Source organism: Sphingobacterium sp. JUb56 (assembly GCF_014191365.1).
In the GTDB taxonomy this organism is placed as follows: Bacteria; Bacteroidota; Bacteroidia; order Sphingobacteriales; family Sphingobacteriaceae; genus Sphingobacterium; species Sphingobacterium anhuiense.
Genome location: NZ_JACHWL010000001.1, coordinates 1,903,161 through 2,018,503, shown reverse-complemented (window position 1 = coordinate 2,018,503; position 115,343 = coordinate 1,903,161). Strand labels below are relative to the sequence as shown.

The window sequence follows — 115,343 nt, the reverse complement described above, 5'->3', positions numbered from 1 at the left end:
ATTATCAAGCTATCTGAAAATAGCATTTTTATGTGCTCCAGGCCAATTACATCATGGACTATAGAGCTTCATACAGCCATGCATGCAGGATATGGATTCTGTGTGGTTGGTCTTATTGATGTAGCAACTGATAAAGCATTGTTTTTGAGGGTGTAGGAAATGTGGGAAATACAATTGATATATTTCAATTTGCTATTTTTTTTGCTTTTTTGGAATAAAATATGGTTCTTTATGTATTAAATGTCTTTAAGACAAATAAACTAGAATGATGCACACCCTTTGTATTATCGCTCGATCAACCAAATTAACCAACAAATTTTAAACAATTATGACTAACACATCAAGAAGAAAATTTATTAAGAACTCGACAGCTGTCGTTACAATAGCTGGTCTAACTTCTATGTTTCCTAAGCTATATGCTTCAGTGGGTACAACGCAAAAAATTCGTGTTGGTGCCATTGGTATTAACGGTATGGGATGGTCCGATTTGAATGCGATCCTCAAACATCCAGATGTTGTCTGTACAGCACTTTGTGATGTGGACAACAATGTTTTACGGAAGCGGATAAAAGAGCTTGAAGAAAGAGGTATTTCGGTAAAAGGTTTTAACAACTACCGTGATTTATTAAAAAGTAAAGATGTGGATGTCGTGGTTATCGGTACGCCTGATCATTGGCATTGTTTACAGATGATAGAAGCTTGCCAGGCGGGGAAAGATGTTTATGTTGAGAAACCATTGGGTAATTCGATCGCTGAATGCAGGGCGATGGTGGATGCAGTAAAGAAAAGTAAATCCATTGTTCAGGTAGGGCAGTGGCAACGCAGTCAACAACATTTTCGAGATGCAGTAGCATTTGTGCATTCCGGAAAGCTGGGTAAGATCCGCCTGGTAAAAGCTTGGGCATACCAAGGTTGGATGAAAAGTATTCCTGTTAAACCTGATGGGCCGGTTCCAGCAGGTGTGAATTATGACTTGTGGTTGGGTCCTGCAAAGAAACATCCTTTTAATCCGAATAGATTTCATTTTGATTTTAGGTGGTATTGGGATTATGCTGGTGGCTTAATGACAGATTGGGGTGTTCATATGCTTGATTATGCACTGCTAGGAATGAAGGCGACTAAACCGATTTCAATTATGGCATCTGGAGGGAAGTTTGCTTATCCTCAAGATGCAGCCGAAACTCCAGATACGTTAACCACGGTATATGAGTTTGAGGGTTTTAATGTGCAATGGGAGCATGCTACAGGTATTGACGGTGGTCCTTATGGAAAGGATCATGGCGTAGCTTTTATTGGAAACAATGGTACTTTAGTGCTTAACCGAAGCGGTTGGGAGGTCATTCCTGAAAAGGGTCGCATGGATGGCATTGCTTTTCAGCGTTCAGTTGATGACGGTTTGAATCTGCATGCGGTTAATTTTATTGAAGCAGTGAAAAGCAGAGATTCATCGACTTTGAACTGTCCTGTGGAGGATGGGGCTGCAATCGCGATATTTTCGCAAATGGGGAACATTGCCTATCGTACGGGAAAGAAGATTTATTGGAACCAAGAAACCTGGTCTTTTGGTACTGAAGATGCAGATAAATTAATATCGGCATCTTACCATAATGGTTATAAGCTACCTACAATTTAAAATAGTATGATCAATATATTTTTGTAATGCCAGCATACAGTGCTGATAACAGTAAGATGTTGTATGCATTTGAATCTATTAAATGGGGCGCATTGAACATGAAATTAGGGAACAGGTATTTCCGGCTTTAACTAACCCATATTTTTCGATGTGGTAAATAGATTAGAATGTTTATAATTGTTACTTGGCAATAGAACGCGAGATGTTGATGGCTCTATAAAAAAAGTTTTCTAATTATCCTACTAGTGTGTTTATGTTAAACTTTTGTGACATAAATTTAACTATACATTTTATTGATTGTCAATTTGTTATCATGTTTAAAAGGTGTTGATTAGGTCTTTAGAATATTAATTTTATATCTATATATTTGTGTCAAAATTGTTGGAAATATGAAAAAAAAGGTTGTGCTTATTCAGGATGATGAAGATATCCTTGAAATCATGGATGAAGTTTTGACAGATGAAGGCTTTGATGTTACTTCATCATTAACAACCGAACCCATTGAAAATATCGACAAGATCGAACCCGATGTTGTGGTAGTAGATGAGCATATTCGGGGAGGGAAGAAAGGTACGAAAGTGATAGAAGAGTTGAAAAGTGATCCAGAAACAGAGGATTTATCGGCCGTGCTTACTTCAACATCATATGATTTGCCTCAAACAGCAAAAGATTGTAAAGCTGATGATTATATCGAAAAACCGTTTGATCTGGATCATATGGTTGATGTTGTCAAAAATAATTCTTAACGGCGTAAAATTTAAAGTTTGTTCCTGACATCATTTTATATATAGCTGGTTTGAGCGTTTTTTATTGTAAACATATTAATCTGTTGAGATTTAAATAAGTTCAAATGGCTTATGATAGAAGAAGGAGATACAAATAGTATCTCCTTCTTCTATTTCAGGGGTATACTTCAAACTGAAAGGTTTTTATCATTTTTCGATCAAAATAACTTTCTTTATTCTTATTTCTTTAATCGTGTTTTGTTACTAAGTTTGTGGACGTTAGGTAAAATTGTACTGCTAATAAATGGGCAAGGGATGCGATTTTAAAATCTGTATAAACCTTTTACGTTTATTTAATACTATAAGTTCATCGAATTTTAGTAAATCATTTTACGATCTGAAAGTACAATACAATAAGGGAAAAAAGGGAATTTCCTATCTGACCAAGTTGTGCTCTTAATGATTGTATTGCTCTTTGGTGTAGCTTATAAGTACCTTTTATTGAAATTTCCAAAATTTCGGCAATTTCTTCAAATGAAAGCTGTTTCACATATTTTAGGTACAGCATTTCCTTTTGTTTTGAGGTAAGATGACGGAAAGCGTCTTTCAACTGTTTATGAATTTCCAATCGTTCTTCTTCACGAATAATGGTAGATTCTATAGGTAAATCCAATTGAAATGAATAATGCTCTTCGTCAATAGGCTCATGTAGGTACTGTTTGGAGTCGCGCTGACTATTTAGGAGAAGGTTACGCAAGGCCCGGTGCAGATAACTGCGTGGTTGCTTAATATCCTGAAGTGACTTTCTGTTTTCCCATAATTTAAAAAACAGGTTCTGGATGATATCTTTAATAACCTCATGATTGTCTGTAAAGCGTAAACCATACAGAAATAAACTGTTGAAATAATTCTCATAGATCACTTTAAATGATGTACGGTTTCCCGCACAGAAATTATTCCACTCATGATTATCGTGTTCTAGTAGTTTCATTAAAAATAGATGCTTAAGCTTCTTTTATCAGCCAACCAAATATAAGAATTTATATGGTTTCGATCTGTTATCTGATGTGTTGAATTATTTTTGCTTGATAATCAGTGTGATATGTTTTTTTTAATGATTGGGTGGGGTAAAGTTTGAGATCTTGTGTCTTTTAATAGTACGATGTACAAATAGTGAGAAGAACCTAAATGACTTAAATGAAACTACCTGAAGAAGATGAGCTTTTGCATGATTTGTATGAAAATCAGGAATTCTGTAAACTATTAGCACGTTCCGAATTTGTCGAACAAGATGAATGGGAGCAATGGTTTGCCGAACGGCTAACGTATAGACCTGTTTCTTACTTAGCTAGAACTTTGTATGAGCTGCAGTATTTTGAGCAATCCGTGTTTAATGGCGATGCGTATGCATCAGAGGTTTGGTCGGCCGTTGATGACTTTGTTGAATATTCGGATTCACCCGTATCTCGAACTTCATTCTTGAAGCGGATGGTTAGCAGTTGGATTCCATATGCAGCAATGATCTTCGCTATATTATCGCTTTCGCTATGGTTCAATATGCCTTTGGATTATAAATCTGTTGATACTATTGCAATCGTTTCTGCAATTGACCAACGTTCTGTATCACTTCCGGATGGCAGTCGGATCATCTTAAATAAGGGGAGTCAGATTAAATATCGCGAAGATGAACAAGGTAGACATCTTGAGCTTGAGGGAGAAGCTTATCTACATGTTGCAAAAAAATTAAAAGATAAAGTTCGGGTACCGTTTACAGTTAAAGGAGATGGATTTGAGGTGAAAGTTCTTGGAACGCGTTTCAACATGATCAATAATAAACATGTCAAGTTAATTGCTCTGGATGAAGGTCGTGTATCAGTTAATCAGTTTGATAAAAAGGTCATCATGGCACCTGGACAAGTGGTCAAAAGTGAAGGAAATGAATTGAAATTGGTGCCGATTAAAGCGGTTCTCATGAATGCTTGGCATACGGGCGTGTTGCAATTGAATAATACGAGCCTGCATGAAATTGTAACCTGGTTAGAAATCACACAAGGCGTAGATATTGTAAATAATCTACCAAAGGAAATACAGGGCTTCACGATGAGCGGCGAGATTGATGTTCGGGACCAGGAAAATCTTTACCGCTCTATAAGCAGTATTTATAACATTGAAATTGTTAAGGAAAATGACCAAATAATCTTTAAAAAAAATAATCAATAAAACCATAAATCTCAAAATCAAATTATGAACCGCAACTGGACCAAACAATTCGTCTTGATGTGGCCTGGCCTTCTTGTGCTTAGTCCGCATACAGCCCGTGCTGCAGGCATGTTTAGTGAAACGAATATAATCGTCATCAGTGAACAGCTTAATAATAGCGGCAAAGTCAGTACGATGAAGTTAGATGAGCTTTTATCCCTGATTTCAAAACGGGAAAAAATCTATTTTGTATATGCTGATCAGGTGCTTAAAAATCAATCAATAGAAAATTTTGACAGTGCTTCGATAAGATTGAAAGATCTTCATATTTTATTAGCTCGCATAAATCTGAAAGCTGAAAAAATTTCTAGCAATCAGTATATAATAGCGTCAAAAGCAACATCAAAACGGCATATTGTCAATAAAGAGGTTGAGTTGCTTAAAACGTCACAAGAGAAGAAGGTAAAGGGCGTGGTGAAAGATGGTCAAGGAGGCACACTTGCTGGTGTAACGATTAAGAAAATGGATAGTGAAGTTGCGACGCATTCGGATGAATCGGGGACATTCGAAATTAATGCTGCTGAAGGGGATAAATTACAGATTAGTTTCATCGGTTATGAAACACAGGTGGTGACGATTCCTCAGAGTGGAAATCTGACGATTACATTACAGAGTGTTGTTAATAATCTGGACGAAGTTGTTGTTGTGGGATATGGTACACAGAAGAAATCGGATCTTACTGGATCGGTTGGTGTGGTAAATGTTGGAAAAGCATTAAAATCTAAACCCGTCACGAATGTACAGGAGTTGTTGGCTGGAACTGTCCCGGGGCTCAATATAAGTAAAGGAAGTGGAGCAGTCGGTAGTGGTGCTACCATTAATATTCGGGGGACATCCACTATTGGAGGAAGTTCTGGTGCATTGATTTTGATTGATGGTGTGCCAGGAAATATCAATACGCTCAATCCTAATGATATCGAAAGTGTTTCTGTATTGAAAGACGCCGCTTCGGCGTCGATATATGGTTCTCGCGCTGCAAATGGGGTGATCCTGATTACGACCAAAAGTGGTCAGGAGATGGATAAATTAAGGATAGAACTGAATAGTTCAGTAGGTATACAATCGCCACAATTTCAGATTGATTTTGTAGGCTCGGAAGATTTTATGAAGCTGTGGGATCAAGCTTTGGCTAATGATGGTAAGACACCTCTTTATGGCCAGAAAGGATTGGAAGATCTTAAAAATGGAAAATATGCAGATGTAAAATGGTACGAAGAGATTTATAAACGTAATACTTTGATCACCAATAACTATCTGGCTTTTTCCGGGAATACAGAAAAAATGAAATATAGATTTTCGGCATCGCACGATTATCAGAATGGTACGCTACCGAATAATAATTACAACCGTGTGATCCTTAAGCCCGATATGACATTTAAACTTTCGGATAAATTAACTGCGCGAGCTAATATTCAATATACAGAAACTTATATCAATACACCCCAGGGAGGGGTTGAATCTTGGCAGAGTCAAGCTACGCGTATAGCACCGATTAATTTTATCAAAAATTCATTTGGTCAGTATGGAACAGGTTCTGCAATTGCGAATAATCCAATTGCGGGTGTACAGGAAGCTGGTTATAATAAACAAAAGTATAAGGAGCTGATGGGCATTTTTGAAGTGGTATTTAGACCGATTCAAGATCTCGAGTTTAATGGGAATTTTTCACGTTATACCTATGATAATTGGAGTAAAGATCGGGTCTTGACTTATAATCTTTACAATGATAAGGGGGAGGTCGCTTCTGTGCAAAATAGAACAACAGGCTTGACGGAAGGAGTGAGTAATAACTACCGAAATATGCTCCAATTTACAATAGATTATAACAAGAAAGTTGGTGATCATTCCATCAAATTGTTAGGTGGATTTTCACAGGAATATTTTAATACATCAGAATTTTCCGCATTTAGAGAGAATCTCCCTTTTGGAGAAGTCGATGTGCTTAACAGTGGTAGTCAAATAAATATGAGATCTGCAGGACAGGCTAAAGATGTAGCCATTCAATCGTTATTTGGACGTTTAAATTATGATTATAAAGGTCGCTATCTTTTGCAGGCAAATATAAGAGGTGATGGTTCATCACGATTTGCAAAAGGTTATCGTTGGGGTATTTTTCCCTCTTTTTCAGCCGGATGGAATATCCATCAGGAAGATTTTTTTCATTGGGATTTAATTTCCTCTTTAAAATTAAGAGGTTCTTGGGGAATATTGGGTGATGCAGAAAAGGTGGGTAACTATGCAACTGCTGCTGTGTTGGCCTATGAGCCTGCGATGTACGGGTTTAATGGTTTGGTTGTTCCGGGGGCATGGAACAATGTGTCGATCAATCCCAATATCAGTTGGGAAGAATCGAAACAGACTAATTTTGGTCTGGATCTGGGAATCGCCAAGACAATCAATTTCAGTATTGATTATTTTATAAATAATAGGGATAAGATCTTGTATGCTCCTCCAGTACCTTCAGAATTTGGTTTAACAGGACCGTTAGACAACCTGTTGAAACTGAAGAGCTCTGGTTTAGAAGTTTTGGTTGGATACAAGGATCACAAAAATGATTGGAACTGGGCCGTGGACTTTAATACTTCTTTTTCCAAGAATAAAGTCCGGGATTTAGCAGGAACAGGACCTTGGATTGGTTCCTCAACCTATACCGAGGTCGGGCATACCTTCAATCTTCCTTATGGATATCAAGCTATCGGACTATTTCAATCTGAAGATGAAATTCAGAACAGCGCATCGCAGGGAACAAATGTTTTTCCAGGGAACATCCGTTATCAAGATCAAAATCATGATGGCGTAATCAATGGGGAGGATCGTGTGATTTTGCGGGACAAGCCCAGTATTCGATTTGGTATGAATATCAGTTTGGGATGGAGAAATCTGGATATGATGGCTAATTTTTATGGAATACTACAAAATGTACGTTACATCAGCGGTTATGAAGGCTGGGCATTTTTTCTAACACAGAATGCAAGGCCTATGCATCTGGATAATTGGACAACAACGAATACCGATGCGAGTTATCCAAGATTGTCCTTACAAAATACTTCTAACGATCAGCAGTATTCTGACTATTGGTTAAGAAAGGCCGACTATCTCAAGATTCAGAATGTGCAGGTGGGATATACGTTTCCGAAACGTCTTATGGATAATTGGAAACTCAACGGACTTCGGTTATTTCTGTCGGGACAGAATCTGGCAACGATCACTGCATATCCTGGGTTTGATCCAGAGGGAAGTTATTATCCTCTATCCAGAACGTTTTCATTTGGTGTTAATCTTAACTTTTAAAAAAGGATGAAATGCTTGTCCGTATAACATGAAAACAAGTACTGCAGGCTGTTTCATTGCCTTTAAAAATATACTATCATGAAATTTAATTTTATAAGCAAAATAATAATCTGTGCATCTATTCCGGTGCTTTTTAGCAACTGTGAAAAGTTTTTGGATAGAGATCCATTATCTGAGGCTGCAGAAAAAAACTTTTGGAAAACAGAAAATGATGCCCTGGTGGGGCTTAATGCAGTATATACAGCATTACCTGGAGAACGGGACTTTTGGCGTGATTGTCAAAGCGATAATTCTGTTATGACCAATGCTTGGGGTGAAGGTGGCCTCGGGTATATCAGTATGGGTAATCATAATGCGGCGACTGCTTACGTTCAGGAGGAGTGGAGATATGATGATATTCGGAAATGTCTTTATTATTTGCAACAGTTAAGTAAAATGTCTTTTACGCAAGATCTAAAAAATAGACTTGAAGCGGAGGCGCGGTTTATTTTAGCATTGCGTTATTTTAGAATGGTGCAACATTACGGCAATATCCCCTTGATCAAAGATGAACCGATCAATCTTGATGAAAGTGCATTACCGCGGACAGATAAAAACCTGGTGTTGGACTATGCTCTTGAAAATGTGGTTTATGCTATCGATCATTTACCAGAACATTATACTGGAGCAAACTTGGGAAGAATCAACAAGGGGGCAGCCTACATGTTAAAAGCAAATATCTATTTACATCAAGCCAGTATCAAACAATATCATGAAGGAGCTGCAGATCCACAGTTGTGGAAACAGGCCTATGAGGCGGCATCCGAAGTTTTAAAAATGGGATATGGTTTAGTCGACGATTATGCGGAGGTGTTTAAGCAGGCCAACAATCTCAATACGACTGAAGTAATCTTGGCAAGACAGTACGTGGAAGATAAAATAACCCATATGTTACCAGTACTGGCTTCTCCGGCAGGAACGGGGATAACAGGAAATGGTTGGGCAAGTTTTTGTCCGACCCGCGAACTGGTTGATTCTTATCTCTGTACCGATGGTAAAGACATTCGCAGTTCCAATTTATATGATCCGGCAAAACCTTGGGAAAATAGGGATAAAAGGTTGAAAAAAACATTTATGTTACCGGGTGAACCTGTATTGCGTCCAAATGGCAAATATGCGGCTTACCAACCTCACCCAGCTTACAATATGGGTGAAAAAATCAACAGTGAGGGCGGGGGAATTACGGGGTATATGTACCTGAAGTTTAACGAACCGGAGTATGTTAAAACAGATGCTGGTTTTGCCAATTGGCCTATTTATCGCTATGCTGAAACCTTACTGATCATTGCTGAGTCATTGAATGAGTTTAAACCTGGTGATCTGCAGATCAAAACCATGATTGATCACATTAGAAAGAGGGCAGGCCTACCTTTGTTAAGCAATAGTGATTTGTCAGATCAGGCTGTTATGCGTAAATTGATTCGGGAAGAAAGACGGCATGAGTTTGTTGCAGAACATAAGCGATATTTTGACATATTACGCTGGAGAATTGCGGAAGATGTACTGAATAAAAATGCAGAGGGTATCAACAGTAATCAGAATGATCTGATCGGTGACTGGACTAAACCGAGATTTCTTGCCCAAAACCGAAAATTTGAAAAGAGTAAACATTACCTATGGCCAGTGCCACAGAGTTCAATTGACAAAAATAAAAACCTACTGCCTCAGAACCCAGGATGGTAATAAGGCATGATAAACCGTAAATAATGAACAGAAGAAATTTTTTAAGGAATTCAAGTTTAATCAGCTTGGGTGTTTTGACGACACAGTTTCCGGCATGGTCCCGCAGTATTTTTGCATGGGAACAACCAATTCATAATATTGAAGCCGATAAGGCTATAGATCCCCAATGGCTAGCTTCACTATATGAGCGTGGAGAAAAAATCAAGTACTTTAAAAGTAAAAATGAGCTCAAATATATCGGTATGCCTATTGGAGGACTTCATACTGGTACTGTGTATATCGGGGGGGACGGCCGGTTGTGGCTGTGGCAGATTTACAACGAATCTTACGATGGTATGAAGGAAGGTGTAGAACCGAAAATAGTGCTATGGAACAACGGTAAAGAACAGGTTCGGATTCGTCCAAGAGATGGTTCTGCTTATATTGAGCCGGCTATTGCAGATAATCTACGCGTACTGGAACAGGGATTTGCAATCTCTGTGTATTATAAGGGTAGGCAGTTGATAAAAGAACTCCGCGAAAACCATTGGGACGAAATTGTATTTGAACCCTCGTACCCGACATGTACAGTAACTTACAGTAGTGCTGATTTTCCGGTTGATGTAAAGCTTACGGCTTATTCTCCTTTTATTCCGTTGGATATCGAAAATTCTTCACTGCCTATGACTACGCTGCATGTTGAAGTCGTTAATAAAACTGATCAACCATTGGATGTACTGATTAGTGGCTGGCTAGAAAATGGGGTTCATAAGAATAGAAAAGACTTTTCATCGGTCCGTAAAGTGTCGGTTTCGAAAAATCTTATTGATGGGAAAGCGTTATTTTTCGAATGTCAACAGGTTCCGGAGAAAGATCTTATAGCCAGTGATTATGGTTCTATGGCCATATCGTGCCAGCACAGTGATGCGATTGCTGTAGCACAAATTAAAGAATGGCCTATAAACCCTGCTGATCTAATCAGTGAAGCAGGGTCTAGCAATATCGGTTTTAATGAGTTGCAGGTGGGGAGTCTTACTGTTAAAAGAAAGATACCTGCTACTACAAAGGTTAAAATCTCTTATGCGATAAGTTGGTATTTTAACAATGTTCATCCTAAGCTGAAGGAAAGAATTAAAGATGCGCAGAACGGTTATTGGTACGGAACAAAGTTTAGTAATGCTTATCATGTACTGGAATATTATAATCAGGAGAGAAATAAACTGGACGAAAACACATTATTATGGGCTGATACGTGGAATGACTCGACGCTTCCGTACTGGTTCCTGGACCGCACTTTTGTTAATATCGGAACTTTGGCTACAGCCAATACGTATCGGTTCGCAACGGGCCGTTTTTGGGGCTGGGAAGGTATCGGTGCATGTGCAGGAACCTGCACACACGTCTGGCAGTACGGACAGGCCATGGGACGTATATTTCCTGAGCTGGAGCGTAATCTGCGTGAGGTCACGGATCTTGACATTGCCTTTAAACCAGAGACTGGGGCGATTATTTTTAGAGCCGAATATGAAAGCCGTCCTGCTATAGATGGGCAGGCAGGTGTTGTACTTCGTTTTTACCGGGATCATCAGATGTCTAGCGACAATGTTTTTTTGAAGAGAAATTGGGCTAATTTAAAAAAAGCGATCCAGTTTATCATTGATCAAGACAAGAACGGTGACGGTATGACCGATACACCTATGGAAAATACGCTCGATGCGGTCTGGGAAGGTGAGATATCATGGATTGTAGGTCTTTGTTTGGCTGCTGTACAAGCTGGAGGGGCAATGGCTACGGAAATGGGAGACAGGAGTTTTGCAAAATTGTGCTACGATTATGTCAAGAAAGGCTCCGTGAATATGGATAAAGACCTCTTTAATGGTGATTATTATATTCATCGTCCCAATACAGAATCTGGCCGTAAAAATCTGGGTTCTTACAACACTTGCCATATTGATCAGGTGTATGGACAGGCATGGACTTTTCAATTGGGGATGCCCCGTATCAATGATCAAAAACAGACATTGGCGGCTTTACGTGCTTTATGGAAGTACAACTTTACAATGGATGTAGGTCCTTATATCAAAACGCATTTGAATGGTCGTCCCTATGCTCTAGCCGGAGAGGGAGGGATGGTGATGAATACCAACCCTAAAAATGAAGCGAAAGCTTATGGCGAAAATGAAACCTGGCAATTGGGTTATTTTCATGAATGTATGAGCGGATTTGAACATCAGGTAGCCGCGCATATGATGGCAGAAGGTATGGTGGAGGAGAGCTTAGTTTTGACCCGGGTCATTCATGACCGTTACCATGCTGCAAAGCGGAATCCATTTAATGAAATAGAATGTAGTGATCATTATGCCCGTGCCATGGCAAGCTATGGTACATTTGTGAATGCTTGTGGATATGCGTATCATGGTCCTAATAAATACTTGGCTTTTGCACCGAAGGTATTGCCAGAAAAGTTCAAAAGCCCTTTCACAACAGCAGAAGCATGGGGAAGTTATGAACAGATTCAACAAGATACTGAACAGACAAGTCAGCTGTCTGTCGCTTATGGAAATTTACAGTTGCAGAAGTTTTCGATAGGTAAGGTTAGAGATGAGCCTGTAAAAAAGGATCGACTGAAAGCAGTTCTAAATAATAAACCCCTAAAATTGTCGAGAGTAGAGGACGCTTCGGGTACGTTAACAGTAACATTTCAGAAAGAACTGCAACTGAACAAGGGGGATTTACTTCAGATTACCTGGTCATGATAAGAAGATTGAGAACTATAATGGTATTGCTGCTGATACTTTCTTTAGTCGCTTGTCAACCCGCCAGTGTTCAGCAAAAGGGAAGCGTAAACAATAAGGATTGGCAACAAAGGTTAGAAGAGCAGCTGCCTTTGTTGGGACATCGGAACTGGATTTTGATTGTTGATAAGGCCTACCCAGCACCTAATAATTCGGATATTGTGATGATCAATACTGGAGCAGAAATGATGGATGTGCTGCGCGAAATGGACAGTATATTTCAGATGCAAGCTCATATCAAACCGATCATTTATCAGGATGCAGAACTCAATTATCTGGATGAGGGTTTAGTAAAAGGTGTAGATAAGTATAAAAAGGAGGTTAAAGCCCTCTGTAGTAAATATACTGTTCAGGATATTCCACACGAAGCGATATTCAAAAAAATAGATGAGGCATCAAAACTGTTTAAAGTGATTGTTCTTAAGACGGAATCATTACAACCTTACACCTCGGTATTTATAGAGCTTGACTGTGGCTACTGGGATGCTAAACGGGAGGACTCATTAAGGTCACGTATTCGCTAAATATTTAAGTTTTTTTTATCAATTAATAATTCTAAAAACTTAATTGATAAAAGCCACTTCTTTATAAAGAAGTGGCTTTTGTGTGCTCAACTGAACTTAATCTTATTAGGAAAAATGCAGTTCTTCATGAACCTGAGGATTTCGGGGTTACTGTTTCATTATTTTTATAGCTTCTTTTATCTCAGGTAAATCCGTATTGTACTTTTCTATATTCCATCCAGGTACATATTCTACCATGGGTGGAAGTCCCATAGCAGCTCTTCTTTTGTCAAGATTATGAATGTCCATAATTGGATAAATAAAATTTTTCTTAGTCTTTTTGTCGGTGAATCCCTGACTTCCGTACGGCTGTTCTTGGCCTTTTCGGACGGCAATTCTATCTTTTAAGATGGCCAAATTACTAGAAAAGGTTTTACCGTTCTTTTCAGCCTCCTCGACTATTGGTAGATACTTTTCCTGAATAGTTAAATTTGCATGCTGAATAACTAAAAATAGACCTTGACTGGCAAACATACCGATGTCCTGTGGTCCCATCCAGCCATCATGGTCAAGTATTTTTGTAACTGTTATCAGATTGAGCGAATCGGCAATTCGAATATTATTGGATGCAATGGCTAATTCATTTTTATCGGCACCATTTCTAGTAAGTTGTATATACTGTTTTCGATATTCTTGATCTTTAAAGAAGATCGAATCCAATTCCAATGCTACCTCTTTTTTGAATTTGGTGCTGTCAATGTTAAATGAAGTCACCTGTGCATATGAATTTGAAAACCCTAAAATGTAACTTGCTAAAAGTAATATTATTTTTTTGTCCATATATATGTTTATTTTAATTGATCAAATGAGCTTTTTACATTTATGTTGGGATGGTGATCGTTTCAATTTATGCATTTCTGTCAAAAATGATATTTTTATTGATGATTTTTATGCCATAGGTCAATAGTTCGCAGTACTGATTTAGGACTCAATCTGAAGTGCAAGTATTGTTTTTCCATTATTTGATCTGTAGACTAAAATGCTGGAAAGAACTAAATCTGCTATATCATGCCCCCAAATTCCGTATTTACCATCTGTTTCATTTCGATTGTACATGGTCGTTCTTTTCTCTAATGGAACCGTTTTCACCGTAGCACTATTTTCTTCTTCCTCATAGAGCATGTAATATTGTTTACTGATTGCATGTAATAATTGTTCTCTGGTAAAACCCTTTTCTGATGTTATCGTGAACTTATATTCCTTGTTCAAGGGATAGTCTATAAGTATTTCTACTGAAGAGTTGTTCAGTACAATTTCATCCTTATTATGAAGATTGGCCATGTCAGCATCGGGTTTTTCTAATTGTATCCAAGGAATGAAACCATCTTCATAATCATTTACATTATCTGTTTTTACTTGAAAATCAATCGTGTAAATCAGGTCTCCAAGTGTTGAATAGTCTTTGTTTAATGATAACTGTTCTTTTTTCTCTATGATTTCTGCTGGATCTTTAGGGTTAATTGCATGATGTCCATGACAGCTGAAGAATACAACAAGTGAAATAATATAGAGTAAGTTCTTATAGTTAAACATGTTACTTGATATATAATAGGTATTATAAGCTATATAAATATAGCAATTGATTTCTTTAAAAATCACAAGACCATGAAATTAAGTTTGTAATTGTAGTGGAGTTAAAAACAGCAGCTTGTCAATGGTTGTATCTCAAGTTAAGGCGTTAACTTCAACGATTTCTCTTGAACAATATGGTGTTTTTAATTGTTAATACTCTAAAGTATAATTATGGAAGAAGATAAATTAAATATGGACACCCGTATTATCGCTTATGATAAGCATTATGGGTTTGTTGAAAATCCGAATGATTTCAACTTTGAATATAATCCCCATCGTCTCATTGTCAAAAATTATGCTTTGAGAAAGAATGATAGAAAAGCGTATGAGAGTTATCTGACCACTTTTTTCCCGGAACTGGCTGCGATCGAACTAAAGAATTTTGATACAGAAGTTAATTATATCAGACATTTTGACAATGAGGAGCTTGCTGCCTGGTTGGCTAGCAACGATATACAAGTCGTAGAATCTGATATTAGTTGTTCAGATCCTGATGCAATCTTTAAAATGGTTTATGTGCCTGAGTCTGAAAGCCCCACGTCATATGTTATTAAAGAGGAGGACTTTATATTGAATAGAATATTGCCGGGAGACCTCATTAAGGAACCGAATAAAACATGGATCAACATTAAAAAACCTAAATTCTAGTTTTTTTACATTAAAATCCCTTCTTTAAGGAGTATATTTGAAAAGTGATTATTTTAATTCACTTTTCAAATATACCCTATACCTAAATACGACAGGATTCTACATTACATGTAATGATTCCGGTTAATTCGGATGGACAACATCGCTTAATCCCACTTTACATTCAGGTTGTTTTCGGTTGCAAATTCTTTTCCTAGCGCTACTAAAGAGTTTAATCTTTTTTCAAACTCAGCATTGTATTTTTGTTCTATTGAATTTGCTATTTTATCTTTTTGCTCTTGAGGAGCTTTGGTGTCACAAAGCTGCGCATAAGCAGTATATTCATTTTTATATACCGGCAATACAAATTCATATAGTGCAATGGCTTGTTTTTTGATTTCTTCTCTATCATCACTATTGGCTGATAGTGCATTTAGATCCTTAAGTACTTTTTCCAAATAGAGAATCTTATTTTTAATAATATCTGTCGCTTCATTTCCGTTCTTTTTGCTAGAAGGAATATCTGGATATTCAATTGTATTATCATTAAGCTGTTTTGCTAATCTGGGCGTTCCAAAATCTGATATGGTATTGGTATTTAAAATCGCTACACCAAAGAATTTATCTGGAGTTTCAGAACAGGATTGTAGGACAGAAAATATCAGAAGGAGTGTACAAAGTTTGGTAAATAGTGATTTAAAGGAGTTCTTCATGTAATTGTTTTTTTGTAATAAAATTATCTTTTTTAATAATAGATTTCTCCTAAGAAATCAAAAATTGAGCCATCTAATTCCATAATTTCCTATGGTTAGGATATACTGCTCATACTAAGTGTTTTTATTTTGTGATATAATTCGATCAGTTATAACTGGACATAAATAGATTGTTCAAAGTTGTAGCACTTTAAGTGATCTTAAGCGGAATTATTTAAACTTATTTTGACGCTTAATCCTCTTGTTTTTATCTCACCTGTTATCTATCGCGTCATGTCGGAAAATCTTTATTGGTTATCTTGTCGTATTATTATCATTGGTATCTTTTGTGCAGGTTGGCATCTCCTTGCTTCCTTTCTGGAAAGGCTTACGTTTGTAAATATTGTGGACTGTTCATTCTGATCAGGCTTAATCTTATATGGGAATAAGTCTTGAGGTATTTACACTATCCTGAGGCTATTCCCATAGGTGTATCGTAAGGTTGATGGTAAGTTAATATTAGCGTAATATCATCAACCTATCTTTGTTAGGTCATGTCTACCCAAACCAAGAAGGAAATCCTTTATTTGTCTCGATTTAAAAATGGAGATCCACGAGCTTTTACCTTTTTTTTTGATTCTTACTGGGAAGAGTTATATACAGTAGCTTACCGGCATTTGCAGGATGAAGCGATTTCGAAAGATATCGTTCAGGAAGTATTTATTCAGATTTGGGAAAAACGCCACCTGCTTAAGGAGGATTACGAATCGTTAAAACCTTATTTTTTTAAGGCAATCAAGAATAGGATCTTAAATCATTATGCAACAGAGAAGGTACGTGAAAATATCATGGAAAAGATGCTGTACCGGATGGATAAGTTTACAGCCCTGAGCGATAATACACATGCGCAGTACCAGGAATTAGAAAATATAGTAGATCGTTCTGTAGCCAGGTTACCCAAAACCATGCAGGCTGTATATCTTTTGAGAAATGATAATTACTCCATTCAACAGATTGCTCAAAAACTGAGTATTGCCGAGCAGACGGTAAAAAATCATCTGTATGAAGCAAAGAAAATATTGAAGCAAGATCTGACGCAACGATTCGCCGACCACGATGATATCTTTTTAGTTTTAGCAAGTGCTTACCTGTTTCATAATTTCTTAACCTAAAGAAAACAGTTTCTTAAAGTATTTTGAAGCTCTTCACCTGTAGTAAGTAAAACAACAGCACACAAGTGAATTTAGAAGAGTTTAAAAATATAATACAGCGTTACCTGGCAGATAAACTATCTGTTGAGGAAAAAAATACCGTGGATAGCTGGTATGATGAGGTTTCTTCTGGTACAGCAGATCCATTTACAGATGAACAGCATAAAACCAAAGTCAAGGAAGCGATATTTGCGGCATTTCCTCCTGCCATTCAAGCAACTAAAAAACAGGCGCGCGTGGTACGGCTCCGCTGGATTTCTATTGCGGCTTCAGTTTTGATTTTCGGTATTTCAGGTTTGTTAATCTATCAAAGGTCGCAACCTTTCCGTCAAGATACCACGACGGCTTCAATTGTGTTCACACAGATTTCGACGCGCCCAGGTGAACAAATGGAGTTGCAACTTCCAGATCATTCCACCATAATGCTAAATGGAAATACTCAGGTTCGCTATCATGAACAGGAGTATCTGCAAAGTCGAAAAATTTACCTGGATCAAGGAGAAGCCTTTTTTAATGTGCAGCGCGATACGCTACATCCGTTTTCTATCGAAACGGGAGCATTGACCATTGCTGTGCTCGGTACTTCTTTTAATGTCAATAATTCCGAGCAATCAAAAAATATTACGATCGATGTTAAAACCGGACGTGTGCGTGTCGAGAGCAAGATAAATCCATCATTACACGTGCTTACAGCAGGAAAAAGTTTACAATATGAAAAAAATCTGGGGAGCTATAAACTGTTTGATACTAATGCTGATCATGCCGATATCTGGACACGTGGAGGTATTTTAATGTCTGGCGCTAATTTTCAGGAATTGCAGGAACTTATTTACAACCGTTATGGCTTGATCTTACGCAGTGACAGCTTGGATACAGATCGTTTTAGCTATTCGTTGCTTTTACCGCAGGTAAAATCGGTCGATCAGCTTCTTCATATGATCTGTCATATTCACCAAATTAATTTTAGAAGGGAAGGAAATGAAATAATACTACATCAATAAACTTAAAACAGTTAAAGTTGGGAAACTTGGGGAGTTTCTCAATAAAAAAGTGCTCATCTGGCAAACCGCAAAATCGACCAGTGAGCACCCTTAATTCATGTTAAATGATAAACATTAATGCAAATATATGTATAAAATTACGAAGCTCAGCACATTGGCTGCTGCATTAGCTTTCAGCTCATTTGTATCTATCTCTGAAGTTACAGCAACTTCAATTCATGCCCATAGCAGACAAGTTAAATCAGAAGGAATCAATATCCATCTAAAAGCAGGTAATGCTTCGCAGGCGCTCATGCTTCTATCGCAGCAAACTGGTCTCGGGATCGGTTATGACAAGCAAGTTTTACAATTGGAGAAAGTCCTGGTAAAAGAGCGCACTTTTCAAAATGCAAGCTTTGAAGAAGTATTGCGCTATATTTTGAGAAATACCAATATCCAGTCAAAAAAGGTAAACGGTGCTGTTGTTTTGGTGACCGAAGAAGTGCAGCAGACCTTTAACGTGCGTCTGCATGTCAGCGATAATGCACTCAAGCCAATTGCTGGAGCATCTATTAAAATTAGATCTAACGGTCAAAGTGTGCTGACCAATGCTAAGGGAGATGCCCAATTGAAAGTTCCGGCGGGTACTTATAACATCTTGGTTAGCCATATTTCTTATGGAACCAAGGAAATAAGTGCGCTAAAGATAGATGCCAATTCTGCCGGGGTGCAGTCTGTCATTTTAGAAGAAAATAAAAATGAACTGGGAGAAGTGGTCGTCACAGCTCTGGGAATCAAACGGCAGGACCGTTCACTTGGGTATGCTGTAGGTACAGTGAAGGGGGAAGATCTGAATCGGGTGAACAATGATAATTTTATGATTGCGATGGCAGGAAAGGTTCCGGGGGTTACGATCAGTGCCACGGGTCCTACAGGTTCCTCGGTGAGTATGGTGATTCGTGGTGCTTCATCTTTAAGTACCGATAATCAGCCTCTATTTGTCGTTGATGGGGTGCCGATCATGAATCAGCTTAACAATATCGGCCAGATTGGTGATGATAATAAGGTCGATTATGGCAATGCGATATCCAATATCAATCCAGAAGATATTGAAAATATTTCTGTTTTAAAAGGACCCAGTGCCGCGGCTCTGTATGGATCGCGAGCTGGTAATGGCGTTGTTTTGATCACAACCAAGAGCGGTAAGAATACGGAGAAAATGACGATAAACGTGACCAGCAATACCGTTTTCGATATTCCTTATCATTACATTGACTTGCATAACAAATTTGCAAGTGGTACCATGCCCTGGAAACCTGGAGATCTTGCCGGCGATCTGAAGATTGAAGAGGAATCCAGTTATATGGTGGGGCCTGCTTTGGATAAAGGGTATAAGGCCATCCAATGGAATAGTCCGCGTGATGCCGATGGAAATCAGATCCCGACAGAACTAAAGTCTTACCCGAATAATATTAAAAATTTTGTACAGACTGGAATAACGAGTACCAATGGCATTTCGTTGGCTAATCGCAGTGAGCGACTCGATTATCGTTTTTCTTATTCTAATATGAACAATAGAGGTATTGTACCTAACGCCGATTTGTTTAGAAATACGTTAAATATTAATGCAACGATGCGTCTACGGCATAATCTTTCATTGGGAATGTCTCTGGATGCTAGTCGAAACAATTCAAATAATCGCCCGGCTACCAATCGCGGAACAAATCCTTTGCAAGCGGTATATGAAGTTGCACCTCACATCAATATCTTGGATCTGAAAGATTATTGGATGCCTGGACAGGAAGGGTTACAGCAACGCTCGCAGTCAATTGGAAATTTTAATAACCCTTATTTTTTAGCCTACGGTGTCAATAATGGTTTTGTGCGCGATCGCGTATTCGGAAATTTGCGCTTGGATTGGAACATTCGGAAGGATTGGAATATGATGGTGCGCTATGCGACAGATGTGTACTGGGAGAATCGGGAGACTAAAATACCCTATAGCTATACCAATGAACCACGAGGTGCCTATGGTATCGTCAATCTGATGAATATGGAACAGAATATTGATTTTCTGACTACTTATAATAAAAAGGTAGGCGACTTTCATGCAACAGGATCGCTTGGTGGTAATCTCCGTTATTCTAAATCAAATTCGGTACAAAATGCCTCTAAGAATGGTGCTGGCCTAACCACTCCTGGTTTGTACAGTCTTTCCAATATCAGTCCGCTGAACTTGGATTTTGCAAGTAGTCTTTCAGAGCGTGCTGTCAATAGCGTTTATGGGTTGATCAATCTTAGTTATCGGGATATGGTATACCTGGATTTGACAGGTCGAAATGATTGGTCAAGTACTTTACCCGCCGCCAATCGTTCTTACTTCTATCCGTCGGCATCTCTGAGCGTATTGGCCGACCGTGTTTTTACGTTGCCAACGGCTGTGAGTCTCTTCAAGTTGCGGGGTGGTATCGCCCGTGTAGGAAATGATACCGGAAGCTACAATTTGTTTAATGTGCTGAGTAATCCCGGAAGCTGGGGTGATGTGTTGCGTATCACACGTTCTGGAAAGCTTCTTTTACCCAATCTTAAGCCAGAACAGGCTACTTCTTACGAGGTTGGTACTGATCTCGGAATCTGGAAAAACAGATTAAAATTTGAAGGGACCTATTATACGCTAGACAATAAAAATCAGATCATTTCTACGACATTACCGAGCTCGAGCGGATTTAGTTCGAGAAATATTAATGCGGGACTACTGAGTAGTAAGGGGATAGAACTGGCATTGTCTGGACGTCCTATTGAAAAGGAAAACTGGACCTGGGATTTAGGTGCTAACTGGTCACGTAATCGCACACGTATCAATGAGCTCTCGGAAGGTGTTGAATTTCATACTTTCTGGACAGATGGTCGAGGTGGAGCACGTACCTATGTAGGAGAAGAGATAGGTGATCTGTACGACTCTAAACTCGTGACTGTTGAAGATCCATCATCTCCCTATAACGGTTATCCTATTTTAGATAAAAATGGTTCTTGGCAGGCTGTACGTATTAATAATAGCCGTAATAAGATCGGCAATTTTAATCCTGATTTCAGTATGGGTATCCAGTCCTCACTGCGTTATAAAAAATGGACAATGCACCTTGCCGCTGATCTGCGTTTTGGAGGTAAATTTATGTCTCAAACTTACCGCTATTTTGAATCGAACCTCACTACACAACGATTTTTGGATCAGTTGATCAATCCAAATGGACTGACAGGAGAGTCATTGCGGAATTATTTGATTGAAAATGACCTGGTTCGTGTACAAGGCAATCGTTATCCTATTGTTGGAGGGCCAGGTGATGAATATGGGGGCTATCCTGTCAATGTGGGTGGAAATGTTGGAAACTTCGGCGTATTCAATCCAGGAGTTATTGCTGAATACGATGCTCAGGGTAATATCAAAGGATATAAGGAAAATCTCGGAGGTGAGGGGACAAAGTATATCGCTTATTCAGACAATTATCCTTGGGATTTTATGAATGCAGCCACATTTGACGCATCATTTATCAAATTAAGAGAATTGTCCTTCAGTTATGATTTGAAAGGAAAATGGCTTACCCGTATGGGCATCGATGGTGGAAGTGTAGGGGTCTATACGCGTAATTTACTTTTATGGACAAAGGCTAAGGTCGGAATTGATCCAGAAATGGCATTTCAATCTGAGGTCGGAGTCGGTTTTAAGCAGGGGATAGAGCGTTACAACGTGACTCCATGGGCTATGCCTATCGGATTTAAAGTTAATATCACATTTTAATATAAAGCCAACAATGAACAATTATTTTAAAATTATAAAAATAGCATTATTTGTATCCGCCATAAGTTTTTGCTTGTGGAGCTGTAAAGATCTCACGGAAATCAATATCAATCCAAATGGTGTTAGTGAGGAAGACGCAAATCCAAATTTACTTTTACCTACGATACTTGCTGGTGCAGGAAGTAAATATAATGATCTCAATTTTACAGATCTAGGTGGTGTAGTTCAATACACCCAACTGGATGCCTGGTTTGATTCGCACAATGATTATGAGTGGACTGGGGGGATATTAAGTTGGGATGCTTATTATGGATTCTTACGCGATAATGAATTGATGCGTCGCCGCTCTGAAGAATTGGGGCTTGATTTTCATCATGGAGTTTCACTGGTCATGCGCGCTTATCTGTTTGGCTTGATCACAGATTTGTGGGGCGATGCCCCTTATACCGATGCGTTGAAAGCTGAACAGGGCGGAGTGCAGTACAACTTCCCAAAGTTTGATCGACAAGACGTGATCTACAAAGGAATAATTGAAGAACTGAAACAGGCAAATACCCTATTTTCAAAACCAAATGGCCGTTATGACGTTTTGGCAAGTGCAGATATCTATTTTGGGGGTAACGTCGCAAAATGGCGCCGTTTTGCGAACTCATTGGCGTTGCGTTACTACATGCGAATCGCTGAAAAAGAAAATACATTTGCTAAGCAAGGAATAGAAAATATGCTGGCTCATCCGGCTGATTTCCCCATAATTACATCTGCAGAAGATGAGGTTTTGATGAGTTTTATGGGAAATAATGCATCAGATTCTTGGCCTTCGAATACCGTTTATGATGCAAGTGGGAGTAATTTTCGCCGGATGAAAATGTGTGCAACACTTGTTGATCGCTTGCAAGCTCTTCATGATCCACGTATTGCAGTTTGGGCCAAAAAGGTGGAAATCCCGATTGAGGTTCGTACGACAGAACCAAGTGGAACGGATAAAATTGTGAACGGTGTACGTATTGTTTCACCCGATGTGGTGAAAGGTATTGTGGTGGATGTCGATGCGGAATATGTAGGACTACCACCCAGTGGTTCTAAAAATCCATCGGCTTATAATCTCAACCCGAGCCCTGGACAAACGTCGATGAATCCGCATGTTTCTTACCTTAATGATAGCTATAAGGCAGCTAAGGGGGAAATACTGAATGCTCGACTACTGGCGGCATCTGAAGTGAGTTTTATATTAGCTGAAGCGGCATGGAAGGGATGGGTATTGCCAGAGTCTGCAAAGGCCTATTATGAGCAGGGAGTGCGCAATTCGCTCGCTACCTGGGGTAAAGAAGATGCGTATAACGTATATATCCAACAGCCTGGTGTCGCCTTTAATAACACCCAAGCACAGATTATGGAGCAGAAATGGATTTCTAACTGGTCAACAGCAACGCAGGCTTGGTTTGACTATAGAAGGACGGGCTATCCGCAATTGAAAGCTGGGCCTGCTGCGATTCGTTCTCAATTACCATTACGTATTCCATACATGCAGAATGAAATGAGTGTGAATCAAAAAAATGCAACAGAAGCATTGGCTAGAATTGAAAAAACGGCCTACTCACAAGCAGATAATGAAAATAGTGCATGGTCTAAATCTTGGTTGTTACAAGGAACGAACAGGCCATGGTAATTTTATATGTACACCATTAATATTGATGAAATGATTTTAAAGAATTTAATTTTATCCTTGAGTCTGTGCTGTGCCCTATATAAAGGAACAGCACAACCGAGCGATCGAGGCCTATATCCTGATCGTATCACGTTGACTTGGTCAGATCAACCATCAACGACACAATCTGTAAGTTGGCGGATAAATGGTTCTGCGACTAAAGCTGTGGGGCAGGTTGTAGAGGAGCAGAGCAGCCCTGATCTAGAGAAATCTGCACAGACAGTATTAGGTGTAACGAGTCCATTGAAAATTGAAGGTCAGACTGCGGATAACTATGGACAGGTTTCGTTTCAAGGCCTAAAGCCTGGTACAATCTACACCTATCGCGTAGGGGATGGTAAGAATTGGAGTGCGTGGAATCAGTTTCGTACGGCTGATGTAAAGGGTGATTTTTCATTTATTTACCTGGGCGATGCGCAGAATGATTTACGCTCGAAATGGTCCCGATCTATTAGAAAAGCTTTTCAACAGGAGCCTAATGCACGTTTTATTGTCCATGCTGGCGATTTGATAAACCGTTCAAACAACGATAGCGAATGGGGGGAATGGCATGAAGGAGCTGGATTTATCCATCAGATGATACCTGCTGTACCCACACCAGGCAATCACGAATACCGCAGAGACTCTATGGAGCAGCTGGTCTTAGATCCGCATTGGAAAAAGCATTTTAATCTTCCTAAAAATGGACCAAAGGGAATGCAAGATGCGGTCTATTATTTAGATTATCAAGATGTGCGCATGATCTCTTTAAATTCGCAATTGATCATGCTGGATTCTATTGCTGCTAAAAAACAGGAACAATGGTTAACAGAGGTTTTGGCATCTTCAAAAGCCAAATGGAATATTGTGGTGATGCACCATCCGGTTTATTCAACTGCAAAGAATAGAGACAATACCATTCTTCGAGAACGTTTTAGACCTATTTTTGAAAAATATGGCGTAGACTTGGTTTTGCAGGGACATGATCATACCTATGCACGAGGAACAGCTGGTAAAGTTCGTCCGGTATATCTCCTTTCTGTAGCAGGACCAAAGATGTATGGTTCCGATTCGGAACGTTGGATGGAAGTGTCAGGTGCGCAGACGCAGCTCTACCAAGTTATTCGGGTTACGGACAGTAAACTTATCTTTTCAAGTTATAAATTGAATGGACAATTATTTGACTCATTTGAACTAACTCACAAATAACATGATACATGTATTAACTATTTTTCGAGTTCTGTTAATCGTTTCAAGTATTTTGTTTTCAGTTGCTTATGGTCAATCTGATCGTTTGCTAGCCAAACTGTCGGAAAAAGAACAGCATATTGCTGCTCACCGTGGGGCACATAAGGAATTTCCTGAGAATTCAATCGCCTCCATTTTGGAGGCGATCAGGTTAGGAGTTTCTGTTGTTGAAATCGATATTCGCAGTACCAAAGATGGTGTGTTGATCTTGATGCATGATGCAACGGTAGATCGCACAACAACAGGTAAAGGAAAAGTGAGTCAGCTGACCTATGCTGAAATACAAACCTTGTATTTACGGGATACTCCAGCAGGTGCTGCCTCTAACTGTCATATTCCAACGCTTAAGGAAGTACTACGCTTATGTAGAGGTAAAATTATATTGGATATAGATTTTAAGGAAGAAAACGAAAAGTATGTGGCAAAAACTTTTGAATTGATTGCTGCAGAAAATATGGAAGATGAAGTTCTGTTCTTTTTATACGATCACCGACTTATCGAAAAGTTTTATAAGCTCAATCCTCGTATCACTCTTTTTCCTCGTGCACGGAGTATGAAGGATCTGCATGAGATACTAAAATCCAAACGGACTTCCATTATTCATATTGATGAGTCTTTCGATAATTATAATGAATTAGTAAAGCTTAAAGATCAGGGTGTTATTTTGTGGATGAATACGTTGGGCGATATAGATGAAAAAGCTCTTCGTGAAGGAAGTACTGTTTACGAGATCTTCCTGAAAAAATACCCTTATGTTAGGATTATACAGACGGATAATCCATCTCTCTGGAAAAATATGCTTTCGGGAATGCATCGTCAGTAAAGATTTTCGTAGGATGCGATTTAACAGCTAATCATTTGCGCTACTATTTTTTGATTCAAATGCATCATGCTCTTGTTGCAGTTTCAATGCTAATGAAAAAGAATATAAAATACACAAGGATCTGCGGATGCTTGTGTATTTTTGCAAAAAATAAGTTCAATGAGCGCAATACTTCGATATTTAAATCCACATGGTAAAATAAACTATAGAGTAGAGATTTTGGCAGGATTGACTGTGGCGATGACCATGATTCCAGAATCATTGTCATTTGCTATACTAGCTGGTCTTTCTCCTTTGACGGGTCTCTATGCCGCGTTTATAATGGGCTTGGTCACGGCTATTTTGGGTGGGAGACCGGGAATGATTTCTGGCGGTGCAGGAGCAACTGTCGTCACACTCATCGCGTTGATCAGCATGCATGGTGTTGAATATTTGTTTGCTACTGTTGTACTGGCAGGTATTTTGCAGTTTATGGTAGGAGCTTTCAAATTTGGGAAGTTCGTCCGACTGATTCCGCAACCCGTGATGTATGGCTTTCTTAATGGTTTAGCTGTAATTATCTTTATGTCTCAGGTCGAGCAGTTTAAGACTGTAGATTCTTCAGGAGTAACACATTGGTTATCGGGTGCTTCAGCCTATATTATGTTAGGGCTTACTTTATTTGCAGCATTAGTGGTCTATCTATTCCCTAAGATTTCTAAAGCGATTCCAGCATCATTAGTAGCCATATTGGCCACCTTCTTACTCGTGTATATTTTTAAGATCGATACCAAAACAGTGGGCGATATCGCTTCTGTTAAAGGAAACTTACCGGCATTTCATATTCCTTCTGTACCCTTTACTTGGGAGACACTAACTATTATCTTTCCATTTGCGCTGGTTATGGGCTCTGTGGGGATGATTGAGTCGCTTTTGACCCTATCAATGGTCGATGAACTGACAAATACGAAAGGAAACGCTAATAAAGAAGCTATGGCGCAGGGAACGGCGAATCTGGTAAATGGATTTTTTGGAGGGATGGGAGGCTGTGCTATGGTGGCACAAACGCTAGTTAATATTAATGCAGGGTCCCGTTCACGACTTTCCGGTATTATCGGTGCCCTCACAATATTGACGATCATCCTGATTGCTTCTCCTTTTATTGAACAGATACCGATGGCTGCTTTAGTGGGGGTAATGATGGTGGTGGCTATAGGAACTTTTCAATGGATTTCTTTCCGTATTATCACTAAGATGCCGAAGTCTGATGTAATCGTCGGTATGCTTGTCGCACTAATTACGATTGTGTTGCACAACTTGGCTTTAGCTGTACTGGTCGGTGTGGTAATTTCGGCACTTGTATTTGCTTGGGATAATGCAAAACGTATTCGAGCGCGAAAAACGATTGATGAAGCCGGAAATAAGGTGTATGAAATTTATGGTCCGCTATTTTTTGGGTCAGTAGCTGGATTTTTAGAGAAATTTGAAGTCAATGAAGACCCTGATCTTGTGATCGTTGATTTTAAGGAAAGTAAGATTACAGATATGAGCGCTATAGATGCCGTTAATAAACTTGGATATAAATATCAGAGTCAATCTAAAACACTTCGCTTACGCCATCTGAGCGAGGATTGTAAAGCCATCATGAGGAAAGCAAACAGTCCGGTAGAGATTGAGGCTTCTGAAAATGATCCGACTTATAAAGTAATGCCAAAATAATTTTTTACTGCTGACAATAGGCTGTCACTATTGCTTGTAATTTTGATTTATCAATTAAAAATAAAGCGATATGAATACAGCAGCAGTTATTACCAAAGAAGAATTATTGAAACATTGGTTAGGTCATAGAAACCTGACTAGAAGAACGATCGAGAAGTTTCCTGAAGCAGAGCTTTTCACTTATGCTGTGCCGGGTATGCGTACATTTGGTGAATTGGCAAATGAACTGATATCGATTGCTGTTCCCGGTTTAACGGGCATAGTCAATAGACAGGTGGAAGCATATGCTGAAGCAAATAAGTATACAAGCAAGGCCGCCATTTTAGAAGTGTGGGATCAGCATACGGAAGAGCTTAAGCAATTATGGGCGCAACTTAAAGAAGAAAATTTTCACGAGACATTTAATTTGTTCGGTCAATATGAGTTTCCTGTCATTGAAAATATTTTATATTTTATCGATAATGAGATTCATCACCGAGCGCAAGGATATGTTTATCTGAGAAGTTTGGGGATTGAGCCGCCATTCTTTTGGGAGCGTTAATACCGCTAAAACTTACGACCTCCAAGGAGCAAGCTGCTCTCTGGAGGTTTTTTTATGCCAGTCGTTCTGCCTGAGATTTCAGTAAGGACCTTACCGTGTCTTTTAAAGATTGGGGGCTAATAATGTCTGCACGGTCACCGAACATCATATACCAGCGTGCGAATCCCATGTCAGCATTTTTGACATCAAATACCATTTCGACCATACCATCATTCAGGCTTTCTTTTTTAAAACCAAAATATTTACGTTCCCAATGTAGATAATGCGCAAATTGTGGATCGACATGAAGTACTACGCGCGTAAAATTGGCTTCCTTTTCTCGTTCTGCGAGATATTGTTCAAGATCAGGATGTTGTTTAAATTGTAATTGATCCAATATTCTAATGTTAGAGATGCGATCTGTACGGAACTGTCTATAATCGTTTCTTACCAAACAGAAAGCATAGATGTACCAATAATTACTTTCATGAAACACACCGATCGGTTCTATGTCACGTACGCTAGGTTCTTGCTGATAGGTAGCCTGATAGCTAATTTCCAATACATTTTTCTGGGCGATGCATTGAAATAGAGTCGTCAAAGTATTGGGGAGTGCTGAGCTCAGCTGATTATGCGAAATAGATTTCATGACTACATGTTTATCAATAGTTTCCATCCAATCCTTATCGGAACTCCGTATAATCGCCTTCAGCTTATAGATGGCCGAAGAGAAATGATCTTTCATTTCCTTATCGATAAATTTAAACACCAGCTTCTCAGCGGCTACAAAACTCGTGATTTCTGCTTTTGTGAACATCATTGGAGGAATCTTATAACCCTCAACCAGTTCGTAACCTAATCCTGCTTCACCAATGATTGGAATGCCTGCCGCAGTCAGGCTTCTAACGTCACGGTAGATGGTCCGTAAACTGACTTCAAAACGGCTTGCTAGTTCTTGTGCTTTGACCGTTTTTTTGGATTGAAGTTGAATTAATATTGCTAGTATGCGATCAAATCGATTGAGCTGTTCCACTGTGATGTTTTCTTCTGAATGCTATTAAATATGGGTTTAAGATATAGAATAATTTTTGAAGACAACGATTGAAAGGGATAAATTTATTCGAACCTTTTGGTACACATCCTATTGAAAAAACAAGGCATCACGTGTGATGCCTTGTTTCAATAGGAATGCTGTGCTACCTTATTTTTTGATTGTTGTTTCTTCCAGATCCTTGATGATAGCAGTAGCATAATCTTCACCATTAAGTTCTGATGCCTGTAGCAGTGCGCCAGGACTAAAAACGTTGATTTCCATTATTTTGTCACCGATAATATCCAATCCTACGAAATACATCCCGTCCTGCATCAGTTTGTCGGCCACTTTCTGTACCATTTGCAGTAGCGCGGGACTGATCTCAGCAACTTGGGCTTTGGCTCCCTGGTGGATATTGCTCCTCAATTCTCCCGCTGATTGTACTCTGTGCACACTAGCGTATTTTCCATTAACGAGCAGGGGTTTCCCATTGAGTAGGAAAAAACGGATATCGCCATATTGTGCATCGGGCAAATATTCCTGAGCGATTAAATAACCGTCGCGACAGATCACCTCAACAATCTGTTTGAGGTTTTTACTTTCCTGCTCATTGACTAGAAAGACATTTTTTCCCCCCGAACCCTTTAAAGGTTTCAGGATAATTTTATTGTTTTGCTCTTCAAAAAACTGCTTCACGTCATCGTAATTTCGCGTCACGATCGTGTTGGGACGGATTTCTTCGGGAAAGTTTTCGAGGTAAAGTTTATTTTCCGCATCAACGAGAGCGCGTGGATTATTAAGTACGCGTACACCAAGATTTTGTGCGAGCTGAGCAAACTGTAATCCCATAGATGCTGCCCAAGGCCTATTGATCATGTCAAGAACGGGGTCAAATCGCAGCCAAATAATATCTAGCTCCCGTAATGATATTTTTTCCTTGGCGGTAGACCGTAATTTATCAATCAATTGATCGGTATCTGCTATACCATCGATCTGATGTACTGCACGGGCATGAGCGGCTATTTTATCCTGATCCAGGTAAACAAAATCAGCAAGACCGATGTAATAGACGGAGTGGCCACGTAGGAGCGCTTTGTAGGCTAACAATGTTGTTGTGAAACTGGCCTTTTCTTTGTGTGTCTGATTGATGATGAATGCGATTTTCATATAGGAAAGTGCTTTTAATGATTTGAAAGGTTGAAAATATTGTCTCCTGATTTGATTTTTTCTAAGTTCTGTAAATAAGGTTCTGCCAGGTAGCGTGGTTTTAGGATCGGATTGTTTAATAATCCTCTTTGTGTTAATTCTTCAACAATGGGGATATAGTCTTCCCGGATTTTACCAATGAGCAAAGGAGAGAGCTCTCTTCCCTCACGGATATAGGTAATGATGCTCATGAGGCCTTTTAGATAGAGAGCATCTTTTGTTAAGCCACCACCGCGGTATACTCTGGTGCAGATATGAAAGGCTATTTCTTCTGTGAAATGATAATGATCTACCAATAAGAAGAAGGTATCGCTGAAATTATGCCCTGCTAGCATATGGTGTACTGCCACTACACGTGCAGCTATAATCCTTAGACGGTCTCCGCTAAGCTCGTTGACCATGTATTCGGAGAATACAGCAAGTCCTTCCTGCAATTGCTCATAACCGGGTACACCCAGGCTGAACAGTTTAAATGGCTGCGACTTGCCATTGAAATAGGTAACAATGTGGGTACCTACTTCATGCTGTATGAGGGCAATGGCCCTGCTCGCTTCAACCTCATAATATTTGCTGATGTTCAATACACCTCGGTTGACCATGATGCCTGTGATATCTTCGCGGATCCGGACGCCGGTCTCCAGTGAAGGAAATTGTTGTCTGAGATAATGAAGCTCTTCCTTTGCCAATTTGGCGAATTCGGTTGCATTGATCATTTTTTTTGGAGGCACCGGCTTCTTGCTGTGTTGTTCGTATACCAGTAGTATAGCCTTTGCGGTTTCCAGTAAATTGTCATTGACATTTCCGAATACTTGGAGGCTGCCGTGCATAAAGCCTTCATTGCCACGATCAATCAGCATGGTCATCATAGCATCAAGTTCCTTACGTTTATCCCTAAAAAGATAAGCGATAGTCGGATCATCAATATCTTCAATACGTAGATTATAAAGATTGCGTTTCACCAGCTCCGGATCTATTGGCATGGGTCTATATCTAAATTTTGGCGATTTTAAAAATTTATCTTTTTTAAATTGTAACCATGCTTCACGGGTATTTAAAGGACTGACTAAGAGCAAAAAGTCGAATTTCTGACTTTCAGAAGCTAAATTCTGATCGATTTCCATAATAAGGGGTTGCAGTTCAGTTGTCTTGAGCATCCTGAACTGTGATACCTTTAATGATGTATATAGTCTGATAAATTCAAGAAAACTCTTGCGTAAACTTTTTGTAAATATTTCCCGATAATTGCGCAGAATGAGCGGATATACCTTTCCAGTCGTGACATCATTATAATGCGGTTTCAGTGCAATACCCATGTAAAGTAATTGTTTAAATTCCTCTGCCAATGGATTGATAATAGGAGTTATATCTCTATTTTTTGGTGACTTTGTCTCTTTTTTTATAGCAGTAGACAAGAACATATTCTGTTCATCCGATTCTAAATCTTTGATAAATTTTTGAGCAATAGGAAGTGCTGATTTCTGTGAAATATGGATGGCGACGTCTGTATCCATCTCTTTATCCTGCCAGATTTCGATCAATTGACATGCACCAAATTCATCAATAAGCTGTCTTATTATTGGCGTGATCACCGCATTGAAATCCAGATCTGATGATTTGCCTACTAAAGAACAAGATTCCGATTTAACCAAAGTGGATATCATCTGATCTTTGCCTTCTACAGGGATCCGATAAACTAAAAGTAGCGGAATGATGCGTTTGAGAACAAGTTTACTATCTTTCGAAAACTGTATATGAACGGGCTCTTTTTGTATGATGGATGTAACTGCTTTCGTAATCGCTTTACTTTGATCCATAGTGACTTTGGTAGCTGTTTTTGATATACGATACAGAAGACCTTAATAGTTTCTTTAATGACTCGATATGATCAAGATTAGGAGTTCCTGTCCATTCATTCATAAAGTCTTTACGAAACTCAATAGAAAGTACACATCCTTTCTGACCATATTTACTTGTGACCCATTTGGAAAGATAACCACCTGAAAATTTGACGTTCTCACGTACGTCGATCTGATTTTCATTTATATTGTGTTCTTTCAAGTATTTTACAAATGAGTCGATCAAAGGCCTCCAAATACCTTTATTGTTGATCGTTCCAATATTTATCTCTGGATTTGCGTAGGTGTCGACTGTTTCGTCAGGACCAGATCGTTTAGCATTGTAACTATGGATATCATAAATAATAAAATACCCATTTTGCTGAATGCTTTTTTCAATCATGCCCGAAAGAACTTTTTGAATATAATGATACGATTGTTTGAGTTGTGCTAAGATTGTCTTAGTAGGAGGTTGCTTCCATACATTAAGCCCCCATGCCTGATCAGGGCGTAGATATACGGAATCTTGAATAGGTCTATTAAGGTCTACTTGGAATCTAGAGGTTTTAATAATCAGTCGATTAGTATCTAGATCTGTCAGCATACCCGTGTAAGGATCCTCCTCTCGTAATCGTTCGGATTCTGAAAGACTCATGATAGGTGATAGTTGTGGGGCAATCTGATGTCCATCATGTATAGCTAACGCTAGAACTGGTCCACCTTTTTCTTCCAATACATATTCTATTTCCATATTATTCTTTGCTTAAATTAAGTAGATCGTATATCTAGTAAACAATTTCGTGGACAAATAGTTTGAATAGTTGCTCATCAATATGCGATGTAAACTAATTCGCGGCATGCTTGTTATTAGAAATATATGGGATTAATAACTTTTACTAATCGCGGTATTTATTGTAAACAAGGTGATTTTTACGTAGACCCCTGGTTGCCGGTAGATTATGCTGTAACCACGCATGGACATGCAGACCACGTGCGCTGGGGCAATAAATACTATCTGTGCCACCATTTGACAAAGGCGATTATCAAATGTCGTATAAGCGAGGATCTGGTTGTCGAATCAATGGCATATGGGGAGAAAGTTGTTAGAAATGGTGTTCAGATTTCTTTTCATCCTGCTGGACATGTGATTGGCTCTGCTCAGGTTCGTCTTGAATATAAAGGTGAAATCTGTGTAATTTCTGGAGATTATAAAGTAGAATTTGATGGCATTAGTACGGCTTTTGAACCGATTAAATGCCATACGTTTGTTTCTGAAAGTACATTTGGACTTCCTGTATACAACTGGTTGCCTCAAGATGTCCTATTTGACGATATCAAGCATTGGGCAGCACAAAATAAAGAAAATAATAAAACGACCGTGCTTATTGCTTACAGCTTGGGTAAAGCGCAGCGTTTATTGCATAACCTAGCAGGATATCTGCCGATCTACGTGCATAATAGTATTGGTCGACTCAATGTAGCTATTGAACAGGCCGGAGTTACTTTGCCTCCCTACAAAACAATAACAGCGGATATGAGCAGGGATGAGCTACAAGGGGGTATTTTAATTGTTCCACCAGTCATGAGAGATAGCAAGTGGATCAAAAGTTTGCAGGGTGCTGCTGTTGGTATCTGTTCAGGATGGATGCAGGTGCGTTCGCATCGAAGATGGCAGAGTGCTGATGCGGGATTTGCACTGAGCGATCATGCCGATTGGAATGGGTTGATCACGGCCATAAAAGCAACTGAAGCTGAAAAGGTTTATGTAACGCATGGTTTTACATCGGTCTTTTCCCGCTATTTGACCGAGCAGGGAATACCAGCTGAAGCAGTGACAACACAATTTGGCATTGAGGATGAAGAAGCGGTAGCGGAGAAAGGGGGTGATCTTTGAGAAAGTTTAGCCGTTTAATTTCCAGACTCGAACAGAGTAATAAAACTAATGATAAATTAACTGCTTTGGTTGACTATTTTTCTGAAGCGGAGGATGCCGATAAAATTTGGGTTATTGCTTTGTTTACGGGCAAGAAGCCTAAAAGAACGATCAGTACCAACTTGTTGAAAGAGTGGATCACCGAGATCACTGGATTACCCACCTGGTTGTTTGTAGAAAGTTATCACAATGTTGGCGACTTGAGTGAAACGATTGCTTTGCTTTTGCCTCCTTCTACATCCACATCCGATATTCCATTGCATCAATGGATATTGGCGTTGAAGAACTTGTCGGATAGTAGCAATGAAGATAAAAAGGAATTTGTTTTCAACGCTTGGGAAAAACTGAGTACGCAAGAAAGATTTGTGTTTAATAAGCTGATATCAGGTAATTTTCGTATCGGTATCTCATCTAAAAATTTAATTCACGCGCTTGCAAAATTATCAGGTCTGGATACCAATCACATCACGCATAGCATTATGGGAAAATGGGATCCTGAGAAAATTTCTTTTGGTGACTTGATAGGTGGTTTGCATGTTAATACTGATAGTTCCTGGCCTTATCCTTTTTGTCTGGCATATCCGATCGATGTGCCTGTCCATGAGTTAGGATCGGTGGATAATTGGCAGGCAGAGTGGAAATGGGATGGAATCAGAGGGCAGATTATTAAGCGGAATGATGAATTATTTATCTGGTCACGTGGGGAAGAACTGGTAACAGACCAGTTTCCAGAATTGCACGTTGCTTTATCTGGTCTGCCAAACGGTACCGTAATCGATGGTGAAATATTGGCTGTACGTGAAGGCGAAGTATTATCGTTTAGTACTTTACAGCAACGGCTCAATAGAAAAACAATCAATAAAAAACAACTGGATGAAGCTCCTGTCGCCTTCTATGCCTATGATGTATTGGAATATGGCGGTATGGATTATAGAGCTGAACCACTCCATAAAAGAAGAGCTGTGCTCGAAAAGTTATTGCCAATAGCGGAGACAATTTTGAAGGCTCCGATTGTTGCTTTTGATTCTTGGGAAAATTTAGTTGTAGAACGGAAAAAGTCTCGCGAACTGAATAGTGAAGGCATTATGCTGAAACGTCAGGATTCTTTGTATCATAGCGGTAGAAAGAGAGGAGATTGGTGGAAATGGAAAATAGAACCTTTTACCATAGATGTGGTGATGATTTATGCGCAAAAAGGAAGCGGGAGAAGAGCTAATTTTTTTACAGACTATACTTTTGCAGTACGCGACGGAGATCAGTTTATTACGATCGCGAAAGCTTATTCAGGTTTGACGGATAAAGAGATTAAGGAGGTCAATAGTTTTGTGGTCAAAAATGCCATAGAGAAATTTGGCCCTGTACGGACTGTAAAACCAGAACTGGTATTTGAAATTGCTTTTGAAGGAATAGCAGTCAGTAAGCGTCATAAAGCAGGGCTTGCGCTACGTTTCCCCCGAATTGTGCGCTGGAGAAGAGATAAAAAAGTAGATGACATCAATACGCTGGAAGATCTGCAAATACTATTAGAATCAACTATGAGGGATAGTGAAAGATGAAAAAAACGGTAGGCTATCAAAAAGTTGTGAAATGGTTGAAAACCCGGAAAAGAAAACCATTTCCCTTTCAAGAAGAGACATGGGCATCTTACTTGGAGGGATATAGTGGTTTAGTCAACGCACCTACCGGATTTGGTAAAACCTATTCTGTCTTTCTGGCACCCATCATTGCTTATCTGAATGAGGAGGGCAATGGAAGTAAAAGAAAAGGGAAATTGGGCTTGCGTGTAATCTGGATCACACCATTACGTTCATTGGCCAAAGATCTGGCACGTGCGATGGAAGAAGCTTTATTTCAGCTTGATGTTGACTGGAGGGTCGGCGTGCGGAACGGCGATATTTCAGTATCTGAAAAGCAGAAACAAAAACGAGCCATGCCACAAGTATTATTGATCACACCAGAAAGCTTACATTTACTTCTGGCTCAAAAAAATAACGATAATATCTTTGATGATCTAACCTGCATAGTTGCAGATGAATGGCATGAATTATTAGGCACTAAAAGAGGTGTTATGGTTGAGCTGGCGCTATCCCGAATCAAAGGTATGGTAAGTTTTAGGGAAAACAGGACGCTTCGCATCTGGGGAATTTCGGCGACAATCGGTAACCTCGAAGAGGCTTTAGCGGTTTTGCAACCTGATCATCAAGTGTTGAAAATAATTGTAAAAGCAGCAACTGAAAAGAAGATCCAGATTCAATCGATTATCCCTGATACCATCGAAATGTTACCTTGGGCCGGGCATCTGGGGATAAAATTGGCCGATAAATTAGTTCCTGTTATCAAAAAGAGCAAAACGACCTTGGTTTTCACGAACACCCGAAGTCAGGCAGAGATCTGGTTTCAGCATTTACTGAAGATCCATCCCGATTTTGCGGGTCAGATGGCGATACATCATGGTTCGATAGATTATGAATTACGCAACTGGATTGAAGAAGCATTGCATATGGGAGTATTGAAAGTTGTGATCTGTACCTCATCTCTTGATTTGGGCGTGGATTTTAAACCGGTTGATACTGTGGTGCAAGTAGGGTCACCAAAGGGTGTAGCACGCTTTTTACAACGTGCCGGAAGAAGTGGACACTCACCCTTTGAAACGTCAAAGATCTATTTTATGCCGACCCATGCGCTCGAACTGCTAGAAGTCGCCGCGATTAAAACAGCGGCTAAAACACAGCAGATTGAAAGTAGAGAACCTTTTATCCTGCCTTTTGATGTTTTGTTGCAATACTTGGTAACTTTAGCTGTAGGAAATGGATTTGATAATAAAATAATTTTTGAGGAGGTTAAGAATACCTATGCCTTTTCTGAATTGCTGGCTGAAGAGTTTGACTGGTGTATGCAGTTTATTACACAAGGAGGCTCAAGTCTGCAGGCCTATCCTGAATTTCACAAAGTGTTGTTCGACGAAACAGATGGCTTATGGAAAGTAACCAATAGGCAGATCGCAATGCGTCACCGCTTGCATATAGGTACTATTGTGAGCGATGCTATGCTCAAGGTTAAATTTATGACCGGAGGTTATGTGGGTATGGTTGAAGAGTATTTTGTGTCAAAACTAAAACCGGGTGACCGTTTTAATCTCGCAGGTAGAAGTTTGGAGTTTGTAATGGTCAGAGATATGCTTGTGCTTGTTAAAAGAAGTCAGCATAAAAAAACCATAACACCAAGCTGGCTGGGGGGCAGATTGCCCTTGAGTTCTAATTTAGGTGCTATCCTGCGTCAGAAATACAGTCAGGTATTGGTCGGAGAACATGAAGAGGAAGAGCTTAAGGTGATGAAACCCTTATTCGAATTGCAGGAATCGATTACACATGTACCTAGGGCGGATGAGTTTCTAGTAGAATTAATACATACGAAAGAAGGATATCATCTTTTTGCTTATCCATTTGAAGGACGATTGGTACACGAGGTTATGGCAGCACTTATAGCCTACCGAATTTCCAGATTGATACCTATTACTTTTTCAATAGCGATGAATGATTATGGTTTTGAATTGCTGAGTGATCAAGAAATACCGATGGATGATGCTATTGTCTATGACGTTTTTTCTCCCGATAACCTAAGCGCAGATATCAGTGCCAGTATCAATGCCACGGAGATGGCAAAGAGAAAGTTTAGAGATATTGCCTGTATTTCGGGACTGGTATTTCAGGGTTATCCCGGTAAATATTTAAAGAATAAGCAGATTCAATCTTCTTCCGCTTTGTTCTTTGATGTTTTTGAATCCTATGATCCCAAAAATCTCTTATTGCGTCAGGCTTATGATGAAAACTTTCATTATCAGCTCGAAGAGCCACGTTTGTTGCATGCGCTGAATAGAATACAGCAAAGTACCATCGTTTTAAAGTGGGCAGAGCGTTTTACTCCATTTTCTTTCCCGATCAAAGTGGATAGTATGCGGGAGAGCATGAGTTCTGAAGAACTCGAAGCACGAATTGAAAAGATGAAGGCCGCAGTGTTTAAAAACTTGGATTAAGATGTACAGAATTATAAAAAAAGGAAAAACGATCATCCTGGATAAAGACCGGGCTCTCTATATACCGGCATATCACATGCTGGTCATCAGTGATATTCATTTAGGTAAATCCGGACATTTTAGGAAGGAGGGTTTACAGATTCCTAAACAGGTGTCCGATACCGATATGCTGCGCCTGGATAAACTATTGGAAGTTTATAATCCCAAAACCTTATTGGTAACAGGTGATATGTTTCATCACGATCATAATCTGGATCTGGAAACATTTCGTGAATGGAGAAAGAAGTATGCATCATTAGAGATTATTCTAGTGAAGGGAAATCATGAAAGATTATCCGTTCTATTCTATGAGGAACTCACCATAAAACTGTTTTCAGATTACTATGAACTGGGTGAGTTTTGTTTTGTTCATAATAGAAAAGATGCACCAGATCGGGGAAAGTTTATATTTTCAGGACATATACATCCAGGTATCTTGTTAAAAGGGAAGGCCCGACAACGGATAAAATTACCTTGTTTTGTCTTTGATGATACGGCGGCACTTTTACCTGCTTTTAGTTTGTTTACAGGATTGTCTCTAATCGAAGTTACTAAAGAACAGGAAGTTTTTGCGATAACAGCTCAACGTGTACTCCCAATGGGAACACGCAGAGCTGAAATTTGAATAAACTGACCTCACTAATCTTATTGCTATTCTATTTCTGAGCAATGATTTCACTTAAAGATAAAGGGTAACTCAAATTAACCCTTATCAAAATAATAGATCGTATTTCTGATTTGATGTAAATTATTTATAATATTATTTACTTCTCAATACCTGTGTTTTTTATGTCCCTATAAAAAATATCAACCAAAACCTGCCGCATTTTAAGTCAATTAAATCCTTTTCGAAGAGTAATAAGAAATAAAAATGTTTGGAGATATGAAAATTTGTTTATACTATTGTAGTAGGATAGAATAGTATAGACTCCTGTGCTACTTCATCTCATAAACCAACTATAAAATAATAACTAATTATGAACGATTATTTGTATCATCAATTCTGTAAATGGCACAGATTAGGTATTGTCTTTTTTTTCTTACTCATTTCTAACCTTGCATGGGGTCAATCACCATCATTTGAATTAAAAGGTATCGTACTGGATAGTGTGAGTCAATTGCCAATTTCAAATGTTACCATTGCAATAAAAGGAAAAAAAGCATTAGTATCCACAGATTCGCAAGGGCAATTTTTAATTAAAGAAGCGCATATTGGCGATGTTTTGCAATTTACTTCAGTCGGATTTGAAAGTAAATCCGTTAAAGTTGAAAATCAAACTAGGTTAACCATTTATCTCGCATCTTCGAGTTCTAGTTTGGATGAAGTGACTGTTGTTGCCTATGGCACGCAAAAGAAAACCAGTATGGTTGCTTCGATCACTTCGATCAATCCCAAAGAAATTAAAGGTCCCACTTCCAATTTGACTTCTATGTTGGCGGGGCGTGTTGCCGGTTTGATCGCTTACCAGCGAAGTGGTGAGCCCGGTAATGACAATGCATCTTTTTTCATCAGAGGTGTTGGATCATTTGGAGCAGGAAAAAAGGATCCACTGATCCTGATTGACGGAATGGAATCTAATACAACAGCCCTAGCAAGGTTGCAGCCAGATGATATTGCTGGGTTTTCAGTTTTGAAAGATGCCGCAGCTTCAGCATTATATGGAGCTAGAGGTGCAAATGGGGTTGTACTTGTAAATACAAAAAGTGGTATTGTAGGAAAGGCTAAGTTTAATGCACGATTTGAAAATTCGATCTCGACCAACACGCGTAATTTTAAATTTGCAGATAATATTACTTACATGAAGATGGCCAATGAGGCTGTCTTAACGCGCGACCCTAGAGGTACACTTCCTTACAGTCAAAATAAAATTGACCATACTGAAAATGGTGACGATCCACTTCTATATCCGAACAATAATTGGATAGATCAATTAATAAAAGATCATACCAATAATCAACGTTTTAATTTTAACGTGTCTGGTGGTGGAAATTTAGCGCAATACTATGTTGCAGGTACTTTAAATAGTGATAAAGGGATTTTAAAAACGGAACAAGGGAATAGTTTTGATAATAATATTAATTTAAAGAATTACTCGCTACGTTCAAATATCACGCTTAATATTACGCCTACAACGACAGGGATTATTCGTACATCTGCTCAATTTGATGATTATACCGGTCCATTAGGTGGATATGATAAATGGGGTAATTTGATCAACGGCGGTCAACGTGTCTTTCGCGAAGCGATTTGGTCTAATCCGGTGATGTTTCCAGCCATCTATCCGTCGTCTTATTTGCCTTATTCGACACATCCGTTATTTGGTAATAATTATATTCCAACAACTAAGACCTTGTATAATAACCCATATGCTAATATGGTAAATGGTTTTCAGGAGTACAATAGTTCAACTGTTAATGTACAACTTGAACTAAAGCAAAACTTTGACTTTCTGACAAAAGGTTTGTCCGCGAGATTAATGGCTTACACGCAACGCTACTCTTATTTCTCCGTTATGAGAAGTTTCAAACCGTTTTACTATAATTTAGTCAAGATACCGGGAACTGATAATTCAATATTAAGTCTGCTGAATGAAAATGAAGGGACAGAATATTTAGATTATAATCAAGGTAATAAAATATTGAATACGACTACCTATGGAGAGTTTGCTCTTAACTATAACCGTACGATAGGTGAAGATCATGATCTAACCGGAATGTTAATAGGTATTATTCGGAATTATCAAACAGCAAATGGGGGAGATCTGCAAGCTTCTTTGCCCGCACGAAACCTTGGTGTATCGGGACGTGGTACATACGCCTTTAAGAATAAATACCTTTTCGAGTTTAATTTCGGTTATAACGGATCGGAGCGTTTTTCCAAAGATCATCGGTTTGGATTTTTTCCATCATTTGGTGTAGGTTGGAATCTGCATGAAGAAAAAATGTTTGATTTTATGACTTCTTCTGTCTCGAGATTGAAATTTAGGGCCACATATGGTTTGGTTGGTAATGATCAGATCGGAGATGAAAATGACCGGTTCTTTTACCTGTCTCAGGTCAATCCAAACAATAGCGGTAAGGGATTTTCATGGGGAAACAACTGGGATTATTCTAGACCAGGCTATTCTATATCGCGTTACGAGAATCGTGATATTACCTGGGAAAAAGCAACAACATTTGATGCCGGATTTGATCTGAACTTAAAAAACGGTTTAGGTGTCGTGTTTGATTATTATGATTCAAAACGGACTAATATTTTAATGGTGCGCTCTAATATTCCTTCGACTACTGGTTTTCAGGCAAATATCCATGCCAACCTAGGTAAAGTGCAAAGTAGGGGATTTGATCTAGCATTAGATTACAATAAATCTTTTGAAAACACGTGGTGGACACAGTTAAGGGGAAATATGACGTATGCCACTAATAAATTATTGGTCAATGAAGAGCCTAATTATCCTGATAATCTCAGTTACCTCACACATTTAGGACTTCCGATAAAGCAGGGATATGGATTAATTGCAGAAAGACTATTTGTTGACGATATGGAAGCCGAAAATTCGCCATTGCAAAACTTTGGTGGTGCTTTTAGAACAATGGGAGGTGATATCAAATACAGAGATGTAAATGGCGATGGTAAAATAACAGATCTGGATAAAGTGCCAATTGGTTATCCTACCGACCCGGAAATCATCTATGGTATGGGATTTTCAGTTGGTTTTAAAGGATTTGATGTAAGTGCATTTTTACAGGGTTCGGCACGGTCTTCATTTTTTATTGATCCGGGTAACATAACACCATTTGCTATAAATGGGCCTTATCAAAATGGACTTTTACAAGAAGTGGCGAACAGTTACTGGTCCGAGGACAATCAAGATACTCGTGCATTCTGGCCTCGGTTGACGGATGGTTTTAATAATAACAACAATCAGTTTTCAACATGGTGGATGCGCAATGGTGCTTTTCTGCGCCTAAAATCTGTTGAGCTGGGTTATAATGTATCGGATAAGTTTCTGACCAGACTAAAGATGTCAAATGTTCGCTTTTATGTCAATGCGATGAATCTCGCAGTATGGAGCAAATTTAAAATGTGGGATCCGGAAATGGGTGGTGAGGGCTTAGGATACCCAGTTCAAGCAGTTTATAATGTGGGTATTAATATTGGATTTTAAAAAAGAAATGTATCATGAAAAAGTTAACTATATTAAAATCAGTGATTGTGTCAGGGGTATTGTTTCTTCAATCTTGTAGTTATTTAGATGTTGTACCCGACAACGTTGCAACTATTGATAATGCTTTTACGATGCGAAGCGAGGCCATTAAATATTTAGCAACCTGTTATTCTTATTTGCCTCAGGATGGTGATCCGACGCGTAACCCGGCTTATATGGCTGGAGATGAGTTTTGGTTAGACTATCCGACGCTCAGTATTGATGGGACGAACTGGAATATTGCCAGAGGTAACCAGAATGTCACGAACCCCTATGTCAATTATTGGGATGGCGCAATGTTTAATGGGATTCGTGACTGTAATATTTTTTTGGAAAACATACGCAATCCGGAAAAGGTACGGGACTTAACCCAAGATGAAAGAACGACGTGGGAGGGAGAGGTCTTGTTCCTAAAAGCTTATTATCATTTTATGTTGATGCGCCATTATGGCCCATTTCCGATTATGGATGTCAACTTAGATGTAAACACGTCTATAGAAGCTGCTAAAGTCAAACGTCAATCGATCGATGAAGTTGTTGATTATATTGTTAAAGTATTGGATGATGCTATAGTCAAGCTTCCCAATACCGTACAATCGCCTGTTACTGATTTAGGTCGTATTACCAAACCTATTGCTATGGGAATAAAAGCCAAGGTACTTTTGTATGCGGCTAGCCCTTTATTTAACGGTAATAAAGATTTTGCCAATTTTAGAAATGTCGATGGCAGTCTATTTTTTAATCAGAGTTTTCAAATCGAGAAATGGCAAAAGGCAGCACAGGCTGCAAAAGAAGCAATTGTAGCCTGTGAGAGTTTAGGAATTGGTTTGTATAAATTTCCAGGAACGGTGTTCCCTTTGTCAGATACCACAATAACGCAGATGAGCATCAGAAATGCTGTGACTGAAAAATGGAATAAAGAAACCATTTGGGCAAATCCAACTTCTCGTGCTTGGCAGATGCAATATTCTTCAATGGCACATATTGATCCTAATAATTCTGGAAATAATAGTGTTCATGGTACTTTAGCACCTACAATAAAAATAATTGAACAGTTTTATACGAGTAACGGTGTGCCTATAGAAGAGGATAAAACCTTAGATTTTTCTAATAAAAATCAGCTTCGGAGAGGTAACCATAGTGAACGGTTCAATAATATTGAAAATTACCAGACTGCCCGTCTGCACTTTGACCGTGAAAATCGCTTTTATGCAAATGTTGGATTTGATGGAGGCGTATGGTTTATGGAAAATAGTCCGAGCCGTAGTGACGAAAATACATGGACAACTCAACTACGCTTAGGGTTATTTGGAAGTGGAATTTCCATCCCCATCACGACCTACTACCCAAAGAAACTTGTTAACTGGAAATTTGCTTTTAAGGATGGCAACAGCTCCCATATAGAGGAATACCCTTGGCCAATATTAAGACTGGCAGACCTTTATCTGATGTATGCAGAGGCTTTAAATGAAAGTCAGGGTCCTGCTGAAGATGTTTTTTTGTATTTGGATAAAATTCGCGCTAGAGCGGGATTGAAAGGTGTTAAAGAATCTTGGAGTCAATATTCATTTAATAGTAATAAACCAAATACAAAAGACGGTTTACGACTGATCATCCAACGCGAAAGAAATATAGAGATGAGCTTTGAAGGCTCACGGTATTGGGATTTAAAAAGATGGAAGCTCGCGGCGCAGGAACTGAATAAGAATATAACCGGCTGGGATCGAAACCAAGATAAGGACCATCCCGAATTGTTCTATAAAGAACTTACTTTCTTTCAGCAGCGTTTTGTGGCACCGCGTGATTATTTCTGGCCAATCCGCGAAAATAACCTGCTTGTTAATCCCAATTTAGTACAAAATCCAGGATGGTAGTATGATCTTAAATTTGAAGAAATTATGAAAAATTTAATATATGTCAAAAATATAGTGCTCTTGATAGCCTTACTATTTGCTGTAAGTGGCTGTAAAGAAGAAAAAGGTTGGAACCTGCTGGAAGATGATCAAGCTAAACCGGGTGTTATCACAAATGTATCCGTGACCAACGGTTTTGGTAATGCCACGATTCGTTATTCTTTACCAGAAAGCGATAATTTGCTTTATGTCAAGGCAACTTATCAAATGGCCAATGGCGAAAACCGCGTCGTTAAATCATCACAGTATAAAAATGAAATTCTTATTGATGGATTTCCCGATACACAGAAGCATGTTGTTAAACTATATGCTGTCAGTAAAGCTGAAATTGCATCTGACCCTGTGGATGTTACCGTTGAACCAAAAACGCCAATTTTTGATCTCGTATACGGTCAGTTAAAGGTTGTCGAAACATTTGGTGGTGTTCGCATCACTTCTATCAATAAGGAAAAAGGAAATATTGTTATTGTTCCCATGGTGGATTCTCTAAATAATGGGGAGTTCCTTCCTTTAGATAATTATTATAGTCAAGATTCAGTTATACTTTACAATATACGCGGATTAAAATCGAAGGAAATGAAATTCGCATTTTACATTCGTGACCGATGGCTCAATACATCAGATACGCTGTATAAAACATTAAAACCGCTGGAAGAAAATCTTTTTGATCGTCAGCAGTTCAGTTCATTGCGCTTGCCGGGTGATGCTCAAGTTTTATATGGTACAGTTGAAAGTATGTGGGATGGCAATATGAATCCTTCAAGATGGCCTTCTCTTTATACAGTAGAAAGTGCCGGTACTCCCCAGTCTTTAACTTTCTCGGTCGGAAAAGAAGCAAAGATGAGTCGAATTGTCGTGTTCCCGAGGAGAGAGAACGGATTCTATGATAAGGGGAATCTCCGTGATTTTGAAGTTTGGGCAAGTAATAATCCAAATTTAGATGGTTCTTGGGAGTCCTGGACCAAATTGGCAACTTGCACAGTTCGAAAACCTTCAGGAACACCTTCAGGCACAAATACCAATGCAGACGAAGTCTATGGTATAGCGGGCTGGTCATTTGACCTTCCAGAAGACGCACCTAAATATAAATATTTAAGGATTAGAAATCTTCGCAATTGGAGAGGCAGTTATTTTATGCAGATCGCTCAAGTACAGGTCTGGGGTGTTTATTGATAATTTAAAAAAATAAAGAATATGAAACTATATATATTCGTACTATCCTTATTTGGTGCTTGGATGTTGGCATCCTGTTCTAAAATGGATGATTTTACCAAGTACACAAATGGCCAAGAGCAAATTTATCCTGCGAAATTAGATTCCATTAAAGTCCGATCAGGTAAATATAGGGTACAGATTGAGGGTGTTTTCCGGGTGAGTACAGGAATCTCCGAAATCCGTGTCTATTGGAACAGTAAACAAGACTCCATGCGATTTCCGGTTCAGCTGAAGAACGCAAATGATACCGTTCGTTGCTTGATCGAAAACCTGCCTGAAGGACCGATGAATTTTGAAGTCAGAACATTAGATCCTCAAGGAAGATTATCGATACCAACAAATCTGGTGGGATCAATCTATGGCGAGCGATATCGCGAAGGATTATTTCAGCGTTCTGTAGTGCAACAAAATTTTGTTGCAGGTCAGCAGTTGCAATTGGTAACACAGGATGTTGCCGCTACTATGGGAGCTGACGCTATGCGTATCAAGTACAAAAAAGATGATGGAAAGATGATCGATACTTTAGTGAAAACAAAATCCCAGAATGCACAAATACTTCTTTCTCATTACGCACTTTATAGTGAACTGTCTTATCAGACTATTTTTAGACCGGATAGTAATGCGATCGATACTTTCGTGGTACAGCCCACGAAGTTAATACCCAAGGGAGATATTACGGCCTGGTATTTAAAAAACTTTAAGAAACCTTTTACATCTGTTGCTTATGATGGAAACCGATGGGGTACGCTGAATGACTGGATAACAAATTCAAGTATGAAAAATCACAATGGTTTTGGTGGTTTTGCTTCTGATGATGGGGGAGTGGTCAATGTGGAAGCTGGATGGGGAGCTCCTGCTATTGTAAATGGTAAAATTGAACAACAGGTTACACTTCTTCCTGGAAAATACAGATTTTTCTGTACTTTGTCAGCAACAAATTATGATCAACCTCCTGCATATCTGGTCATCAGTAAATCGAATAAAACTATCCCCGATTGGGAACAGATTAATGATGCACTATTGTATACAGAAGTGAAATCTGATGGAATTTATTTTGATATTAAAGAGAAAGTAACGGTCAATATGGGAATGCTGCTTAATTTTCAACCTGATCATTATATGAAAATTGATGCTTTTCAAATCACATTACAATAATAGATGATATAAATTATGAAAAAAATTTTAGGAATATTTTTAATACTCGCCACTTCGCTTCAGGTACAGGCTCAAATATTTGAAGTAAAAAAAAATGAACTGGTATTTAAATACGACCGAGGAACAGGGAAATATAGTGTGTCCCAAAATAATAATTTGATTATAAAAGATGCTGTTTCTTATGCAGTTCTTTCAGATGGCACGCGTGTCAGTTCTGAAAATCTGAACGGAGTTTCAAAAATAAGTGAACAAGTTGTTGCTGATGCTTTAGGAAAAGGGAAACAGTATACAGTATCTTCAAAAACTAAAGCCGGTATAGAGATGAAGCAACATTTTTTTCTATACGACCAGAAACCGATTATTTTAGTTCAATTGGAAATTAACGGAAAAAACATAGCAAGTAATGATATGTCTCCTTTATATATGCAGGCGAATATAAGTGGACTTGGTAAAGCATTATATCAAGTTGCTGTACCTTTTGATAATGATACTTTTATTTCTTATGAAAATGAGTCCCTTTCAAAAACAAATAAAGTAAGCGCTGAAGTGGGTGTTGTTTATGATAAGAATAGTAATCATGGATTGGTTATCGGTTCCTTAGACCAGTCTGTCTGGAAATCGGGTATATCCATTGGAGGAAATCAAAATAATTATGATTTTCTTGCAATAAAAACAGGATTTACGGATGTTAATATTACCCGAGATTCTATGGGACACGGGTTTATAAAAGGCAATCGTATTATTTCGCCGAAGTATTTGATTTCTTATGTAAAAGATTGGCGTGTTGGAATGGAGGACTATGCAAAGATCCATCGCCAACTACAAACACCTTATGTACAGCAGTGGACAGCTGCTACGCCTGTTGGTTGGAACAGTTGGGGCGTGATTCAGGAAAAAATTAATTTTCAGAATGCTACCGCTACAGCACAATATTTTGAAAAAGATATTCCTCATTTTCGCAATGCAGACGGTGATGCTTTTATTGATTTAGATTCTTTTTGGGACAATATGACACCAGGAGGTATGTCGGGAGATTATAGTCAACTTGAAAAATTTGTACATTATTGTGACTCTTTGGGTCTTAAACCAGGTGTATACTGGGCTCCTTTTACCGATTGGGGACATGGCAGTGGATCTAACCGAACAGCGGAGGGAAGTTCTTATAAATTTGGTGATATGTGGACCAAAACGAAAAGTGGCTATCACAATTTGGATGGTGGACGTGCTTTGGATCCTACGCATCCGGGTACATTGGCACGTATGGATGTCATATTGGGTAAACTGGTTGCGTGCGGGTTCAAGATGATTAAAATAGACTTCTTGTCACATGCTGCTATTGAGTCGACAGGGTTTTATGATAAAAATACGTCTACGGGAATGCAAGCCTATGCTGTTGGAATGAAACATCTGGTAGATGTCTTGAAAGGCAAAATGCTTATTTATGCGGCGATCTCTCCATCATTAGCAACCAATCAATTTGCTCATATGAGACGCATAGCATGCGATGCATGGAAAACGCTCGACCAGACTGAATATACCTTGAATAGTGTGAGCTACGGTTGGTGGCAAACGTATCTGTATGATTTTATTGATGCTGATCACCTGGTCTTTCATGACGAACCGGAAAATGTAAACAAGGCAAGATTACTTTCAGGTATTGTTGCAGGTACGATTATTCTTGGCGATGATTTGTCGAAGAAAGAAAATTGGCAAAAAAATATGAATGTTTATCTTCAAGATTCAGAAATATTAAAGGTCATAGCAGATGGTAAAAGTTTTAGACCAGCTGGATTTGTGGAGGGAAAATCTGCAAACCAATGCTATTTTAAGAAATCGGGTAAGTATCTTTATGTTGCTATTTTTAATTTTAGCAATGAAAAGCAACATGTTGCTGTGGATTTCACACCTTTAGGTTTGAATCCTGCGCAACAGTATGTAGCAGAAGAATTATTTACCAAAACAAAGCAGAACATAAAATCTGATTTGCCAATTGCATTTAATGAAGGAGGCGGTAAACTTTTTAGAATCACCCTTTAACTCCTATTTAGTATTTATATATGAAAATATCCAAAGAAGAAAATAGTGCAACTTTAATCGCGCGGATAAAACGGTTAGAATCATTAAATACACTTTCTAAACATGAGTGTATTGTTCAAGGTGTGCTGGATGCTATCGATGCAAATGAGCTAGAAGTGCATTCCAGTCTGCCATCAGTCAATAATATGATACATTACCTCGGATATGCCAGAGAAACTTTTTCAAAGGCATACCGGGATCTTATAGCGCATGGAGTTGTTGAGTCTAAAAATAGAAAAGGATATTTTGTCGTAAGTAATAACACCCAGATGAAACAAAAAGTGGCTGTCGTGTTGTATGCTTATGATACATTTCAAGATACGTTAGTATCGGAATTGCGTTCAAATCTTCCAGAAGAAGTATCCGTCGATTTATTTTTCCACCATAATAATATGGAGACTTTTGAAGATATTTTTAATCGTATCCAGGGAAAATATACGGTTTACATTGTAGCTCCTATTGAAAATAAAGCTTCGGTCCAGCTATTAAGATCCATATCTCCTTCAAAGCTTTTAATTATTGATCGTTTATTGGATTTAGGCGACGAGTATTCGTACATAGCTCAAGAATTTGAGAACTCTACTTATAAAGTTTTTGAACAGCTGTATCCTAAAATAAAAAAGTATAGAGAAATTATCTTTTATTTTAGAGAAAACACAGCAGAACCCAATGAAATCAAAAATGCATTTCTGAAATTTTTGGATAAGTATCAAATAAAGGGGCATATTGAAAAACAATATAAGCCCGGTAATTTAGAAAAGGATACGCTTTATTTTACGATTCACAATCCAGAACTGTACCTGATGCTGAAAGATATTTTGCAAAAAAAATGGAGATTAGGAAAGGACCTGGGGATTCTTTCTCATAATGATGATGTCATCAAAGAAATCATCAGCGGGGGGATTACAACATTTTCCACCAGTTTTCATACGATAGGTCAAGAAGCTGCAAAATTTGTTTCACAGCGGGTCCCTGTAAAAATGATTGTACCGACTGAACTGGTAGATCGAAAATCACTTTAACAGATAAGGTAGACAAATTGATATGATAGTTGCAAGTTTTTGCTTTTTTACGGTTTTAGTAGCATTATGGTCTCTGTTAAAGTATAAATCGTATTATACGACTACATTAAGCGGTTTTTTTCTAGCCGGTAAAAGTAATAGCTTCTGGATGGTTGGATCTGCACTTCTGTTGACCAACCTAAGTGCAAATCAATTTATTGGTGAAAACGAATCTGTTTACATTAACAACTTATCTGTTATAGGATGGGGAGTGAGTTCGGTGGTCGCCATGTTAGTCGTTTCGGAGTTTCTGTTACCGATTTATTTCAAACATGGTTTTCGAACCATACCCGATTTTCTATCGCTGAGATTTAATGCGAAGACCAAGTTAATCGTTTCCGTACTTATCCTTGTTGGCTACATCGTTAATTTGTTACCTCCAGTTTTATATGGAGGGGCGTTAAGTTTGGCCATCATGTTTGATGTACCTGCCTATTTTCAGATTAGTTATTGGCAGAGTATCTGGGTACTTGTCTGGGCTTTAGGAATTATCGGTAGCCTGTATAGCATATTAGGTGGATTGAAATTAATTTCTTTATCTGATGTCAGTTTAGGTTTGGGACTATTTTTACTTGCTCTGATAATTCCAGTATATGCATTTTGGTATCTGGGCACTGGAAACATATGGGAAGGAGTTCAGCAAGTATTTCTGAATAAAACAGAGCACTTGAATGCCGTGGGAGATAAACACGATGCGGTACCTTTTTCGACGCTCTTTACCGGCATGTTACTGATCAATTTCTACTACTGGGGTATGGAGCCATACATCGCCCAACAAACCTTAAGTGCAAAAAATTTAAAGGAAGCACAGAAAGGCATGACACTGGCCGCAGGGGGCAAATTATTGATGCCCTTGCTTATTAATCTTCCAGGACTTCTGGCCATACATCTCTTGCCAAAAGTTGAGCCCTCGGCATCTGTATTTCCTAATCTGATTGTTCATATTTTCCCTGATATTCTTGTTGGTTTTTCACTCGCACTTGTTTTTGGTGCCGCTATGACTACATACACTGCGGGATTACAAAGTTGCGGTAGTTTATTTATTTTTAATATCTATAAACCTTATCTGGAGCAACGTAATATCATCGTGTCGGAAAGCCAGCTCGTAAAAAAAGGCAAATATTTTGAACTCATCATTTCTTTGTCAGCCATGTTTATTGCACCTTTTATCCTTTTTGCACATGATGGTTTCTATACGTATTTGCAGACGGTTTCAGGACTGTTTAATATGCCTATTTTTACGATCATGATGATGGGTATTTTATCCCAAAGGGTAACCCCAGCGATGGCTCAACTGGGACTGTTTTTATATATGATCAGCTATTTTACCCTTGTGTTTATTTGGAAACTAGACCTGCATTATCTGCATTTATTTGCCTTATTATTTGTCATTATAGCGATTATTATCTGGATAGGCAGTAAGGTAACACAACCTCATTATAAATCCACTTTTCAATTTGAATTTTCAGGATTGGATCGTACTTCCTATTGGAAAGGAAGGCATTTGGTCGGTACCATCCTAATTTTAGTGATGATAGCGATTTACATTGTTTTTTCACCCTTGGGCCTAGCCCAATAAATCTATTTTTTATGTTAAAATCACAAAGAGCATATATATTCATTGTAGTATTGATATTTTTTGTAAAAACGACTGTTTATGGTCAGCAGTATTTTCTATGGGATGATCAACCTGCTAAGGATTGGATGACTGAAGCTTATCCGATCGGAAATGGTCGTATTGGTGCCATGATATTCGGAGGAGTGAATAAGGAACATATTCAATTTAATGAGAACAGTCTATGGACCGGTAACGAACAGGAAACCGGAGAATATCAGGCTTTTGGGGAGGTGTTTGTTGAATTTGGACAGGTTGGAGCAAAACCTTTCTCAAACTATAGCCGAAAATTAGATTTAGATCAGGCCTTGCACCATATCACATACAATCAAGATAATCAAAAAAGAAGCCGCAGATACTTCGCTAGTAATCCGGACCAGGTGATGGTAATGGAATACACAAATGAAAATAAAAAATCACTAAATGCAACCATCAGACTTAAAGATAGTCACGGCAAACTAACAAAATCGATAGCCGGCGATTTGGTGTTCAGTGGTGTACTGTCCAATGGTATGGAATATGCTGCACGCCTCCACGTGAAAACGGAAGGGGGAGAGGTTTTGGAGACAAAAGGAGAGGATGGCGAAATATTTATCCAGGTTCAATCGGCAGATAAAATCGTTATACTTTTGAGTGCGGCGACAGATTATGCCAATACTCGGTCTACGAATTGGAAAGCGAATGAAAAGCCATTAGAAGCGAACAAGAGATATATTCAAGAGGCTGCTAAATATCATTTTGATCAATTACTTACCAGACACTTAAAAGATTATCAATCACTTTTTGCTCGAGTACAGTTACAATTGGGGACTGAAGATTTATCGCAGGAGCTAACGACAAAAAAACTGCTGCAGCACTATAAGCAAAAGCCATCACCGGCGCTAGAATCCCTTATCTATCAGTATGGGCGCTACCTGCTTATAAGCTCTTCTCGTAAGGGCGGACTACCCGCCAATTTACAGGGATTATGGAATAATAGTAATACCCCTCCATGGCGATCAGATTACCATTCCAATATCAATGTGCAAATGAACTATTGGCCTGCTGAGGTTGCAAATCTAAGCGAATCTGCATGGCCATATCTGGATTACATCAATAGTATGCGCGAAGTAAAGAAGGAAAATACACAAAAGGAATTTCCAGGTGTTCGCGGTTGGACGGTTCGTACTGAAAATAATATTTTTGGAGGAGAAAGCTTCTCCTGGAATACACCAGGCAGTGCATGGTACGCGCAGGCACTTTGGGAACACTATGCATTTAATAGTGACAAAGCGTATTTAAGAGATTTTGCTTATCCAATATTAAAGGAAATATGTCAATTTTGGGATGATAGACTTGTTCGTCGTGATGATGGAACTGTAGTGGCACCCATGGGCTGGTCACCTGAACACGGACCTACCGAAGATGCTGTGAGTTACGATCATCAGATCATTTTCGACCTTTTTACGAATTATGTTGAGGCCTGTCAAATTTTACAAATTGATAAAGCATATGGCAAGCATATCGAAACACTTCGCAATGCATTATTAAAACCAAAAATTGGAAAATGGGGGCAGTTGCAAGAGTGGGAAACCGACCGTGATGATCCTAATGATAAGCATAGACATGTTTCTCATTTGTTTGGCCTATATCCAGGACGACAAATATCTAAATGGGAAACTCCAGAATTAGCTAATGCGGCAAAAGTAACACTAAATGCGCGAGGAGATGAATCTACAGGATGGTCTATGGCTTGGAAAGTAGCATTTTGGGCTAGGTTACAAGATGGTAATCATGCTTACCAGATCTTGAAAAATTTTATTAATCTCGTAGGAGGTGAAGGGATAGATTACGATAACGGCGGTGGGGTATACGCGAATCTGCTTTGCGCACATCCACCATTTCAGATTGATGGTAACTTAGGTTATGTTGCCGCTGTTAGTGAAATGATCGTACAATCACAGAATAATATGATCGAGTTATTGCCAGCATTGCCAGATAATTGGAAAGATGGTAAAATTAAAGGATTGAAAGCTAGAGGAAACATTTTGATTCACGAATTGATATGGAAAAATAAGGAGGTTGAATCTGTTGTTTTAAAATCTTTAGAGCATCAGACTATTCAGCTTTTGAGTGCAACTGTACTTAAAGACGCAAAATTGATGAAGGAAGTTAACGGTAAGTATATATATCAGATACAATTAAAACCAAATCAGAGTTTAAAGCTCACTAAGGCAGTTAAAAATTGATAATATAGAGTATTCCTTATGCTTATGTCAGGTATTTGGTATAATATTTGGGTGTAGAGCTTTAAAAAAAGAATACACTGCTACTTTTAATCTTTAATTTGAAAGTAGCAGTGCTTAAATAAAGTGATATATGAAAAGCATAATTTTTTTGGCAGTTTTGCCATTGTCCATTTTAGCAAGTTGTACGTCTGGTAGCAAGGGGAGTGAAGAAACTAAAACGGGTGATTCACTAACGGTAGAATTTATTGGTTCAGCACCGTTAGATATAAAAAATCCAGAAGGTAAAGTACAATTATATGCTGTTGCAGAGAATATAGCTGATGTACCAGCAACATTATTGGAAGAAAAAAATATTCAACAGTCTGGCGTTCCTTTCACAATTGATTTTGTTTTACCAAAAGATCATAAATCGCATATAAAGCCTGCGGTAGCTGCACATGAAGCAGTCAAATATTATGTTACTGTTAAATGGGATTCGGATGGTAACGGAAAAGTAGAAAAAGGAGATATTATGATTGATTATGACAAACAGTTCCCAAATGTAAAACTTGGAGCAGGCAAGCAACAAGTTTATTTGACCGTTATTAAATAATAGTGAGGTAGCACCGATCGTATGTATATATCCATTAATGCTATTTTAAATTTAAAATGATAAGTTTCTAACTGCTTTTCAGAGTAAATAGTAACTATTTTTATGAATTGTGATTTAGGAAGTATCATTATTTTAAAAAAATTGATAACCATTTAACGCTAGAAAATATGAAAAAAATAATCACATTATCGTTTGTTATTTTGACGATGATAAGTTGTAGGAATAGGGATTCAAAAACTGAAAACCGTAATGCTGCTTTTGAAGAAATAACAGGTAAAACAGTTACTTTCTCAGAGCCGGCATGTTATGCTTACAATGACGGCAATAATCATATTTCGTTGGAATTTACTGATATAGGACCAACTCTTAAAGGAAACCTTACGTACGCTTTCGCCGAGAAAGATAAGAATACTGGAACTTTCGTAGGGCAGCTGAAAGATAATGTGCTGCTCGCAGATTATACTTTCCAGTCAGAAGGAGTAACTTCTGTTAGGCAGGTTGCATTTAAAGTAAGTAAAGACACATTGATTGAAGGATATGGTGATATGAATGCTGAAGGGACGGCTTTCAAAGATATAAAGCACTTGAATTTTACCTCAACTATGCCCTTGGTAAAAGGAGATTGTGCTGAAAAAAAACAAGGTTGCCTGTTTGAGGATGGAAAATCATACTCGGAATTGGAGCAAAGGTGCATTACATTAGCCACTTTAAAAACAACCTTAAACCCTTTGAAGGATGGGGCAAGAACGGAAGGTAAACAAGCCTATGTTTACTTTAGTTCGGACAATTCTAAAGCTGAAGTTTTTTTGCCCAATTCTAATAATGGTATAGTATTGGAAAAAAAAGGTGAAGGAAACTGGGTTTCTGGAAATTACATCCTCATGGCATGGAAAGGATATGTGTTACAGGATAAAGGTGTAGCTGTTTACGGCGGATAATTATTTCAGTTTAAAATACAAACAATTACAGCAACCTTACATGAAAGGTTGCTGTTTTTTTATGCTTATCATTGTAGTATAACAGCTAACCAATATGTATGTTTGACTTTTGACAGAAAATTGTCAAAAAACAAAAAGAGTAAAACAAAACTTATTTTAAATTTTAACTTAGACATGCTCTTTGTTAGCGTTTAAGATTATGGATCGTCGAATTACATTTTTTACTTTAAAGGAGTTTGTTGCCGAGCAGATGAACAAACAACAGTATGAGGGATTTACTATCTGTCATTTACAGAAAAGTAATATGACTGACATTCGCTCTTATGAGCCTATGCGCACTGACAGTTTTGGAATGAGTATTATCCTAAAAGGAAAGCTCGGCATGCGGATTGGTTTTTCTGAACAGGAAATCCAGGAAAATATGGCATTCTTACATTCACCGACTACAATTATTGAGTTTTTGGAAAGGAGTGATGATCTGGAAATGATCAGTTTTATGTTTTCTTTAGATTTTGCTAAAAAAATAGGCATGTTTTTTCAAGGCAGATCGTCCTTAGATTTTTTGTTTGACAATTATTTAAAGGTATTTTCCTTACGTGAACCTGTAGTTAAGCGATTTGTAGTTTATCTAGAACATTTAAGAGAAGTTAATCTGAGTCCTACACCAACTAAACATCAGGCGGAAATTATTAAAAGTACTTTTGCACTACTCAACTACGAAATAGAATCAGAACTTATGGATCATGTTATCGGTCAAGTCGTACTCAGTGGCCGAAAAGAAAAATTATGTTTGGATTTCATTACGCTGGTGGTAGATCAATTTCACGTTCACCGTTCAGTCCAGCATTATGCCGATTGCTTATTTGTGAGTCGAAAATACCTCAGCAGGGTTATAAAAGAAGTTACAGGGTTAAGCCCGCTGCAGATTATTGAACAAACATTGATGGCTGAAGTGACAGCTAAATTACGGTCTAATTTTTACTCAATCTCAGATATCATGCAACAATTGAATTTTAGTGATTTACCTACTTTTAGCAAATTCTTTAAAAAGAATACAGGTCAATCCCCGATTCTGTATCGTAAAGAATTATTAACTTAAATTTATCCCGAACTAATTTAGTGTCTTTTTGACAAGTTAAAGCTCCCTTTAGACTTTTTAACCGATTTAGTCAGATATATATTTGTATTAATTGTACATGAGGAGAAAAGATGGGGTCTGAAGTCCAATATTTTAGTGACTAACCCTTCTTTTCGAATCTTTAAATATAGCGAGAACATAATATATTTTAAATGAATCGGAAATTAGTTGTTCAATCAACATTGCTAGGCTTAAGCCTAGGATTCCTAACAAGTTGTGGTCAAAAACCAAACCAGGGAGGGGAGGCACCCGCAGCCTTAGAAGTTCCAGTGATGACACTTCAAGAAGAAAATGGAATATTAACAAAAACTTATGCAAGCAGCATTGAAGGAGTTGTAAATGTTGAAATCCGTCCACAAGTTTCCGGTTATCTGGCTAAGATCTTTGTTGATGAAGGTGCATATGTCCGGGCTGGGCAGACTTTATTTCAAGTGGATGATCGTACCTATAAAGAGCAGTATAAAAATGCGCAAGCATCTATTTTAGCAGCTAAGGCGAATCTGTCCAATGTTAAAATAGATCTAGATAGGAAAAAAGAATTAGTAAGTAATAAACTCGTATCTAATCTACAGGTTGACCAAGCACAGGCAACGTACGAAGGTGCCCAAGCAGCTTTAGCGCAGGCAAATGCCGTTTTTGAAACAGCGAAAATTAACCTTGAATTCTGTACAATTAAAGCTCCGGTCAGTGGCACTATAGGTCGTATTCCTTATCGATTAGGAAGTCTCATTAATCCTGCTGCAGTCGAACCCTTAACGCTCTTATCAGATACGCATGCCGTATTTGCATATTTCTCAATGAGTGAAAACGATTTTGTTAATTTTCAAGCCGCACTACCGGGAAATTCTGTTGCTGAAAAGTTGAAGCAAGCCGCTCCTGTAACTTTAAAAACAGCTAATGGACAGGACTTTCCACATTTAGGAAAAATTGATGCTATTGAAGGTCAATTCGACAAGAATACAGGTTCGATCAGTCTTCGGGCAAAATTTGAAAACCCGCAAGGACAATTACGAACAGGAAACACAGGGAAAATAGCATTAGATCAACATATTGAGCAGGTTGTTGTGGTTCCGATCACAGCAACGACAGCCATTCAAGATAAAATTTATGTCTTTACGATCAGTAAAGAAGGAAAGGCGGTACAGACGCCAATTGAAGTAAGTGGTAAACAAGAATCTCAATACTTCGTCAAATCAGGTGTTACAGCAGGTGATCAGATAATTACAAATGGACTTAGTTTCCTTCAGAATGGTATGCCTGTTAAGGTGAAATCCGCAACCACAGTAAAAGATAGCGTGAATAAATCTTAACAACCATTTATCCTTAGTCATTATGTTAAAAAAAATAATTAAAAGGCCAGTATTGGCTACAGTTATATCCATATTGCTGGTTATTCTGGGGGTCGTGGCTATGCTCGGTTTACCCATTACCAAATTTCCTGAAATCGCCCCACCAAGTGTGACCGTCATGGCGACTTACCCAGGTGCCTCTGCCGAAGTAATTGCTAAGGCAGTAGCACCGCCATTAGAAAATGCCATCAATGGTGTAGAAAATATGGACTTTCTTACTTCTACATCCAGTAATGACGGTAGTTTGATGATTACTGTTGTTTTTAAATTAGGAACAGATCCGGATCAGGCCGCAGTAAACGTGCAGAACCGAGTATCGCAAGCAACCAGTATGTTACCTGCAGAGGTTAATCAGATCGGTGTAAGCACACTAAAAAGACAGAATAGTATGGTGGCCATGGTTACGCTATATTCCGATGATAATAAATCAGACGAACTTTTTATAGAGAATTATGCTAAGATCAATATTGTTCCAGAGCTAAAGCGTATTACAGGAGTCGGTGATGCACAGGTATTCGGTAACAAAGATTACTCGATGCGTGTTTGGCTCAATCCAGCTCAGATGGCTTCCTATGATATTACGCCGCAAGAAGTGTCTGCTGCGATCCAGACTCAGAATATTGAAGCTGCTCCAGGAAGATTTGGAGAGAGTACCAAGGAAGCTGTAGAATATGTAATCCGATATAAAGGAAAGCTGGCTGAAGCAGTCGATTATGAAAATATCATCATAAGGGCAAATGCTGATGGTTCCGTGTTGCGTCTGCAGGATGTGGCTAATGTTGAGTTTGGCTCCTACACCAATACGGTTGCCACAGCTTATAATAAGAAACCAGCGATTATGATTGCTCTCTATCAGACAGCTGGTTCAAATGCCAATGCAGTAGAGATAGAGATGCAGGAACGTTTACAGGAGCTTTCAAAGTCATTTCCTGCAGGTATTAAATATACTACACCGTACTCTTCTAAGGAATCTTTAGATCAGTCTGTTGCTCAAGTTATCACCACCTTGCTAGAAGCTTTTGTACTCGTTTTTATTGTTGTATTTATCTTTTTACAGGATTTTAGATCGACATTAATTCCAGCGATTGCAGTTCCGGTTTCTATTGTTGGTACATTTTTCTTTATGCAACTGTTTGGATTTTCGATCAATCTACTGACCCTTTTTGCACTCGTACTTGCAATTGGGATCGTTGTCGATGATGCCATCGTTGTCGTAGAAGCAGTACATGCTAAAATGGAGAAGAAAAAGTTAAATGCAAAAGCGGCGACAATGTCTGCAATGAGTGAGATCACAGGCGCTATTATATCCATTACGCTTGTGATGTCGGCAGTATTTATACCCGTTGCTTTTATGGAAGGCCCTACAGGTGTGTTTTATCAACAATTTGCTTTGACCTTGGCAATGGCAATTCTGATCTCAGCAGTTAATGCACTAACCTTAAGTCCTGCATTATGTGCGTTATTATTAAAATCACACGATGGGCATCATGAGGAGAAGAAAACAAATTTTAAAGAACGTTTTTTCGCAGGATTTAATGCAGCTTTTAATAAACTGACATTTCGTTACGGTAAATCTGTCCTTTTCTTAATAAAACGTAAAACTGTGGCATTCTCAGGACTGGCAGTGCTATTGGTATTGTTTGTATGGATGTTCCGTACCACACCGACAGGTTTTATACCCGATGAGGATCAGAGTTTTTTAATGGCCATGGTCAATACGCCACCAGGTGCATCTTTAGATCGGACAACTAAAGCCATAATCGATGCAGAATTAGAAATTCAGAAACATCCTTCTGTAGAATCGGTGATCAGTATTTCGGGTTTAAATATGATGAGTTTTAGTACTTCATCTTCTGCAGGGGTACTGATGATCCGCTTGAAACCACTCAAAGAAAGGGGAGAAGTTAAAGATATCAATCAAATTTTAGTTGCTCTTCAAGGACAGTTACAAGGAAATCAAAGTGCAAACTTCTTTGTATTGGGTATGCCGACTGTATCGGGTTTTGGTAATACTTCAGGATTAGAAGTTGTTTTACAAGATAAGACCGCTGGCAGTTTAAGTAAATTCAGTGAAACGGCCAATGGATATATGGGCGCATTGATGCAACGACCTGAGATCGCATTTGCCTTTACCACATTTAATGCATCCTATCCACAGTATGAAATGGTTGTTGACGAAATGAAGGCCAAACAGCTTCACGTGAATGTCTCCGATTTAATGACCTTGATGCAAGGATATTACGGAAGTATGCAAGCATCCGATTTCAATCGTTTTGGAAAGTATTACCGTGTTGTCATCCAGGCATCTCCTGAGTTTAGGTCAGATCCTTCCTCTTTAGATGGAATTATGCTTAAAAATCAATTGGGCCAGATGGTACCGATTAACAGTTTAGTACAATTAAAACCTGTATCTGGTCCAGAAACAGTAGAGCATTTTAATTTATTTAATGCCATTAACATTACCGCGATGCCAAAACCTGGGTATAGTACTGGTCAGGCGATGCAAGCTATAGATGAAGTTAGTGCTACTTTTTTACCCAATGGTTTTGCGCATGATTGGAAAGGAATGAGCCGTGAAGAAAAATCATCCAGTGGCCAGACTGCTGCTATTTTTGGATTATGTATTGTTTTTATATACTTCTTGTTATCAGCTCAATATGAAAGTTATATTCTGCCATGGGCAGTTTTGATCAGCATTCCCTGTGGTCTGTTGGGCGTATTTGTAGGAATTGGTTTTGCAGGTCTATCCAACAACATCTATGTACAGGTTGCTTTGGTTATGTTGATCGGACTTTTGGCCAAAAATTCTATTTTGATTATTGAGTTTGCTATTCAGCGCAGACGCGCAGGAAAGAGTATCGTAGCCGCCGCTGTTGAAGGTGCAAAGGCAAGACTTAGGCCGATTTTGATGACATCACTTGCGTTTATAGCAGGTTTGTTGCCGTTGCTGTTTGCAGTAGGGCCTTCGGCGATCGGGAATCATTCCATCGGTTATGCTGCAGTATTTGGTATGCTTGCAGGAACTGTATTCGGGGTGTTTTTAACACCGGTCTTGTTCGTCGTGTTTCAGTACCTGCAGGAACGTATGAGTGGAAAGCCTGCGGAAGAAAGCGATTGGGAGTATGAAGAAACAGAAGTTTCACATTAAAAGTAAATCAAATGTTAAGCATTAACATAAATATGAATAAAATAAATATGACTTGTCTTTGTCTCACCTTAATGGTAACGGCTGCCTGTAAGTCTGTGAAATATGTTCCTAACCCAGTAGCAGTACCTGCAACATTTACGCAGGATAATCGAGTCATTGAAAGTGATGACAGTTCCATTGCATCACTGTCATATAAAGAGTTCTTTAGTGATCAGATTTTATTAGATCTTATCGATACCGCGCTTATGAACAACAATAATCTACAGGTGGCTATTAAACAGATTGATATCGCAACCGAATCTATGAAACAGGCAAAATGGGGTTATTTACCACAGATTGGATTATCAGCAGGAACGGGAACAGTAACCAGACCATCTGATAATAGTATGAATGGTATGATGGCTGGTCAATTTATGGGAAAAAAATACATGGAGGATTACACAACTGCAGTAAATATTTCTTGGGAGGCAGATATATGGGGTAAGATCAAGGGACGTAAAGAGGTGGCGCTGTCCAGTTATTTACAGACTCAGGAAGCCAGTAAGACAATTCAAACACGCTTGGTTAGCACCATCGCACAGGGATATTATAACCTGCTGATGCTTGATTTGCAAAAAGATATCAGCTTGAAAAATTTGGGTTTAATCGACAATATTTTACAGATGACGCGGGTACAGCATGCTCTGGGACTCACGACACTTTTAGCAGTGCAGCAACAAGAAGGTAACCGAGATCTTGTGTTAAAATCTATTCCGGTATTGGACGAGCAGATTATCATTCAGGAAAATGCTTTGCAGGCATTGGCAGGTCGCATGCCGGGTCATATAGAAAGAAAAACTTCTTTAGTCACTTTAAAGGCAAAAGATCATCTCGCAACAGGTGTTCCTGCTATGATGCTGGCTTTACGTCCGGATGTAAGAACTGCAGAACTGGAAGTCCAAAAGTCATTCGCACAGGTGCATGTTTCTAAAGTAAGCATGTACCCGAGTTTAAATATTACAGCACAAGGAGGATTAAATGCTTTTAAAGCAAGTGATTGGTTCAATATCCCAGGTTCGTTATTTGGAGCCTTAACGGGTTCACTGACGCAACCAATAGTACAAGGTCGACAGCTAAAGACAGCTTTCAATCAGGCCAAAATAGCAAGTGCACAGGCGGAAATTCAGTTTAAAGAAAGTGTATTACAGGCAGTAGGTGAAGTATCCAATATTCTAGCCAGTATGGCATCTTTAAAAGAGCAGGAAGAAATATCACGCGGCCTGGTTGCCCGCAATCAGGAGATGATTCGAAATGCCGATATTCTCTTTAAGAATGATATGGCAACGTATTTAGAGGTGATAGCAGCGCAGCAAAGTAAGTTGCAGGCCGAACTCGATAATGCAGCTATTAAGAGTCAAAGGCTCTATAGCGAAGTCAATTTATACCGTGCCTTAGGAGGGGGTAGACATTAAAAGAATAGTACGTGGTAAGTCTATTATATCTGTTTAACGAGTGTCTTGAGCCCTAGCGCTTAGGACATTTTTAACAGTGAAAAGATAATTAAATTTTATTTAAACACAACAAAATCAAGTAATAAGTGTTTAACGATGTACTCTGGTAGCTTAAGACCAGAAAATCAATAATAACGAGAATTCTAATCCATTAATTTTAAATATCACTTAAATACAACAAAATGAAACAACAAGTGAATGAAGCAAAAGGTAAGCTGGGAATATTAATTCCGGGCTTGGGTGCAGTAGCCACCACATTGATCGCAGGTGTCGCAGGTATCAATAAGGGGTATTCAAAACCCATAGGTTCAGTATCACAATTGAGCCGCATTCGTTTAGGAAAACGTACAGAAGATCGAAATCCTTTGATTAAGGACTTCGTACCCTTGGCAAAATTAGAAGATATTGTGTTTGGAGGATGGGATGTATATGCCGATAATGTCTTTGAAGCAGCTTCAAAAGCACGTGTTTTAGAACCTTATCAATTGGAGCAAGTACGGGCGGAGTTGGAGCAAATTAAACCTATGAAGGCTGTTTTTGATCGTAATTTTGTTAAGAATCTCGATGGACAGCATATTAAAGAGGGACTTACACGAAGAGCTTTGGCCGATGCTGTACAAGCAGATATCCAGAACTTTAAAAAAGAAAATAACTGTGACCGTATCGTAGTACTTTGGTGTGGCTCAACTGAAAAATATATTGAAGGAAATGCTATTTTTGATAGTCTGAAAAATTTTGAAGATGCTTTGGATCAAAATGATCTGCGTATTCCACCTAGTATGATTTATGCATATGCAGCTTTAAAGCAGGGCGCACCTTATGTTAATGGCGCACCAAATTTAAGTTGTGACGTTCCTGCCATTGTGGAGCTAGCACAGTTGATGCAAGTAGCAATAGCGGGAAAAGATTTTAAAACAGGTCAGACTTTGATGAAAACAATTGTTGCTCCCGGTTTACAGGCTCGCGCATTAGGAGTTGAAGGCTGGTTCTCAACCAATATTTTAGGAAATAGAGATGGACTTGTATTAGACGATCCGGAAAATTTCAAAACAAAAGAAGTCTCCAAGCTAAGTGTGCTTGAAGAGATTTTGGATGCTAAGAAAAACCCAGAGTTGTACGGTAATCTATATCATAAAGTACGTATCAACTATTACCCGCCACATGGCGATAATAAAGAAAGCTGGGATAATATTGACATTTTTGGCTGGATGGGATACAAAATGCAGATAAAAATTAACTTTTTATGCCGTGATTCTATTCTGGCTGCGCCTGTCGCATTAGATCTAGCGTTATTTATAGATCTGGCACAGCGTGCAGGTATGTTCGGTATCCAAGAGTGGTTATCGTTCTATTTAAAATCTCCACAGACTGCTCCTGGATTACCTCCAGAGCACGATATTTTTAAACAGCTCATCAAGTTGCAAAACACGTTGCGCCATATGATGGGGGAAGATCTGATTACACACTTAGGTCTGGATTACTATCAAGAGCTAGTGGATAGCATGTAACGCATTATACAATTTACAACACCCTTGAAGTATTTTTAAATACTTTAAGGGTTTTATCAATTAAGATGGAGTACGCAATTATAGCTGCCGGTGAAGGGCAGCGATTAAAGAAGGAAGGATTTAAAAAAGCAAAGCCTTTGTTGCCTTTGTTAGGTGTTCCGATGATCGAGAGACTGATCAATATTTTTGCAGCGCAGGGGGCCAGATCTGTTTTCATTATTATCAACGGAAAGAATAAAGAATTACATAAGTTTTTGGTCAAACATGAATTTAAAATTCCTATTCATTTGTTGATCAAAGATACCGTGAGTTCCTTACATAGTTTTGTTGCTCTGCAAGAAGCATTTCCCCATTGGGATTCCTGCTGTCTTACAACAACAGACACGGTGTTTGAACCGGATACCTTTGGCCAATATGTAGAGGCATTTCAACAGGGAGATATGGACGGATTATTTGCTGTTACTCCTTTTGTTGATGACGAAAGCCCTTTATATGTGACCGTAAATAGCGATAATAGAATTGTTTGTTTTTCAGATAACAAATATCCGCAGGCAGCATTCGTATCGGGTGGTATTTATTGTTTACGAAAGAAGGCCATGCAGGCTGCTGTTGAATCCTTAGCAGCAGGCAATCAGCGCATGCGAAATTATCAGCGATTCCTTATCGATAAAGGATTTATGATCAAAGCGTATCCTTTTGCCAAAATTATTGATGTGGATCATCTACATGACAGGGAGACGGCTGAATATTTTTTAATGGAGCAAAAGAGCCAATCATGAGAGTATACGCAATACTAAGGAAAAATGATTTCTCGCCAAATCATGTTAATAATGATACAGCAATTTTTCAAGCAGTAATCGGATTACTGGAAAAAGAAGGTGTCAATATCACCCAGGTAACAGAAGATGATTTTCTTTCTCTGAAAGGTTATCAAAAAGAACCCATTATCACAATGGGAAGATCCAAAGCATTAGTGCGTTATTTGCAAGAGCTGGAGCGTAATGGCGTTTTGATTATCAACTCATCATTTGGAATCCAGAGCTGCTATCGGACTATTATGACCGAAAAACTGTTAGAAAATGATGTGCCTTATCCAGCGAGTGTAGTTGTTAATACCCACGATGATATAGGAGACCTGTTTGATCATTATGGCTTACCGGGTATATGGATAAAAAGAGGCGATTTTCATGCCGTTCATAAGGAAGATGTCAGTTTTGTAAGCACTAAGGACGAAGCAAATAATATATTGGCAGAATATGCTTTGCGTGGTATTGATGACGCTGTCGTATCGCAACATTTATTTGGCGATTTGGTAAAGTTTTATGCAGTCTCTGGAACCGATTTTTTCTATTGGTTTCATCCTTATGATCTAAATCATCATAAATATGCCGCTTATGAGCAAATAAACGGTGCAACAGCACATTACCCTTTTGATAATGAGGCTTTGAAACAGGCAGCGGAACGAGCAGCTGAAGTTTTGGGAGTCACTATCTATGGTGGAGATGCTATCGTCCAAGCTGATGGAAGTTTTCATATTATAGATTTAAACGATTGGCCAAGCTTTGCGCCTTGCAGAGAGCAGGCCGCAGAAGCAATAGCCACTCATATTTTTGGAAAATTTTCTGAATTTATAGATCGGATGATCTTTAATGAAGAAGATAAAGATGATCGGAATTATGTCTAAATCAGAACATACATTATTTGAACAGTCACTCAAATCGAATGACACAGAAGAGCGAATCGATATTTGGTTCTACAGGCCCATAGGTTACCGTATCGCTAAGTTTTGTGCCCGAATAGGAGTGACACCCAATGCCGTGACGATCACCAGTATATTTTTTGGTGTAGGAGCCGGGATTCTGTTTTATTACGGTGATTTATGGATCAATATCATCGGCATGCTATTATTGGTATTTGCCAATTCTTTAGACAGTGCAGATGGACAGTTGGCCAGGATGACTGACAATAAAAGTCGGTTTGGAAGAATTTTAGATGGATTTGCAGGTGATTTCTGGTTTGCGGCCATTCATATTGCTTTATGTTTACGCTGTATGAATGAAGGTTGGTCTGCCTGGATTTGGGTACCAGGTGTTTTAGCTGGAGTATCCCATGTATTTCAATCAGCAATGGCTGACTATTATCGCAATGTCCATTTGTATTTTATAAAGGGAAAAGCAGGTAGTGAACTAGATAATTCGAAAGAGCTTCAGGCAGAGTTGGACAAAATGAGCTGGAAGAAAGACTTCTTTCAAAAATTCGTACTGAACGGTTATAAGAATTATACCACCATGCAGGAGAATTTTTCACCAAAACTGCAACAGTTATTGCAGATGGTTAAGAACAAGTATGCCGACCAGATGCCAGCATCATTTGTCAACGCATTTCGTATCCGTAACCGTCCATTGATGAAGTATACCAATATCGTACAGTTTAATACACGCGTACTGTTTTTGTTTCTATGGATCTTTATTGATCAGGTCTGGTTATATTTCTTTTTTGACATGTTTATTTTAAATCCGATACTGATCTATATGTGTAAAAGACAGGAGCAAGTAAGTGCTCATTTCATCGATCAATTAGCGACAAATCAATATGATGAAAAACATATATAAGCTTATTTTCTTGATCATTGGAATAGCTACACTTGCTTATATGATTTTCAGTATTGGTCCAGTAAATATTTGGAACAATCTGTTGCAGACCGGGTGGTGGTTTGTGCCCATATTGCTAAGTTGGTTGGTGATCTATGTAATGAATGCTTTTGCTTTTAAATCAATCATTGAAGAACCGAACGTTCCTGAAACGAAACTGCCCTTTATCAAAATTCTACAGTTGACAGTAAGTGGCTACAGCATTAATTATGTTACACCCTTTGTCGCTTTAGGCGGCGAACCTTACCGGATCATGGAATTGAAACCACATTTGGGAGAAGCAAAAGCGAGCTCCTCGGTGTTGCTGTACGGTATGGTGCATATTTTATCGCATATTGTTTTTTGGCTGGTTTCCATCTTTTTGATTCTAGCAGTAGTGCCCTTAAGTGCGAGCATGCTGATCGTCTGTTTATTTATTTTATTCTTTGGACTCGGTATTTTTTGGTCCTTTTCAAAAATTTATAAACGAGGATTTACAGTCACTATCGTACGCTTTTTTCAAAAGATTCCATTTGTAGGTAAGTACGCTCGTACATTTTATGAAGAAAAAAAAACAGTACTCGAACATGTTGATCAGCAGATCCAAGATTTATATACACAGCGTAGACCACAATTTTTTGTAGCACTCTTTTGGGAATTTTTCGCTCGGGTTGTCGGTTGTGCCGAACTTTATTTTATTGGAGTAGCACTGGGACTCGATATGAGTGTGATTCAGGCTTTTATAGTTAGTTCAGGATCTTCGCTTTTCGCTAACCTGATCTTTTTTCTACCTATGCAATTGGGTACACGTGAAGGAGGATTGGCAATGGCAGTCACAAGTATTGGTTTCCCCGCATCGGTAGGTATATTTATGGGATTGGCAACCCGTATTCGTGAAATTATTTGGATTGGTATAGGGTTGATTTGGATGAGTATTGTCCGCAAAGATTATAAATTAAGATGATAAAAATAACAGGTATAAAGGGATTATTATTTGATTACGGCGGAACATTGGATACCAATGGAAGACATTGGGCAGCTGTTTTTTGGGAATATTATCAATTTTATGGAGTAGCGACCGATAGGTCGGGTTTCTACGATGCATATGTATATGCTGAACGAAAAATGGCTACAAATCCTATTATAAAGCCACTTTTTAATTTTAAAGATGTGCTTTTAGCTAAGATAACAGCGCAATTTGAATATTTAAATATGACCTCTCAGGTAGATAGTGTCGGATTGCAAATTGTTAATGCCTGCAATAAACTAGTAGAAGATTGCCTTGATCACGTTAGGCCATTACTTGATACTTTATCGAAACAATATAAAATGGTGATGGTATCTAATTTTTATGGAAATCTGGAACATGTTTTAGATGATTATCAGTTGCTGCATTATTTTGAGGCCGTTGTCGAATCTGCACGAGTTGGAGTACGTAAGCCTAACCCTGAAATCTATACTTTAGGTGTTTCAGCTTTAGGTATACCTGCAAATGCCTGCCTGGTGATTGGAGATTCCTATACCAAAGATATGGAACCGGGAAAAGTGAACGGTTGTCAAACACTTTGGTTGAATGGAGAAGGTTGGGAGGAACAACCGCTTCACTCAGCTTCATCAGCAGACTATACCATAACAGATATAGCACAACTGAAGGAATTCTTGGTATAATTCCTTTTGTTGTATTTTGGAAATCTCCTTCACTGTTGGCTTTCTTGATTTCCGCCGACAGTGATTGGAGATTTTTATTTCGCTATTATTTTAGTGCTGGTAAAGGATTGAATCCTTCGGCACGAATTGACCAATTTCCATCCTTAGGGAATCCAGGATTTTTTGAGGATGAACCATCCCAACCACCGGCCATCATGGCAATTGCAGTTAGTAATCCACCATTTGATGGAAAATAGGGAAATGGACCACCTGTGGCTAAACCATGCTGGTCAAATTGAAAATTATTACTAGGGTGAAGTAGCAAATCGATCGCCAGTTCCGGATAGCCACAACGAGCAGCAGCCATAGCTAGCATGGGAAAGTCCCATCCCCATGTGCGATCAAAGTTCCAGGTTTCCAACACTTTTTTAAGTGTGCGTTTGAACGTTTCTGGATCTACACCATCTCCAGGAAGCATACCATAAGTACCAATTAGTCCAGGGTGTTCATAATTATATTTTTCCCACATGTCTGGTATATTTTCATAAGTTTCATATAAGCCATTTTTTTGAGGTAGGGGGGCGAGTTTATCCTGTACATTTTTCCATTTTTTATTTATTGGCATGCCAAGTCGCTCGCGCCACTGTTGTGCTAAGCGTAGTCCAGTACGCCAATAGCTTAATTCAAATGTCGGGTTTTTGGTTACTAATGGATCAGAATTTTCCGATACTAAGTATAGAGGAGGACCTAAATCAAATTGATTTTTTGTTTTGTCATACGAAGCATAATCTGCCATAAAATCTGCAGTTGCAAATACCACATCTCTCCATTTCGTTAATGTTTCCTTGTTCGTATGCAATCGGTAATCGAGTTCGGCAAAATAAATGGGATGGGGTTGTTGCCATACAAGTGTCGCATGAATTAAGTCTGGCCATTCTCGATCGATATCACCAGTACACTTGGGCCAGCGTACTCCTTGATATCCTTGATTGAGTGCCCTTTCTGTTGATGTTTTTAAAAAATTTTGATATGTCGAAAGACTTTTATCCCACAATGCCCATCTGTTCCAGAGCGCATAATGTACGCCATGCCACCAAATCATTTCAAAATGGAAACGACCAAACCAGCCATTATTGACCAGACCACTTTCTTGTGGAGGTAAAGAGCCCGACTCATTCAGTCGCATCAGGTATTGCGATAATACAATTCTCCGTTCCAACTCTTTCCATCGCTGATCTTTGCTCTCAGATAGATCGATAGCAGCTCCAGAATTCCAGAATGCTTTCCATGATTTTTCACTTTCATCAAAAAGGTTTGAAGTGATGGGTATCTGAATATCGTTATTTTGATTTGAATAGAAACAAGTGAAGGAAAGTTTTGCTGTATCTTTGGGTATAAGTTCAAAACGATGCATTTGTTTTGTCTTTATCATCTGAGCATCAGTCGCCCATTTAATGGAAGCGCTATAATGTGTGCTATTCATTGTACGGTCTATACGTACAGAATTTTTTTTTAAATTATGAAGTGTGGAGGTATGTTGATCACCGCCATCATATACACCTAGGTAATTCTCATATCCCTGTTCTATGGCATAAGGAAATGCAAAGAAAACGGCAAGTTGCCCCTTCCCGATAAGTGCACTTTCAATCGATACCCCAATTGCATCGCTATCGGGGTGACAAGCTGTTTTAACATGGACTGGTACACCTTCAAATACAAAACTGCTGCTAATGATTCCTGTCCAGAGATCAACTTCTTGATGGGGATGTGAAATATCATTCTGATTTGCCAGTTTACCATCATTTCGAATTAGTTTGAAACCTATACGTCCTAAATTGAAACGATGCGGATTTGCTGCAAGCCAGTTGGATAGTTGTTCCTGTTTTGGATTTGGAAGATCGTAAGGAACATCTTTGCCATTGGTTTTGAGAGTAGTCTTTTTGAAGTCACTTTCCTTCATACCTTGTGGTAAAGGACTACTGTGCCAACTCCAGTTTGATAAAGTGTTAAATGGTACAAATGTTTGTAAACCGGTAATATCCACTGCAAAAGCAAATTCACCATTACCAACCTGTGCTGGACTCAACAGATCAAGTTTGTTGGTTACAATCCGATGTCTATCTACTACTGCTTTTCGATCAATAGCAATTTGTCCAGAGGTTTGATGTAGAAAAAAAGGTATACATAGTAAGCAAAAGAAGAATCTTTTCATTATAATCGGTTTTGGACAATAAGATAAGGAATAAAACCCATTCCATTGTTAATCCAGTATGAATAAAAGGCTGTAATTTCCAATTTTTATAAGTATGTATGTACAATCTAATATTTATCCTTGCATATGTACGTACAAAGTTTTATTATTGTATTATAGATGAGACGCGTGATGCATATTAAGTGTAGTTAAATTTTAATTATACCTGCATGGCATCGATTGAAAAATCGATATTTATTTTAAATCTTGTCAAATAATTACCTTTTAAACCAGTGATGATTGTGTCTATTTTTAATTAAATATTGTCGTTATGATCCCATTTTTGAATTGGATCAGAAAGCAGATGTTTTTTTAAGAATAACCAATAAACTAAACAGTATGAATAAACGAAATAAATTTTTAGTAGCAACAGGATTATTTTTTCTTGCTTTTGGACAGGAGGCCTTAGCACAGCAAAATGTAATTTGGCAATTGGGTAAACCTGATGGTTCGAGTGCAGAATTTGCATTAGCACCAGGAGATTATAAGAATTTTTTGGCTCATGATATGGGATATGAAGACAGACAGGTGATCATTGGTCAAAGCCAGCTAAATACGGAATTTCCCTATGTTCTTCCAGGGCCCGCAAACGAGTGGGGGGGTACAGGGCCTACTTCAGGTTTACGGACTCATTTCCTTAATTTCTATTACGCTTTGGATAAAGCATCTGGCAATGAGCCTTATGTATTGGAAGTAGACCTTGTGAATTCGGATCCTAAAAATCATCCAACCTTGCAGCTATCTATTAATGGTCGAAATTATAATTATGATATTACTAATGGAGCCGGTACAGGACAACCTGGAGTTGGAGCTTTGGGGAAGAAGAAGCTCATCATAAAACCTGATCCGTCTGTAATTCGCGCAGGATATAACCATATCACTTTAACCGTTTTGAAAGGTGGATGGGTTGAATTTGATTCTTTTCGTTTGCTGGGGCCGGCAAATTCCAAATTGATCACAAATTATGATGCTTTGGTAAAGCAGATCAAGGTTGCTGATTTCGAATCTAATGGTCCTAAAGGACGTGTGCAGAATCTTTTGGTAGAGGTGCTTCGTCTAAAAAATGCCCAGCGTATCCGGGTTCTTATAGATGGTAAATCTGTCTATCAAGGAAGTTTAGACAAGGGCTTATCCATGCTCGAAGTTCCCCTTGATCCCGTAAAAAAACGAAAGCAAAGTATATGTAAAATTTACATCAATGATAAATTAACAGATCGTTTGCAGGTGACACGAGAACCGAAAAGACTTGGAGGTGCCTCCGACTATGTTAATACCATGATTGGTACAGCTCATTCGCGATGGATGATTGCTCCGGGACCCTGGATGCCATTTAGTATGGTGAAAATCAGTCCTGATAATCAAAATATTGGTTGGCAGGCAGGTTATGAACCCTCAATAGAATCGATCGGTTCCTTTAGTCATATCCATGAATGGACAATGGGAGGGTTAGGAACCTTTCCGACATCAGGAAAACTGCAGGTTAAGGTCGGAGATCAATACGACCCCGAATCAGGATATCGCTCACAGATTGATAAGACAACCGAACGTGCTCCATTAGGATCCTATCACGTCAATTTGACCGATCACGATATCGATGTGGACATAACACAGACAACGCGAGCAAGTTTTCAACGTTATACTTTCAACAGATCCGATACAGGCCGGGTGATGATCGACCTCAAAGCTAACGGCGAGTATCCTTACCAGATTTTAGATTATAAACTAAAGAAAGTATCAGACACTAAGATCATTGGGTATAGCAGTCAGCTATCTGAAAATGTGTGGTCTACCGATGCAAAACAAGATTACATTGTTCATTTTGCAATCGAGTTTGATCGTCCCATTATCAACTTCGGAACATGGAAAGGTGACCAGGTCAGTTCTGGCCAAGATGGCGAAGGTAAGCAGGTGACAGAAGCCGGCATGTTTGTTGAATTTGATGTCAGGAAACAAAAAACAGTTCAATTGCGCACAGGCATATCCTATGTTAGTATCGAAAATGCCGAAGAGAATTTGCATCAGGAAATCACCCAACCTTTTCAATGGTCTTTCGATCAGGTTGTAGCACATCAACACGATGTCTGGAATGAATTGCTCGACCGCTTGGAAATCACCTCCGACGATTATTTGGAGAAAGAGAAATTCTACACCAATATGTACCGTGCACTAGCCAGTAGAAACACGTTTAGCGATATTAACGGGCAATGGCGAGATTCACGTGAAGTAGTTCGTACACTCACGAACAAGAATGATCTGGCACTTGGATGTGACGCATTCTGGAATACCTTTTGGAATCTGAATCAATTTTGGAATCTGGTGACTCCTGAATGGTCAAACAAATGGGTTAAATCACAATTAGCGATGTACGATGCCGACGGCTGGTTAGCTAAAGGACCAGCAGGAATGGAGTATATACCAGTGATGGTTGCAGAACATGAAATTCCGCTGATTGTCGGAGCATATCAGATGGGAATTCGTGATTATGATGTAGAAAAGGCTTTTACAGCAGTTAAGAAAATGCAGATGACCAGCCCGCTGAAATTTGAAGGCGGATTTGCGGGCAATAGAGATCTAGATGTGTATTTAAAATATAAATATGTACCATCAGATCTGGGCCGTTTTTCCAATAGTTTAGAATATAGCTATGATGACTGGACGGTAGGTCAATTTGCCAAATCATTAAACAAAACTGACGATTATGCATATTTTAATGACCGGGGAACCTGGTGGAAAAATGCAATCGATCCATCAACCGGCTATGCCCGGATGAAAGATTCAAAAGGCGAATGGTTAAAAGACTTTGATCCATTCAAATCTGGAGCAAACCATCATTACGTAGAAGGTAATGCATGGCAATTAACCTTCTTTGTCCCTCAGGATCTACCTGGGCTTTCCAAATGGATCGGTGAAGATGTGCTGTTAAAGCGATTGGAATGGGGATTTGGAGAAAGTGAAAAATGGCGTTATAATGGGCCAAATGATCAATACTGGGATTACCCCGTTGTACAAGGTAATCAACAATCGATGCATTTTGCCTATATTTTTAATTACATGAACAAACCTTGGCTCACGCAAAAATATAGCCGTTCTATCGCCGAAAGGTATTATGGACAAGGCATTTCCAATGCCTATCTCGGTGATGAAGACCAAGGACAGATGAGTGCATGGTATATCATGACTGCAATCGGTTTATTCCAGATGGATGGAGGTACGCGAAGCAATCCGGTATATGAAATTGGAAGTCCCATGTTCAAACAGATCAAAATTAAACTGGATAACCGATACGGTAGAGGAAAGCAATTCGTGATCAAAGCCAATATCAGCAGCAAACAGAATATCTACGTGCAGGCCGCAACCCTGAATGGAAAGAAACTTGATACATTTTATTTTGATGCTTCCGAGCTTCTGAAAGGAGGAGAGCTTGTCCTAGAAATGGGGTCTGAACCAAATAAACAGTGGGGGCTTATGCATCATTAAACCATTGATTCAGGTAGGTTATGTATAACCATCATTAAAAAGCTCATCTGTATTTTATTGCAGATGAGCTTTTTAATGATGTGTTCATCCAATATATGGGATGCTATCATCAGCTACTATGCCGATAGGTAGCGCTTTTGCGTCATCTCTCGCTAAATCTGCAACATCGTTTAATGCTTTCAATCGATCAGCTTCATCAAAATTTTCAAGAGGTCCAATAAAACTACTTTGAATCGAAGTGATACCACAGTATTCCAGAATACCATTTTTTAATTGAATCAATCCACTGGATCCATAAACCTCTTTATAAGTTTTTAGGTTTAGATCACCAGCTGTGGTTATGATTCTAGCAGTCTTGTTTTGAAGTAAGCCCACATTTAGACCCTGTTTAGACTTGCCAAATGTAATGCCGGGTAGAAATGCTCGGTCAAAAAAACCTTTCATCAGAGCAGGCATGCCGAGCCACCAGAGTGGATGAATCCATACCTGATGCTCACCCCATTGAATGGTTTGCAGTGCTTGGAGCAGATCGGGCTCCAGTTCCATTCTCTGCCTATAGCCAAATTGTAAATTAGGATTAAAGTCCAAATCCCCAAGAGCAATATAACGTACTTCAGCACCTGATTCTTTCGCCGCTTTGATATAAGCATTTGCCAGAGCACTATTGAAACTTAATTTATCCGGATGCCCGTTGATAACAACTATTTTTTTCATTTTTTCTGATTGATAATTTTCTTAAACAGTTCGATTTGCTGTGCATAAAAGGTTTCCGATAATAGACAAGGAAAAAAATCAAAGGCATGTACTGCACCTTTTATTTCCAATAATTCGACCGAAGTGCCAGCTAAACATAATTTTTCTGCGTACAATTTTCCTTCATCTTTTAAAGGATCAAATTCACAGACAACGATGGTCGCATGGGGTAAATGATGAAAATTAAATTCACGCAATGGCACCCCATATTTGGGGACATGGGTTCTGCCGTTCCATAAATAATGCTTCCACATCCATGTAGCCGCTATTTTTGTTTGCATCGGTGCTTTTGCTAAACTGTCCATCGATGGACTCTTCAACGTATCGCACATAGGAGGATAAAGTAAATATTGATGTTGGATCATCTTATTCTTTTTATCCCGGGCTAGGTGAGTAATCGATGCAGCGATTGTCGCACCTGCACTGCTGCCACCGATAATGATCATATTTTTATTTCCATCCAGTTTGCTCACATTTTCATAGAGCCATAATAAGGTATCGTAGCCGTCTTCAATAGCTGCAGGAAAAGGATATTCTGGAGCTAATCGATAATCGACAGAAACGATAAGCATACCCACTTCAAGTGCTAATTCAAAGAGTATAAAATCATACTGCTCCGGAGTTCCATATATAAATGCGCCACCATGAAAATATAACAATACCGGTAAATCTTGCTTAGCTTTTGGTTTGTAGATTCTCAAACGTATCGGTTCTTCAGACTGAGAAGATGGAATTAGCATATTTTCAACAAGTAATTGCTCTGGTATAATCAAAGGCTCTTCGTTTAAAGACAAACGTAGTTCTTCCGCTCTGATTTTTGTAGGATCGTTTTGTAGCAGATATTCATATTTTATTTTACTGTAAGGACTAGCAGCAATAGCCTCTAATAATTCTGGATCTATATTCCCCAACATGATTTCAAATTGCTTTAAAATTGTACAACCACTTTACCTACCGTTCTCCCAGATTCAATTTGCAGATGCGCTTCTCTCATCTGATCATAATTGAAAACATGTGAGATATGAGGTTTCAGAATACCCGTTTCTAATAAATGCGCAATTTGTTGCATAGCCGCTCCATCACTATAGACAGACATAAAAAAGCAGGCGTGAAGATTTTTTTCACGAGCTTTTAACTCATCATCTTTCGTATGTCCCGATGGCAGGGCTACGATAGTGCCAAAAGGTTTTAAAACCTGAACTGATTTTTGAAAATTAGCACCCCCCAGTGACTCCAGTACAAAATCGACATTCGAAAGGACCTGTTCAAATTCCGTTGAGTTGTAATCAATATGTTCATCAGCCCCTATGTTGAGCAAAAAATCACGATTCTGTACCGATGATGTCGCGATGACATAAGCGCCCATATATTTTGCTATCTGTACTGCGAAATGACCAACGCCACCAGATGCGGCATGGACCAATACGACATCATGAGTGCGCAGTTTTCCATATGTGGTAAATGCTTGCCACGCTGTTAATGCAGCCAAAGTGCTGGCAGCAGCTTCAATATGACTGATCCGATTAGGTTTTAAGGCAAGATGCGATTCTGGTGCCGCAACAAATTCAGCATAAGCACGTCCATGTCCGACGAAATTGACCATTCCAAATACTTCATCACCAATCCCAAATTTTTTAACCAAACTTCCAACCTCTATTACCACTCCAGAAACATCCCATCCCAAGATCAATGGATCATACCTGATTAAATCTTCTGCAAGAGGAGCTTGTCTACTGCGGACCTTAACATCCACAGGATTGACACCAATTGCTTTTACTTCAATCAGTACTTCATCCGGTTTTAATATAGGCTTTTCAATATCCTTATAAATCAGATTTTCTACCCCGCCAAATTTTTCTAACACAATTGCCTTCATATCTTAATTTTTATTAGCAAAAATAGACTGAAAAAGGAGGTAAAAACAGGTACAATTAAGTGTTATTTGGGTACCTTTGCATCATGGCAAGAGAAAATATCTATCAATCCTTAGAAGTTTTTTACGAACAAGTTTCAGTATGTCCTTTACGTGATCGACAGTTTAATTTCTTTGAACTCGTATATGTTATCTCCGGCAACGGAAAACACGGTGTCAATGGAAATAAATTTGATTATTTTCCAGGAGACTTATTTCTTTTGACACCACATGATTGTCATGAATTTGATCTCGATGGAATGAATGAGTTTCTGGTCGTACGCTTTGGCGAAAACTACATAAAAGAATATCAATGGAAAAGCATCGACCATATAGAATGCTTATTATACAATGCCTCTCATTTGTCGGGATCTGTGCTCGTCAATAAGGAAGACAAGCAGATGGTCAGCTTGCTGATGCAAAATCTTCAACAGGCATGCGAAGAGCATGGGCATTATAATGAAGATTTGAGAAGACATCTGGTCAATGCCATTCTTGTCATAGCAGCAAGGAATATTGCGATTGTTAAACCAGAGCATATTTCACAGACTGCAGATACACGCATACTGCAATTATTGGATTATATACAGGAAAATATACGGCAACCCGAATTTTTAAAAATAGGAGTAATGGCCGAAAAATTTGGACTATCTTCCACTTATCTCGGAAGCTATTTTCGTAAACAATGTCATGAATCTATACAACAGTATATCTCTTCGTATCGGATCCGCTTAATAGAACATCGATTAAGGTTTAGTGATAAAAGAGTTCATGAGATTGCACATGAATTTGGATTTGCGGATGAAAGTCATATTAATAAATTTTTTAAACGCCATCATGGACTGAGTTTAAAAAAATATAGAGAGAAAACGGCTGGATAACAAACCAGAAGCAGATATTTGAAGGTAAGCTTATTGATTAAGAAAGAACTGAGTATGAAGTGTATTAAATTTACGGTGTCCTAATATACTAGTTCGTTATTTTTTCACTTGAAATCATTTTTAAAATAGGGTTATCTTGACTATAAGGATTATTGACCAATGTAATTGAGTCAGCCGCATTAACTAAAAATTCAAAACTATATTTATCATCATTCGTTACAAACTGCCATAGCGTGGTGTCATTCTCACCTCGTAACGTATATCTTTTACCTTGTGCTACGAACAATTTTTTATTCCTGTTATCATAGATACTGATAGAGAACTGTCCATCACCACTATATTCTTGATTTAGAACGATTAATGTGTATTGAGAAGATGAAGCAGCTTTTCCTTCATAAGTACGGATCAATACTTTTCCCAAAGTAGAATCAGTTTTAACCGGTTGTATGGCGGTTAAATTGCCGATTATTGAACTATCTGTTACTTTGGATAAGCTATCAGTTGTCTTTTTATCGTTTACTTTAGTCGTTTGATTTGTACATCCCAAGGAGATTATACTTAAGAAAAGAATGGTATTTCGTATAGTCATCTGTTTACGGAATTAATCTTATAAATAGTCTCTATTTGCGTTCTTTAAGGTATTTTATTTTTTTAAGTACTTCTCACAAGGCACTTTCGAGCACGCTCTACACTTTATAAATATAACAAATTAATCCGAAAATAGGATGTATGTCTTGATCTTCAATTGATCAGGATTTAAATCTTTATAGGAATATTTTACTCTTTTCTCCAGATACTCAATACATCCTGCCAATTGCTCATTTTCTTTTTTCATTCCAATTAATTTGAGCATTTTCGATCCATAAACCAAATAGAAATGAAAAGAACACTTTTATTATTGCTGCTACTTTTATTTTTTAAAACCTGGGCGCAGGACCAGCAGGGAAATGACTACTTTTTCGGAGAGAACTTTCATTTTCATGGTTTTTCAACAGATAAGCGGATGATGATACGCAATGATATCGTCTATGTCAAATCAGCTAAATATCTATGGCATGTCTATGGTAATTTTGATAATAAAGTAAAATTACCTGGAGCTGGCCTGAATAATGTTCCCAATTCCCCAATATTGCTCGGTATAAAATTGAGCCCTAAACTTAAAAACTATTTTACGGCACCTGTTCAAAACATATCCAAAGTCTACTATAGTTATATTGTACCCGATAGTTCCGATGCTATCATTGTCGCTATGGGGATTAATAAAGATAATTATAAGGATTATGTCTACCGGGTCGTAGAGCATGATAGCATCGAACTAGTTCCCTGGTCTCCGATACCTAAATTGTCAATGGAGTATGGAGCCAAAGTCCCTTATGGTGCTATAGGCACTTTTAATTATCCCGGAAAACAGATCCTTGTAGAGGTCAGGCATAAGAAGAATTACGGCATCAGAGATGGTTATATCATTGACTGGCGTAAAAATAATCGCCCCGTACTGAAGCAGCTGGTAGCAAGAGGATCAGGAGAATACGGGTATTTCAATGTATTAAACGACTCTTTGAATAAGGGGCAGGTTCAATCCTATGATAAGCATACTGGAGTTCCGGTAGGATGGACCTTTCAGAAAGATAGTATTACTGAATTTGATCTAGAATTTGAGAAGCATGAGACCGTTCCATATTCCATTCATTTAATTAAAAATAGCAATGGTCAGGTGGATACACTTCGTCTGGAGTGGTGGACACAGTTAGACAAGTTTACCATTTCAAATCAATATTTGAATGAAGTAGGTCAGTATGAACTGCTGGTGCATAAAACCGGAGATCTTTCGGAATATAAAGATAGCGAGATCTTGCGCATTTCCTATCGAATAGTGCCGACAGCAATAAAGACCACACAAGCGGTGTGGCCTATCATATGGCCCTATCTTTTAGCCGGCTCAATTATGGTATGCGCTGGATTCTTCATGATGAGGTCTCGAAGTCAGAGAAAGATCAAACAAGTACAGCAGCAAAAGCAGGCGGTTACACTACAGATCAAGAATATTCAGGCACAGTTAAATCCCCATTTTATGTTCAATGCCATCAATTCCATTCAAAATTTGATTCAAAAGAATGATTTGATCGGAACCAATCATTACCTAAGTAAATTTGCATCGGTTACTCGCGCAACATTAGAAAATGCAGAAAAAGAAATGAATCCACTAAGTGAAGAATTACAATTATTGGACGATTATTTACAAATGGAACAGTTAAGATTTGGTTTTCATTATCAGATTGAAAATAAAATTTCTGTTCATGCAGATCTCATTGAAATACCAACTATGTTATTACAGCCTATAGTTGAGAATGCCGTAAAACATGGTATCGCTATATTAGGAAATACAGGTATGATCAGTATTATCATTGATCAGCTCGGACAGACCATGCGTATTTGTGTCGAAGATAATGGAGCCGGATTTGATTATACGGTTGAAAATAATGAAAGTGGATATGGTCTTCGATTGAGCAAAGAACGTCTAAATTTACTTAATAAGCTTTATCCAGAAAATACATTTCATATTGAGATTAAGACTACTAACAATAAAACTCAGGTCTGTATCCTGATTTCTAACTGGATTTCTAAAAATTAATCAGATGATCAGATATGTAATTATAGACGATGAGGTAAACAACATCGAAATATTAAGTTCTTATTTAGATAAGTATAGGGATAATCTACAGTTGGTCGGTACAGCTACCCATGCTGACGAAGGTGTTTTACTGATAAAAAATACACAACCGGAGTTAATTTTTCTAGATATTCAAATGCCTCAAAAAAATGGTTTTGATCTGTTACAGGAAATAGGAGAGCGTAGTTTTGAAGTGATTTTTGTAACGGCTTATGATAAATTTGGAATTCGGGCTGTTAAGTTTTCAGCATTGGATTATCTGCTCAAACCATTGAATATACAAGAGTTGGAAGAAGCATTGTATAAAGCCGTTGAAAAAATTAGGCAGAAGAAATACAATGCCAATCTGGAGAACTTAATCCAGAATCTCAATAACAAGCAACATGATGAAGATAAAATTGCTTTAAGTACTGGAAGAGAAACCCGGTATATTGCCGTTGCTCAAATTGTTCGATGTCGTGCAGATGATAATTATACCGAGATCTACCTGTCGGAGGGAGAACCAATTGTGATCAGTAAGACCCTTAAAGAATACGATGAAATGTTAAGTCAATATGGATTTATAAGAACACATCAGAGCCATCTCATAAATCCGAAGCATGTGTTGGGGTATACCAAAGGAGATAATCCGGCAGTTCATATGCAACATAATTTTTTGGTACCGATTGCCAGACAGAAAAAAGAATATGTATATCAAATTTTAAACCAGATTATAAAACCATGAAAACTCTTATTATTTACTTTTTTAGCATCGTTTTTCCAATAGCTTTATTTGCTCAGGGAAAAAGTCATCCAATGCCACTTACAGATGCGGCTTTTGATACACAATCTACTCATCAGGTACCAGCTCAGATAAAGGGAAAAGTGTTACATGCAAGCCCGTCCGATCTCGAAAGAATTACGATTAAATATAGCATCGTGAATGCGGGAAATCCTTTTCAATCAAGTTATACAACCAAAGTAGCGCCAGATGGCACTTTTAGTATTGTTATACCAGATAAATTAATGAATCAGCAAATATGGTTCACGTTTGGAGAATATGCATATTTCTGTATCTATTTAAATGAAGAACTGGAGCTCACTTTCGATCTGGACAAATTGAAAAAGAAATTTGTTTACTGGAATGGCGAGGGAGTTACTTTTGGTGGTAAAGATGGTAAAAAAAATGAGGTGATGAATAATTATATATTATTCGATAAAAAACATAACGAAGATTTTTCGACGAAATTGCGGGATCTAAATAAAAAAGATACAGCATTCTTAACCAATCTAGATAGCTTATTTGCTGTTCATGATCGTGTTAATGACACGTTCTATACTACCTATGGCGATACTTATCAATATTTAATCAAAAGTGAAACAGCGGCCAGTTATTATGAAGAGAAGTTGAAATATTTACTTGAAAACAAAATTCAAGTAAAACAGATAGAAGACATACTGACTCCTGTTTACGCGATATCCAACAACTCACGCACATATATACAATTTTTGAGTTATTATGTAAGATCCTCTTTTAAAACTACCGGTCAAAAATATAGTCCTGTCAATCTTGCTAATTACTGCGATAGCCTATTACCGGCAGCTTACGCAGATTTAATCAAGTTACAGCTAGAAGATAGAGATGTTAAACTTCAGCGTGATCTTTATAAACAATTAGCACCGACCCTGCATTTCAAATGGTCTAGCGACTATGTACGATCTCAGATTGCCATATTGGACAGTAAGATCGAGAAAATTGATTCAATCAACCAGGTATCAATTGTCAAAGAAAATGTTGCATCAACGCTTGGAAAACAAATATTAAAAACCGGATCTGGAGCATTACTTTATGTCGATGAACATCAATCTGGAGCTGAGTTTTTGCGAGATTTGAAATCTACATTTCCAAATAAACTTGTTATAATTGATTTTTGGGCAACGTGGTGTATCCCATGTATTCAAGCAATGCCTTATAGTAAAGAGCTACATAAACAAGCAAAAGAAGCTGATTTACCCATTGAGTTTGTCTATATCTGCACATCATCCAATTCAAGTGAAGAGAAATGGAAAAATAAAGTGCTTGAAATAGAGCAGCCCGGTATTCATGTATTTGTTAATGAAAAGGTAACAAGCGAGGCGATGAATTTATTTAATAAAGGTGGTTTTCCTTCGTATATTATGCTAAAACCTGATGGAAGCTATGATTCCGAAACGATCACCAGCATGCAGGGATTATCGCTAGACACGTTGAAAGCACAGCTCTGATTCAGAGATCATGACGAATATGATGATGATGTACTTGAGACCATTTATTATTATCTTTTGTGTTAATAGTTTAAAATGCCTTTACTCTTCGTATCTTTGTCCCATAAATATAATAACATGCCAAGAGAAACAAAAAGAGGGCTATATCAAGGAATAATTGAGCAAGACGAAAAGGGTAATTACTTTTGTGGCCCATATTTATTGGACTATCAATTAGTAGAACTTCATTTTAGATTAGGAGATAAAGTGAGCCTTAAAAAAGTAATTGGTAATACCAGTAGAAAAAGTTTTGATGACTATCCTCAAAAATCAATCAAGTTCTCTCTAGCGGGAGAAGACCATGATGAAGATTAGTCATTAAATTATACAGATCAGCATGCGATATATTCCATGTTGATCTGTATCTTAAAGCTTTCCCGCAAATCGATTAGATATAATTTGCTAAGATAGATTTCCGACTTAGTAGCTATTAGTCAGATCACCCCTTTACAGTAGAGATGAGCTATGTTTTTTTTGAATTTTTCAGTCCAGAATCAATATAGACCTTGTCCAAAAGTTAATAGATTGTTGTCAGGATCGAGCAATGAAAATTCTTTTTGCCCCCAAAATTTAGTTTCCAGAGGAGCATTTGGATGAATGGCGACATTATTGTCTAAAAACTGCTGATAAACGGCCTCAATATTGTCCGTTCTAATGTAAACTTGGCCATAATTTTCTTTCGGATCAAGTTCTTTAAATTCAAAAAAGTGAATTTCAATACCTTCTTTGAAAAGCATTAAATAACCTTCATAGTCGTGATCGCCAAAAGTTTCAAAACCTAATTGGTTGACATAATAGTCTTTTGTTAACGATTTATCGCGCATAGGTAACTTCGGATGTATTGCTGTTAGCATAGTTTTATTCTTTATTTAGCGATGTTAAACCTGTATGTATGACTAAAAAACTTTACCATCATATATACTGTATGTATAAAATTAACGATTTATTTTTGAACAATGATATACAGCCATTAATAATGAGGATGTTAAAAGAATAAAATTAGCGGATTTCAGGGGTGTATTTTTCGGTTGAAAATCTAGATATTTGGAGAAACGGGTTATCAATGAAGTATATTCTAATTTTTTCACTCTTATTATCAGCTGTTTTCGGTTTTTCGCAAACCGTTCAGACCGCCGATGCGATAGGCTTCGGAGGTTCGATGTCTCCATTAGTAAAAGTCAAAAAAGATAGAAAAGAATATTTTTATCATCTAGATGGCAATCATTTCATAGATGATGTGGAAGAACATGATGCAGATCTATTTGTTGTGGTGAAGAAGGGGCATTATGGTGTCTTGAATGATAAGGGTGACATGGTCATTCCTGCGGAGTATGATGAAATTGAGCTCGCTACGGAATATGAAGGACAGTGGTATGCGGGAATACCATACGATTATAAATACATCATTTTAAAAAAAGATGGTAAAACCGGAGTCGCTGATGAAAAGGGCAACATCATTATTCCATTGCAATTTCAGAATGCCACAGTTATTAATAAAAATAGTATTGGAATTGCCAAAAATAATCTTTGGGGCTGGGCTTCAACCTCTGATGGTAAATTAGTACATGAGCCTGAATATGAATATATCACAAAATTTTTTTCTGACGAGTATGTGGAGGTTCGCACGGCGGATAAAAGTGGACTTGCCAAAGCTAGCGGGCAAGTTATCATCCCCGTCGAGTATGATGACTATTTAAGGTATATCGTAGGGGGTAAGCAGACCTATATTGAGGGAACAAAAAATAAACAGCTTTATTTAATGGATACTACAGGTACCATATTACTTTCAGGAAATACCGACTATAAAGCAATTGAAGGATCAAAGCTCTTGATATTTAAGCAAAAAGACTTGTTTGGAGTTATTGATCCCACTACCCAAAAAGTAATTGTATCGCCTGCATTTGAATCATTGGATCCTTTTATTAGAAATCTGGGAATAGCCAAAAAATCCGGTAAATACGGAGTGGTTGATATGCAGGGAAAAACACTTTTGGATTTTCAATTTGAGGAGATTAGATTTTTAGCGGCAAATGGCCATCATAAATATGACACCGGTTCCGATGCATTAACCGAGAAAATGTTGGCCAGAAAACCTCCAGAAGATGTCAGATTGAAGTTAATTTATGAGCAGCAGATAAACCAGGCACCCTATTTTATAGAAGTCACGAAGGATGGAAAAAAAGGGCTGTACAGTTGGAACGGAAAAACAATAATCCCATGTGGTAAATACAAGAATATTCAATTTCACTATTACAGAGGTAAGTCATTCTTTCTTGTAGACTCCGAATTAAAATCTGGAATTGTGGATGAAACTGGAACCGAAATATTACCAGTTCAATACAGATTTAATGATTCTTATCAATATTCCAAAGAAGCAGTACAAAACGAATTCGATCTCGAGAATCGTTATATTGTATTCTCAGAAGGAAAAGAAGAAGGAAGTATTGCATTAAAAATTGGATTGTTTGATCTGGATCAAAACGAGATTATTTTTGCAGCGCATGAACAGTATATTACATTACTGAATCACCGTTTCTTTCTACTGCGGAAACTGATTGCCGATTATGATTATGAGTTTTTACTCTATGATATCAAACAACGTGAGCTTCGTAAATTAGGAGCTGATATTACCGACGTACATGTGGTGAATAACAGTTTTCTGCAGATCGAAACGAAAGAAGGTGTTTATCAACTGACCACTTTTGATGGTGCCAAGATCTATGCTAATCCATCATGGAAGGCCGAGGGTAATTATCATCTCATTCGTTTCCCCAATTATAATAAGCATGCTTTGAGTGGGTTTTATTTTGGACTGAAAAAAATATATGCAGGAGAAGGAAATCTCTTTATTGATACTTTAGGTCAGGAGAAAAGATTTACAGACATTGATCAAGTTGATTGTTTTTACGATGGATATGCTGTTGCAGCAAAGAAGGTCGCAAATAAAGAAGCTTCGAGTGGATTCAAATACCAGAAAGGAATGATTGATTTGAAAGGTAAAACAGTCGTTCCATTTGAGTATGATGAGGTGTATGCCGTTGGCACAGATGCTGAAATGTTAGTTTTTGCTAGAAAAGATAACCAAATGCTAGTACGACGAAACGGTACCGTTATTTTAGGAGCAGAATACCATGATATAGAGACAAGTAGTGCATATCCAAATTTTACCTTTGCGAAAGGGGGCAAGTATGGATTGGCAGATTGGTCTGGTAATATCCTTGTAGCACCTCTATATGACGATATTCGTAGGAATTATGAAGGAGATCAAAAAACCTGGCCCTTACTGGTAAAAGAAGGAGACTGGTATTACTTCGTTGGGAAAAATGGTCAAAAGTATGCCATAAAAGCAAAAGAACGCTCTTTTTAATCTAAATATAATCGCTTATGACATCATTTTCATCATATTTAAAATACAAGAATTTGAATTTTATACTTACTGCATGCTGTTTTACTGCAACACTTTGTTTTTCACATCCTGCAGCAGCACAAATAAGCAGTTCATATGTTGAAGAAAATCGTATGGCACCCTTTAGAAATGGCTTCGCGAAAATAACAGATAAAGGTCAGGTTTATTATATTAATGTGCAGGGGGAGAAAATCGAACTTGCAGAAACTGCACCTGTAGGTTTTAACGATGCGTATTCAGTACAGGATTATCAACGTGAAATTAATGATGAAGCAGATTTCCTTCCAAAAACTGTATTGAAGTATCTGAAAAATGGAAAAATCGGAATTATATCGCCAAAAGGAGATATTTTGTTAGCAGCAGACTATGATGATATTGACATCGAATATCGGCAGTTCTGGAAAGTAAAGCGCAATGGAAAGGTAAGCTTATTTTTAGCAGATAAAACTTTCTTACCTTATTTCGAGGATATCGGATATCTAGATGGTGAATATTTTGATGTTAAACAAAATGGGAAATGGTATTTATACAATAAATCGCAAAATAAAGTAACGACCAGTCAGGGCTATGATGCATTTGATTATTGTGGGGGATGTGGCAATGGTTCAACCTATGTATATGCACAGCAAAATGTTAAGTGGGGAGTAATGGATTGGAATGAAAAAGTGCTCGTTCCATTTAAATACGAGCATGCACATTGGAATATGAGGAGTGATAACTGGGTGGCTTCCTTTTCAAAAAATGGACAACCGCTTATCATACATATACCATCAAAAAGAGAGTTTATTGATGCCAAAATAGTAACGGGGGTTTTGCTTGTAAAAGAAAATAACAAGTATGGTGTATACGGGCAGGACGGTGATCTGAAAATACCATTTGATTTCGACAATATCGAACTGCCTAACGATAACTCTTATTTAGGCTATTATGGAGACTATCTGTTGACCACAAAACAGCATAAAAAAGGAATTTCAGACTTATCAGGCGCAGTTATTATACGAAATGAATATGATGAAATAAAAGTATACGACGATTATTTTGTTGTTAAAAAACAGCAGAAGTCTTATCTGATGGATAAGACGCGGAAGGTGCTTTTCGAAGTTGAGAATGGAGAAATAACACATGTCAATGATTACTTTTACTCATCTGGCAGTAATAACTTAGCCATTTTTAAGATTAAAAAAGGGGCATATTATGGTTTGTATTTTGCCAGCACAAACACCAGTATCGAGCCACAATATTATAAGATTGATCTTTTTAAGTTTAAGAACAACGAACCAAAAAAGCAATATATCATTACGGAGAAAAATAAAATCTCTAGCCTATTTGATCAAGATGGACACTTATTGTTAAGCGACTTTGAAGGGATTTCAGAACTTTATGATGCGCCGGAAAACCTGATGACATTCATCAAAAATGGGCAAATGGGCATTTACGATTTAGATACAAGAAAGGAAATCATTCCACCCGTTTACGATAGCTTTACTATGGGGAAATTCGGGAATAGAAACCTTATAAAAGCAAACAATGTGCGGAAAAAAGAGGCGGATGATATGGATAATCAGCGTAGTGATCTGTATGATCTTGCAGGAAAAAAGATATTGGAGACAGCTATTCAACGAATAGACACCATAGGAGTTAAATACTGTTTAATAAAAGACATAAAAGGAAAATATCTTTTACTCAATATGGATGACATGGAGCTGCAGGCATTTGATTATCAATCTGTTTATCCGATTAATAATCCTAATCTTCTATTGGTGTCGAAAAATGACAAAACCGGGGTCCTTTATGATATTAAGACAAAAAAAGAATTCAAAGGGGCATATAGTTTAACCTACTTAAAAGAAGGTTATCTGCCAAAGGATCCCGGTAAGGAAACGGTGATCTTGCCCTATAAAGGTGACATGGCTTTGCTATACAACGAAAAAGGATATGGCTATATCAACAATATGGGTGAGGTAATCGTCTCACCGAAATATGTTTGGGCATTTGATTTCCGGGGCGATGCCGCTATGGTATGTCAATCTGAAAACTCAGACAGCCGTGCACTGGTTTTTAAAATGGGTTTTATCAATAAAAAGGGAGCATTGATCTTTCCCCTGACATATGATCTCACAAATTCTAGGCTAAACCACGAAGAATCTGTGTTTATTAATAATTCAGTCTTTTTACCAAAAGTAAACGGTTATGAATATCTGTATGGATTGGGAGATCTTACCACAGGAAAAGAGGTGCTACCGGTTGAATACACACAAATTCGGGCCCTTCAGAATGGAACTTATTTTCTGCTTCAAAAAAATAACAAATTTGGCATATCGGATGCTAAAGGAAATGTAATCGTGCCTATTGAATTTGAAGAAATCTTATTTGATGCACCCACCTTCTTCGATTCACCTTTAGATACAAAGCAAAACATCTTCCCGTTGCTGGTTTATCGGGAAGCAGTCTGGAAATATATCGATGAAAAAGGAGATTATCTCAAAATAAAATAAGAGTTTTAGATTTAAAAAGTCTTGTAAATTCTCACGCTGTGAAAACATCTTCAATTATCAATTGAAGATGTTTTTTATAAATAATTAAAGCAAGATATGATTAAATTTAGTGATGAGTGTATATCCTAATTTAATTTTTCTCTTGCTTAAATAATGCCTCTAGTATGGCGGCTTGTTCCTGAAATTGATCGAATACATTTATTTCTTCCGCAAGATCTTCTTTAAGATTGTAGAGTTGAGGACCATTTTTTCCAAATGGAGGTATATACTTCCAGTCTCCAGATACAATAGCAAGGTTGCTATATCCTTCTTGTATCAATGTCTTTCTTCCTTGTTTCGCGTTGCCAACAAAGGTATCCCATAAATTTTGACTATCAGATGCTTGTCCATCTGGAAGTTTTTGATTGAAATAACTGGCAAAACTGGCAACGAAATCAATCTGACAAACCAATTCTTGACTTACAGCAGGTTTAATGTGTGCGGGCCAGCTGATAATAAAAGGGACACGGGTTCCACCTTCATATAGGTCCGTTTTCCATCCCCGTAGTGGACCTGCGGGACTGTGAATTCCGTTTAGTTCTTCTGCTTTATCAGCATATCCATCATCCAGTACAGGGCCATTGTCACTGCTGAAAACGATCATCGTATTCTGTTCAATACCAAGTTCATGAAGTTGCTTTGTTATTTGACCAACGATCCAATCCATTTCCAAAATAGCATCACCCCGATAGCCTAAGTTGCTTTTACCCTTAAACATGGTGGCAGGCATTCGCGGCACATGAATATCATGCAGTATACAGGAAAAATGGTTTCTTATGATTTTGCGCTATGAAATCCTGAGCTTTAGCTAAAAACGTAGTTCCCAATTCTTCGTCTGTCCATCTTGTTTGTTTTCCACCGGACATATAGCCAATTCTTCCTATACCGTTTACGATCGTATGGTTATGACCAACAGAAGATTGTAACTTTAACAATTCAGGATGTTCCTTTCCAGTAGGATCATTTCCTATTTTATTTTTATAATTGACGTTAATAGGATCTTTGGGATCCAGGCCTATTATCCGATGGTTCTCCATAAAGACGGTCGGAACTCTGTCAGCTGTTGCAGGAAATATATATGAATAATCAAACCCGACCTCATTTGGTCCTGGTTTAATATCCGCATTCCAATCCTTATTAATTTGGTCACCTAATCCTAAGTGCCATTTACCAATGATAGCAGTGGTATAACCTTCATTTTTAAATACCTTAGGCAAGGTGATCTGATCTGTTGGTATAATCAAAGCTGCATCTCCGGGAAGAATATTTCTTCCCGGTTTTCTCCAGGGATACTGACCGGTCATTAAACCGAATCTGGAAGGAGTACAGGTTGCAGAGGTTGCATGTCCACGCGTAAATCGCAGTCCATTTGTGGCCAATTTATCTGTATTTGGTGTCGAAATAGCCTTTGCACCATAACAGCTTAAATCACCATATCCCAAATCATCTACGTAAATAAAGATAACATTTGGTTTGCTCTTTTTATTTTGTGCAATTATACTAAGCGGAATAAAAATACCCGCGATCATAAGGGTTAATAAATGTCTTTTTTTCAAGGTATAGTGTTTCGGTTCAATGCAAATATAATAATCAATCTAAGAAAATTGCGAAATGCTTTCAGAATAAAATCGGTGTAATAAGTTTCTAAATAATTGGAAAGGACAAATGATATTATTTTTACTACATACTTCAAAGGTTTTTTATGAAAAAACGGTTAAAATATTCACGATCAACTTGTAATATAAAGCTTTAATTCTTATTTTTGAGTAGACTCCCAAGTAAGACTTAAATTATGGTTAGAAAAATCTGCTTATTACTTTTAACAAGCTGTTTACTAATTTCATGTTCTGACAAAGAACTTGGTTCACTTGTCGACGAAATTGATGTCGAACATCCTACTGGCGAAGAAGAAAAAGTACCGATCAGAATAGTTGCAGATAAGAATAATCAAAATTTCTACGAGATGGTGATGTTTGAACTAAAAGATAGTACTTATAATGGACCAAACGGATCAATGTTAATTCCCTTAAAATATCAAAATTTAGATTCGCTCACATGGGAAGTTGAGGGAAGTCCCAAGAAACTGGATCTTGTCGTTAAACAATCCGAAGGATACCGATTTACTACAGCTTGGGGGCATTATTTTTATTTACCAGGAAATTATAAAACCTACTTAAGGGGGTATAGAGGAAAGGACTTAGTTGTAAAAGATTCTGCAACAATCCGTATTTCTGGCGATGGAGACTTTTTGCACGTTAAATGGAGTGAGCTGAGTGGTGATCCGAATGAAAATATTGGCTACACCAACAATGGAACACAAGATTATGAATTTCAAGTCTACAGCAATAAAATCGGTAAAGAAATTTTCTCGAAATTAAATGTGCGATTTGAGCATTTGGATTATAGGAAGTTTAATCCTGAAATAGGAAAACGAGAACTGGAAGTTTTTACAACATATATATCCTCCCTATATGGAGAACCTAAATATGATGAAACCACTAAAGGTATCCATGCCAAGTTCAAAAAGCTTTTTAGGAAAGGTGTAAGAGCGGAGCAGGTGATCAAGATCTGGCTCGGTAAAACTTCAAATATGGCTCTTTTAAAGAAAGAGTCCTGGAAGGAAGATGGATTTGGCTATGAAATCCATGCTGAACCAAATCATTAAATGGAATAATAAAATTTGATCACAATTACACATGTTTTACATTTTAACAGTAAAAACAAACATGATAACTGCGATCTATAGTTGATTTAAAGCGCTGTTAGTGTTTATAAAGCATATTGTTTAGCGATCTTCTCTTCAGGTTTTTCAGTGAATAAATACAGACAAAAGATAAAAAAGTACTCCAGAGGTTTCATCAATCTGTATACCAAATTAGATTTTTGAGGCGTATTAATCTTTTTTGATAAAGGATAACCAAAACGATCATAAAATCTTCTGATGACTTGATGTACAGAGGGAAAATGATCTGAAATTAGTTCTTCGAAAGCATTGGCAACGAGTAGTTGCCTGTTGACAACAACGTCATTTCCATGCCTTTTCCCTAAACGAAGTGGTTTTACAACCGTTGGATCTCCACAAACAGCTACAGTACATAAATAATGTCCCCTATGATCTAAAAAAGGTGGGTGAGTTTTGCTTGAAAAATTCCATGTAGTCGTTTCCGTAAATACTTTTGTTATGGAATTTACTTCCTGTCCAAATAAAACCAATATTGCAACAATAATCACAAAAACAGGAATAAGAAAGACGAGAACGTAAACGGGTTGATGGCTCACATTCGCCATTTTCATGTTCAGGTTGTTAAGAAATTTATTCGAGTAATGTTTATTTGTTGCGGATATAGCTTCTTCTCCGATACATCTAAAAATTAAAGTAAACGCAGTCACCATATAGGTGACGGGCAGGAAAAAGAATAACCAAGAATCGTAGAATTGCGTATTCGATGAGATCTGTATTAAGACAGCAACGCTCATAATTATTCCGATAATGACAAAGATCAGTGACAGTACAAATAGAAGTGGAGGTGCCAATCTTCCTTTTAACCATAGCTTTATAATTCCAAACATGGCAAGTGTGAAAAAAGTAACTAATGTCAAGCTATGTTCTAAAGCAAATGGCGAGTAACCGCCGTCGACAATATCGATTGCTTCCGTATAATGCGAACCATAAAGCATAAGTCCGAAACCAAATAGTACAGTCGAAATACAAAAAGCAACAATAATAAGGTACTCCGAAATTTTAGTAGAGGTATTAGCTTTTTTTCGCAACTGTTTATAAACCCAAAATCCTAGTAGTGGAAATGAAATTAGAAAAAATATGATCAGAAACTCCATTGGCTTTTCTACTTTAGTTTATAGTTAAGGGATGCAATTTTTTATGAATATAATCAAAATAAGGAAAGGTATTTCGTTCTCAATTATTTTTATTACTGATTATATTCTTTTTCTAGATGTCGTTTTAAAATGTGTAAAATTAATGGTTCGGACTCGTATAAAAAATACTATCTGTACCTATGAAGATTAGTATTTCTGTATCTGTACCCAAAGAAATAGAGTCTTTAAATTTGCTTATCACCAATACAATAAGAAGATGAAGACTAATGAAATTAATGGATTTAAGATTGGAAATTTTTATTTGTCCGAACTCCGTACTGTGGTTTCTTTATATAAAAAACTTCAGGAGAAATCCGATTTTCAGGGAAATGACGCAAGGATAAATATTTTGACGGCCGAATTTGGACTCCCTTTAGCTGTGATCATGCAGGCTAAAGAAGTTATTGGCTATGCATCTGCAATTATCAATCATTCAAACAAGGTGGAAATGACTTGTTTCTTTTTATCAGAATTTCATCAAATCGAACTTAAGGAAGCATTAGAAGTCAAAGCAAAAAGAAATTATATCCAGACATTCGGAGATGATGATCATAGCATCTCTAAACTTAAATTGGCGATTGAACGACTTATTGATTGGCTCAACCTTTAAACTGAATGAAAAGGTTAATATTTAAAACATATAGCATAGGTGCTGTTGGATACATATGATATCCTAAAATATGTAAATTGCAGCGTGTTCTATATCCAACAATTTGAAGGCAGTGAATAATAAGATTAAAAAAAAGGGAAAATAATTAAATAGCGTAAAATCCATGAAGAAAGAATCCTTATACCTCAAGATTGCTCATATTATTGAAGAACAGATTGTTTCCGGAACAATGCAATTAGGTGATAAACTCCCTTCGCTGCGTGTGGTTCAGAAGATGTATCATGTGAGTATCAATACGGTTAAACAGGCCTTTCTAGAGTTAGAAAGCAGGTCTCTGATTGAATCTAGACCTCGATCTGGTTATTTTGTGAGTAAAATAGCGCAACGACGTTTATCACTTCCCTCAGTTGGTCGATTACAGGCCTCGGATAATGAGCACGACCAGGAAGATCTTATTGATAAAGTTTATAACTCGCTAAAAAAAGAAAATCTGACACAGTTCTCTTTAGGTGTTCCTGCACAAAGCATGCTTCCAATAGCAAAACTAAATAAAGGAATTGTGAATGTGATACGAAAACTTGACGACGGCGGGACCAGTTACGAACCTGCGCAGGGAAGTATTAATTTAAGAAGAAGCATAGCCAAATGGAGCATGGAGTTTGAAGGACAACTAACTGAAGATGATCTGGTGACCACTTCCGGAGCCATGAATGCCATTTTTAATTGTTTGTTAGCCGTGACAAAGCCAGGCGATACGATCGTAATGGAAACACCTGTATACTTCGGGACAATTCAAATAGCTAAGTCACTTGGACTTCATGTGATCGAAATACCTTCCCATCCGATTTCTGGGATCGATATGGACGCATTAAAGAAAGTTATTTCTAAAATAGATGTATGTTGCTTCACCGCAAATTTCAGTAATCCATTAGGCAGTCTTATGCCAGAAGAAAACAAAATCGAACTGGTGAAGATGCTTACAGAACGAAATATACCGTTGATTGAAGATGACCTGTATGGTAACCTTTACTTTGGCACCAATAGACCTAAGCCCTGTAAAGCCTTTGATGAAGCTGGAATAGTCATGTGGTGCGGTTCCTTTTCAAAGACACTGGCACCGGGGTATCGTGTAGGGTGGGTAGCGCCAGGAAAATTCAAGAAGAAGATCATTCGGCAAAAACTGCTGCAGACCATCTCAACACCTGTTTTATATCAGGAGGTTATTGCAGATTTTATGGAACATGGCCGTTATGACCACCACCTTCAAAATTTTAGAAATAAGCTGTATTCAAACTGCTTTCAGTACCAACGGGCTATCGAAGAATATTTTCCGGACAATACTAAAATATCCGACCCTCAGGGCGGATTCGTGCTTTGGCTCGAATTGGATAAAAGAATTGATACAGCATCATTGTTTGATACAGCTATCCGCCAGAATATAAGCTTTGCGCCAGGTAGAATGTTCACACTTCAGGACCGTTATCATAACTGTATGCGGTTAAATTTTGCTTTAGAGTGGAACGAACGAATCCATACCGATCTGAAACGGCTGGGTACGATTGTGAAGAATGCTTTTTAAACACTTCTGATTCGGTATTTTTCCGGTGGTAAGACCTTATATGGTCTGCGTTAATGATTTGATTTTTAGTTGTATTTAGATTAAAAATCAGATTGTGTTCGGCTAGGCTATCTCTTTATTGTTTTGCTATATATTGACCGGTTTTCATTCCGGTAAAAATACATCCCCCTAGAAAAGTTCCTTCCAGAGCCCTGTAACCGTGCATTCCACCACCTCCAAATCCAGAAGCTTCTCCAACAGCAAATAATCCGGGCATGACATGACCTTCCGCGTCAAGCACTTGACCACTTAGATTGGTTTCAATGCCACCTAGCGTTTTTCGAGTCAGAATATTCAGACGTACAGCGATCAATGGACCATTTTTTGGATCTAGTATTTTATGTGGCTTTGCAGTTCTGGCAAGTTTATCGCCGAGATATTTTCGCGTATGCTGGATGTAGTTGATCTGTATGTCCTTGCTAAATTTATTGTCAAGTTGACGGTCCCGGTCCTGAATCTGTTTTTTTATCGTATTATAGTCGAGCAGTTCGTTTCCTGCTTTCTGATTCATTTTTGTCACCAATTCCTCCAGATTTGTTGCGACAATAAAATCATCGCCATGAGTTTTAAAAGCTTCCACAGGCGCTGTAGCAGCTTTCCCAAAAAGTCTGCTCAGAATGAGTCGATAATCTTTATTGGTCAGGTCTGGATTTTGCTCAGAACCAGAGAGTGCAAATTCTTTTTTAATAATTTTTTGAGTGAGAATAAACCACGAATAATCGTATCCCGTAGCTTGTATAAATTTCAACGTACCGAGCGTATCAAAGCCAGGAAAGAAAGGAGCGGGGAGCCGATTGCCCGTTGCATCGAGCCAAATTGAAGATGGCCCCGGTAGAATACGAATTCCGTGGTTCGACCAGATGGGATTCCAGTTTTTTAGACCTTCAGTATAATGCCACATCCTGTCTTTGTTGATGACGTGTGCGCCAGTCTGTTCCGCGATTTCAATCATCTTGCCATCCACATAATCTGGAACTCCACATACCATATGTTGAGGAGGAGAGCCCAGTCGAATCGGCCAGTTTTTTTTCACAAGTTCCAGATTGGCTCCAATTCCACCCGAAGCGATGACAATGTGTGCTCCACGAAAACAGAACTCACCGATACAATTTCTATTAGTTTTCTCACCCCGTTTTTTATCATCAGCTTGAAGAATATCACCTTCGACACCGACAATAACTCCATTTTCGATCAATAACCGCGACACACGGTGTCGAAATTTGAACGTAAGCAAACCTTTTTCTTGAGCTTCATATGCTTTGTGAACAAAAGGCTTGATCACGCCAGTTCCTGTGCCCCATGTAATGTGGAATCTGGGTACAGAATTGCCATGTTCCGAAGCTGAACCAGCACCACGTTCAGCCCAGCCGACGATCGGAAAAAACTTCATTCCTAATTCCGAAACATAGTTGTATTTTTCTTCTGTTGCAAATTTAACATATTCAGAAGCCCATTTACGAGGCCAGAAATCTTCAGGACGATCAAACGAAGCCGTACCTTCCCAATCCTGATAAGCAAGTTGAAAAGAATCTTTAATCCCCAAAATTCGTTGTTGTGGAGAGTTTACGAAGAAAAGACCTCCAAATGACCAATATGCTTGGCCACCCATATTCGTTTCAGTTTCCTGATCTAAAATAAGCACCTTTTTACCGGCTTTCGTCGCTTCATATGCAGTAACGAGTCCTGATAATCCACTTCCAATGATAATTGTTGCATACTGTTCCATGTCAACATAATTTAGCTTTCTTGAAGTTAAGAAATTTTGAACAGTATGATCTTATTTTTTTAGAACTGTGTCAGTTATTGTGGTATAGCATAGAATTTTATAAATACCAGCGTCGTCCGCTTACCGGATAAATGATGAATTATTAATGACCGTAAACCAATTCCTGTAGCAATTCCTGAAGGCGCTTTGTTAAAGGTCCTGCTGCTGGGCTAAACTCTTTATAACCCAATAAAGCAGTTACAGGAGTAATATTTTTAGTAGTAGAACTAATAAATGCCTCACTTGCCGATGCAATGTCCTCAATGCTAATATTGCGGACTTCAACCACCATGATAGTTTTTGCCAATTCGATAATTTTTTTACGGGTAATACCTTGTAAAACATCTTCACCAGCAGTTAACAATTTGCCATCTTGACTTATTAAAAAGAAGTTAGCACGCGGGCATTCCGATATCAAGCCGTTTTGTATGTAAACCACATCGTCAGCCCCCTGCGATTTAGCTGCCTTAAGTGCCTGTATACCCATCACATAATCGATAGATTTGACGAGACTAAATGGACGGTGATAGTGAAAAGGAAGTAGTTTCAGACCCTTACTTTCCAACACTAAATTTCTTTTTAAAGCTTGTTGACTGATAATTAAATTGGGCTCACCAATACTATACCCATCATTACTATATCCGCCGGTCAATAAAATTTTAATACCAGAATCCGGAATCATATTTGCTTCCATCAAACTTTTTATTTGAGCTTTCAGTTCATCTCTGGAGTAATTTACAGGTAGATCCATCAGCTCAGCAGATTGATAAAATCGATCTAGATTATCTTCTAGGAATACTGGAATACCGTGTACCGTTTTGAAAAAATCAAAAATACCGTAGCCGCGCACAAGAGCAAGATCCGTAATTGATAATTTTGCTTCGTTTTCAGGAATTAATTTTCCGTTGAAGATCACATAGCCCATTTGCATATACTTTTTTATATTGAATGTTTAGCGAACACAAACCTATACAATCCTCCATTGAAAAACAAGTTCTAGCCACGTGTTTAATTTGAACTTTACCCGCAAAGTAACCTGTATTTGGTAAAGAATATCACCTTTAATTTAAGAGATTTAGCGCGAACTATATTGTTCATCATGCGCAATGGTCGTTTTCAAAAAAATCAAACTCATTCTTTTTTATTAATGATTTCAGATAAAATTCACCATTTTCATAACTTTTTACAAGTCCCATTCTATGGTATTCAACGAGTTACAGTTCAGCGTTAAAATAGATGAGCTCGCAGATTATCTTTTAGCCGAGTTTATATATACTTACAGCCCTAGATATGCATTGTAAGCTTCGATAAGCGCTTGTTTTTTTGTTTCGTCTTTTACAAACTTATAGATTGGAATTACACCATCTTTTTTAAAAAAATCAACCAGGGTAGGAGCAGTCTTCGAAATATTATTCCATTCCTGAGAAACAATTTTTTCTCCGGTGTAATTCGTGACATCGATCATCCAAAAATTGGGCGCTAGTTTATTTCCTCCAACCAGTTCAACAGCTAAATTCTGTTTTAATGGAGCGGCTTCTTTCGGTGTTTCTGTCCAAGTAGAAGGGGTGGGCATAAAATATTTATACATCGTTGGTATAAACCACTTTCTTCCATTAGACGCTTGATTATGACGATAGAGGTAATCCATTCGTTGTCCAACATCAATTTTCTTTAAAACATGTGTTCCATAAAGAGCTATTATTTCTTTGGCTGTTTTTGTCTCCAGATCATTTTTAAACGCTGAGGTTAGATACTTAGATTGAAATTCATTGAGATCCATTTCAAAGATTCCAAAAGTAGCATATACTAGTACTTGAGAAACCCCTTCATAATCTATTGATCTAAATGTTGTATCATTCTTAAATGCTGATTTGAAAGTCTCTCTAAAAATATGTTTATATTTAGCAAGCTCCTCGCTGCTAAGCCCCGCTCTTTGCCCCATCGTCTGGATACATGTTTCTTTTTTTCCACTTATTTCTAATTTAGGACCACCGCTTGAACTGAAACTTTGAAAGATCGTTCCACCATCCTTGTCAAATGCTTCAACATCGATTACTTTGTTTCTAGTAGATGCAGGATGCGCATATTTACCCGTAATATCATAACCGTAGCCGAGCATATAATAGTTGTCTGTAAGATCCTTAGTTCTCCAATCTATATGAGCAGTATTAGATAGATCTATACCTGTAAAATAAGGGTTGATTTTTTCTTCGTGAGTGATTAGATTATCTTCCTTTGCTTTATTACATGAAGCAAATAGAAATAAACATAGCGCTATCAAGGGTAATTTATTTATCATGTTATTGATTTGAAATTCAAAGATAAATAACTTCTTTACATTTTATGTTTTTTTTACGAATGATTTAATTAGTTATCGCTACTTGGAAATCGATATTCAGATTTTGATCATGACTTTACGAAATACTAGGGTTAGTTTTTTAACAATTTGATCTATCTTATGCTGCTAAGCACTAATTTTTTACATATCGGTATAAAATAAGACAAAGATTCAACGATAGGGAATTTATGGCAGGATGAATTTAGTAGTATGATTAGTTTTTGACGTAAAGTACTATATACTATTATAAGGTAAAGATGAAATCATCAGATCAGTTGCTACGCTTCCTTTTTTAATTTCGTATCCTTTGAATCGAGGACGTTTTAATTTTTTACGTTTAAGTGTCATTAGTTTTTTTAGATTTACCGCCCCGATGTATCAGAAACAAAGCGAAGGATTTTGAAGAAGTTAAAAATAAAAGATAATCAGCAAAAGAAGGAAGACCAGGATCTGTCTTTTAGAGTGTTTGATTTAACCAAAGAAAATTTGGATCAATATACAATAGCGCATAAGAAGGATCACTTTTGCATCTACGTGATTGAAAATGGGACCATGCAAATGAGTGTAGAAGATAAAATCCATACACTAAAATCAGGTAAGATTGCCGTGATATTTCCAGAGCAGGTGAGTTTAATCGCAAATCAAAGTATAGATCTAAAAGGTAAGATCATCCTATTTGAAGAAATATTATTCTGTTCCGATATTTTGAAAAATGAATTGAGTACATACAATGTTAACCTTTCCACCCAGCTCAATTGCACGATGCTTGCCGCAGCAGATTTTCAGCGGAGTCTCGGGATGATCAATATTATTCAAGATGTTTATCAGAACCCCTCTCTAGTTAAAAAGGAGCAAGCCAGATTTTATATTAAAATTTTACTACTCGGATTAATTGAATCTGTCCATGGTTTACATCCCATAATGTATCAGGAAACTAGCGATAAGCCCATTTATATCAAGTACAAGAAATTGTTGAATATACACTACAAACAACATCGTACAGTTCAGTACTATGCGGCGGAACTGATGATAACGACAAAAAAATTAAATGCCATCACCAAAAAACATTGCGGTGAAACAGCTATTCAAACTATTCATCATCGTATTTTAATGGAAATTAAAAGGCAATTGATGTTTTCCGATCTAGCACACAAAGAGATAGCTTTTGATCTAGGGTTTAATTCGCCATCAGCATTGAACAAGTTTGTGCGCTCCAAATTAAAAGAAACACCTACACAGCTGCAGCAGGAACTGTCGCAAATGTATAACGGATAATCCCATTTGTATAACAGTGGTAATTCCTGCTCATGTACTTTTGTCAAGTACAAAAAAATATAAACATGAGTAAATTATTTATTGCAGGTGAGGTTTTCCATGGTGCTGGAAGTCTTGAAGAGCTGAAAAATATCAAAGGTCAAAAAGCTGTAATCGTAACCGGTGGCAGCTCGATGAAAAAAAGTGGTACTTTGGATAGAGCCATTTCATTTCTTGCAGAAGCAGGGGTAGAAGTAAGTGTTTTCGAGGGCGTTGAAGAAGATCCTTCTTCAACAACTTGTTTAAAGGGAGCAGCGGAGATTCAAGCATTTAAACCCGACTGGATTATCGGATTGGGAGGCTGTTCTGCTATTGATGCCGCTAAGATCATGTGGGTTTTTTACGAATATCCTGATATTGATTTTGATAGTATTATAAAACCTTTTACAGTTCCGGTTTTAAGAAATAAGGCCAAATTCATAGCGATTCCCTCAACAAGCGGTACAGGAACAGAAACAACAGGCCTTGCTGTGATTACAGATCGTGAGAAAGGTGTCAAATATCCGGTTGTTTCTTACGAACTTACACCAGATATTGCTATTGTTGACGGAGAAATCTGCGCGTCTATGCCTGCCCATGTGACAGCAAATACAGGTCTTGATGTATTGACCCACTGTGTTGAAGCTTATGTTTCCAACATTGAAAACAATTATGCTGATGCATTATCAAAAGGCGGTTTAGCGCTTGTATTTGACAATCTTAGCGAAGTTGTCCTTCATCCGGATAACATTACAGCACGTCAAAATATGCATGATGCCTCATTTATGGCCGGTTTGGCTTTCAATAACGCTTGGTTAGGAATTGTACACTCGCTATCACATCAGGTAGGAGCATTATATGGAATACCTCATGGAGCTTCCAATGCGATTTTTCTGCCCAATGTAATCCGTTATAATGCCCAAGAAACTACACGTTATCCAGATTTAGCGAAAATAGTAGGTGAAGAGACAGCAGAAGGATTAGCACAAGCTATTGAACGTTTACGCTCTGAAGTGAATAACAAAGCTTCCATCAAAGATTTTGGTATTTCAAAAGAACTTTGGGAGAAAAATTTGGATTTTATTGCTCAAAATGCACTGGTAGATCCATGTACAGGATTCAATCCACGTGTTCCTTCTTTAGAAGAATTGAAGGCAATTTTTAATGCTTGTTTCGAGGGAGTTGTGTTTTTGGAAGAAGTTGTAAATGCTTAATACGATCAGCATTCTTTACAATGGTTTTGCATACAGGCAGAACCATTGTAAAGAATTTAAAGAACAGGGAGTTTATATAATTCCCTGTTTATTTTCTTAAACGCAGAAGAGATGGAATTTAAGAAGCAGTTTGTAATACGAGTTCATGAAATCGTAGTCACTTCATAAAGAGCATTTTTAAACTCACTGGGAGTTTGGTTTTTAATCGTCTTAAAGACTCTATTGAAATTTGATAAGCTATTGAAACCACAATCGTAAGCAACTCTATGTATTGAAAGTTGATTTTCTACAATTAATTTGCATGCCTGCATGATGCGTACTTCATTGACAAATTGCACAAATGTTTTTTGAGTTTGAGTTTTGAAATAACGGCAGAAAGCATTTTTGCTTAAATTCATTGCTAGAGCGATTTCCTCTAAACTGATTTCTCTCGAATAATTGGTCAGTACATATTGAACTATCTTATCAATTTTTAGAGCGTTGTTAGGAAAGTGAATATTTGAGTAGTCAATGTGACATAAAACATTTTTGTCCGATGCATATTGTAGTTTTTCGATGATTTGCAGAAATATAATTATTCTTTTCAATCCTTGAGCATCCAGAAGCTTGTACAATAATTTTTTGATCTGCTCTTTGCATTTTCCTTCATAGCGTATCCCCCTTTTAGATAGAAGCAAAAATGCCTGTAATTTCTCAGTATCATGAAATGATGATAAGATTTCCACTAAACGGTCCGGATCAAAAAACAAGGCAATAGAATGAGCATGATGTTCCTTGTCCGATTCAAGAACATCAGTATACCATACATGAGGGAGCTCCGTCCCAGTTAAGGTGAGGTCTTCACTTATAAAATAATCGAAATGATCACCAATTAAACGTTTACCTTGGCTCTGCACAATATAAGTCAATTGACATTCTTTATGAAAATGATAATCGGTAGAGAATGCTTGCTGCTGTGTTACCCGTACTGCAAACAAATCTTCCCCCAGCGTTTCCATTACTTTTGCAAAAATTGGTTTCATAACAAGGTTGTATGTTTTTTCAATATAAAAAATAAGAAATCATTACAGCGAAGTTTTTATTGTAACCCACAAGATCGAACAGTTAAAGTTTTCGTAATGCGAATGAGTAAGATACGCGCGACCAAGCATAACGATATTACTACATTTATGTAAGAATTCTCTTATGTGAAAATCATCAAAAAAAATTATCCTTACTACTGCTAATTTGATTTATTCTAATGTTTTTTTGCAATGCACTATAGAATCTCACCACATAGTTTTTAAACCGGGAAATATATTTTTGCACTATTAATATTATTAAAATAAAAAATGATGCCTATCTTAAGACTGTAAACCACAATTACAATTTAATAAACACGGTCAAGAGAAGAAAGGTTATCATTGATCATAATTGTAGGTGTCTTTTTCGACGAAAGATCATTACCTTGACTGGTCTGTTATTTTTTCTAAATGATGTAGAGCGCTATCCTGGTAAACTAAATTGATTGAACAGTCCAAATGATAACATTTTGAATAAATATTCGAACATCATTATTGTAGCTTATATTTTATTAGAAACCGTTAGTATAGTTCTATTTTCTATAGGAGAAATAGGTTTACGAAGTTTTCTGCTATCAACAGCAGTGTGTGCGCTTGGGATATTCGCGCAGATATTAAGCACAAATAAAAAAAGAAAATTAAACGATATTAGACAGTAGAATTGTATTCGATCTACATATGCTATAACTTCATAGCCTTATTTTGCAGTTCTATTTGTGATAAGACTTCTTGATCGAAACCTGACTTTTTCAAAATTTGAAGAATAAAGACTGTTTTTCCTTCTACATAATGATCAATATCATCAGGATACTTTGCCGCTAGTTCGGTTTTTAATCGACCATAGTCTTGTGCTTCATTCAGATTTGCGCGGAGATAATCCCTTAACAATAAATGATTTTTTAAACTTTCACTATTTTCAACACAAACATATAAATGATGTTCATACCAGAGGTAGCCGGAACCATCCATAGGCGTTAATTGGTCATCTCTTTTAAAGGCCTCTCTTCCAGGAATACCCATTTCACCACAATAAGTATAACCTAGTTTTTTAAGTGTACTTTTGATCTCATCAAATTTTTCTTTATTGCTGATGATAATATCAATATCGATAATAGGTTTTGCGGAGAGACCAGGTACAGCGGTACTGCCCACATGCTCAATGTTACATATTAGCGTTTTCAAATAATCTTGGAAAACGGATTTAAGTTTTTCAAATTCAGTAACCCAATCTACAGTATAGGGTACTACTACAACCTTTTTTACTTTCTTATTTCCCATGCCGTGTGTTGGTTTGAATTTCAAAATTAAGGAATAAGTTTAAATTCATGTTATGCACGATCATTAAGACTTGTTTTGTTCTATTGTGGACAGTATGTTTTAAGTGGTACGCACACGATTGTTAATCATTTCATAAGCTTATGGTAATCCCTATTTAACACGCAACGTATAGCTTTGCCGCTAATCAATCTTATTTGTAAAGGCAAAACTCATGTACTTTAAATCATCTAGACTATTGTGGCTGTTATTACCACTTACATGCCATTCACTACCTACAGAAGCAAGCAATTTAAGAATAGCATTGCTGAAAAGTGAACTGAACACTCAACAGCAGCTATCCGGAACCGTGATCGATGAAGCTGGTCAGCCCATTATTGGCGCTACTGTCCGAAATTTGCGCACTCAACAAGATTATCAGACTGATCATAACGGTAGATTCGTGATGGACGGAAAAGTAGGAGATACCATTTCTATCCGGTTCATCGGTTATACCACCACACAACAGACCATTACTGCTCAAAGTGGTTTTCAGATTAAGATGGTTTCAGAAGGGCAACAGCTCGAAGAAGTGATGGTATCCATTGGATACCAGAAAGTTCGCAAATCCGATGTAACAGGAGCTATTGCCAGTGTAAAAGCAGATGAGCTCAACCTGACATCACCAAAACTGTCGCAAGCTTTAGTCGGCAAAATAGCTGGTGTACAAGTCATGCAAACCAGCGGTGCACCCTATGAGGGAACCAAAATTAAGGTACGCGGAATAGGATCTATCAATGCAGGTTCAGATCCTTTGTACGTTATTGATGGATATCCTTCAGGCAATAACTTAAATATCAATCCCAATGATATTGAGACCATCGATATCCTCAAAGATGCCGCTTCTGCCGCGATCTATGGTTCTAGAGCTGCAGGAGGTGTGGTTCTTATTACCACCAAACGTGGTAAAGAGGGACGTAGTAATATAGATTACGAAGTATTAGGCGGTTTCGGACAATTATCAAAAAAGATAGATCTACTAAATGCGGCCGAATTTATTGATTTATTGATCGATGGAAGAAATAATGCCTACAAAGACCTGGTCACTGGTAGAGGATTGACTTGGAATGATAATATGCGCTTAGACAGCAATGCCGACCGCGTCGCCCGTGTAAGCAATGCCGGTTCTGTTTCTATTCCAGAAGAGTATTACGATTTTTCGACAGGACTTGCTAAGAAAGCAAAGTATGATACCGATTGGCAGGATGCGCTTTATCGCAATGCACCTTTTCAAAGACACAACTTATCCGCATACGGAGGAAATGACAAAAATAGATACTTTTTAAGTACATCATATCAAGATCAAGACGGTATTATGTTGGGTACTGGACAACAGGTTTTTAATTTTAGAGCCAATGTCGATGCCAAGGTCAGCAAGCGGCTCACTGTAGGTACCAATGTATCTTTCACGTATAATGATAACGATGAGGTCACCACAGGCCGCTATGACAGCAGCCCTTCCATGGCCGCATTGATCTATTTACCCACGCTACCGGTTTATAATGAGGATAGTAGCTATGCCAAATTTTTAATGGCTGATCTTTCGGCCAATAACTATGGTGTCCAGAATCCGGAAAACCCGTTGGCTTACGTCACTGAGATCAAAAATAATAGACGCGGGAAGCGTGGACTTTACAATGCTTTTGCAGATTTCTCCATTATAGATGGTCTTAACCTAAAAGTGAACGGTGGATTATCAACTTACGACGAGAAACACGATTATTATCGACCGACAAGTATCTCAAATGGTAATAACGCACCCTTTTCAAATTCTGCAAAAGCAGCAGCTTATGCCGATGCCACTACCCGAAGTGAGATCGATAAGCTCATCGAAACGACCTTAAATTATAGTAAGACATTTGCAGAAAACCATCAAGTGACTGCTCTTTTAGGTTACTCAGCCCAAAGGACAGATATTGACTATATGTCTGTTCGCGCCAACGGATTTCAGAATGATGCAATCGATGAGATTAGCAATAAAGGAGCAGATCCGTCAAATTTTCAGTTGCGTGACGCTTACAAAAGGATAACAACAATGCAGTCGTACTTTAGCCGGGTCAATTACAGCTATGACTCCAGATACTTTCTATCCGCGTCATTCCGTACCGACGGTTCATCCCGGTTTGGACCCAAAACTAAATGGGGAACATTTCCTTCCGTATCTGCGGGCTGGACAATTTCCAAAGAAGATTTTTATGATGCTTGGTTAGGAGCGGGATCGATGATGAAACTGAGGGCAAGCTGGGGGAAAAGTGGAAACAACAATATTGGCGATTATAATGCCATCACTACATACAATTCACCCACAGGTGTGATCATTGGTGATAAAGTGGAAACCTCATTAGCGCCAGGAGATATACGTGACCCGAAATTAGGTTGGGAAACCACCTCACAATACAATGCTGGTTTGGATTTGGGACTTCTCCGGGGTCGCTTGAATATCATGACCAATATTTATTTGAGTCGTTCGTCCGATATGCTATTCAATCAGCCGATCACCGCAGTATCGGGAGCGACGACCATATTGACCAATCTGCCTAATAGTAAAGTCGAAAATAAAGGGTTTGACCTTCAGATCGATGCTACCTTGATCCGTAAAAAGGACTTTGATTTAGGTATCAGTGGTAACATCAATGTCAACCGAAATAAAGTACTTGATCTTGGTGGAGGTTCTACCATTATGACCAATGGGGCAGAGCGCTCATACATCACACATATTACCCAAGAAGGCAGTCCAATCGGCATGTTCTACGGATTCAAAGTGTTGGGAGTAGCTACCGAAGAGAACTATAAAAGTGTTGCCCCATCTGCAGGTTCAACAAATCCATTGCAACCGGGTGATCTTTATTTTGAGGATGTAGATGGTAATGGTATTGTAAACGATGAAGACAAACGTATTATCGGTAGTCCACATCCCGATTTTACATATGGATTTGCGATCAGTACACGGTATAAAAACTTTGACTTAAGAGCTTCGTTCAATGGATCCCAAGGCAACAAAGTTTTGGATGGCTACGATTATTACCTGTATAATATGGAAGGGTCAGGCAATCAATATGCAGATGTTGCACAGCGCTATAGATCAGCTTCAAATCCAGGTAATGGTGAAGTATATCGTGCCTCACGTGGTGGAACCCAAAGTAATAGTACACGTCTGTCAACATTTTACCTACAAGATGGTTCATTCCTTAGAATGACAAATATCATCCTGGGTTACAGTTTTCCAAGTGCAACTGCAAACAAGTTATCCCTTTCGGGCATTCGGATATCCGCGAGTGTCGACAATCCATTTACCATCAGTAAATACAAAGGTTACAACCCCGAACCCGATTACAATCAACGCGGCAATCTGACTCCAGGTGTTGATTACGGTCTGTACCCATTGGTACGTTCATTCAATCTCGGATTAAAAGTTACATTTTAAAAAATCGACTATCATGAAAAAAAGATATTTACTACCCTTTGTTCTTCTCGCATTATCCTCTTGCAATAAAGATTTCCTAAATCAGGAAAGCCCCAATACGGTTTCTGTCGGCACATATTTTAAGTCAGAAAACGATGTATTGTTAGCTGTTAACGGTTTGTACCAAGCATTGCGATCCGGAAGCACCATTGGCGAGTCCAGTGCACTTTACAGCGAAGAGCGTTCGGATAATACCGGACGCGATGATAACCAGTCCAATGCAGGAGAACCCTTCCAGTTTAATGATTTCTCCATATTACCCAGTAACTCCTATATCAAAACACATTGGTCAGCGATGTACGATGGAATTGCACGCTGCAATACACTTTTGTCCAATATAGACCGTGTAACATTTGCAGACAATGCAGTGAAAGAACGTTACATTGCCGAGACCAAGTTTGTGAGAGGACTTTTATATTTTCATATGGTACGTAAATTCGGTGATATTCCGTTGTCAACGGTCGAGATCACGACTAAAGAGCAAGCGGCCGAAATTGCCTATAGACAAAAAGAAGCTACTGTTTATCAGCAGATCGTAACAGATCTAACTGATGCTCTGAACAGCAACCTGCCCAATGTGCAGTGGCAGTATGCTGTAGGGCGAACTTCCAAGGCAGCCATCAATGCTATTTTAGGACAGGTTTATCTGACTATGGGAGCAACCTTGGCAGGCGATAAACAAACTAATTTTCAAAAAGCAGAGCAATATCTGACAGCATCATACGGCATGCGTACATTTGGCAAGCTTACGGAGATTCCTTATACGGAAGTCTTCGATGTTAGCAAAAAAAGTACCTGTAAAGAATTGGTAATGCAGATTCAGTATCTGCAAGGTGACCAAAACTACAGTTCAAGTATCGCACGCAATAATCAGGCGAGAGGAGAAAACATCAATTCGAAATTTATATCAACAGGTATCGGAGGCAATGTTAAGCATGATCTTGTAAAAGATTATGAAGATCAAGATCTGCGCAAGATTTTTTCTATCAAATTTGCCGAACATGCACAAGTTAAAGATTGGTTTATCACCAAATTTAGAGATAACAGTGAAGGTGCAGGAACCGAAGGAAGAGGAGGAAATGATTGGATACTGATCCGTTATGCCGACGTAATGTTGCTCCTTGCAGAAGCGAAGATGAATTTGGGTAAAGATGCAGAAGCTATTGCTTTGCTCGACGAGGTTAGGCTTCGAGCAGGCTTACCATCATATGCAGTTTCAAGGACTAATGCCAGTTACGCAGCCAAATACCCGACATTGAAAGAGGCTATTTTGCATGAACGCCGTGTAGAACTTGCCTTTGAAAATCACAGATGGTTTGATCTCATCCGTAATTATGATGCAAATGCACTGGTCGAATATTTTAAAAAGAAGAGTCAGGCCGACTATGGTAATGCCAAGTTATCCAATATTTCGATTAAAGATCGCTACTATCCGATACCATTTGACGAGTATAAGCTAAATCCTGAAAAGATGTATCAAAATACAGGATACTAAATTAGTGACAAACTACTCTTATGATCAATACGATAAAAATATGGCTTCTGGTCCTAGTTACATGCCTTTCGAATGTAACCTGGGGCCAGGAGTTTCATAGCGATAGAAGCCCACAAGATTGGGTGATCGCCAAAAACTATTATGCCTCTTTTATTCTAAGTCAAGATAGCGTACTGACTGGACAATTATTGTCTCTGCCTGAAGTTCAAAATCTACTAAAAAAACGGCATAGCCGCTACCTCAACAATACTAAATGTGCAGACGTAGCATGCTTTGTGGATGCCTTCAAATGGAAACAACAGGAGATTGATCTTTTAGTGAACATTTTTGTTGCTAACACCAAAAGCCAGAAAGGGCAATCCTTCCGCAATCGGCTGATGGATTCACAGACCTATGGGCTTTCACATGGAAAGAAAGCCGATGAATACCTTGCTCGCGCATTGCGACAGGATCTTGAAGCAATGAACTATGTGATCGATGTTTATGCCGGAGCTAAGAAACCTAATTATCCGCGTATAGATTCTATTTCTTTTAATATTACCAGTAAATCATATCTACACTTGCTCAAAGATGTGGCACAGGACGTTCTCAAAGATGTACAGCAACCTAAGTTAGCATTCTACGAATCACTTTGGACAGCTGTTAGGCTATTGGAAGTTAACGAAAGATGGGACGCGGCACAATTGGAACCTTTGATGCAGTTGGAGAATAAGAAAGCATACGAAGCGATCCGAAGAACAGATTTTGACCGCTATCCTTATAGCCTGTTATTGACTTTAGGAGCAGGACCAGATCAATACGGTCAACCAATCAGTCCCGGCGGGATGTTGCGTTCCAGAATGGCAGCTCGCAGTTATTTCGATGGATTAGCTCCCTTTATTATAGTTTCAGGCGGACGTGTACATCCCTATAAGACCCCCTACATCGAAGCGCTGGAGATGAAAAAATACCTGATGCAGGTACTCGGTGTGCCCGAAGAAGCAATTTTGATTGATCCACATGCACGCCATACCACCACTAACCTGCGTAATACTGCCCGTATCCTGTTGACTTATGGATTTCCGAAAGATAAATTTGCAATCGTTAATAGCAGTGTACCACATATCGATGCTGTTCAAAATATGACCGATCGCTGCATGCGGGAATTAGGGTATGTGCCGTATGAGCTTGGAAAACGCATCAGTGATGTCATTATGGAGTTTAAACCGCGTATAGAATCTCTAACCATAGATCCGGATGAACCGTTAGATCCTTAGCTGTTTCTGATTCTTTCTTCAATTTTTATATATTTCCATTACTAACCCCATAATTATAGTAATTTACAGGTCTCTTTTTGAGACCTGTGAACAGCGTTATGAAAAAATACTTGAGACAATTATCGACCAGCTTTTTAATGTCATTCATTTCCTTTTTAGCACTTCACGCTCAGACAAAGACTGAATTGACAAATGTATTTCTTGGATCTTCTGGAGATCACGGACAGCTATCTCCGGCCGCATCTTCACCTTTCCATCAGATGAGTATCGCTCCTCAAACCTATCCCACGTTGCATATGGGGTATGAGCACCTCGCTAAAGAAATATTGGGATTTACCCACAATAGATTTGAAGGTGTGGGTTGTAAGGGGAGCGGAGGTCTCATTTTGATAAAGCCATTTCTAGGACTTCAGGATGATGGCAAACCTCTGATTAAAGAGCAGGAAAAGGCAGGACCGGGATATTATGACATTGCATTAAAGGGTCGTATAAAAGCACAATTTGCAGTGCATGAAAACTTTGGAATTCATCAATATACTTTTCCCGAAGGAGAAAAAGGACTGACATTAGATCTTGCACATGCATTCAATGGTGCATTTGTATCCAATAGCTATACCATTGATAAGAATGGTATCATCAAAGGAACTGTCAGATCAAAAACAACCTGTGGTGTAGGTATTTACAGCGTGCATTATGCAATCTCCGCCACATCCAGCAACCTTTGGATAGGAAGGGATAATCACCTGACTCTTCATTTGGACAAACAGGTAAAAAAAACAACATTACGGATCGCTTTTTCTGCTGTAAGTCCAAATTATGCTGAGGCCACTTTAAACATTAATAGCAATAAAACTTATGATCAGGTAAAAACTGCTTCCGATAATCGCTGGGAAAGCTATCTGATGGGTATTATAGTTAAAGGAGATCCTGATCGCGAGAAGCTTTTCTATTCCTTGCTTTATCGTACCCTTCAGTCACCCTATCAGATCAATGAATCAGACGGTAACTATAGAGGCACAGATGGACAAGTCCACCAGTCCAAAGGCAGACGTTATCATGGATGGGCTATCTGGGACAATTACAAAACACAGCTACCTCTATTAGAACTACTCTATCCACAGCAATATCAGAATATTGTTTCTTCGGTTTCAGATCTTTATCGTTATGGAAAATTTGATTTTGCAGGACCAAATGAACCTGCGAATTCCGTTCGGACAGAACATGCTGCGGTAGTGTTGCTAGATGCCAGTAAAAAGGGATATGATATACATTTAGCCACAATCCGTGACTCTTTGGTGCACGACACGCTGCGTTTTGATTTTTCAAAACCAGATAAATATTTAGAAGCTGCTTATGATATGTGGGCTATGGCAGGTCTTTTCCAGGCAGAACGTAAGCATTACCTGGACCGAGCAAACAGTTACAGAACAGTTTGGTTAAAAGAATTCAAGGATCTTAATCGTCCGGATGTAGACCGTATGTCAGCAAGAAATATGTATCAAGGTACAATCCGTCAATACCGCTGGAATGTACCCTTTGATATGCAGGGATTAGTAGACCTGGCAGGAGGTAAAGAAACATTCACTGCGCAATTGGATGATTTTTTTGATCATCATTATTTTAATCGTGCCAACGAACCCGATATACAGTCACCCATATCCTATTATGGCAGCAGTAAGCCATCACGCTATCAATCATTGATACGGGAGCTGGCGCTGGATACGGTAATACAATATTACTTTAATGACAATAGCCGTGGTATAGATCCCTTCATAGACCGAATCTACAAGAACCAACCTAAAGCATTTGTACGTACCATGGATGACGATGCCGGCGCCATGTCAGGTTGGTTTATATTGACGGCACTGGGCCTACATCAGCCTTTGATCGGACAGCCTATTTATTATGTCAGCGTCCCTTTATTTCCAGAGATCGTTGTACAGCGTGGAGAGCAGAAACTTAAGATTAAGGTGCTCAACTACAGTGATAAAAATAGCTATGTCAAACGGATTTTGCTAAATGGTAAAGATATCAACAGAATTTGGATACATCATGAAGAACTTGATAAAGGTGGATTACTGGAGATAGAAGCAAGCGCCGAACCTTCTACTTATGGTACAGCCAATATCTGGGTTTCAGATTTGAAACAGCGAGATTAAGAGCTGATAAACTTATTAATAAACACTCGTTTGGGATCACCAAACGGGTGTTTTATGAGTTTGGAGGATGGTTGTAAATTAATCATTGGAATCTAAGTAGATTCTTTTATACGTATTCGTACCAATATCCTGATTTCCTGCAAAAGGAAAAAACACGAGAAAACCACCTGCTATGGTTTCACTTGGTACGATTAAGTCACCATTTTTAGCTATGGCGAAGCAGGATGTTGTCGAGATAAATCTATTTAATAAAATGTAAATGTCCACATCTGTCTTTCGAAGCGAGATAAAGTTTTGTGGTTCCGATTTGATTTTTATTGTTTTTTTCCGCAAAACATTACCCCCAGTATCAATCAATTTAAAATGAATTTTATTTTTGCTAATTAATTCCAATGAAGTTTTGTAAAGAAATTGGAGGCTATCCCGTTTATAATAACCCGGCTCAATGAAATTCCAGAAACAGTCAACATTTTCCTTTGAACTCTTTTCCAGAATGGGATTTATTCGGTTCCCTATTTTCAGTGGAAAATTATCAAAGGTGTAGACCTCTTGGGATATTATTTTAGAAACAGTGTAGTCATCGGCAGTTTTTGCTAAATATTTCGGAGATATTGAACTGCAGGAACTGTATAACAGGACAAATAGTACTGAAAGTAATCCAACAAAAATGCGATATTCTTTTTTTGCATAAGCTTTAGTTCTTCTCATAATCAGTTAACAATTAGTGTTTAATCATTCGTTAAAAGAAACTCATGTTAACAGTTAAAGATACGTTTACTTATTTTTAATAACATCATTTATTTGCTTTTGTGTATATGCTTTATAAACCACCCCGAGTCTTTGTGCATTTTCTTCTACTGTAGAATCAAAACCAGCTTTTTTGCGTCTCTTATTTACGTTTTTAGCATCTTTAATAGGCATTACATATTCAAATGGCTCTTTTTTACCCGTTTTTGGATTATTCACCATTTGCATATATACTTGGGTACCGTATATCTGTTCTTTTCCTTCGCTAGTAAGTTTTCTGTCCAGCATCATAGCAACATACCGAAAAGGTAATTCTTTATTCTTTCCTGCATTTTCAATTAATTTATAATACTTTGAGATTTTATCTGAATGCTGTACCACATAAAAAACAGCTGTATTTTCAGGTTCACCAACTAATGTTTTACCTGGGTAACCATATTTTTCAATGATATGCTCGACCTTTTCAATATTTATTGAATCAATTTTTTGCATAATTTTCCAGTTACTTTTATCGAGTAAAGCTCTCGGGTAATTGAGGAATTGCGCAATGGTATCTTTCCTTTCATCCGTAACCTGCGGATCTAAAAATTCCCTTATACCCTGATCTGTTCTTAGAATGGTATCCAATTGTTTCTTTAATTCCAGATTTAATGGCTTTTGAGCATAACAGCTTATGCTAATGAGTGCTAATACTGATAGGAATACTTCTTTCATAATTACAACTTATTTTACTTATCAAAAATACATGATAGGAAAAAACTAAAAAGGTATAAATCGGACAACTTTCACATCAGTTTAAAGACTGAACTCCCATTTCCAGGCAGGAAAGTGCCTTTTTTAAAGGATCTCAATGCACAACCCGTAAATTGTACAAATTCTTTTCTGAAATGCGATGAATCGTAATAGTCTTCAGTAATTAAAAATCTATGATATGCGTTTGTATTTTTCGAGTATTGAGCATCAAGTGCATTTCTAAATCTAATTATTTTTTTAAAGAGGGAAGGATTGCAACCAACATACTTTTTAAAGTACCGTAGGAAATTTCGTTCAGACATACAGGCGGTTGCTGCCAGCTCTTTCACGGTCAATTTATTGACTTCAGAAGTGCTGTTATTAATTCTTTCTAATGGATCCCCTTTGTGTACGCTTAAATTCAATAAAAGAAATTCTTCGAGGCTTTCAATTCTCTTTTCTAAAGGAATTGCGAAGAGTTGTGAAGCAAATTTAGACCATTTGGATTCGCTCAGTAATTGATGTGACTGAGCTGCTATTTCTACAAATGGCAGCTCAAAAAAATAGTTGATACCGCAGGGTGTAAAATTAATTCCTATTTCGTCTACAGGATCATTAAACGTGATTAGTGTCGGTTGTGTTAATCTACCCAATACAATAATTTCAGGTCCATGGGTTTCATCTCTTATGAAGGTAACTTTGTTGGGCTGTATGGATATCGAGGTCTGATTAAATAGGGCTAGACATGTGCCCAAATTTGGAAACGCTGTATACCTTAAAGGAAAGGTCTCTCCATGGTGTGACACTGTAAAACAGGTAATATATTTTTTTAGTTGATCGGAAAATGGTATAATATTGGTAAACATAATAGTATATCTAAAAAAATTATAAAAGGAGATATATCTTAAAGATAATAAGATTATCGCGCACTTGCACCTATAAGAAGCACATTTCCAAAAGTTATCTCCCGTATGATCTTTAGTTTTTTCTTATGCCTCACTATCCTGTCTAACTGGTTATTTCTATCATTACAATCAATCTATGACCACGAAGATGGATAATAATACCAATTCCATCATTACTCAGCAACATGGAATTGATAAAAAAATAATATTCTATTTCCAATAATTAGTTTATAATTGCTGTTCATTATAAACAAGCTATAATTCGTATTTTCAAGTCTCACATGATATTACAACATTAAGAAGACACTGGCGCATTTTTGTGAGTAAGGGAAAAGTTGAATGGATGGGGCTGATTAAAGAATGATCATTTAAAAGAATAATTGATAAAATGGATAACAGGAGAGATTTTCTAAAAAAAGCGGCGATGCTAACAGGTGGTATGTCCTTGTCGCAACTGCTACCTCGATCTATTGCTAAGGCCATGGCTATAGATCCTAAATTAGGGAGTACGTTTTACGATGCAGAACATGTTGTGCTACTTATGCAAGAAAATAGATCATTTGACCATGCATTTGGCACCCTAAGGGGAGTTCGAGGATTTAACGATCCACGTGCTATCCGGCAGCCCAATAACCAGAAAGTCTGGTTACAGACACAAGCTGATGGTAAAACATATGCTCCTTTTCGACTGGATATTAAAGATTCTAAAGTCACTTGGATGGGCTGTCTGCCACACAATTGGACAGACCAGACCGATGCCCGCAATCATGGCAAAATGGATCGCTGGCTGGATGTCAAACGTTCCGGATTTAAAGATTTTAAAGAAATGCCCTTAACATTGGGCCATTATACGCGTGAAGATATACCTTTCTACTATGCAATGGCTGACGCATTTACCATCTGCGATCAACATTTTTGTTCCAGTCTAACAGGCACCAATCCCAATAGGCTTTATTTTTGGACAGGCAATATCAGAGAAAAACTGACCGATAAAGCACTGGTGTGGAACGGAGATTCCGAGTTCAGTGGTAAAGCCACATGGAAAACTTTTCCTGAACGCCTTACAGATAGCGGGGTGGACTGGAAAATCTATCAAAATGAAATATCGTCCAGTAGTGCCGGTTATAGTGGTCAAGAAAACAGTTGGTTGGGGAATTTTGGGTGTAATGTAATGGAATATTTTCCTCAATATGCTGTCAGATATAGCAAGCGTTATCAAGATCTATTGATTGAAAAACGAAAGCAGATCGACGCAAAACTTGAAGAGCTAAAGGAAAAAGATATTGTAACTGGGGAAGAGTATGAGAAATTGCAAAAGCGGCTGCAAGAAACCTTAAAAGAGCAAGAGCTGTATACAGACGAAAACTTTGAAAAGTTAAGCGCATACACAAAAGAAATCCATCGACGTGCATTTGTGAATAACAGTGCTGCTCCAGACTATATGGAGCTCGAGCAGATGGAATATCAAGAAGGCGATGAGACCCGCCAACTCCAAATACCGAAGGGTGATATCTTGTATCA

At 38.1% G+C, this 115,343-nt stretch carries 84 protein-coding genes (1 of these 84 only partly in view); 58 read left to right on the top strand and 26 right to left on the bottom strand.

Going from position 1 to position 115,343, the window contains the following annotated elements; genetic code table 11:
- Window positions 1-328: 328 nt before the first annotated feature.
- Together FHR29_RS08405 and FHR29_RS08400 are read left to right on the top strand one after the other, a co-directional pair.
- Window positions 329-1,633, top strand: coding sequence for a Gfo/Idh/MocA family protein (locus FHR29_RS08405; RefSeq protein WP_183913749.1), 1,305 nt, complete (start codon window positions 329-331; stop codon window positions 1,631-1,633).
- A gap of 389 nt (window positions 1,634-2,022) precedes the next feature.
- Window positions 2,023-2,379: a response regulator gene (locus tag FHR29_RS08400; RefSeq protein WP_132767591.1), complete on the top strand. Its 357-nt coding sequence runs from the start codon at window positions 2,023-2,025 to the stop codon at window positions 2,377-2,379.
- A gap of 364 nt (window positions 2,380-2,743) precedes the next feature.
- Here FHR29_RS08400 and FHR29_RS08395 read toward each other — a convergent pair whose 3' ends face one another.
- Complete coding sequence (locus tag FHR29_RS08395; RefSeq protein ID WP_021192101.1) at window positions 2,744-3,349, bottom strand: RNA polymerase sigma factor; 606 nt, start codon at window positions 3,347-3,349, stop codon at window positions 2,744-2,746.
- 206 nt (window positions 3,350-3,555) lie between these two features.
- On the opposite strand from FHR29_RS08395, the gene FHR29_RS08390 reads away from it, so the two are divergent.
- The 5 genes from FHR29_RS08390 (at window position 3,556) to FHR29_RS08370 (ending at window position 12,928) form a co-directional block, all read left to right on the top strand.
- Entirely contained in the window at window positions 3,556-4,578 is a 1,023-nt protein-coding gene (locus FHR29_RS08390) for a FecR family protein (RefSeq protein WP_183913747.1), read from the top strand.
- Window positions 4,579-4,602: 24 nt separating this feature from the next.
- Entirely contained in the window at window positions 4,603-7,908 is a 3,306-nt protein-coding gene (locus FHR29_RS08385) for a TonB-dependent receptor (RefSeq protein WP_183913745.1), read from the top strand.
- A gap of 78 nt (window positions 7,909-7,986) precedes the next feature.
- A complete protein-coding gene (locus FHR29_RS08380) occupies window positions 7,987-9,630 on the top strand; it encodes a RagB/SusD family nutrient uptake outer membrane protein (RefSeq protein ID WP_183913743.1) in 1,644 nt (547 codons plus the stop codon).
- A gap of 23 nt (window positions 9,631-9,653) precedes the next feature.
- Window positions 9,654-12,365: a GH116 family glycosyl hydrolase gene (locus FHR29_RS08375; RefSeq protein ID WP_183913741.1), complete on the top strand. Its 2,712-nt coding sequence runs from the start codon at window positions 9,654-9,656 to the stop codon at window positions 12,363-12,365.
- Window positions 12,362-12,928, top strand: a complete 567-nt coding sequence (locus tag FHR29_RS08370; protein WP_183913739.1) for an RbsD/FucU domain-containing protein — start codon at window positions 12,362-12,364, stop codon at window positions 12,926-12,928. Before FHR29_RS08375 ends, FHR29_RS08370 begins: the two co-directional genes overlap by 4 nt.
- Before the next feature lie 147 nt (window positions 12,929-13,075).
- Here the strand turns inward: FHR29_RS08370 and FHR29_RS08365 are convergent, their stop codons facing one another.
- Window positions 13,076-13,747: a DUF6624 domain-containing protein gene (locus FHR29_RS08365; protein ID WP_183913736.1), complete on the bottom strand. Its 672-nt coding sequence runs from the start codon at window positions 13,745-13,747 to the stop codon at window positions 13,076-13,078.
- A 141-nt stretch (window positions 13,748-13,888) separates the two neighbouring features.
- Window positions 13,889-14,500, bottom strand: coding sequence for a hypothetical protein (locus tag FHR29_RS08360; protein WP_183913734.1), 612 nt, complete (start codon window positions 14,498-14,500; stop codon window positions 13,889-13,891).
- Between the two features lie 210 nt (window positions 14,501-14,710).
- Between FHR29_RS08360 and FHR29_RS08355 the strand changes: the two genes are divergently transcribed.
- Window positions 14,711-15,187 carry a hypothetical protein gene (locus tag FHR29_RS08355; RefSeq protein WP_183913732.1) on the top strand — a complete coding sequence of 159 codons (477 nt, stop codon included), beginning with the start codon at window positions 14,711-14,713 and terminating at the stop codon, window positions 15,185-15,187.
- A 146-nt stretch (window positions 15,188-15,333) separates the two neighbouring features.
- On the opposite strand, the gene FHR29_RS08350 is transcribed toward FHR29_RS08355, so the two are convergent.
- Complete coding sequence (locus FHR29_RS08350) at window positions 15,334-15,879, bottom strand: hypothetical protein (RefSeq protein WP_183913730.1); 546 nt, start codon at window positions 15,877-15,879, stop codon at window positions 15,334-15,336.
- 533 nt (window positions 15,880-16,412) lie between these two features.
- Between FHR29_RS08350 and FHR29_RS08345 the strand changes: the two genes are divergently transcribed.
- From FHR29_RS08345 to FHR29_RS08310, 8 genes are all read left to right on the top strand, one after another.
- Window positions 16,413-17,030: an RNA polymerase sigma factor gene (locus FHR29_RS08345; protein WP_183913728.1), complete on the top strand. Its 618-nt coding sequence runs from the start codon at window positions 16,413-16,415 to the stop codon at window positions 17,028-17,030.
- A gap of 65 nt (window positions 17,031-17,095) precedes the next feature.
- Window positions 17,096-18,070 (top strand): FecR domain-containing protein, encoded by a 975-nt coding sequence (locus FHR29_RS08340; protein ID WP_183913726.1) that lies wholly within the window; start codon window positions 17,096-17,098, stop codon window positions 18,068-18,070.
- Window positions 18,071-18,197: 127 nt separating this feature from the next.
- Window positions 18,198-21,845: a SusC/RagA family TonB-linked outer membrane protein gene (locus FHR29_RS08335; protein WP_260291971.1), complete on the top strand. Its 3,648-nt coding sequence runs from the start codon at window positions 18,198-18,200 to the stop codon at window positions 21,843-21,845.
- Window positions 21,846-21,858: 13 nt separating this feature from the next.
- Window positions 21,859-23,511: a SusD/RagB family nutrient-binding outer membrane lipoprotein gene (locus FHR29_RS08330; RefSeq protein ID WP_183913724.1), complete on the top strand. Its 1,653-nt coding sequence runs from the start codon at window positions 21,859-21,861 to the stop codon at window positions 23,509-23,511.
- Between the two features lie 30 nt (window positions 23,512-23,541).
- Entirely contained in the window at window positions 23,542-24,738 is a 1,197-nt protein-coding gene (locus tag FHR29_RS08325; RefSeq protein ID WP_183913722.1) for a metallophosphoesterase family protein, read from the top strand.
- Between the two features lies 1 nt (window position 24,739).
- Window positions 24,740-25,600 (top strand): glycerophosphodiester phosphodiesterase family protein, encoded by an 861-nt coding sequence (locus FHR29_RS08320; RefSeq protein ID WP_132767622.1) that lies wholly within the window; start codon window positions 24,740-24,742, stop codon window positions 25,598-25,600.
- A 159-nt stretch (window positions 25,601-25,759) separates the two neighbouring features.
- On the top strand, window positions 25,760-27,298 hold the full coding sequence (locus FHR29_RS08315) for a SulP family inorganic anion transporter (protein ID WP_183913720.1): 1,539 nt from the start codon (window positions 25,760-25,762) through the stop codon (window positions 27,296-27,298).
- 70 nt (window positions 27,299-27,368) lie between these two features.
- On the top strand, window positions 27,369-27,839 hold the full coding sequence (locus tag FHR29_RS08310; protein ID WP_132840384.1) for a DinB family protein: 471 nt from the start codon (window positions 27,369-27,371) through the stop codon (window positions 27,837-27,839).
- 52 nt (window positions 27,840-27,891) lie between these two features.
- Here FHR29_RS08310 and FHR29_RS26770 read toward each other — a convergent pair whose 3' ends face one another.
- The 4 genes from FHR29_RS26770 to FHR29_RS08290 all read right to left on the bottom strand — a co-directional run bounded on the left by FHR29_RS26770 (window position 27,892) and on the right by FHR29_RS08290 (window position 32,643).
- Entirely contained in the window at window positions 27,892-28,851 is a 960-nt protein-coding gene (locus tag FHR29_RS26770) for a YafY family protein (RefSeq protein WP_206368235.1), read from the bottom strand.
- A 168-nt stretch (window positions 28,852-29,019) separates the two neighbouring features.
- On the bottom strand, window positions 29,020-30,018 hold the full coding sequence (locus FHR29_RS08300; RefSeq protein ID WP_132767630.1) for an ATP-grasp domain-containing protein: 999 nt from the start codon (window positions 30,016-30,018) through the stop codon (window positions 29,020-29,022).
- Window positions 30,019-30,032: 14 nt separating this feature from the next.
- Window positions 30,033-31,871 (bottom strand): flavohemoglobin expression-modulating QEGLA motif protein, encoded by a 1,839-nt coding sequence (locus FHR29_RS08295; protein ID WP_183913718.1) that lies wholly within the window; start codon window positions 31,869-31,871, stop codon window positions 30,033-30,035.
- Complete coding sequence (locus FHR29_RS08290) at window positions 31,858-32,643, bottom strand: N-formylglutamate amidohydrolase (protein WP_021191141.1); 786 nt, start codon at window positions 32,641-32,643, stop codon at window positions 31,858-31,860. The genes FHR29_RS08295 and FHR29_RS08290 overlap by 14 nt, the downstream gene beginning before the upstream one ends.
- 126 nt (window positions 32,644-32,769) lie before the next feature.
- Here FHR29_RS08290 and FHR29_RS08285 point away from each other — a divergent pair, with 126 nt between their 5' ends.
- From FHR29_RS08285 to FHR29_RS08170, 24 genes are all read left to right on the top strand, one after another.
- Entirely contained in the window at window positions 32,770-33,786 is a 1,017-nt protein-coding gene (locus FHR29_RS08285; RefSeq protein WP_021191142.1) for a ligase-associated DNA damage response exonuclease, read from the top strand.
- Window positions 33,783-35,381, top strand: a complete 1,599-nt coding sequence (locus FHR29_RS08280; RefSeq protein ID WP_183913716.1) for an ATP-dependent DNA ligase — start codon at window positions 33,783-33,785, stop codon at window positions 35,379-35,381. Before FHR29_RS08285 ends, FHR29_RS08280 begins: the two co-directional genes overlap by 4 nt.
- Window positions 35,378-37,858, top strand: coding sequence for a ligase-associated DNA damage response DEXH box helicase (locus FHR29_RS08275; protein WP_183913714.1), 2,481 nt, complete (start codon window positions 35,378-35,380; stop codon window positions 37,856-37,858). Before FHR29_RS08280 ends, FHR29_RS08275 begins: the two co-directional genes overlap by 4 nt.
- Window position 37,859: 1 nt before the next feature.
- On the top strand, window positions 37,860-38,522 hold the full coding sequence (gene pdeM / locus FHR29_RS08270; protein WP_183913713.1) for a ligase-associated DNA damage response endonuclease PdeM: 663 nt from the start codon (window positions 37,860-37,862) through the stop codon (window positions 38,520-38,522).
- Between the two features lie 352 nt (window positions 38,523-38,874).
- Complete coding sequence (locus FHR29_RS08265; RefSeq protein ID WP_132840375.1) at window positions 38,875-42,066, top strand: TonB-dependent receptor; 3,192 nt, start codon at window positions 38,875-38,877, stop codon at window positions 42,064-42,066.
- A gap of 14 nt (window positions 42,067-42,080) precedes the next feature.
- Window positions 42,081-43,979: a RagB/SusD family nutrient uptake outer membrane protein gene (locus FHR29_RS08260; protein ID WP_183913710.1), complete on the top strand. Its 1,899-nt coding sequence runs from the start codon at window positions 42,081-42,083 to the stop codon at window positions 43,977-43,979.
- 24 nt (window positions 43,980-44,003) lie between these two features.
- Window positions 44,004-45,191: a DUF5000 domain-containing lipoprotein gene (locus tag FHR29_RS08255; RefSeq protein ID WP_132767644.1), complete on the top strand. Its 1,188-nt coding sequence runs from the start codon at window positions 44,004-44,006 to the stop codon at window positions 45,189-45,191.
- 21 nt (window positions 45,192-45,212) lie between these two features.
- Window positions 45,213-46,388, top strand: a complete 1,176-nt coding sequence (locus FHR29_RS08250; RefSeq protein ID WP_084825391.1) for a DUF4998 domain-containing protein — start codon at window positions 45,213-45,215, stop codon at window positions 46,386-46,388.
- Between the two features lie 15 nt (window positions 46,389-46,403).
- Window positions 46,404-48,425, top strand: a complete 2,022-nt coding sequence (locus FHR29_RS08245) for an alpha-galactosidase (protein WP_183913708.1) — start codon at window positions 46,404-46,406, stop codon at window positions 48,423-48,425.
- Between the two features lie 20 nt (window positions 48,426-48,445).
- Window positions 48,446-49,486: a GntR family transcriptional regulator gene (locus tag FHR29_RS08240; protein ID WP_132840368.1), complete on the top strand. Its 1,041-nt coding sequence runs from the start codon at window positions 48,446-48,448 to the stop codon at window positions 49,484-49,486.
- Between the two features lie 22 nt (window positions 49,487-49,508).
- Window positions 49,509-51,104, top strand: a complete 1,596-nt coding sequence (locus FHR29_RS08235) for a solute:sodium symporter family transporter (RefSeq protein ID WP_132840366.1) — start codon at window positions 49,509-49,511, stop codon at window positions 51,102-51,104.
- An 11-nt stretch (window positions 51,105-51,115) separates the two neighbouring features.
- Window positions 51,116-53,368, top strand: a complete 2,253-nt coding sequence (locus FHR29_RS08230; protein WP_183913706.1) for a glycosyl hydrolase family 95 catalytic domain-containing protein — start codon at window positions 51,116-51,118, stop codon at window positions 53,366-53,368.
- A gap of 130 nt (window positions 53,369-53,498) precedes the next feature.
- Complete coding sequence (locus tag FHR29_RS08225) at window positions 53,499-53,960, top strand: hypothetical protein (protein ID WP_132767653.1); 462 nt, start codon at window positions 53,499-53,501, stop codon at window positions 53,958-53,960.
- A gap of 167 nt (window positions 53,961-54,127) precedes the next feature.
- The gene (locus FHR29_RS08220; RefSeq protein ID WP_183913704.1) at window positions 54,128-54,898 is read left to right on the top strand and encodes a hypothetical protein; all 771 of its coding nucleotides are present in this window, start codon (window positions 54,128-54,130) and stop codon (window positions 54,896-54,898) included.
- A 199-nt stretch (window positions 54,899-55,097) separates the two neighbouring features.
- Window positions 55,098-55,997 carry an AraC family transcriptional regulator gene (locus FHR29_RS08215; RefSeq protein WP_132767657.1) on the top strand — a complete coding sequence of 300 codons (900 nt, stop codon included), beginning with the start codon at window positions 55,098-55,100 and terminating at the stop codon, window positions 55,995-55,997.
- Window positions 55,998-56,188: 191 nt separating this feature from the next.
- The gene (locus FHR29_RS08210) at window positions 56,189-57,346 is read left to right on the top strand and encodes an efflux RND transporter periplasmic adaptor subunit (protein WP_183913702.1); all 1,158 of its coding nucleotides are present in this window, start codon (window positions 56,189-56,191) and stop codon (window positions 57,344-57,346) included.
- Window positions 57,347-57,368: 22 nt separating this feature from the next.
- A complete protein-coding gene (locus tag FHR29_RS08205; protein ID WP_183913700.1) occupies window positions 57,369-60,533 on the top strand; it encodes an efflux RND transporter permease subunit in 3,165 nt (1,054 codons plus the stop codon).
- A gap of 32 nt (window positions 60,534-60,565) precedes the next feature.
- Window positions 60,566-61,984, top strand: coding sequence for an efflux transporter outer membrane subunit (locus tag FHR29_RS08200; RefSeq protein WP_183913698.1), 1,419 nt, complete (start codon window positions 60,566-60,568; stop codon window positions 61,982-61,984).
- Window positions 61,985-62,205: 221 nt separating this feature from the next.
- A complete protein-coding gene (locus FHR29_RS08195; protein ID WP_132767664.1) occupies window positions 62,206-63,531 on the top strand; it encodes an inositol-3-phosphate synthase in 1,326 nt (441 codons plus the stop codon).
- A gap of 65 nt (window positions 63,532-63,596) precedes the next feature.
- Complete coding sequence (locus FHR29_RS08190) at window positions 63,597-64,310, top strand: NDP-sugar synthase (protein WP_132840354.1); 714 nt, start codon at window positions 63,597-63,599, stop codon at window positions 64,308-64,310.
- A complete protein-coding gene (locus FHR29_RS08185) occupies window positions 64,307-65,215 on the top strand; it encodes a hypothetical protein (protein WP_132840352.1) in 909 nt (302 codons plus the stop codon). The genes FHR29_RS08190 and FHR29_RS08185 overlap by 4 nt, the downstream gene beginning before the upstream one ends.
- Window positions 65,181-66,143 (top strand): CDP-alcohol phosphatidyltransferase family protein, encoded by a 963-nt coding sequence (locus FHR29_RS08180; RefSeq protein ID WP_207898405.1) that lies wholly within the window; start codon window positions 65,181-65,183, stop codon window positions 66,141-66,143. The genes FHR29_RS08185 and FHR29_RS08180 overlap by 35 nt, the downstream gene beginning before the upstream one ends.
- Window positions 66,124-67,125: a lysylphosphatidylglycerol synthase transmembrane domain-containing protein gene (locus tag FHR29_RS08175; RefSeq protein WP_132840349.1), complete on the top strand. Its 1,002-nt coding sequence runs from the start codon at window positions 66,124-66,126 to the stop codon at window positions 67,123-67,125. Before FHR29_RS08180 ends, FHR29_RS08175 begins: the two co-directional genes overlap by 20 nt.
- Entirely contained in the window at window positions 67,122-67,829 is a 708-nt protein-coding gene (locus FHR29_RS08170) for an HAD family hydrolase (RefSeq protein WP_183913696.1), read from the top strand. The genes FHR29_RS08175 and FHR29_RS08170 overlap by 4 nt, the downstream gene beginning before the upstream one ends.
- 85 nt (window positions 67,830-67,914) lie before the next feature.
- Here FHR29_RS08170 and FHR29_RS08165 read toward each other — a convergent pair whose 3' ends face one another.
- Window positions 67,915-70,020 (bottom strand): hypothetical protein, encoded by a 2,106-nt coding sequence (locus FHR29_RS08165; protein ID WP_183913695.1) that lies wholly within the window; start codon window positions 70,018-70,020, stop codon window positions 67,915-67,917.
- Window positions 70,021-70,398: 378 nt separating this feature from the next.
- On the opposite strand from FHR29_RS08165, the gene FHR29_RS08160 reads away from it, so the two are divergent.
- The gene (locus tag FHR29_RS08160) at window positions 70,399-73,536 is read left to right on the top strand and encodes a GH92 family glycosyl hydrolase (protein ID WP_183913693.1); all 3,138 of its coding nucleotides are present in this window, start codon (window positions 70,399-70,401) and stop codon (window positions 73,534-73,536) included.
- 84 nt (window positions 73,537-73,620) lie between these two features.
- Here FHR29_RS08160 and FHR29_RS08155 read toward each other — a convergent pair whose 3' ends face one another.
- From FHR29_RS08155 to FHR29_RS08145, 3 genes are read right to left on the bottom strand one after another with little or no spacing between them, the layout of a single operon-like run.
- Window positions 73,621-74,250, bottom strand: coding sequence for an NAD(P)H-dependent oxidoreductase (locus FHR29_RS08155; protein ID WP_183913691.1), 630 nt, complete (start codon window positions 74,248-74,250; stop codon window positions 73,621-73,623).
- On the bottom strand, window positions 74,247-75,203 hold the full coding sequence (locus tag FHR29_RS08150; RefSeq protein ID WP_183913688.1) for an alpha/beta hydrolase: 957 nt from the start codon (window positions 75,201-75,203) through the stop codon (window positions 74,247-74,249). The genes FHR29_RS08155 and FHR29_RS08150 overlap by 4 nt, the downstream gene beginning before the upstream one ends.
- 14 nt (window positions 75,204-75,217) lie before the next feature.
- A complete protein-coding gene (locus tag FHR29_RS08145) occupies window positions 75,218-76,165 on the bottom strand; it encodes an NADP-dependent oxidoreductase (protein ID WP_183913686.1) in 948 nt (315 codons plus the stop codon).
- Between the two features lie 83 nt (window positions 76,166-76,248).
- On the opposite strand from FHR29_RS08145, the gene FHR29_RS08140 reads away from it, so the two are divergent.
- Window positions 76,249-77,082, top strand: coding sequence for an AraC family transcriptional regulator (locus FHR29_RS08140; protein WP_183913684.1), 834 nt, complete (start codon window positions 76,249-76,251; stop codon window positions 77,080-77,082).
- Between the two features lie 88 nt (window positions 77,083-77,170).
- On the opposite strand, the gene FHR29_RS08135 is transcribed toward FHR29_RS08140, so the two are convergent.
- A complete protein-coding gene (locus tag FHR29_RS08135) occupies window positions 77,171-77,671 on the bottom strand; it encodes a hypothetical protein (RefSeq protein WP_132840336.1) in 501 nt (166 codons plus the stop codon).
- 120 nt (window positions 77,672-77,791) lie between these two features.
- Window positions 77,792-77,917, bottom strand: a complete 126-nt coding sequence (locus FHR29_RS26600) for a hypothetical protein (RefSeq protein WP_259192630.1) — start codon at window positions 77,915-77,917, stop codon at window positions 77,792-77,794.
- Window positions 77,918-77,959: 42 nt separating this feature from the next.
- On the opposite strand from FHR29_RS26600, the gene FHR29_RS08130 reads away from it, so the two are divergent.
- The 4 genes from FHR29_RS08130 to FHR29_RS08115 all read left to right on the top strand — a co-directional run bounded on the left by FHR29_RS08130 (window position 77,960) and on the right by FHR29_RS08115 (window position 82,351).
- Entirely contained in the window at window positions 77,960-79,714 is a 1,755-nt protein-coding gene (locus FHR29_RS08130) for a sensor histidine kinase (protein ID WP_183913682.1), read from the top strand.
- A gap of 4 nt (window positions 79,715-79,718) precedes the next feature.
- Window positions 79,719-80,477, top strand: coding sequence for a LytTR family DNA-binding domain-containing protein (locus tag FHR29_RS08125; RefSeq protein ID WP_132840332.1), 759 nt, complete (start codon window positions 79,719-79,721; stop codon window positions 80,475-80,477).
- Complete coding sequence (locus FHR29_RS08120; RefSeq protein WP_183913680.1) at window positions 80,474-81,997, top strand: TlpA disulfide reductase family protein; 1,524 nt, start codon at window positions 80,474-80,476, stop codon at window positions 81,995-81,997. The genes FHR29_RS08125 and FHR29_RS08120 overlap by 4 nt, the downstream gene beginning before the upstream one ends.
- Window positions 81,998-82,114: 117 nt before the next feature.
- Complete coding sequence (locus FHR29_RS08115) at window positions 82,115-82,351, top strand: hypothetical protein (RefSeq protein WP_132767691.1); 237 nt, start codon at window positions 82,115-82,117, stop codon at window positions 82,349-82,351.
- A gap of 179 nt (window positions 82,352-82,530) precedes the next feature.
- On the opposite strand, the gene FHR29_RS08110 is transcribed toward FHR29_RS08115, so the two are convergent.
- A complete protein-coding gene (locus FHR29_RS08110; RefSeq protein WP_183913678.1) occupies window positions 82,531-82,890 on the bottom strand; it encodes a VOC family protein in 360 nt (119 codons plus the stop codon).
- Window positions 82,891-83,099: 209 nt separating this feature from the next.
- Between FHR29_RS08110 and FHR29_RS08105 the strand changes: the two genes are divergently transcribed.
- Together FHR29_RS08105 and FHR29_RS08100 are read left to right on the top strand one after the other, a co-directional pair.
- A complete protein-coding gene (locus tag FHR29_RS08105; protein WP_183913676.1) occupies window positions 83,100-85,403 on the top strand; it encodes a WG repeat-containing protein in 2,304 nt (767 codons plus the stop codon).
- Window positions 85,404-85,456: 53 nt separating this feature from the next.
- Window positions 85,457-87,937 (top strand): WG repeat-containing protein, encoded by a 2,481-nt coding sequence (locus FHR29_RS08100; protein WP_183913674.1) that lies wholly within the window; start codon window positions 85,457-85,459, stop codon window positions 87,935-87,937.
- A 130-nt stretch (window positions 87,938-88,067) separates the two neighbouring features.
- Here the strand turns inward: FHR29_RS08100 and FHR29_RS26595 are convergent, their stop codons facing one another.
- Complete coding sequence (locus FHR29_RS26595) at window positions 88,068-88,694, bottom strand: sulfatase-like hydrolase/transferase (protein ID WP_260291964.1); 627 nt, start codon at window positions 88,692-88,694, stop codon at window positions 88,068-88,070.
- Window positions 88,695-88,722: 28 nt separating this feature from the next.
- Window positions 88,723-89,532, bottom strand: a complete 810-nt coding sequence (locus tag FHR29_RS26590) for a sulfatase-like hydrolase/transferase (protein WP_260291963.1) — start codon at window positions 89,530-89,532, stop codon at window positions 88,723-88,725.
- A 236-nt stretch (window positions 89,533-89,768) separates the two neighbouring features.
- Between FHR29_RS26590 and FHR29_RS08090 the strand changes: the two genes are divergently transcribed.
- On the top strand, window positions 89,769-90,641 hold the full coding sequence (locus FHR29_RS08090; protein WP_183913672.1) for a hypothetical protein: 873 nt from the start codon (window positions 89,769-89,771) through the stop codon (window positions 90,639-90,641).
- 104 nt (window positions 90,642-90,745) lie between these two features.
- Here FHR29_RS08090 and FHR29_RS08085 read toward each other — a convergent pair whose 3' ends face one another.
- Entirely contained in the window at window positions 90,746-91,813 is a 1,068-nt protein-coding gene (locus FHR29_RS08085) for a DUF6688 family protein (protein ID WP_183913670.1), read from the bottom strand.
- 256 nt (window positions 91,814-92,069) lie between these two features.
- On the opposite strand from FHR29_RS08085, the gene FHR29_RS08080 reads away from it, so the two are divergent.
- Together FHR29_RS08080 and FHR29_RS08075 are read left to right on the top strand one after the other, a co-directional pair.
- On the top strand, window positions 92,070-92,462 hold the full coding sequence (locus tag FHR29_RS08080; protein ID WP_183913668.1) for a hypothetical protein: 393 nt from the start codon (window positions 92,070-92,072) through the stop codon (window positions 92,460-92,462).
- A gap of 163 nt (window positions 92,463-92,625) precedes the next feature.
- Window positions 92,626-94,041 (top strand): PLP-dependent aminotransferase family protein, encoded by a 1,416-nt coding sequence (locus FHR29_RS08075; RefSeq protein ID WP_183913666.1) that lies wholly within the window; start codon window positions 92,626-92,628, stop codon window positions 94,039-94,041.
- 115 nt (window positions 94,042-94,156) lie between these two features.
- On the opposite strand, the gene FHR29_RS08070 is transcribed toward FHR29_RS08075, so the two are convergent.
- The 3 genes from FHR29_RS08070 to FHR29_RS08060 form a co-directional block, all read right to left on the bottom strand.
- Window positions 94,157-95,806: an FAD-binding dehydrogenase gene (locus FHR29_RS08070; protein WP_183913664.1), complete on the bottom strand. Its 1,650-nt coding sequence runs from the start codon at window positions 95,804-95,806 to the stop codon at window positions 94,157-94,159.
- Window positions 95,807-95,948: 142 nt separating this feature from the next.
- Entirely contained in the window at window positions 95,949-96,776 is an 828-nt protein-coding gene (locus FHR29_RS08065) for an aminotransferase class IV (protein WP_183913662.1), read from the bottom strand.
- A 345-nt stretch (window positions 96,777-97,121) separates the two neighbouring features.
- Complete coding sequence (locus FHR29_RS08060; protein WP_183913661.1) at window positions 97,122-98,144, bottom strand: hypothetical protein; 1,023 nt, start codon at window positions 98,142-98,144, stop codon at window positions 97,122-97,124.
- A gap of 438 nt (window positions 98,145-98,582) precedes the next feature.
- On the opposite strand from FHR29_RS08060, the gene FHR29_RS08055 reads away from it, so the two are divergent.
- Both FHR29_RS08055 and FHR29_RS08050 read left to right on the top strand, forming a co-directional pair.
- Complete coding sequence (locus FHR29_RS08055) at window positions 98,583-99,458, top strand: AraC family transcriptional regulator (protein ID WP_207898399.1); 876 nt, start codon at window positions 98,583-98,585, stop codon at window positions 99,456-99,458.
- Between the two features lie 65 nt (window positions 99,459-99,523).
- The gene (locus FHR29_RS08050; protein WP_183913658.1) at window positions 99,524-100,690 is read left to right on the top strand and encodes an iron-containing alcohol dehydrogenase; all 1,167 of its coding nucleotides are present in this window, start codon (window positions 99,524-99,526) and stop codon (window positions 100,688-100,690) included.
- Between the two features lie 143 nt (window positions 100,691-100,833).
- Here FHR29_RS08050 and FHR29_RS08045 read toward each other — a convergent pair whose 3' ends face one another.
- Together FHR29_RS08045 and FHR29_RS08040 are read right to left on the bottom strand one after the other, a co-directional pair.
- Window positions 100,834-101,712, bottom strand: coding sequence for an AraC family transcriptional regulator (locus tag FHR29_RS08045; protein WP_183913656.1), 879 nt, complete (start codon window positions 101,710-101,712; stop codon window positions 100,834-100,836).
- 720 nt (window positions 101,713-102,432) lie between these two features.
- Window positions 102,433-103,029, bottom strand: coding sequence for a GrpB family protein (locus FHR29_RS08040; RefSeq protein ID WP_183913654.1), 597 nt, complete (start codon window positions 103,027-103,029; stop codon window positions 102,433-102,435).
- A 211-nt stretch (window positions 103,030-103,240) separates the two neighbouring features.
- Here FHR29_RS08040 and FHR29_RS08035 point away from each other — a divergent pair, with 211 nt between their 5' ends.
- The 4 genes from FHR29_RS08035 (at window position 103,241) to FHR29_RS08020 (ending at window position 111,438) form a co-directional block, all read left to right on the top strand.
- The gene (locus FHR29_RS08035) at window positions 103,241-106,489 is read left to right on the top strand and encodes a TonB-dependent receptor (protein ID WP_183913653.1); all 3,249 of its coding nucleotides are present in this window, start codon (window positions 103,241-103,243) and stop codon (window positions 106,487-106,489) included.
- Between the two features lie 13 nt (window positions 106,490-106,502).
- The gene (locus FHR29_RS08030; protein WP_183913650.1) at window positions 106,503-108,023 is read left to right on the top strand and encodes a RagB/SusD family nutrient uptake outer membrane protein; all 1,521 of its coding nucleotides are present in this window, start codon (window positions 106,503-106,505) and stop codon (window positions 108,021-108,023) included.
- Window positions 108,024-108,043: 20 nt separating this feature from the next.
- Window positions 108,044-109,279, top strand: coding sequence for a YdcF family protein (locus FHR29_RS08025; RefSeq protein ID WP_183913648.1), 1,236 nt, complete (start codon window positions 108,044-108,046; stop codon window positions 109,277-109,279).
- A gap of 98 nt (window positions 109,280-109,377) precedes the next feature.
- The gene (locus FHR29_RS08020) at window positions 109,378-111,438 is read left to right on the top strand and encodes a glycoside hydrolase domain-containing protein (protein ID WP_221197825.1); all 2,061 of its coding nucleotides are present in this window, start codon (window positions 109,378-109,380) and stop codon (window positions 111,436-111,438) included.
- Between the two features lie 78 nt (window positions 111,439-111,516).
- Here the strand turns inward: FHR29_RS08020 and FHR29_RS08015 are convergent, their stop codons facing one another.
- The 3 genes from FHR29_RS08015 to FHR29_RS08005 form a co-directional block, all read right to left on the bottom strand.
- Complete coding sequence (locus FHR29_RS08015) at window positions 111,517-112,146, bottom strand: hypothetical protein (protein WP_183913646.1); 630 nt, start codon at window positions 112,144-112,146, stop codon at window positions 111,517-111,519.
- Between the two features lie 66 nt (window positions 112,147-112,212).
- Window positions 112,213-112,899, bottom strand: coding sequence for a DUF6624 domain-containing protein (locus tag FHR29_RS08010; RefSeq protein ID WP_183913644.1), 687 nt, complete (start codon window positions 112,897-112,899; stop codon window positions 112,213-112,215).
- Window positions 112,900-112,970: 71 nt separating this feature from the next.
- Window positions 112,971-113,783 carry an AraC family transcriptional regulator gene (locus FHR29_RS08005; protein ID WP_168126382.1) on the bottom strand — a complete coding sequence of 271 codons (813 nt, stop codon included), beginning with the start codon at window positions 113,781-113,783 and terminating at the stop codon, window positions 112,971-112,973.
- A gap of 427 nt (window positions 113,784-114,210) precedes the next feature.
- Between FHR29_RS08005 and FHR29_RS08000 the strand changes: the two genes are divergently transcribed.
- Window positions 114,211-115,343: the start of a phosphocholine-specific phospholipase C gene (locus FHR29_RS08000; protein ID WP_183913642.1), read on the top strand. 1,348 nt of this gene lie beyond the right edge of the window; the window shows 1,133 of its 2,481 coding nt (coding positions 1-1,133); it begins with the start codon at window positions 114,211-114,213; the stop codon falls past the right edge of the window.

Coding starts and splice junctions, on each gene's coding strand:
- FHR29_RS08405 (WP_183913749.1), top strand. CDS start 329: ATGACTAACACATCAAGAAGAAAATTTATTAAGAACTCGACAGCTGTC.
- FHR29_RS08400 (WP_132767591.1), top strand. CDS start 2,023: ATGAAAAAAAAGGTTGTGCTTATTCAGGATGATGAAGATATCCTTGAA.
- FHR29_RS08395 (WP_021192101.1), bottom strand. CDS start 3,349: ATGAAACTACTAGAACACGATAATCATGAGTGGAATAATTTCTGTGCG.
- FHR29_RS08390 (WP_183913747.1), top strand. CDS start 3,556: ATGAAACTACCTGAAGAAGATGAGCTTTTGCATGATTTGTATGAAAAT.
- FHR29_RS08385 (WP_183913745.1), top strand. CDS start 4,603: ATGAACCGCAACTGGACCAAACAATTCGTCTTGATGTGGCCTGGCCTT.
- FHR29_RS08380 (WP_183913743.1), top strand. CDS start 7,987: ATGAAATTTAATTTTATAAGCAAAATAATAATCTGTGCATCTATTCCG.
- FHR29_RS08375 (WP_183913741.1), top strand. CDS start 9,654: ATGAACAGAAGAAATTTTTTAAGGAATTCAAGTTTAATCAGCTTGGGT.
- FHR29_RS08370 (WP_183913739.1), top strand. CDS start 12,362: ATGATAAGAAGATTGAGAACTATAATGGTATTGCTGCTGATACTTTCT.
- FHR29_RS08365 (WP_183913736.1), bottom strand. CDS start 13,747: ATGGACAAAAAAATAATATTACTTTTAGCAAGTTACATTTTAGGGTTT.
- FHR29_RS08360 (WP_183913734.1), bottom strand. CDS start 14,500: ATGTTTAACTATAAGAACTTACTCTATATTATTTCACTTGTTGTATTC.
- FHR29_RS08355 (WP_183913732.1), top strand. CDS start 14,711: ATGGAAGAAGATAAATTAAATATGGACACCCGTATTATCGCTTATGAT.
- FHR29_RS08350 (WP_183913730.1), bottom strand. CDS start 15,879: ATGAAGAACTCCTTTAAATCACTATTTACCAAACTTTGTACACTCCTT.
- FHR29_RS08345 (WP_183913728.1), top strand. CDS start 16,413: ATGTCTACCCAAACCAAGAAGGAAATCCTTTATTTGTCTCGATTTAAA.
- FHR29_RS08335 (WP_260291971.1), top strand. CDS start 18,198: ATGTATAAAATTACGAAGCTCAGCACATTGGCTGCTGCATTAGCTTTC.
- FHR29_RS08330 (WP_183913724.1), top strand. CDS start 21,859: ATGAACAATTATTTTAAAATTATAAAAATAGCATTATTTGTATCCGCC.
- FHR29_RS08325 (WP_183913722.1), top strand. CDS start 23,542: ATGATTTTAAAGAATTTAATTTTATCCTTGAGTCTGTGCTGTGCCCTA.
- FHR29_RS08320 (WP_132767622.1), top strand. CDS start 24,740: ATGATACATGTATTAACTATTTTTCGAGTTCTGTTAATCGTTTCAAGT.
- FHR29_RS08315 (WP_183913720.1), top strand. CDS start 25,760: ATGAGCGCAATACTTCGATATTTAAATCCACATGGTAAAATAAACTAT.
- FHR29_RS08310 (WP_132840384.1), top strand. CDS start 27,369: ATGAATACAGCAGCAGTTATTACCAAAGAAGAATTATTGAAACATTGG.
- FHR29_RS08300 (WP_132767630.1), bottom strand. CDS start 30,018: ATGAAAATCGCATTCATCATCAATCAGACACACAAAGAAAAGGCCAGT.
- FHR29_RS08295 (WP_183913718.1), bottom strand. CDS start 31,871: ATGGATCAAAGTAAAGCGATTACGAAAGCAGTTACATCCATCATACAA.
- FHR29_RS08290 (WP_021191141.1), bottom strand. CDS start 32,643: ATGGAAATAGAATATGTATTGGAAGAAAAAGGTGGACCAGTTCTAGCG.
- FHR29_RS08285 (WP_021191142.1), top strand. CDS start 32,770: ATGGGATTAATAACTTTTACTAATCGCGGTATTTATTGTAAACAAGGT.
- FHR29_RS08275 (WP_183913714.1), top strand. CDS start 35,378: ATGAAAAAAACGGTAGGCTATCAAAAAGTTGTGAAATGGTTGAAAACC.
- pdeM (WP_183913713.1), top strand. CDS start 37,860: ATGTACAGAATTATAAAAAAAGGAAAAACGATCATCCTGGATAAAGAC.
- FHR29_RS08265 (WP_132840375.1), top strand. CDS start 38,875: ATGAACGATTATTTGTATCATCAATTCTGTAAATGGCACAGATTAGGT.
- FHR29_RS08260 (WP_183913710.1), top strand. CDS start 42,081: ATGAAAAAGTTAACTATATTAAAATCAGTGATTGTGTCAGGGGTATTG.
- FHR29_RS08255 (WP_132767644.1), top strand. CDS start 44,004: ATGAAAAATTTAATATATGTCAAAAATATAGTGCTCTTGATAGCCTTA.
- FHR29_RS08250 (WP_084825391.1), top strand. CDS start 45,213: ATGAAACTATATATATTCGTACTATCCTTATTTGGTGCTTGGATGTTG.
- FHR29_RS08245 (WP_183913708.1), top strand. CDS start 46,404: ATGAAAAAAATTTTAGGAATATTTTTAATACTCGCCACTTCGCTTCAG.
- FHR29_RS08240 (WP_132840368.1), top strand. CDS start 48,446: ATGAAAATATCCAAAGAAGAAAATAGTGCAACTTTAATCGCGCGGATA.
- FHR29_RS08235 (WP_132840366.1), top strand. CDS start 49,509: ATGATAGTTGCAAGTTTTTGCTTTTTTACGGTTTTAGTAGCATTATGG.
- FHR29_RS08230 (WP_183913706.1), top strand. CDS start 51,116: ATGTTAAAATCACAAAGAGCATATATATTCATTGTAGTATTGATATTT.
- FHR29_RS08225 (WP_132767653.1), top strand. CDS start 53,499: ATGAAAAGCATAATTTTTTTGGCAGTTTTGCCATTGTCCATTTTAGCA.
- FHR29_RS08220 (WP_183913704.1), top strand. CDS start 54,128: ATGAAAAAAATAATCACATTATCGTTTGTTATTTTGACGATGATAAGT.
- FHR29_RS08215 (WP_132767657.1), top strand. CDS start 55,098: ATGGATCGTCGAATTACATTTTTTACTTTAAAGGAGTTTGTTGCCGAG.
- FHR29_RS08210 (WP_183913702.1), top strand. CDS start 56,189: ATGAATCGGAAATTAGTTGTTCAATCAACATTGCTAGGCTTAAGCCTA.
- FHR29_RS08205 (WP_183913700.1), top strand. CDS start 57,369: ATGTTAAAAAAAATAATTAAAAGGCCAGTATTGGCTACAGTTATATCC.
- FHR29_RS08200 (WP_183913698.1), top strand. CDS start 60,566: ATGAATAAAATAAATATGACTTGTCTTTGTCTCACCTTAATGGTAACG.
- FHR29_RS08195 (WP_132767664.1), top strand. CDS start 62,206: ATGAAACAACAAGTGAATGAAGCAAAAGGTAAGCTGGGAATATTAATT.
- FHR29_RS08190 (WP_132840354.1), top strand. CDS start 63,597: ATGGAGTACGCAATTATAGCTGCCGGTGAAGGGCAGCGATTAAAGAAG.
- FHR29_RS08185 (WP_132840352.1), top strand. CDS start 64,307: ATGAGAGTATACGCAATACTAAGGAAAAATGATTTCTCGCCAAATCAT.
- FHR29_RS08180 (WP_207898405.1), top strand. CDS start 65,181: ATGAAGAAGATAAAGATGATCGGAATTATGTCTAAATCAGAACATACA.
- FHR29_RS08175 (WP_132840349.1), top strand. CDS start 66,124: ATGATGAAAAACATATATAAGCTTATTTTCTTGATCATTGGAATAGCT.
- FHR29_RS08170 (WP_183913696.1), top strand. CDS start 67,122: ATGATAAAAATAACAGGTATAAAGGGATTATTATTTGATTACGGCGGA.
- FHR29_RS08165 (WP_183913695.1), bottom strand. CDS start 70,020: ATGAAAAGATTCTTCTTTTGCTTACTATGTATACCTTTTTTTCTACAT.
- FHR29_RS08160 (WP_183913693.1), top strand. CDS start 70,399: ATGAATAAACGAAATAAATTTTTAGTAGCAACAGGATTATTTTTTCTT.
- FHR29_RS08155 (WP_183913691.1), bottom strand. CDS start 74,250: ATGAAAAAAATAGTTGTTATCAACGGGCATCCGGATAAATTAAGTTTC.
- FHR29_RS08150 (WP_183913688.1), bottom strand. CDS start 75,203: ATGTTGGGGAATATAGATCCAGAATTATTAGAGGCTATTGCTGCTAGT.
- FHR29_RS08145 (WP_183913686.1), bottom strand. CDS start 76,165: ATGAAGGCAATTGTGTTAGAAAAATTTGGCGGGGTAGAAAATCTGATT.
- FHR29_RS08140 (WP_183913684.1), top strand. CDS start 76,249: ATGGCAAGAGAAAATATCTATCAATCCTTAGAAGTTTTTTACGAACAA.
- FHR29_RS08135 (WP_132840336.1), bottom strand. CDS start 77,671: ATGACTATACGAAATACCATTCTTTTCTTAAGTATAATCTCCTTGGGA.
- FHR29_RS26600 (WP_259192630.1), bottom strand. CDS start 77,917: ATGAAAAAAGAAAATGAGCAATTGGCAGGATGTATTGAGTATCTGGAG.
- FHR29_RS08130 (WP_183913682.1), top strand. CDS start 77,960: ATGAAAAGAACACTTTTATTATTGCTGCTACTTTTATTTTTTAAAACC.
- FHR29_RS08125 (WP_132840332.1), top strand. CDS start 79,719: ATGATCAGATATGTAATTATAGACGATGAGGTAAACAACATCGAAATA.
- FHR29_RS08120 (WP_183913680.1), top strand. CDS start 80,474: ATGAAAACTCTTATTATTTACTTTTTTAGCATCGTTTTTCCAATAGCT.
- FHR29_RS08115 (WP_132767691.1), top strand. CDS start 82,115: ATGCCAAGAGAAACAAAAAGAGGGCTATATCAAGGAATAATTGAGCAA.
- FHR29_RS08110 (WP_183913678.1), bottom strand. CDS start 82,890: ATGCTAACAGCAATACATCCGAAGTTACCTATGCGCGATAAATCGTTA.
- FHR29_RS08105 (WP_183913676.1), top strand. CDS start 83,100: ATGAAGTATATTCTAATTTTTTCACTCTTATTATCAGCTGTTTTCGGT.
- FHR29_RS26595 (WP_260291964.1), bottom strand. CDS start 88,694: ATGTTTAAGGGTAAAAGCAACTTAGGCTATCGGGGTGATGCTATTTTG.
- FHR29_RS08090 (WP_183913672.1), top strand. CDS start 89,769: ATGGTTAGAAAAATCTGCTTATTACTTTTAACAAGCTGTTTACTAATT.
- FHR29_RS08085 (WP_183913670.1), bottom strand. CDS start 91,813: ATGGAGTTTCTGATCATATTTTTTCTAATTTCATTTCCACTACTAGGA.
- FHR29_RS08080 (WP_183913668.1), top strand. CDS start 92,070: ATGAAGACTAATGAAATTAATGGATTTAAGATTGGAAATTTTTATTTG.
- FHR29_RS08075 (WP_183913666.1), top strand. CDS start 92,626: ATGAAGAAAGAATCCTTATACCTCAAGATTGCTCATATTATTGAAGAA.
- FHR29_RS08070 (WP_183913664.1), bottom strand. CDS start 95,806: ATGGAACAGTATGCAACAATTATCATTGGAAGTGGATTATCAGGACTC.
- FHR29_RS08065 (WP_183913662.1), bottom strand. CDS start 96,776: ATGCAAATGGGCTATGTGATCTTCAACGGAAAATTAATTCCTGAAAAC.
- FHR29_RS08060 (WP_183913661.1), bottom strand. CDS start 98,144: ATGATAAATAAATTACCCTTGATAGCGCTATGTTTATTTCTATTTGCT.
- FHR29_RS08050 (WP_183913658.1), top strand. CDS start 99,524: ATGAGTAAATTATTTATTGCAGGTGAGGTTTTCCATGGTGCTGGAAGT.
- FHR29_RS08045 (WP_183913656.1), bottom strand. CDS start 101,712: ATGAAACCAATTTTTGCAAAAGTAATGGAAACGCTGGGGGAAGATTTG.
- FHR29_RS08040 (WP_183913654.1), bottom strand. CDS start 103,029: ATGGGAAATAAGAAAGTAAAAAAGGTTGTAGTAGTACCCTATACTGTA.
- FHR29_RS08035 (WP_183913653.1), top strand. CDS start 103,241: ATGTACTTTAAATCATCTAGACTATTGTGGCTGTTATTACCACTTACA.
- FHR29_RS08030 (WP_183913650.1), top strand. CDS start 106,503: ATGAAAAAAAGATATTTACTACCCTTTGTTCTTCTCGCATTATCCTCT.
- FHR29_RS08025 (WP_183913648.1), top strand. CDS start 108,044: ATGATCAATACGATAAAAATATGGCTTCTGGTCCTAGTTACATGCCTT.
- FHR29_RS08020 (WP_221197825.1), top strand. CDS start 109,378: ATGAAAAAATACTTGAGACAATTATCGACCAGCTTTTTAATGTCATTC.
- FHR29_RS08015 (WP_183913646.1), bottom strand. CDS start 112,146: ATGAGAAGAACTAAAGCTTATGCAAAAAAAGAATATCGCATTTTTGTT.
- FHR29_RS08010 (WP_183913644.1), bottom strand. CDS start 112,899: ATGAAAGAAGTATTCCTATCAGTATTAGCACTCATTAGCATAAGCTGT.
- FHR29_RS08005 (WP_168126382.1), bottom strand. CDS start 113,783: ATGTTTACCAATATTATACCATTTTCCGATCAACTAAAAAAATATATT.